The organism is Bradyrhizobium guangdongense (genome assembly GCF_004114975.1).
In the GTDB taxonomy this organism is placed as follows: domain Bacteria; phylum Pseudomonadota; class Alphaproteobacteria; order Rhizobiales; family Xanthobacteraceae; genus Bradyrhizobium; species Bradyrhizobium guangdongense.
On the sequence record NZ_CP030051.1, the window covers coordinates 2217378 to 2331443 of the forward strand.

107 protein-coding genes, 1 tRNA gene and 1 pseudogene (2 of these 109 running past the window's edge) are annotated in these 114066 nt (G+C 63.9%); 61 read left to right on the forward strand and 48 right to left on the reverse strand.

Translation table 11 applies throughout. The features are described 5' to 3' along the window. The 6 genes from X265_RS10590 to X265_RS10615 form a co-directional block, all read left to right on the forward strand. Positions 1 to 617, forward strand: the 3' portion of a protein-coding gene (locus X265_RS10590) for a class I SAM-dependent methyltransferase (RefSeq protein WP_128964776.1). It extends 79 nt beyond the left edge of the window; 617 of the gene's 696 nt are visible here — the last part of the coding sequence; its start codon lies beyond the left edge, outside the window; the stop codon is at positions 615 to 617. A 45-nt stretch (positions 618 to 662) separates the two neighbouring features. Beyond that, on the forward strand, positions 663 to 1538 hold the full coding sequence (locus X265_RS10595; protein WP_128964777.1) for an EamA family transporter: 876 nt from the start codon (positions 663 to 665) through the stop codon (positions 1536 to 1538). Positions 1539 to 1545: 7 nt separating this feature from the next. After that, positions 1546 to 2148: a LysE family translocator gene (locus tag X265_RS10600; protein WP_128964778.1), complete on the forward strand. Its 603-nt coding sequence runs from the start codon at positions 1546 to 1548 to the stop codon at positions 2146 to 2148. Positions 2149 to 2280: 132 nt separating this feature from the next. Further along, on the forward strand, positions 2281 to 3300 hold the full coding sequence (ilvC, locus tag X265_RS10605) for a ketol-acid reductoisomerase (protein WP_018640837.1): 1020 nt from the start codon (positions 2281 to 2283) through the stop codon (positions 3298 to 3300). 495 nt (positions 3301 to 3795) lie between these two features. Then, complete coding sequence (locus tag X265_RS10610) at positions 3796 to 4647, forward strand: SDR family oxidoreductase (protein ID WP_128964779.1); 852 nt, start codon at positions 3796 to 3798, stop codon at positions 4645 to 4647. A gap of 3 nt (positions 4648 to 4650) precedes the next feature. After that, positions 4651 to 5007 (forward strand): lysozyme inhibitor LprI family protein, encoded by a 357-nt coding sequence (locus X265_RS10615; protein ID WP_244659230.1) that lies wholly within the window; start codon positions 4651 to 4653, stop codon positions 5005 to 5007. 10 nt (positions 5008 to 5017) lie between these two features. Here X265_RS10615 and X265_RS10620 read toward each other — a convergent pair whose 3' ends face one another. Beyond that, a complete protein-coding gene (locus X265_RS10620; RefSeq protein ID WP_128964780.1) occupies positions 5018 to 5635 on the reverse strand; it encodes a hypothetical protein in 618 nt (205 codons plus the stop codon). A gap of 238 nt (positions 5636 to 5873) precedes the next feature. On the opposite strand from X265_RS10620, the gene X265_RS10625 reads away from it, so the two are divergent. The 5 genes from X265_RS10625 (at position 5874) to X265_RS10645 (ending at position 11677) form a co-directional block, all read left to right on the forward strand. Then, positions 5874 to 6392: a TetR/AcrR family transcriptional regulator gene (locus X265_RS10625; protein ID WP_244659229.1), complete on the forward strand. Its 519-nt coding sequence runs from the start codon at positions 5874 to 5876 to the stop codon at positions 6390 to 6392. A 222-nt stretch (positions 6393 to 6614) separates the two neighbouring features. Further along, positions 6615 to 8327: a sulfatase-like hydrolase/transferase gene (locus X265_RS10630; RefSeq protein WP_128969204.1), complete on the forward strand. Its 1713-nt coding sequence runs from the start codon at positions 6615 to 6617 to the stop codon at positions 8325 to 8327. 248 nt (positions 8328 to 8575) lie between these two features. Further along, complete coding sequence (locus X265_RS10635) at positions 8576 to 9742, forward strand: COG1470 family protein (RefSeq protein WP_128964782.1); 1167 nt, start codon at positions 8576 to 8578, stop codon at positions 9740 to 9742. Continuing rightward, positions 9739 to 10725, forward strand: coding sequence for an ABC transporter ATP-binding protein (locus tag X265_RS10640; protein ID WP_128964783.1), 987 nt, complete (start codon positions 9739 to 9741; stop codon positions 10723 to 10725). The genes X265_RS10635 and X265_RS10640 overlap by 4 nt, the downstream gene beginning before the upstream one ends. After that, entirely contained in the window at positions 10715 to 11677 is a 963-nt protein-coding gene (locus tag X265_RS10645; RefSeq protein ID WP_128964784.1) for an ABC transporter permease, read from the forward strand. Before X265_RS10640 ends, X265_RS10645 begins: the two co-directional genes overlap by 11 nt. Before the next feature lie 95 nt (positions 11678 to 11772). On the opposite strand, the gene X265_RS10650 is transcribed toward X265_RS10645, so the two are convergent. Together X265_RS10650 and X265_RS10655 are read right to left on the reverse strand one after the other, a co-directional pair. Further along, positions 11773 to 13332 carry a glycine betaine ABC transporter substrate-binding protein gene (locus tag X265_RS10650; protein ID WP_128964785.1) on the reverse strand — a complete coding sequence of 520 codons (1560 nt, stop codon included), beginning with the start codon at positions 13330 to 13332 and terminating at the stop codon, positions 11773 to 11775. After that, entirely contained in the window at positions 13329 to 14111 is a 783-nt protein-coding gene (locus X265_RS10655; RefSeq protein WP_164938509.1) for an ATP-binding cassette domain-containing protein, read from the reverse strand. Before X265_RS10655 ends, X265_RS10650 begins: the two co-directional genes overlap by 4 nt. Positions 14112 to 14241: 130 nt before the next feature. On the opposite strand from X265_RS10655, the gene X265_RS10660 reads away from it, so the two are divergent. Beyond that, the gene (locus tag X265_RS10660) at positions 14242 to 15060 is read left to right on the forward strand and encodes an ABC transporter ATP-binding protein (RefSeq protein ID WP_128964786.1); all 819 of its coding nucleotides are present in this window, start codon (positions 14242 to 14244) and stop codon (positions 15058 to 15060) included. Next, entirely contained in the window at positions 15060 to 15845 is a 786-nt protein-coding gene (locus X265_RS10665) for an ABC transporter permease (RefSeq protein WP_128964787.1), read from the forward strand. The genes X265_RS10660 and X265_RS10665 overlap by 1 nt, the downstream gene beginning before the upstream one ends. 44 nt (positions 15846 to 15889) lie before the next feature. Here the strand turns inward: X265_RS10665 and X265_RS10670 are convergent, their stop codons facing one another. Further along, positions 15890 to 16339 (reverse strand): cupin domain-containing protein, encoded by a 450-nt coding sequence (locus X265_RS10670; RefSeq protein WP_128964788.1) that lies wholly within the window; start codon positions 16337 to 16339, stop codon positions 15890 to 15892. 137 nt (positions 16340 to 16476) lie between these two features. On the opposite strand from X265_RS10670, the gene X265_RS10675 reads away from it, so the two are divergent. From X265_RS10675 to X265_RS10705, 7 genes are all read left to right on the forward strand, one after another. After that, complete coding sequence (locus X265_RS10675; protein WP_164938510.1) at positions 16477 to 17502, forward strand: ABC transporter substrate-binding protein; 1026 nt, start codon at positions 16477 to 16479, stop codon at positions 17500 to 17502. A 29-nt stretch (positions 17503 to 17531) separates the two neighbouring features. Then, positions 17532 to 18236 carry an NUDIX hydrolase gene (locus tag X265_RS10680; RefSeq protein WP_128964790.1) on the forward strand — a complete coding sequence of 235 codons (705 nt, stop codon included), beginning with the start codon at positions 17532 to 17534 and terminating at the stop codon, positions 18234 to 18236. 213 nt (positions 18237 to 18449) lie between these two features. Further along, positions 18450 to 19220, forward strand: coding sequence for an ABC transporter ATP-binding protein (locus X265_RS10685; protein WP_128964791.1), 771 nt, complete (start codon positions 18450 to 18452; stop codon positions 19218 to 19220). Further along, positions 19220 to 19924, forward strand: a complete 705-nt coding sequence (locus X265_RS10690) for an ABC transporter ATP-binding protein (RefSeq protein ID WP_128969206.1) — start codon at positions 19220 to 19222, stop codon at positions 19922 to 19924. Before X265_RS10685 ends, X265_RS10690 begins: the two co-directional genes overlap by 1 nt. 7 nt (positions 19925 to 19931) lie before the next feature. Next, positions 19932 to 20813: a branched-chain amino acid ABC transporter permease gene (locus X265_RS10695; RefSeq protein ID WP_128964792.1), complete on the forward strand. Its 882-nt coding sequence runs from the start codon at positions 19932 to 19934 to the stop codon at positions 20811 to 20813. Further along, the gene (locus X265_RS10700; protein ID WP_128964793.1) at positions 20810 to 21829 is read left to right on the forward strand and encodes a branched-chain amino acid ABC transporter permease; all 1020 of its coding nucleotides are present in this window, start codon (positions 20810 to 20812) and stop codon (positions 21827 to 21829) included. Before X265_RS10695 ends, X265_RS10700 begins: the two co-directional genes overlap by 4 nt. Beyond that, positions 21789 to 22727, forward strand: coding sequence for a polyphosphate kinase 2 family protein (locus X265_RS10705; RefSeq protein WP_128964794.1), 939 nt, complete (start codon positions 21789 to 21791; stop codon positions 22725 to 22727). The genes X265_RS10700 and X265_RS10705 overlap by 41 nt, the downstream gene beginning before the upstream one ends. Before the next feature lie 235 nt (positions 22728 to 22962). Here X265_RS10705 and X265_RS10710 read toward each other — a convergent pair whose 3' ends face one another. Beyond that, positions 22963 to 23847 (reverse strand): MBL fold metallo-hydrolase, encoded by an 885-nt coding sequence (locus tag X265_RS10710; RefSeq protein WP_128964795.1) that lies wholly within the window; start codon positions 23845 to 23847, stop codon positions 22963 to 22965. Between the two features lie 536 nt (positions 23848 to 24383). On the opposite strand from X265_RS10710, the gene X265_RS10715 reads away from it, so the two are divergent. The 8 genes from X265_RS10715 to X265_RS40380 all read left to right on the forward strand — a co-directional run bounded on the left by X265_RS10715 (position 24384) and on the right by X265_RS40380 (position 33893). Further along, positions 24384 to 26477 (forward strand): mechanosensitive ion channel family protein, encoded by a 2094-nt coding sequence (locus X265_RS10715; RefSeq protein ID WP_373291572.1) that lies wholly within the window; start codon positions 24384 to 24386, stop codon positions 26475 to 26477. 102 nt (positions 26478 to 26579) lie between these two features. Beyond that, positions 26580 to 27578 (forward strand): tripartite tricarboxylate transporter substrate-binding protein, encoded by a 999-nt coding sequence (locus X265_RS10720; protein WP_128964797.1) that lies wholly within the window; start codon positions 26580 to 26582, stop codon positions 27576 to 27578. A 342-nt stretch (positions 27579 to 27920) separates the two neighbouring features. Next, positions 27921 to 29516 carry an NAD-dependent malic enzyme gene (locus X265_RS10725; RefSeq protein ID WP_128969207.1) on the forward strand — a complete coding sequence of 532 codons (1596 nt, stop codon included), beginning with the start codon at positions 27921 to 27923 and terminating at the stop codon, positions 29514 to 29516. Positions 29517 to 29750: 234 nt separating this feature from the next. After that, complete coding sequence (locus X265_RS10730; RefSeq protein ID WP_128964798.1) at positions 29751 to 30143, forward strand: BlaI/MecI/CopY family transcriptional regulator; 393 nt, start codon at positions 29751 to 29753, stop codon at positions 30141 to 30143. Next, entirely contained in the window at positions 30140 to 32653 is a 2514-nt protein-coding gene (locus X265_RS10735; RefSeq protein WP_128964799.1) for a M56 family metallopeptidase, read from the forward strand. Before X265_RS10730 ends, X265_RS10735 begins: the two co-directional genes overlap by 4 nt. Before the next feature lie 147 nt (positions 32654 to 32800). Beyond that, the gene (locus tag X265_RS40375) at positions 32801 to 32968 is read left to right on the forward strand and encodes a hypothetical protein (RefSeq protein ID WP_164938511.1); all 168 of its coding nucleotides are present in this window, start codon (positions 32801 to 32803) and stop codon (positions 32966 to 32968) included. A gap of 153 nt (positions 32969 to 33121) precedes the next feature. Beyond that, the gene (locus X265_RS10740; protein WP_128964800.1) at positions 33122 to 33646 is read left to right on the forward strand and encodes a septal ring lytic transglycosylase RlpA family protein; all 525 of its coding nucleotides are present in this window, start codon (positions 33122 to 33124) and stop codon (positions 33644 to 33646) included. Positions 33647 to 33737: 91 nt separating this feature from the next. Further along, positions 33738 to 33893 (forward strand): hypothetical protein, encoded by a 156-nt coding sequence (locus tag X265_RS40380; protein ID WP_164938512.1) that lies wholly within the window; start codon positions 33738 to 33740, stop codon positions 33891 to 33893. A gap of 265 nt (positions 33894 to 34158) precedes the next feature. Here the strand turns inward: X265_RS40380 and X265_RS10745 are convergent, their stop codons facing one another. The 3 genes from X265_RS10745 to X265_RS10755 form a co-directional block, all read right to left on the reverse strand. Then, positions 34159 to 34464: a hypothetical protein gene (locus X265_RS10745; protein WP_128964801.1), complete on the reverse strand. Its 306-nt coding sequence runs from the start codon at positions 34462 to 34464 to the stop codon at positions 34159 to 34161. 105 nt (positions 34465 to 34569) lie between these two features. Beyond that, positions 34570 to 34845 carry a hypothetical protein gene (locus tag X265_RS10750; protein WP_128964802.1) on the reverse strand — a complete coding sequence of 92 codons (276 nt, stop codon included), beginning with the start codon at positions 34843 to 34845 and terminating at the stop codon, positions 34570 to 34572. A 133-nt stretch (positions 34846 to 34978) separates the two neighbouring features. Beyond that, complete coding sequence (locus tag X265_RS10755) at positions 34979 to 37663, reverse strand: flavin-containing monooxygenase (protein WP_128964803.1); 2685 nt, start codon at positions 37661 to 37663, stop codon at positions 34979 to 34981. Between the two features lie 192 nt (positions 37664 to 37855). Between X265_RS10755 and X265_RS10760 the strand changes: the two genes are divergently transcribed. Together X265_RS10760 and X265_RS10765 are read left to right on the forward strand one after the other, a co-directional pair. Further along, positions 37856 to 38104 (forward strand): hypothetical protein, encoded by a 249-nt coding sequence (locus X265_RS10760; RefSeq protein ID WP_128964804.1) that lies wholly within the window; start codon positions 37856 to 37858, stop codon positions 38102 to 38104. Between the two features lie 81 nt (positions 38105 to 38185). After that, on the forward strand, positions 38186 to 39658 hold the full coding sequence (locus X265_RS10765; protein ID WP_128964805.1) for a carboxylesterase/lipase family protein: 1473 nt from the start codon (positions 38186 to 38188) through the stop codon (positions 39656 to 39658). 7 nt (positions 39659 to 39665) lie between these two features. Here the strand turns inward: X265_RS10765 and X265_RS10770 are convergent, their stop codons facing one another. Beyond that, positions 39666 to 39845, reverse strand: coding sequence for a hypothetical protein (locus X265_RS10770; RefSeq protein WP_128964806.1), 180 nt, complete (start codon positions 39843 to 39845; stop codon positions 39666 to 39668). Between the two features lie 159 nt (positions 39846 to 40004). Here X265_RS10770 and X265_RS10775 point away from each other — a divergent pair, with 159 nt between their 5' ends. Then, positions 40005 to 40799, forward strand: coding sequence for a DODA-type extradiol aromatic ring-opening family dioxygenase (locus X265_RS10775; protein WP_128964807.1), 795 nt, complete (start codon positions 40005 to 40007; stop codon positions 40797 to 40799). Between the two features lie 561 nt (positions 40800 to 41360). Here X265_RS10775 and X265_RS10780 read toward each other — a convergent pair. The 5 genes from X265_RS10780 to glgC form a co-directional block, all read right to left on the reverse strand. Further along, the gene (locus tag X265_RS10780) at positions 41361 to 41771 is read right to left on the reverse strand and encodes a hypothetical protein (protein ID WP_128964808.1); all 411 of its coding nucleotides are present in this window, start codon (positions 41769 to 41771) and stop codon (positions 41361 to 41363) included. 242 nt (positions 41772 to 42013) lie between these two features. Further along, positions 42014 to 42661 (reverse strand): glutathione S-transferase family protein, encoded by a 648-nt coding sequence (locus X265_RS10785; protein ID WP_128964809.1) that lies wholly within the window; start codon positions 42659 to 42661, stop codon positions 42014 to 42016. A gap of 77 nt (positions 42662 to 42738) precedes the next feature. Then, the gene (locus X265_RS10790) at positions 42739 to 42999 is read right to left on the reverse strand and encodes a SemiSWEET transporter (RefSeq protein ID WP_092212503.1); all 261 of its coding nucleotides are present in this window, start codon (positions 42997 to 42999) and stop codon (positions 42739 to 42741) included. Positions 43000 to 43036: 37 nt separating this feature from the next. Continuing rightward, positions 43037 to 44488 carry a glycogen synthase GlgA gene (gene glgA / locus X265_RS10795; RefSeq protein WP_128964810.1) on the reverse strand — a complete coding sequence of 484 codons (1452 nt, stop codon included), beginning with the start codon at positions 44486 to 44488 and terminating at the stop codon, positions 43037 to 43039. Then, positions 44485 to 45747 carry a glucose-1-phosphate adenylyltransferase gene (gene glgC, locus X265_RS10800; RefSeq protein ID WP_128964811.1) on the reverse strand — a complete coding sequence of 421 codons (1263 nt, stop codon included), beginning with the start codon at positions 45745 to 45747 and terminating at the stop codon, positions 44485 to 44487. The genes glgA and glgC overlap by 4 nt, the downstream gene beginning before the upstream one ends. Before the next feature lie 357 nt (positions 45748 to 46104). Between glgC and X265_RS10805 the strand changes: the two genes are divergently transcribed. The 4 genes from X265_RS10805 (at position 46105) to X265_RS10820 (ending at position 49339) form a co-directional block, all read left to right on the forward strand. Next, positions 46105 to 46524 carry a hypothetical protein gene (locus X265_RS10805; protein WP_128964812.1) on the forward strand — a complete coding sequence of 140 codons (420 nt, stop codon included), beginning with the start codon at positions 46105 to 46107 and terminating at the stop codon, positions 46522 to 46524. A 340-nt stretch (positions 46525 to 46864) separates the two neighbouring features. Then, positions 46865 to 47710, forward strand: a complete 846-nt coding sequence (locus X265_RS10810; RefSeq protein ID WP_128964813.1) for a CmcJ/NvfI family oxidoreductase — start codon at positions 46865 to 46867, stop codon at positions 47708 to 47710. A gap of 103 nt (positions 47711 to 47813) precedes the next feature. Continuing rightward, positions 47814 to 48128: a septal ring lytic transglycosylase RlpA family protein gene (locus tag X265_RS10815; protein WP_128964814.1), complete on the forward strand. Its 315-nt coding sequence runs from the start codon at positions 47814 to 47816 to the stop codon at positions 48126 to 48128. 41 nt (positions 48129 to 48169) lie between these two features. Then, positions 48170 to 49339, forward strand: a complete 1170-nt coding sequence (locus tag X265_RS10820) for a Gfo/Idh/MocA family protein (RefSeq protein WP_128964815.1) — start codon at positions 48170 to 48172, stop codon at positions 49337 to 49339. Between the two features lie 39 nt (positions 49340 to 49378). Here the strand turns inward: X265_RS10820 and X265_RS10825 are convergent, their stop codons facing one another. Further along, the gene (locus tag X265_RS10825) at positions 49379 to 50689 is read right to left on the reverse strand and encodes an ABC transporter substrate-binding protein (RefSeq protein ID WP_128964816.1); all 1311 of its coding nucleotides are present in this window, start codon (positions 50687 to 50689) and stop codon (positions 49379 to 49381) included. A gap of 301 nt (positions 50690 to 50990) precedes the next feature. Here X265_RS10825 and X265_RS10830 point away from each other — a divergent pair, with 301 nt between their 5' ends. The 5 genes from X265_RS10830 to X265_RS10850 all read left to right on the forward strand — a co-directional run bounded on the left by X265_RS10830 (position 50991) and on the right by X265_RS10850 (position 56926). Next, entirely contained in the window at positions 50991 to 52121 is a 1131-nt protein-coding gene (locus X265_RS10830) for a sugar ABC transporter substrate-binding protein (protein ID WP_128964817.1), read from the forward strand. Between the two features lie 55 nt (positions 52122 to 52176). Next, the gene (locus tag X265_RS10835) at positions 52177 to 53724 is read left to right on the forward strand and encodes a sugar ABC transporter ATP-binding protein (RefSeq protein WP_128964818.1); all 1548 of its coding nucleotides are present in this window, start codon (positions 52177 to 52179) and stop codon (positions 53722 to 53724) included. After that, positions 53717 to 54829 (forward strand): ABC transporter permease, encoded by a 1113-nt coding sequence (locus X265_RS10840; protein WP_128964819.1) that lies wholly within the window; start codon positions 53717 to 53719, stop codon positions 54827 to 54829. The genes X265_RS10835 and X265_RS10840 overlap by 8 nt, the downstream gene beginning before the upstream one ends. Then, positions 54826 to 55785 carry an ABC transporter permease gene (locus tag X265_RS10845; protein WP_128964820.1) on the forward strand — a complete coding sequence of 320 codons (960 nt, stop codon included), beginning with the start codon at positions 54826 to 54828 and terminating at the stop codon, positions 55783 to 55785. Before X265_RS10840 ends, X265_RS10845 begins: the two co-directional genes overlap by 4 nt. Before the next feature lie 160 nt (positions 55786 to 55945). Further along, positions 55946 to 56926, forward strand: a complete 981-nt coding sequence (locus X265_RS10850) for an alpha/beta hydrolase family protein (RefSeq protein WP_244659227.1) — start codon at positions 55946 to 55948, stop codon at positions 56924 to 56926. Here X265_RS10850 and X265_RS10855 read toward each other — a convergent pair. The 9 genes from X265_RS10855 to X265_RS10895 all read right to left on the reverse strand — a co-directional run bounded on the left by X265_RS10855 (position 56871) and on the right by X265_RS10895 (position 67398). Then, positions 56871 to 57902: an SMP-30/gluconolactonase/LRE family protein gene (locus X265_RS10855; RefSeq protein ID WP_128964821.1), complete on the reverse strand. Its 1032-nt coding sequence runs from the start codon at positions 57900 to 57902 to the stop codon at positions 56871 to 56873. The genes X265_RS10850 and X265_RS10855 overlap by 56 nt on opposite strands. Before the next feature lie 168 nt (positions 57903 to 58070). Beyond that, positions 58071 to 59306: an ABC transporter substrate-binding protein gene (locus tag X265_RS10860; protein WP_128964822.1), complete on the reverse strand. Its 1236-nt coding sequence runs from the start codon at positions 59304 to 59306 to the stop codon at positions 58071 to 58073. Between the two features lie 41 nt (positions 59307 to 59347). After that, complete coding sequence (locus tag X265_RS10865) at positions 59348 to 60829, reverse strand: ATP-binding cassette domain-containing protein (RefSeq protein WP_128964823.1); 1482 nt, start codon at positions 60827 to 60829, stop codon at positions 59348 to 59350. Beyond that, entirely contained in the window at positions 60829 to 61755 is a 927-nt protein-coding gene (locus X265_RS10870; protein WP_092299436.1) for a branched-chain amino acid ABC transporter permease, read from the reverse strand. Before X265_RS10870 ends, X265_RS10865 begins: the two co-directional genes overlap by 1 nt. 1 nt (position 61756) lies before the next feature. Then, positions 61757 to 62632 (reverse strand): branched-chain amino acid ABC transporter permease, encoded by an 876-nt coding sequence (locus X265_RS10875; RefSeq protein ID WP_128964824.1) that lies wholly within the window; start codon positions 62630 to 62632, stop codon positions 61757 to 61759. Between the two features lie 87 nt (positions 62633 to 62719). Continuing rightward, on the reverse strand, positions 62720 to 63955 hold the full coding sequence (locus X265_RS10880) for an ABC transporter substrate-binding protein (protein ID WP_128964825.1): 1236 nt from the start codon (positions 63953 to 63955) through the stop codon (positions 62720 to 62722). A 231-nt stretch (positions 63956 to 64186) separates the two neighbouring features. After that, positions 64187 to 65305, reverse strand: a complete 1119-nt coding sequence (locus X265_RS10885; RefSeq protein WP_128964826.1) for a D-alanine--D-alanine ligase family protein — start codon at positions 65303 to 65305, stop codon at positions 64187 to 64189. Positions 65306 to 65355: 50 nt separating this feature from the next. Further along, entirely contained in the window at positions 65356 to 66099 is a 744-nt protein-coding gene (locus X265_RS10890; protein WP_128964827.1) for a 3-deoxy-manno-octulosonate cytidylyltransferase, read from the reverse strand. 96 nt (positions 66100 to 66195) lie between these two features. Continuing rightward, entirely contained in the window at positions 66196 to 67398 is a 1203-nt protein-coding gene (locus X265_RS10895; RefSeq protein WP_128964828.1) for an SMP-30/gluconolactonase/LRE family protein, read from the reverse strand. A gap of 320 nt (positions 67399 to 67718) precedes the next feature. On the opposite strand from X265_RS10895, the gene X265_RS10900 reads away from it, so the two are divergent. The 5 genes from X265_RS10900 (at position 67719) to X265_RS10920 (ending at position 72253) form a co-directional block, all read left to right on the forward strand. Then, the gene (locus X265_RS10900) at positions 67719 to 67967 is read left to right on the forward strand and encodes a hypothetical protein (protein ID WP_128964829.1); all 249 of its coding nucleotides are present in this window, start codon (positions 67719 to 67721) and stop codon (positions 67965 to 67967) included. A gap of 477 nt (positions 67968 to 68444) precedes the next feature. Next, on the forward strand, positions 68445 to 70007 hold the full coding sequence (locus X265_RS10905; RefSeq protein WP_128964830.1) for a 2-isopropylmalate synthase: 1563 nt from the start codon (positions 68445 to 68447) through the stop codon (positions 70005 to 70007). 209 nt (positions 70008 to 70216) lie between these two features. Next, positions 70217 to 71218: a TRAP transporter substrate-binding protein gene (locus tag X265_RS10910; RefSeq protein ID WP_128964831.1), complete on the forward strand. Its 1002-nt coding sequence runs from the start codon at positions 70217 to 70219 to the stop codon at positions 71216 to 71218. A gap of 207 nt (positions 71219 to 71425) precedes the next feature. Beyond that, positions 71426 to 72010 carry a Spy/CpxP family protein refolding chaperone gene (locus tag X265_RS10915; RefSeq protein WP_128964832.1) on the forward strand — a complete coding sequence of 195 codons (585 nt, stop codon included), beginning with the start codon at positions 71426 to 71428 and terminating at the stop codon, positions 72008 to 72010. A 167-nt stretch (positions 72011 to 72177) separates the two neighbouring features. Beyond that, a tRNA-Lys gene (locus X265_RS10920) sits at positions 72178 to 72253 on the forward strand. A 325-nt stretch (positions 72254 to 72578) separates the two neighbouring features. Here the strand turns inward: X265_RS10920 and amaB are convergent. Both amaB and X265_RS10930 read right to left on the reverse strand, forming a co-directional pair. Then, positions 72579 to 74135 (reverse strand): L-piperidine-6-carboxylate dehydrogenase, encoded by a 1557-nt coding sequence (amaB, locus tag X265_RS10925; RefSeq protein WP_128964833.1) that lies wholly within the window; start codon positions 74133 to 74135, stop codon positions 72579 to 72581. Positions 74136 to 74171: 36 nt separating this feature from the next. Next, positions 74172 to 74426: pseudogene (locus X265_RS10930) on the reverse strand (2-oxoadipate dioxygenase/decarboxylase family protein); the annotation flags it as partial. Between the two features lie 239 nt (positions 74427 to 74665). Here X265_RS10930 and X265_RS42225 point away from each other — a divergent pair. Then, positions 74666 to 74812: a hypothetical protein gene (locus X265_RS42225; protein ID WP_373291518.1), complete on the forward strand. Its 147-nt coding sequence runs from the start codon at positions 74666 to 74668 to the stop codon at positions 74810 to 74812. Between the two features lie 137 nt (positions 74813 to 74949). Next, positions 74950 to 76434, forward strand: a complete 1485-nt coding sequence (locus tag X265_RS10940) for an aldehyde dehydrogenase family protein (protein WP_128964834.1) — start codon at positions 74950 to 74952, stop codon at positions 76432 to 76434. Between the two features lie 195 nt (positions 76435 to 76629). Here the strand turns inward: X265_RS10940 and X265_RS42230 are convergent, their stop codons facing one another. Continuing rightward, complete coding sequence (locus tag X265_RS42230; RefSeq protein ID WP_430648583.1) at positions 76630 to 76947, reverse strand: formate dehydrogenase accessory sulfurtransferase FdhD; 318 nt, start codon at positions 76945 to 76947, stop codon at positions 76630 to 76632. Here X265_RS42230 and X265_RS10950 point away from each other — a divergent pair. The 4 genes from X265_RS10950 (at position 76877) to X265_RS40390 (ending at position 79282) form a co-directional block, all read left to right on the forward strand. Further along, on the forward strand, positions 76877 to 77485 hold the full coding sequence (locus tag X265_RS10950) for a cysteine hydrolase family protein (protein ID WP_128964835.1): 609 nt from the start codon (positions 76877 to 76879) through the stop codon (positions 77483 to 77485). The two genes, X265_RS42230 and X265_RS10950, sit on opposite strands and share 71 nt — an antisense overlap. Positions 77486 to 77621: 136 nt before the next feature. Continuing rightward, positions 77622 to 78695, forward strand: coding sequence for a flavodoxin family protein (locus X265_RS10955; RefSeq protein ID WP_128964836.1), 1074 nt, complete (start codon positions 77622 to 77624; stop codon positions 78693 to 78695). A gap of 71 nt (positions 78696 to 78766) precedes the next feature. Next, on the forward strand, positions 78767 to 79096 hold the full coding sequence (locus X265_RS10960) for a four-helix bundle copper-binding protein (RefSeq protein WP_128964837.1): 330 nt from the start codon (positions 78767 to 78769) through the stop codon (positions 79094 to 79096). Positions 79097 to 79105: 9 nt separating this feature from the next. Continuing rightward, a complete protein-coding gene (locus X265_RS40390) occupies positions 79106 to 79282 on the forward strand; it encodes a hypothetical protein (protein WP_164938513.1) in 177 nt (58 codons plus the stop codon). A 2-nt stretch (positions 79283 to 79284) separates the two neighbouring features. On the opposite strand, the gene X265_RS10965 is transcribed toward X265_RS40390, so the two are convergent. The 3 genes from X265_RS10965 to X265_RS10975 form a co-directional block, all read right to left on the reverse strand. Next, the gene (locus tag X265_RS10965; protein WP_128964838.1) at positions 79285 to 80007 is read right to left on the reverse strand and encodes a DUF72 domain-containing protein; all 723 of its coding nucleotides are present in this window, start codon (positions 80005 to 80007) and stop codon (positions 79285 to 79287) included. A gap of 153 nt (positions 80008 to 80160) precedes the next feature. Then, positions 80161 to 80457, reverse strand: a complete 297-nt coding sequence (locus tag X265_RS10970; protein WP_128964839.1) for a hypothetical protein — start codon at positions 80455 to 80457, stop codon at positions 80161 to 80163. Positions 80458 to 80558: 101 nt separating this feature from the next. Next, on the reverse strand, positions 80559 to 80873 hold the full coding sequence (locus X265_RS10975; protein ID WP_244659265.1) for a hypothetical protein: 315 nt from the start codon (positions 80871 to 80873) through the stop codon (positions 80559 to 80561). A gap of 362 nt (positions 80874 to 81235) precedes the next feature. Here X265_RS10975 and bamA point away from each other — a divergent pair, with 362 nt between their 5' ends. Beyond that, positions 81236 to 83683, forward strand: coding sequence for an outer membrane protein assembly factor BamA (gene bamA / locus X265_RS10980; RefSeq protein ID WP_373291571.1), 2448 nt, complete (start codon positions 81236 to 81238; stop codon positions 83681 to 83683). On the opposite strand, the gene X265_RS10985 is transcribed toward bamA, so the two are convergent. The 6 genes from X265_RS10985 to X265_RS11010 form a co-directional block, all read right to left on the reverse strand. After that, positions 83680 to 84912, reverse strand: a complete 1233-nt coding sequence (locus X265_RS10985) for a Zn-dependent hydrolase (RefSeq protein WP_128964841.1) — start codon at positions 84910 to 84912, stop codon at positions 83680 to 83682. The genes bamA and X265_RS10985 overlap by 4 nt on opposite strands. Beyond that, positions 84905 to 85690, reverse strand: a complete 786-nt coding sequence (locus X265_RS10990; protein WP_164938514.1) for an ABC transporter ATP-binding protein — start codon at positions 85688 to 85690, stop codon at positions 84905 to 84907. The genes X265_RS10985 and X265_RS10990 overlap by 8 nt, the downstream gene beginning before the upstream one ends. Then, the gene (locus X265_RS10995) at positions 85687 to 86460 is read right to left on the reverse strand and encodes an ABC transporter permease (protein ID WP_128969210.1); all 774 of its coding nucleotides are present in this window, start codon (positions 86458 to 86460) and stop codon (positions 85687 to 85689) included. The genes X265_RS10990 and X265_RS10995 overlap by 4 nt, the downstream gene beginning before the upstream one ends. A 70-nt stretch (positions 86461 to 86530) precedes the next feature. Continuing rightward, the gene (locus tag X265_RS11000) at positions 86531 to 87475 is read right to left on the reverse strand and encodes an ABC transporter substrate-binding protein (RefSeq protein ID WP_128964843.1); all 945 of its coding nucleotides are present in this window, start codon (positions 87473 to 87475) and stop codon (positions 86531 to 86533) included. A 104-nt stretch (positions 87476 to 87579) separates the two neighbouring features. Then, positions 87580 to 88308, reverse strand: coding sequence for a histidine utilization transcriptional repressor HutC (gene hutC / locus X265_RS11005; RefSeq protein WP_128964844.1), 729 nt, complete (start codon positions 88306 to 88308; stop codon positions 87580 to 87582). Beyond that, positions 88305 to 89663: a formimidoylglutamate deiminase gene (locus X265_RS11010; RefSeq protein ID WP_128964845.1), complete on the reverse strand. Its 1359-nt coding sequence runs from the start codon at positions 89661 to 89663 to the stop codon at positions 88305 to 88307. Before X265_RS11010 ends, hutC begins: the two co-directional genes overlap by 4 nt. 78 nt (positions 89664 to 89741) lie before the next feature. Here X265_RS11010 and hutI point away from each other — a divergent pair, with 78 nt between their 5' ends. Genes hutI through hutU form a run of 3 tightly spaced genes read left to right on the forward strand, consistent with a single transcriptional unit; the run spans position 89742 to position 94211 of the window. Continuing rightward, a complete protein-coding gene (gene hutI, locus X265_RS11015) occupies positions 89742 to 90956 on the forward strand; it encodes an imidazolonepropionase (RefSeq protein WP_128964846.1) in 1215 nt (404 codons plus the stop codon). Then, positions 90953 to 92512, forward strand: coding sequence for a histidine ammonia-lyase (gene hutH, locus X265_RS11020; protein ID WP_128964847.1), 1560 nt, complete (start codon positions 90953 to 90955; stop codon positions 92510 to 92512). Before hutI ends, hutH begins: the two co-directional genes overlap by 4 nt. 28 nt (positions 92513 to 92540) lie before the next feature. Beyond that, positions 92541 to 94211, forward strand: a complete 1671-nt coding sequence (gene hutU, locus X265_RS11025; RefSeq protein WP_128964848.1) for a urocanate hydratase — start codon at positions 92541 to 92543, stop codon at positions 94209 to 94211. A gap of 7 nt (positions 94212 to 94218) precedes the next feature. Here hutU and X265_RS11030 read toward each other — a convergent pair whose 3' ends face one another. From X265_RS11030 to X265_RS11040, 3 genes are all read right to left on the reverse strand, one after another. Continuing rightward, entirely contained in the window at positions 94219 to 96225 is a 2007-nt protein-coding gene (locus tag X265_RS11030; protein WP_128964849.1) for a putative bifunctional diguanylate cyclase/phosphodiesterase, read from the reverse strand. Between the two features lie 325 nt (positions 96226 to 96550). Continuing rightward, the gene (blaBJP, locus tag X265_RS11035; RefSeq protein WP_128964850.1) at positions 96551 to 97441 is read right to left on the reverse strand and encodes a BJP family subclass B3 metallo-beta-lactamase; all 891 of its coding nucleotides are present in this window, start codon (positions 97439 to 97441) and stop codon (positions 96551 to 96553) included. A 202-nt stretch (positions 97442 to 97643) separates the two neighbouring features. After that, on the reverse strand, positions 97644 to 98978 hold the full coding sequence (locus tag X265_RS11040) for a hypothetical protein (protein WP_164938515.1): 1335 nt from the start codon (positions 98976 to 98978) through the stop codon (positions 97644 to 97646). Between the two features lie 366 nt (positions 98979 to 99344). Here X265_RS11040 and X265_RS11045 point away from each other — a divergent pair, with 366 nt between their 5' ends. Next, on the forward strand, positions 99345 to 100154 hold the full coding sequence (locus tag X265_RS11045) for an ABC transporter substrate-binding protein (RefSeq protein ID WP_128964851.1): 810 nt from the start codon (positions 99345 to 99347) through the stop codon (positions 100152 to 100154). On the opposite strand, the gene X265_RS11050 is transcribed toward X265_RS11045, so the two are convergent. Next, complete coding sequence (locus tag X265_RS11050; protein WP_128964852.1) at positions 100128 to 100826, reverse strand: ABC transporter permease; 699 nt, start codon at positions 100824 to 100826, stop codon at positions 100128 to 100130. The genes X265_RS11045 and X265_RS11050 overlap by 27 nt on opposite strands. A gap of 17 nt (positions 100827 to 100843) precedes the next feature. Then, positions 100844 to 101194: an arsenate reductase (glutaredoxin) gene (arsC, locus tag X265_RS11055; RefSeq protein WP_128964853.1), complete on the reverse strand. Its 351-nt coding sequence runs from the start codon at positions 101192 to 101194 to the stop codon at positions 100844 to 100846. A 108-nt stretch (positions 101195 to 101302) separates the two neighbouring features. Here arsC and X265_RS11060 point away from each other — a divergent pair, with 108 nt between their 5' ends. The 5 genes from X265_RS11060 (at position 101303) to X265_RS11085 (ending at position 107812) form a co-directional block, all read left to right on the forward strand. Beyond that, positions 101303 to 102724, forward strand: a complete 1422-nt coding sequence (locus X265_RS11060) for a carbohydrate porin (RefSeq protein ID WP_128964854.1) — start codon at positions 101303 to 101305, stop codon at positions 102722 to 102724. A 782-nt stretch (positions 102725 to 103506) separates the two neighbouring features. After that, entirely contained in the window at positions 103507 to 104358 is an 852-nt protein-coding gene (locus X265_RS11070; RefSeq protein WP_128964855.1) for a 3-hydroxybutyryl-CoA dehydrogenase, read from the forward strand. A 234-nt stretch (positions 104359 to 104592) separates the two neighbouring features. Then, positions 104593 to 105057, forward strand: a complete 465-nt coding sequence (locus tag X265_RS11075) for a group III truncated hemoglobin (RefSeq protein WP_128964856.1) — start codon at positions 104593 to 104595, stop codon at positions 105055 to 105057. Between the two features lie 263 nt (positions 105058 to 105320). Beyond that, positions 105321 to 105977: a QcrA and Rieske domain-containing protein gene (locus X265_RS11080; RefSeq protein ID WP_128964857.1), complete on the forward strand. Its 657-nt coding sequence runs from the start codon at positions 105321 to 105323 to the stop codon at positions 105975 to 105977. A gap of 110 nt (positions 105978 to 106087) precedes the next feature. Further along, the gene (locus tag X265_RS11085) at positions 106088 to 107812 is read left to right on the forward strand and encodes a methanol/ethanol family PQQ-dependent dehydrogenase (protein WP_128964858.1); all 1725 of its coding nucleotides are present in this window, start codon (positions 106088 to 106090) and stop codon (positions 107810 to 107812) included. Positions 107813 to 107902: 90 nt separating this feature from the next. On the opposite strand, the gene X265_RS11090 is transcribed toward X265_RS11085, so the two are convergent. From X265_RS11090 to xoxF5, 7 genes are all read right to left on the reverse strand, one after another. Beyond that, complete coding sequence (locus X265_RS11090) at positions 107903 to 108163, reverse strand: hypothetical protein (RefSeq protein WP_128964859.1); 261 nt, start codon at positions 108161 to 108163, stop codon at positions 107903 to 107905. Positions 108164 to 108217: 54 nt separating this feature from the next. Further along, positions 108218 to 110530, reverse strand: a complete 2313-nt coding sequence (locus tag X265_RS11095) for a xanthine dehydrogenase family protein molybdopterin-binding subunit (RefSeq protein WP_128964860.1) — start codon at positions 110528 to 110530, stop codon at positions 108218 to 108220. Position 110531: 1 nt separating this feature from the next. Continuing rightward, positions 110532 to 110984 (reverse strand): (2Fe-2S)-binding protein, encoded by a 453-nt coding sequence (locus tag X265_RS11100; protein WP_128964861.1) that lies wholly within the window; start codon positions 110982 to 110984, stop codon positions 110532 to 110534. Between the two features lie 608 nt (positions 110985 to 111592). Further along, positions 111593 to 112156, reverse strand: a complete 564-nt coding sequence (gene gfa / locus X265_RS11105) for an S-(hydroxymethyl)glutathione synthase (protein ID WP_128964862.1) — start codon at positions 112154 to 112156, stop codon at positions 111593 to 111595. A 31-nt stretch (positions 112157 to 112187) separates the two neighbouring features. Then, entirely contained in the window at positions 112188 to 113297 is a 1110-nt protein-coding gene (locus X265_RS11110; RefSeq protein WP_128964863.1) for an S-(hydroxymethyl)glutathione dehydrogenase/class III alcohol dehydrogenase, read from the reverse strand. 61 nt (positions 113298 to 113358) lie between these two features. Beyond that, complete coding sequence (locus X265_RS11115) at positions 113359 to 113847, reverse strand: c-type cytochrome, methanol metabolism-related (RefSeq protein ID WP_128969211.1); 489 nt, start codon at positions 113845 to 113847, stop codon at positions 113359 to 113361. A 111-nt stretch (positions 113848 to 113958) separates the two neighbouring features. Then, positions 113959 to 114066, reverse strand: partial view of a lanthanide-dependent methanol dehydrogenase XoxF5 gene (xoxF5, locus tag X265_RS11120; RefSeq protein WP_128964864.1) — the 3' end only. It continues 1695 nt past the right edge of the window; 108 of the gene's 1803 nt are visible here — the last part of the coding sequence; its start codon lies off the right edge, out of view; it ends in the stop codon at positions 113959 to 113961.

The window sequence follows — 114066 nt, forward strand, 5'->3', positions numbered from 1 at the left end:
ACGACGATGCCGATCTGCGGGCGCGCGCCGCACTGAAGGTGCTTGGAGTGCAGCGCGGCTGGCGCATCGCCGACATCGGCTGCGGCAACGGCGTGCTCGCCACCGAGGCCGCGCTGATGGGCGCCGAGGTGGACGCCATCGACATCTCGCCGGCGATGCTGGCGCTCGCCGAGATCTATGCGCGTGACCGCAAGGCGCCCGTGCGCACCCAGTCCGCCGGCCTGCTCAGCTTCGCCTACCGGCCGGAATCGTACGATTTGATCGTCAGCGAGTTCACGCTGCATCATCTGCCGGACTTCTGGAAAGTAGTGGCTATGTCGCGGATATTTCGTGCGTTGAAGCCCGGTGCGAGCTTCTACTTGCGCGACATCGTCTATGCGTCGATGCCCGATGCGATCGAGCGCGACGTCGAGCAATGGGCCGACTACCAGATCAAGAACCACGATTTCTCGCGCGAGAGCGTGGTGACGCATATGCGCGACGAATATTCCACCTTCGGCTGGGTGATGGAGCGGATGCTGACCGATGTCGGCTTCACGCTGGTCTCGACCGATTATCACGCCCCGATGCACGGCACTTATCTCCTCCGCAAACCGAAAGCCGGCGAGCAAGGCTAGACGAAGAACAACAGGGCTGCACGACAAGCAGGACCGATAACAACAATGAAGCCGGCCGACATCCTCATCGCCCTCATGGTGGCGATCATCTGGGGGCTTGCCTTCGTGGCGAGCCGGATCGCGCTCGACGAGTTTTCGCCCGAGCTGATGACGGCGATGCGTTTTTCGATTGCCGCGCTGCCATGCCTGTTCATTCCCAAGCCGAAGGTCGCCTGGTCGCTCCTGATCGCGATCAGTTTCACGCTGTTTCTCGGGCAATTCCTGTCGCAGGCCTACGGCATTGCCCATGGCGTGCCGGTGGGACTGACCTCCGTTGTGGTGCAAAGCCAGGCGCTGTTCACCATCGGTTTTGCCGCGATCGCCTTCGGCGAGCGTCCGACGCCGGCGCAGACGGTGGGCATCGTCATCGCTGCAGTCGGGCTGCTGATGATCTGCGGCACCGTCGGCTATGATTTCAGCGTGGCTGCGTTTGCCGTGCTGATGATCTCGCCGATCAGTTTTGCCGCGGGCAATCTGCTGTTGCGCGGCGCACGCGGCGCGCCGATGTTCGATCTGTTCGCGTGGCTGTGCCTCGCCTCGGCGGTGCCGCTGTTCGTACTGGCGCTCGTCGCCAACGGGCCAATGCCGACCTTCCAGTCGTTGAGCCATATGTCCCTGACATCGGCTCTCTGCATGCTGGCGCTTGGCGGCGTCTCGACGAGTATCGCCTATTGGCTGTGGGGCCGGCTGCTGCGCGACTATCCAGCGGCCCAGGTGGTGCCGTTTGCGCTGCTGGTGCCGTTCGTCGGCTCCGCAGCCTCCAGCATCGTATTCGGCGAGCGGTTCGGTCCGCTGCGCCTCGCCGGCATGTTGACTGTGATCGGCGGAATCGCCGTCATGGTGCTGGCCAGACGCCCGCAAACGTTGCCGAAGACTGCGTGAGGTAACTATGGCCTATTCGCTGTTCTACGCTTTCCTCGCCTTTATGGTGGTGATGTATTTCACGCCGGGGCCGAACAACATCATGCTGTTGTCCTCCGGCCTGACCTACGGTTTCCGCCGCACCATTCCGCACATTGTCGGCATCGTCCTCGGCTTTGCGTTCATGGTCGGCACCGTCGGCCTCGGGCTCGGCACCGTCTTCCTGGCCTATCCGATCCTCCAGACCATCCTGAAATATGCCGGCGCCGCCTACCTGATCTATCTTGCTGCCGTGATCGCCATGTCCGGCCCGGCCAAGCCGGGCGAAGCGGACGGCCGCGGCCCGATGACCTTCTGGGGCGCTGCCATGTTCCAGTGGATCAATGCCAAGGGCTGGGTGATCGTGATCGGCACCATCACGGCCTATGCGGCCATTGCCCAGTTCCCGATCAACATCGCGATCCAGACCCTGATCAGTCTGCTGGTCGGCACGGTCTCGACCGTGGTCTGGGCTTTCTTCGGCACTGCACTACGGCCGGTGCTGACCTCGGAGCGGCTGGTCCGCGCCTTCAATATCCTGATGGCGCTCCTGCTGCTCGCCTCCCTTTACCCCGTTTTCATGGATGCATGATGCCGCGGATTTCCATGCAGAAACGGGTTTCCCTCAGGGCTGAAAATGCTCTAGACAGCCCCCGAAATCCGCAAATTCCACCCTTCGGACACTGACCATCGGCCGATTTTGGCCCTCAACGAGGAAACGACTATGCGTGTTTATTACGATCGCGACGCCGACCTGAACCTGATCAAGGGGAAGAAGGTCGCCATCGTCGGCTATGGCAGCCAGGGCCACGCCCATGCGCTCAACCTGAAGGACTCCGGCGTCAAGGAAGTGGCGATTGCGCTGCGCAAGGACTCGAGCTCGGTGAAGAAGGCGGAAGCCGCCGGTTTCAAGGTGATGGAAGTCGCCGAAGCCGCCAAATGGGCCGACCTCGTCATGATGCTGACCCCCGACGAGCTCCAGGGTGACATCTATCGCGAGCACCTGCACGACAACATGAAGAAGGGCGCCGCCCTGGTATTCGCGCACGGCCTCAACGTCCACTTCAATCTGCTCGATCCCCGCGCCGACCTCGACGTGCTGATGATCGCGCCGAAGGGCCCCGGCCACACCGTGCGCTCGGAGTATCAGCGCGGCGGCGGCGTGCCCTGCCTGATCGCTATCGCCAAGGATGTCTCGGGCAACGCCCATGACCTCGGCCTGTCCTACGCCTCGGCCGTCGGCGGCGGCCGCGCCGGCATCATCGAGACCACCTTCAAGGAAGAGTGCGAGACCGATCTGTTCGGCGAGCAGGTGGTGCTCTGCGGCGGCTTGGTCGAACTGATCAAGGGCGGCTACGAGACCCTGGTCGAGGCCGGCTATGCCCCGGAGATGGCCTATTTCGAGTGCCTGCACGAAGTGAAGCTGATCGTCGACCTGATCTATGAAGGCGGCATCGCCAACATGAACTACTCGATCTCCAACACCGCCGAATACGGCGAGTACGTCACCGGTCCGCGCATCATCACGGACGAGACCAAGAAGGAGATGCGGAAGGTTCTGGCCGACATTCAGGGCGGCAAGTTCGCTCGCGACTGGATGCTCGAGAACAAGGTCAACCAGACCTCGTTCAAGGCGACCCGCGCCAAGCTCGCCGCACACCCGATCGAGGAAGTCGGCGCGAAGCTGCGCGACATGATGCCCTGGATCAAGAAGGGCGCGCTGGTCGACAAGTCGAAGAACTGACGGCATCGCCGTCATTCCCGGGGCGGGCCATGCGCGCCCCGGATGACGAGCCAACCAAATCTTAAATCTTCGCGGATATATTGGAGCGAGATCGCCAGACAGCGGTCTCGCTCTTTTCATCTCCCGCGAAGCATTGCGGCTTCATTCAAATTCTTCGCGAGTTGAAGTACTCCCAGAGAGCCAAGGACTGACGCTTAAACCACATTCTTGGGCCCGCGTCGTTCTTCAGAGTCTTTTCGGGGCTTCTCGATCGCCAAAAGCGCTGGGTCTTCAGAGTCTAGGGTTCGGCTCTTCATCCGCGCTTTCAAGGCACAATCAATCGCTCTTCGCGACGTTCGCGCGCCACTTCAGCTTAAGAGGCGGCATTGACATGCCTGCTTGCACGGCATCGCGGTTGCGAAAAGCTCGTCCGTGCGCGGCTTGAGAAGCTGGTAGCATTGCGTTGTCGCGGCGTCCTCCTACATGATCGCCGGGGCACTGGAAGGGGGGAGGACTATGCGATCTGTCGTCGTCACCGGCGCGTCTACCGGCATTGGCTGGGCCATTGCCAAATTTCTGGTCGGGCGCGGCTATCGTGTCTTTGGCAGCGTTCGCAAGCAGGCCGATGCCGACCGGCTGCAGGGTGACTTCGGCGCGAACTTCACGCCGCTGCTATTCGACGTCACCGACGAGCCTGCGGTGCTGGCCGCTGCGCGCCAGGTGCGCGAGGCGTTAGCGGGCGAGACGCTGGCGGGCCTTGTCAACAACGCCGGCGTTGCCGTCGCCGGCCCCGTGCTCGAATTGCCGGCCGATGATTTCCGGCGCCAGATGGACATCAACGTTATCGGCCCTGTCATCGCGACGCAGGCCTTCGGGCCGCTGCTTGGCGCCGACCCGTCGCTGAAGGGCCCAAAGGGCCGGATCGTGATGATCAGCTCGGTCGCTGGCAAGAACGGCAATCCGCTGTCGGCGCCGTATTGCACCTCCAAACACGCAATCGAGGGCCTTTCGGAGAGCCTCCGCCGCGAGCTGATGCTGTTCGGCATTGACGTCATCATCGTCGCTCCCGGTGCGGTAAAGACGCCGATCTGGAGCAAGGCCGAGGAGATTGATCTCTCCGTCTACAAGAACTCGCCCTATCTGCCGGCGCTCACCAAGGTGATGGCTTTCATGATGGAGCTCGGCGCCAATGGGCTGCCCGCCGAGCGGATTGCCGAGATCGTGTTCGAGGCATTGACCGCGGTAAACCCCAAGGTGCGCTACCAGATCACGCCGGACCGGCTGCGCCATCTGATCGCCGCCGTGCTGCCGAAGCGGACATTCGATCGCATCATCGCCAAGCGGCTTGGGCTGCTGCCGCAGGGTTGAAGGATGCGAAGCCTTCTCATCGCCGCCCTTTGCGCCGTCGCCACAGCTGCGAAAGCCGGCGATCAGGGTGATCAGCAATCCTGCGGCGGTTCGACCGCCGATATGGTCGAGTGCCTGAAAGTGCAGACCGCGCAATGGGACAAGCGCATGACCATCGCCTATCAGCAGGCGATGAAGAATGCCGGCGAAGCGCAGCACGATCAGCTTCGCGCCGCGCAGCGGCTCTGGATCCAGTACCGCGACGCCAATTGCCTGTATTACGGCCTGGGCGAGGGCATCATTGCCCGTATCGATGCCGGGGAGTGTCTGCGCCGGATGACCGAGGCCCGCGCCCGCGAGCTCGAGAGCCTCGGTCGCTAATTTAGCACGACTATGCCTCGGCAATCCGCTGTCTCGGACGCGCGGCCATCGCGATCAGCCTCAGCGTCATCACAGCGAGCAGCGGAAGGAGGAAGGCGGCATAGAGCGGCATGGCCGGTACGCGCTTGCCGAACGACACCATGAACTGGAACCAGAGGTAATAACCACCCGCGAGGTGCAGCGCGCGCCAGGCGCGCGGACCGATCAATGCGGCCGTGCGGTCGAGCGAGGTCGCGCTCATGGCGATGATGAGGGCATACCCGATGCCGCCGAAGATGTAGGAGGCCCGAGAGGTCGCCTGCGCAAAAGCCGCCGGATCCATCTTCGCGAAGGCGACGATCGCCATCGCATGGATGGCGTGGGACGCCGCAAAGCTCAGGCCCAGATAGCGTCGGTTGCGGCGCTGCCAGCGCGTCCAGGCGTTGGGGCGGAGCCCCGCCAGCGCCGCGGCGCTGAACGCCAGGCAAAACAGCAGCAACGAGCTGCGCGCCGTGAAGCGGATCACCATGCGGATGCCGTCGACCTCGAACTGCCGCATCGATGCGATCCAGAGGCTTAAGGCGATCAGACTCAGCGTGAGGACGGCGAGCAGCCGCCACCCTTCGAGCCAGCTCCGACGTTGCGGCATGGTGGTCTCCTTTATTATGTAATCAATGATTACATTGCGAGGAGATGCGATCGTCAATGGTGTAATCGCTGCTTACATTCACGTTGAGGTGATGCTAAGAGGCGCCATGTCTCCCCGCCAGACACCCAAGCCTCGCGCTCGCCAGACGTCCGAAGCCCGGCCGTATCACCACGGCGACCTTCGCCGAGTGCTGATCGATGCTGCGTTGCAGCTGGCAGCCGAAGGCGCCGAGGTCTCGGTGCGGGAAGCCGCGCGCCGGGCTGCGGTCTCGCCGGGAGCGCCATTCCGGCATTTTCCCAACCGCGACGCCTTGATGGCTGCCGTGGCCGAGGAGGCGCAACGGCGCTTTCGCGTCGAGATCGAAGCCGCGCTGGCAGACGCTCCGGCCGCCGATGCCCTGGCCCGCTTCCGCGCCTTCGGGCTGGCCTATGTGCGATGGGCCATGCGCAACCCCGCGCATTTCGAGATCGTCTCCACGGGGCGCTATTTCGTCCATGGGAGCTCTGCCGAGCTGACGCGCGACAATGCCGAGCTGATCGCGCTGACCGAACGGATGCTGGCTGAGGCGGCCGCGCAGGGCCTGCTGCGCCCAGCCGATCTGAAGCGCATCCTGATCGCCGGCCGCGCCCTGATCTACGGTTTCGCCCGGATGAACCTCGATGGCCATTTCCCGCGCTGGGATGTGGAGGAGGACGAGATCGAGCAGATGGCAGAGGAGGTGATCGACCTGTTCATCGCGGGGATCACCAAGTCCTGACACGTCGTGACCCCTGGCACGTCCAGACCTGGCGCGGCTGCGGCCCTTCGCCGCCCGCTAACATTAAGCGAAGGTCGGACGCCGGATCGCGTTGCCTGCCCGTGACCGTTACATTACAGTTTTGTGACACGGTGCAGCCGGCTGCGCCGGACGCTCTGGCCGTCTTGAGGTCGGCCAGAGAGCTTGGCATCACCGCGCCGGAACGTGTTCAGCGTGTCCTCGATGGCGTCCGCGCCCAATCCAGGTCCTTTCGCCACCACCGCCGTTCTGGCGAGCGTCGCTGCGCTCGGCATCTGGCGGCTGCTCGCGGTGGCCGCGCCACATCTGGCAGCGCTATGGCTGATGTACGAGACCGAGACCGATTTCGGCTCGCGCCTTTCCTTCCTGCTCGCCTGGGGCATCCTCAACTTCTTCTGGATCACGCTGCTACGCCGGCCCGCCCTGTCGGGCACGCTGTCGCTGACCATGGTCGTGGTGCTGGTGCTGCTGTCGCGGCTCAAGCACGACGTCGCGCAGATGACGGTCAACTTCATCGACCTGATGATGATCGACCGTGACACGGTCGCGTTCCTGTTCACGATCTTCCCGAACCTGCGCTGGTCGGTGATTGGGGCCGGCCTGCTTACGCTGCCACTGATGTATGCGCTGTGGTGGCTCGATCCATTTCGGATTCGCCGTCTGCCGGCGCTCGCTTGCAAGCTCGCCTGCCTCGCCACCCTGGTCTTCTATTCCATCTATCATCCGGATGAGGCCTGGCGCGGCTATTACGACGACGGCTACCTCTCGAAATTCTTCCGCTCCGGTGTCACCGCGGTCTCCGATTTCGTGCAGTACGGCTTCATGGAGTCGGCCGCCGCGGCGGGCGAGCGGCTCAACATGCCGCTGGTCGACGCCTGCCATCCAGCCGGCCGCCGGCCGAACATCATCATGATCCATGATGAATCGAGCTTCGATATCCGCGCCGCGCAGGGCATCAAGGTGCCGCCGGGCTACGGCAGCCACTTCAAGTCCTGGGACGGCAAGCAGCGCACCTTCCTGGCCGAAAGCAACGGCGGGCCGAGCTGGTTCACCGAATACAATGTGCTGGCCGGTCTTTCCTCACGCTCGTTCGGCCGTTTCGCCTATTTCGTGACACGCATCGCGTCGGGCCGCGTCGAGCGGGGCCTGCCGCTGGCGTTGCGCCGCTGCGGCTATGAGACGATGTCGCTCTATCCCGCCTATGGAGGCTTCATGGGCGCGCGCAGCTTCCAGATGACGACCGGCATCGAGCGCTTTCTCGACGCTCACGATCTGGGCGCCAGGAATGTCGAGCCCGACAGTTTCTTCTACGACAAGGCGTTGGGATTGATGGGCGAGCGGACGCCCAACACGCCGCTGTTCACCTTCATCTACCTCGGTGCCAATCATTTCCCCTGGGGGACGCGCTTTCGCCCCGATCTGATGCCGAACTGGCGCGCGCCGGGCAACGTACCGTCCATCGACGAATATCTGCGCCGCCAGGCGATGAGCGCCGAGCAATACAAGGGCTTCATCGCAGGCTTGAAGAAGACTTTTCCGGGCGAGCCCTTCCTGATCGTGCGCTATGGCGATCATCAGCCCGAGTTCGCTCCCGCTATCCTCGAGCCCGGACTCGACGAAGGCGCGATCGGCAGGAAGCTCGATGCTTACGATCCGCGCCTCTACGCGACCTATTACGCGATCGATGCGGTCAATTTCGAGCCGGTCAAAAGTGACGCCGTGATGGACACGATCGATGGTCCCTATTTGCCGCTGGTGATCCAGGAGGCCGCCGGCATTCCGCTGGATCCCTCCTTCGCCGAGCAGAAGGAGATCATGCTCCGCTGCAAGGGCATATTCTATGGCTGCAACGACGGCACTGAAGCCCGGCGGCTGAACCGGCTGCTGATCAACGCGGGGATGATTCACGGTCTTTAACGCATCCGGTTTGTCGGCCCGTATAGCCGGGATATATATCGTATTACGATATATTAATCTTTCGTCATGATCTCTTCAAACTAAAGTCTGAGCCGGAAAACGCCTGAAATCACCGACTTGTAATTGGCGGCGCGCCTCGCTTCCCAAACTTCGTCACGATTGGCCCCATCATCCGACGCGCTGCCACCAGCGTCTTTTCCGGCGGTGAGTTGTCCAACCTCATGCCCCTTTCTTGCAGGAGAACATCCATGCGAGCGCTTGATGCCGCGCGCCTTGCATTCGCCCTCATGCTGCTGAGCCCGGCTGCCTATGCGGCCGAACCGGCGCACGACATCAAGGGCCTGTACCTCATGACCGACTATCCGGCGGTCACCGTGCGCCCCGGCACGACCAGCAACATCTCCCTGCGCCTGCAGAATTATGATCTGTCGCCGCAGCGCTATCAGCTTTCGGTGACCGGCGTGCCGAGCGGCTGGACTGCAACGCTGCTCGGTGGCGGCCAGCCCGTCGCGGCGGCAATGCCAGCGCCTGACGGCAGTGTCGCACTCCAGCTCAGGCTCGATGTTCCCGCCGGCAATGATCTCAGCGCGCATACGCTCACGGTGAAGGCCGAAGGGCAGGGCAGCAGTGCGGAGCTTCCGATCGCGGTATCGCTGGCCAAGGAGCTGCCGGCGAAGCTCACCGTCAAATCGAGCCTCCCGTCTCTGCGTGGCAGCCCGAAGTCCAATTTCGATTACACCCTCTCGATCAAGAACGATTCGGGTCGCAATCTCATCGCCAGCTTTGCCGCCGAAGCGCCCGCTAATTTCGAGACCTCCTTCACCGAGGCCTATGGCACCCAGGAGCTCTCCTCAATCCCGATCGACGCCGGTCAGTCCAAGGACGTCAAGCTGAAGGTGCGTCCGCCCACCACGATCGATGCCGGACATTTCCCGGTGAAGGTCACAGTGAAGGCGGAGGACGCCTCGGCATCGACCGAGCTCGCGCTCGATGTCGTCGGACAGCCGCAGCTCCAGATTTCAGGACGCGACGGCCTGTTGAGTGCGCGCGCTGTTGCGGGCAAGCAAAGTTCGATTCCAATCGTCGTGACCAACACCGGCACCGCGCCCGCCGAGAACATCGCGCTGGCGGGCACCGCGCCGAATGGGTGGAAGGTGACGTTTGAGCCGGCGACGATCGATCGTCTCGTCCCCGGCAAGGACAGCGAGGTCCAGGCGCTGCTCACTCCCGGCGACAAGTCGCTGGCCGGCGACTATCAGACTACCATCCGCGCCTCCTCACGTGGTGAAAGCGCTTCAAGCCAATTCCGCATCACTGTCGCCACCTCGACCGTGTGGGGCGTGGCGGGTGCCGGCGTCATCGGCGTCGCGCTGTTGTTGATGCTTGGTGCAGTCGCAAGGTACGGACGCCGATGAGCGAGCAACAAACCGAGGCCAATAGTGCGCCCCGCGATCTCGTCATCAGCGCGCGTGGACTTGTCAGACAGTATGGAAAGTCGATCGCGGTCGATTCGATCGATTTCGGGATCGCACGCGGTGAGGTGTTCGGCCTCCTCGGCCCGAACGGCGCCGGCAAGACCACCACAATCCTGATGATGCTCGGCCTGACCGAGATATCGTCGGGCGAAGTCAGCGTGCTCGGCTTCGATCCGGCGCGCGAGCCGCTGAAGGTCAAGCAGCGCGTCGGCTATCTGCCCGATGCCGTCGGCTTCTACGACCAGCTTACGGCCACGGAGAATCTCGCCTACACGGCCAAGCTGATGGGGCTTGCCCGCGCCGAGCGGGCGGTGCGGATCGAGGCCGCGCTCGCCCGCGTTGGCCTTGTCGAGGTTGCCGACAAGCGGGTCGCGACCTTCTCGCGCGGCATGCGGCAGCGGCTGGGCCTGGCCGAGATCATCATGAAGCGCGCCGAGATCGCAATTCTCGATGAGCCGACATCCGGGCTTGACCCGCAAGCGACGCAGGAATTCCTCGGCTTGATCCGCGAGCTGAAAGCCGAGGGCGTCACCGTGCTGCTGTCATCCCATATGCTCGACCAGGTCCAGCGCGTCTGCGACCGGGTCGCGCTATTCCGGGACGGGCGCATCGCGCTGATGGGGGCGGTGCCGGAGCTTGCCGTCAAGGTGCTCGGCGCGGGCTTCGTCGTCGAGGTCGAGGCGGAAGGGCCGGGCATCGCCCGCCGGTTGGCAATGATCCCGGGGGTGACCCAGGTGGAGACCCTTGCTGCCGACCGTTTCCGCATGACGGCCGAGCGTGACGTGCGGCCGGATGCGGCGCGCGCCGTCGTTGCGGGCGACGGGGCGCTGCGGCGGTTGTCGGTGGACGAGCCGAGCCTCGAAGCGATCTATGCGCGCTACTTCCAGGGGCTGCCCCCGGGGGACGTTCGTCATGCGGCGTGAAGGATCTCCGTTCCAGGGCTTGTCGACCGTGTTCGTCAAGGAGCTGTCCGACCACGTCTCCAGCATCCGGATGCTGATGCTGGAGCTGCTGATCGTCTCCACTGCGCTTGCCGCGCTCTACGAAGCGATCAGCAGCCTCCGGCAGAACACTGCGGAAGATCCGTTTCTCCTGCTGCGATTGTTCACCATCGACCAGGCGCCTTTGCCGTCGTTTGTCGCGATCCTCGGCTTTCTCATTCCGCTGATGGCGATCGGGCTCGGCTTCGACGCCGTCAACAGCGAGCACAACAGGCGGACGATGTCGCGTATTCTGGCGCAGCCGATCTATCGTGATGCGCTGTTGATGGGCAAGTTCCTTGCAGCCCTCGCCACCATCGGGATCAGCCTCGCCGCCTTGTGGTTGCTGGTGATCGGCCTCGGACTGATCTTCCTCGGCGTGCCGCCGGGGGGCGGGGAGATGGCGCGATCGGCGGTGTTCCTGATCGTGGCGATCTTCTATGCTGGCGTCTGGTTGTCCCTGGCGATGCTGCTGTCCACCATATTCCGGTCGGCTGCCACCGCGGCGCTGGTCGCGCTGGGCATCTGGCTGTTCCTGACGGTGCTCTGGCCGATGCTGGCTCCAGCGCTGGCGCAGGCGATCGCACCTGTCGATCCGCGCTACGCGCTGCTCGGACTGAACGATCCGGCCACCGCGGTCTGGATGCAGGAGCTGCTCCGGCTGTCGCCGAACGACCTGTTCGGGGAAGCGATGCTGGCGGTGCTGTCGCCGACGACCCGCACGCTCGGACCGGTGTTTCTCGATCAGCTTCGCGGTGCCGTCATGGGTGCGCCGCTGCCGTTCGGCGAAAGTATCATGATCGCATGGCCGCAGACCGTCGGCCTGATCGCCGGCACCATCATTCTGTTCGCCTTCAGCTACGTGCTGTTCCAGCGCCAGGAGGTGAGGGCGTGAGCTGATGACCTGATTGTGCTTTGCCCCTCTCGTCCTCCAAGAGATGGGCAGGAGGGGGTAGCCGGACGTCCCCTGCGGCTACCCCCTCGACTCGTCTACGGTCGTCCGACCTTCTCCCACAGCCACTTTGCCACCGCATCGGGCGAGGAGTTCGCATCGTTGCCACTGGCGCGCAGGTTCGCTTCGCGCATGGTGGTGATGTCGATCTTGCCGAGCAGCGGTTTCAGCGCCGTCTTGAGCCGCTCGTCGCCGGCGCGCTTGGGAGCGAGCAGCAGGATGGCATCATAGGGCGGGATCGCCTGCCTGGGATCATCGAGCGCCACCAGATCGTATTTCGCGATCAGCCCGTCGCTGGTGTAGCCGGCGATGACATCGACCTCGCCGCTCGCGACCGCCGCATACATGAAGTCCGGCTGCATCTGGCGTTGTGCGCGGAACCGAAGACCGTAGGCCTTTTGCAACGCCGCCCATTCCGGCCGGGAGAAGAACTCGTAGTCGCCGGCAATCGACAGCGTCGATGCGTGCGCGGCGAGGTCGGCAATGGTGCGGATGCCAAGCGCTTCGGCGCGCTTTTTCGGCATCACCAGCGCATAGGCATTTTCGAAGCCGAGCTCACCGAACAGGGTGATGTTGTCCTTGGCGAGCGCCGTCTTCAACTCCGTCACCAGCTCCGCGCGCGGCTTGATGTCGGTGCGGTGCAGCTGGTTGGCCCAGAGCGTGCCGGAATAGTCGACATAGAGGTCGATGTCGCCGGCTTTCAGCGCCTCGAAGATCACGCTCGAGCCGAGCCCCGATCGTGCCGTCGCGGAAAGGCCGGCCGCCTGGAGGCGGTCGCGGAGCAGGGCCGACAGCACATATTGCTCGGCGAAGGTCTTTGCGCCGACCACGTAGCCGGACGACGAACGCCCTGTCGTCGGCACCAATGTCGCCGCAACCAGCGCCGCGATCCCGATCGCGCCGAGCCCGGCGCGCAGGCGGTTGCGCTGGCGCAGCCCTTGCTCGATCAGGCCGAGGAGCTGGTCTACGGCGAGTGCGAGCAGCGCCGACGCAAAGCAGCCGAACAGCACGAATACCCAGTTCTGGGTCTGCAGCCCTGCAAAAATGTAGTTGCCGAGACTGGTCTGCCCGATCGGCGTCGACAGCGTCGCAGTGCCGATCACCCAGACCGCCGCGGTACGGACGCCGGCCATCATCACCGGCAACGCCAGCGGCAACTCGATCATGAGGAGCGACTGCCGCGGTGTCATGCCGACGCCTTTGGCGGCTTCGATCAGGGCGGGGTCGATGCCGTTCAGCCCGGTGATGCCGTTGCGCAGCACCGGCAGCATCGAATAAAGCGCCAGGGCGAGCATCGCCGGCAGGAAGCCGAACGCAGAGAAGGAGACGCCGAACCAGGCCAGCGTCAGGGATGCCGCCAGGAGCAGCAGCGGATAGAACAGCGCGAGCAGGGCCAGTCCCGGCACGGTCTGCACGATGCTGGCGAGCGCGAGCAGGATGGCACGCGGCGTCGGACGATTGCGGGTGGCGATTGCGAGCGGCAGGCTGACGGTAAGGCCCAGCGCGAGCGCGGCGAGGCTCACGTTCACATGATTGCCGAGATAGTCGGGCAAATGCGACAGCGCCTCGCCCCAGCGCGGATCATTGAGGAGGCTCATGCCGCACCGCTCTGCGGCAGGACCGCGTTCAGCCGCTCGACCTGACGCCGCGGGGTTCGCAGCAGCTCAAGCACATAAGAATCCCCACTCTGCGACAGCTCGGCGGGCGTGCCTTGCGCCAGCAGCCTTCCACCCCGCATCACCGCGATGCGGTCGGCGAGGAGGATCGCCTCCGTCATGTCATGCGTGATCATCACGGTGGTCAGTTCGAGGCGGCGATGCAGTGAGCGGTAGTCGTCGCCGAGCGCGTCGCGGGTGAGGGGATCGAGTGCGCCGAACGGTTCGTCCATCAACATGATGCGTGGCTTTGCTGCGAGTGCCCGTGCAACGCCGACACGCTGGCGCTGGCCGCCCGAGAGTGCTTCGGGTAGTCGGTCCCGGTGCGTGGTGCCATCGAGCTGCACGAGCTCGATGAGCTCGTCGACGCGCTCCGCGATCTCGTGCGCGGGCGTGCCCAGCAGCTTTGGCGTGATCCCGATATTGTCGGCGACGCTCAAATGGGGGAACAGCCCGCCGCTCTGGAAGACGTAGCCGATCCGGCGCCGCAGCGCGACCGGATCGATGTTTTGGATGTCCTCGCCCTCGACCGTGATGGTGCCGCCATCGGCCTCGATCAGCCGGTTGGTGAGCCGCAGCAGCGTCGTCTTGCCAGATCCCGACCCGCCGACGATGGCCAGAAACTCGCCCTCGGCAATGCCAAGCGACAAATCGTCGACGGCCCTGAGGGGGCCGAAGCTCTTGGTGACGTGCATATAGCCAATCATCGGTCTGGAAGGCATCAAACGTCCACTCAGCTCGCTTGCCCTCCAGAGGGAGGGTGGTCGAGACCCATGCGTAGCACGCTTGGCCGGTTGATTGAACTTGGCCGCGTGAGCGGCTAAGGCATCAAGCCAAATTCGGAGGAAACAGATGACAACGCCCACGGCAGTGGCGCTGGAAGATGCCAAGGTTGCGTTCCGGCTCGGGGACGGGCGGGTCTACACGGCGGTGGAGAAGGCCCATCTGACCGTCGCGCAAGGCGAGTTCGTCGCTATCGTCGGTCCGACCGGCTGCGGGAAATCGACGCTGCTCAATGTCGCCGCTGGGCTGCTTAAGCCCGCCGCCGGCAGCGTCAGGATATTCGACCGGCCGCTTGCGGGGCTGAACCGGGACGCCGGCTACCTGTTCCAGGCCGATGCGCTGTTCCCCTGGAAGACGGCGCTCGACAATGTCGCGATCGGGCTCGAGATCAAGGGCACGTCGCGCACTGATGCGCTGCCGCTGGCGCAGCAATGGCTGACCTCCGTCGGCCTCGGTGCCTTTGCGGCCCGCTATCCGCATATGCTTTCCGGCGGCCAGCGCAAGCGCGTGGCGCTGGCGCAGGTGCTGATCCGCGATCCCAAGATCCTCTTGATGGACGAGCCGTTCGGGCCCCTCGATGCGCAGACGCGCCAGGTGATGGGCAACCTTCTGCTCGACTTGTGGAACGCCGACCGCAAGGCCGTGCTGTTCGTGACCCATGATCTCGAAGAGGCCATCGCGCTCGCCGACCGCGTCGTGATCATGTCGGCGGGGCCGTCCTCGCGGATCATCGGCGACTGGCGCGTCACGTTGCCGCGTCCGCGCGATATCTTCGAGGTGCGGCTGGACAAAGAATTCCATGCGCTGCATCGCGAGATCTGGAGCGTCCTCAAGGACGAGGTGATGAAGGGCTACGCGCAGTCCACCCAAGCGGCGGAGGCGGTCTGATGTCGCGCGTGACGCTGCTCGCCCTGCAAGTCCTGGTCGCGATCGTCTGCATCGCGCTATGGCAGTTGCTGTCATCAGTGCCGGTGTTCGGCAAGATCCTGCTGCCGCCGTTCTTCTTCTCGAACCCGCTCGATGTGTTCGATCAGATCGCCAAATGGTTCGTCTCCGGCGTGATCTGGAAGCATCTCTGGATCACGCTCGTCGAATCGATCCTGGCTTTTGTGATCGGATCGCTCGGCGGCGTCCTCATTGGCTTCTGGTTCGCGCGCCAGCCATTGGTTGCCGCGGTGTTCGATCCCTACGTCAAGATGGTCAACGCGCTGCCGCGGGTCGTGCTCGCGCCGATCTTCGCGCTGTGGCTGGGTCTTGGGATCTGGTCCAAGGTCGCGCTCGGTGTGACCTTGGTGTTCTTCATCGTCTTCTTCAACGTGTATCAGGGCGTGAAGGAGGTCAGTCGCACCGTGCTCGACAATGGTAGGATGCTCGGTATGAGCGAGCGGCAGTTGATGCGGCACGTCTATTGGCCATCGGCGCTGTCCTGGATGTTCTCTTCGCTGCACACCTCGGTCGGCTTTGCCGTCGTCGGCGCCGTTGTCGGAGAATATCTGGGCTCGGCGGCGGGGCTCGGCTATCTCATTCAGCAGGCCGAGGGCGTGTTCGACGTGGCCGGCGTTTTCGCCGGCATGTTCGTGCTGTCGGCCTTCGTCATCCTGATCGACTTCGGCGTCACTCTGGTCGAGCGGAGACTGTTAGTGTGGCGGCCGACCGTGGACGGTCGCAGCTAGTGGAAAAGGGCCCGCGCACAAGCGCGAGCCCTCATCGCTCGACCTCAATCCAGCAGCTTGACGTCATCAGGTGCCTGCGGCGGCGTCTTGATCGCGATCGCCTTGACCTGTCCGCTGATCGGCTTGGTGCCGCCGTGCGGCGTGCCCTTCGGAATGATGACGAGGTCGCCCGGCTTCACAGTCACTTCCTTGTCGCCGAGCCAGATCGTCCCGGTGCCGTCCAGGATGTACTGGATCTCGTTGGTGTTGGGATGCAGGTGCTTCGGCACATTCCCGACCTGGATCGAGACGGTGGCGCCGTCGGCGGTCATGAAGGTCTTGGAGCGGTAGCCCACCTTGTTGGCGGGGCCGAGCGCATCGCCTTCCATCTCTCCGGTATGGATGATCTGGGCGGTGATGTTTTCGGCGGCCAGCGCCGGCCCGAGCAGATAGGTCGCGCCGCATCCGGCGACAAAAGCCGCAGTGATCGACAGCCAGGCAGCAATGCGATTCATGGATGATCCTCCCCATCAGGAATGTTGTTGTGCGCCCATGCTATTGCGCCAAAAGGCTGATGGCCAGTGCGGCCAGGCAGTCCTTCTCAAGCCAGTGCCGCTGCTCTATGGTGCCGCCAGCCGAACGGAGGAAACCAATGAAGAATACGATTGCCAGGCTCGCTGGCGCGTTGCTCGCGCTGACGCTGTCCACCTCGCTTGCCGCAGCGCAAAGCAAGGTGACGATTGCGGTCGGTGGCGGCGCCTGCCTATGCTATTTGCCGACGGTGCTGGCCAAGCAACTCGGCGAGTACGAGAAGGCCGGTCTGAATGTCGACCTGGTCGACCTCAAGGGCGGCTCGGACGCGCTCAAGGCCGTGCTCGGCGGTAGCGCCGACGTGGTCTCAGGCTATTTTGACCATTGCGTCAACCTCGCCGCCAAGAAGCAGGAGCTCCAGGCGTTCGTCGTCTATGACCGCTATCCCGGCCTCGTGCTGGTGGTTGCGCCTTCGCACACCGCGGACATCAAGTCGATCAAGGACCTCGCCGGCAAGAAGGTCGGCGTGAGCGCGCCGGGCTCCTCCACCGACTTCTTCCTGAAGTATCTCCTCAAGAAGAACGGGCTTGATCCCGCCGGCACGGCCGTGATCGGCGTTGGCCTCGGTGCCACGGCGGTGGCCGCGATGGAGCAGGGACAGATCGAGGCCGCGGTGATGCTCGATCCCTCCGTCACCGTGCTCCAGGGCAGCCACAAGGATCTGCGCATCCTCAGCGACACTCGCACGCAGAAGGACACGCTCGAGACGTTCGGCGGCGAATATCCTGGAGGTGCCTTGTACTCGACCGTGGCCTGGATCAATGGCCACGAGAAGGAAACCCAGGCGCTGACCAACGCAATGCTCGCCACGATTGCCTGGCTCCATTCGCACTCGCCCGAGGAGATCATGGCCAAGATGCCCGACGAAATGGTCGGCAAGAACAAGGACCTCTATCTCGCCGCGCTGAAGAATACGATTCCGATGTTCTCCGAGACCGGCAAGATGGACCCGAAGGGTGCTGATGCCGTGCTGGCGGTGTTCAGCGTCGGCTCGCCCGAGGTGGCCAACGCCAAGATCGACGTCAGCAAGACCTTCACCAACAAGTTCGTCGATCAGGCCAAGAAGACCACGGGGAACGCCAAATAACTGACGCGAAGGCTTGCTAGTCGAGCGTCATGACATCATCGACCATTCATCGCGTCACGACGCTTGACCTTGCCGTGCGCGCCGTCGCTTGGCCGTTCGCCGAGGAGCGGCGCGCCGAGATCGCTGCGCATTTCGCCGAGCAGCAGCGCGCGCGGCCGAAACTCTGGAACGGGCGCGTTCTGCTCGGGCGCGATGCCGTCTTCACGGGCGGTCATCTCGCCGCGACCTATTTCGAGACGGATTTCGCCAGCTTCCTGGCTTGGCGCGACTGGGGCTTTCCCGATCGGTCCGTGTTCAACGGTTTCGGCATGGGAGCGCTACGCGCCTCTGATGGCGCCTTCGTGATGGGCGAGATGGCGCACCACACTGCCAATTCGGGGCGCATCTACTTCCCGTCGGGCACGCCCGACCTCGACGATATCAAGGACGGTCGGCTCGACATCCCCGGCAGTGTTGTCCGCGAGATCGAGGAAGAGACTGGCCTGTTCCCTGCCGACTATGTGGCCGAGACGGACTGGCACTGTGTCGTCACCGGCCACTCGATCGCAATGATGCAGATCCTGAACCTGGATATGCCCGGTGAGGCGGTTCGCGCGAGGATCGAGGCCAATCTGGCTGATCAGGACGAGCCGGAGCTTTCGGCCATCCATCTCGTGCGCGGAATGGATGATCTCACGCCAACCATGCCACGGTTTGTCACGGCCTTCATGGCGCAGCAGTTCGCCTCGCGCTGATGCGCAAGGCTTGACATAGCGCGGCCCAGCCCATGTGATGGGCGAAACCAAAGCAAAAGACTGCAATGCACAATCGTCCAGGGAGGTTTAGATGCGCCTGCGCATGGCTGCCCGCTTGGTACGTGGGCCGTTGATCGCGATTGCAGCGATACATCCGACCGCTCGGGTGCGGCGTGAGGCCATCCTGTCGCCCGGCAGCTAGCGGAGCGGGCGGTGCTGGAGGTCAGTGAACTCGTGAAACGGTTCGGCGGCTTCACCGCCGTCAACAACGTCTCGTTCCGCGTCGATCAAGGCGAGATCCTTGGCCTGATCGGCCCCAACGGATCGGGCAAGAGCACGATCTTCAACATGCTCTCCGGCACGCTTTCGCCGAGCGGCGGCTCGATTCTGCTCGATGGCTCCGAGATCGCGGGGCTGGCGCCGCACCGGATCATCAACCGCGGCATCGGCCGCACCTTCCAAATCCCGCGGCCGTTCCGACGCCTCACCATTTTCGAGAACGTCGCGCTCGCCGGTTTCTACGGCCAAGGCCGCCATAGTCGCGCCGAGGCTGAGAAGGCGGCCGAGCGCGCGCTCGCGCTGGTCGGCTTGCCGACCGATCGCCATGCCAGTGTGGACGGCTTGGGCGCCGCCGGCTTGAAGAAGCTCGAACTTGCCAAGGCGCTCGCCACCGCGCCAAAGCTGCTGCTCGCGGACGAAAGCCTCGGCGGTCTAGACGAGGCCGAGATGGACCAGGCGGCCGACATGCTGCGCAACATCCGCGACGAGCTCGGCATCACCATCATCTGGGTCGAGCACATCATGGGTGTGTTGATGCGTGTCGTCGATCGCGTCATGGTGCTCGATCACGGCGAGAAGATCTCGGAAGGACTGCCGAGTGCCGTCGCCGCCGACCCGCGCGTGATCGAGGTCTATCTCGGCACCGATGCCGGAATCACGCAGGCCGCAGCCGCCGAAGCGCGCCGCCGCGCGGGAGGCCAATGATGCTGGAGCTTAGGGGCGTCAACGCCGGCTATGGCACCTTCCAGGCGATGTTCGATGTCGATCTCGACGTCGAGGCCGGCGAGGCCGTCGGCGTCATCGGTCCGAACGGTGCCGGCAAGACCACCTTGATGCGCGTGATCTCCGGTCTCATCCGCCCCACCCGCGGCTCGATCACCATGGAGGGCGTCGATGTCCTGGCGACGCCGGCGCATAAGATCGTCAGCCTCGGGATCGCGCATGTCCCGGAGAACCGGCGGCTGTTTCCGCAGCTTTCGGTCGACGACAATTTGAAGATGGGTGCTTTCATGAAGGAGGCGCGCGGCTACTACGCCGAGCGGCTGGAGGTCGTGTTCGATCTGTTTCCGCGGCTGAAGGAGCGTCGCCATCAGATAGCCGGCACCATGTCGGGCGGCGAGCAGCAAATGTGCGCGATCGGCCGCGCGCTGATGTCCAATCCAAAACTGCTGCTGCTCGACGAGCCCTCGGCGGGTCTGGCGCCCGTGGTGGTGCAGCAGGTGTTCGAGCTCGTGAAGCGGATCCGCGCCCGTGGGCTGACGGTGCTGATCGTCGAGCAGAACGTGCAGCAGGTGCTGCGCGTGGTCGACCGCGCTTACTTGATCGAGGCCGGCACGATCCGCGCCTCGGGCACCGCGGCCGAGATGCTGGCGAGCGACACGGTCAAGGAAGCGTATCTTGGGGTGTGAGGAATATATGCAGGCGTTCCTGGACATTTTCGATATCTATCTGCTGGAGGCCGTCATCAACGGCATCCTGCTCGGCGGCGTTCTGGCGTTGCTCGCGCTCGGGCTGAACCTGATCTTCGGCGTCATCGATGTGACCTGGATCTGCTACGCCGAGCTCGTCATGATCGGCATGTACGCGATGTATTTCATGGTCCAGTATTACGGCATCAGCTATTTCATCGCGGCGCCGCTGACCATCCTGCTGGTGGCGATGCTCGGTGCTCTCCTGCATTATCTGGTGATTGCGCCGCTCTTGACGGCGCCGCCGATCAACCAGCTGCTCGCGACCGGCGGCGTGCTGTTCGTCCTGCAGAGCTTTGCCACCGTCGCCTTCGGCATCGACTTCCGCAACCTCGGCATCCGTCTGCCGGTGCTCGCCTTCGGCGACATGAACTTCAGTTACGCGCGATTGCTGTCGTTCCTGGCTGCGCTGGTCGGCATGGTTGCGGTCTATCTGTTCATGACCCGCACCTTCACCGGCACTGCGATCCGCGCTATCTCGCAGGATCGGCAGATCATGGCGCTGATGGGCGTCGACACCAAACGGATCTATCTCATCACGTCAGCCATTGGCGGTGGGCTGGCCGGGCTCGCCGCCTGCCTTTTGGTGCTGCAATACGACGTGCATCCCTTCGTCGGCCTCTCCTTCGGACCGATCACCTTCCTGATCTGCGTGCTCGGTGGCCTCGGCAATTTCATCGGCGGCTTCATCGCGGCTTTCGTCTTCGCCGAGATCATCTCGCTCGGCGGCCTGTTCTCCGATCTCGAATGGGGCTACGTGCTCGCCTTCGCTTTCTTCATCGTCATGATGTTCATCCGGCCCGCGGGCCTGCTCGCGAGGCGCCGATGATCGGGCAGGGCCGGCTCGTCGCTTGGGCGATAACGCTGGCGGCGCTGGTCGCGCTGCCCTTCGTCTATCGCGATCCCTATCATCTGCACATTCTCGTGCTGATCCTGATCTGGTCGTTCGCCTACACATCTTGGTCGATGATGGGCCGCTTCGGCCTGGTCTCGCTCGGGCATGGCGGCTTCATGGGGATCGGCGCCTATGTCACCGCATTGCTTTGGAATCACTTGGGACTGTCGCCATGGATCGGCATTCCCGCCAGCATGGTGGCGGCCGGGGCGCTGGCGATGATCGTCGGCTATCCCTGTTTTCGCTTCCGCATCACTGGCCACTATTTCGTGCTGGTGACGCTGGCGCTGTCGGGCATCGTGCTCCAGATCATCACGGCGACGCGCGACTACACCGGCGGTTCGCTGGGCTACACGCCGAACCGCGCCGCCGGCAACAAGCTGCTGGCCCTGCAGTTCGACGACAAGACCAGCTGGTATCTGATCGCGCTCGCGGTCTGGCTCGGTGGCATCGCTGTCTGGCATCTGATTGATCGCAGCATGAGCCGTTACGCGTTGGAGGCGATCTCGGAGGACGAGGACGCCGCGGCCGCCGCCGGCGTCGACGTCACCGCGGAGAAGCTCAAGATCACCTTGATCAGCGCCGTGATGACGGCGCTGGCGGGTGCGATCTATTGCCAGTACCAGATGTTCATCACGCCCGACACGGTCAGCGGCATTGCGGTGTCGCTCCAGATGGTGTTCGCGGCCATCGTCGGTGGCTTGTTCGTCTCGCTCGGTCCGACCGTCGGTGCCGTCATCACCATCCTGCTGGCGGAAACCCTGCGCATCGGTTTCGGTACCAAGGCGGTCGGCTGGGACAATCTCGTCTATGGCGTGCTGCTGGTGCTTTTCATCATATTCCTTCCCAAGGGCATCCTTGGTAGTCTGCTCGACCGATTGAAGCCGCAACGCAAGGTGCCCCGCGCTCATGAGCAAGAAGCCGTCCAAATCGCTCGCCCAGGAACTTGACCGCTACATCAGGCCGTTCCGCCACGACGGAGCCGGCAAGTTTCACCTGCAGGACTACAAGACCAACGAGAAGGGCGATCTGGACAAGGAGACGGCGCAGGAGATTCTCGACGCCAACAAGAAGCGGCTGATCGCCTTCCAGGAGAAGCTCTACGCCCAGGACCGCTGGTCGGTGCTGATCGTGTTCCAGGCCATGGATGCCGCCGGCAAGGACAGTGCGATCAAGGCGATCTTCGAGGGCATCAATCCGCAGGGCTGCGAAGTCACGGCGTTCAAGGCGCCGAGCAGCAAGGAGCTCGACCACGACTTCCTCTGGCGCCATGTCGTCGCGCTGCCCGAGCGCGGCCGGATCGGCATCTTCAACCGCTCCCATTACGAGGAATGCCTGGTGACGCGGGTGCATCCGGAGATCCTTGCCAAGGAGAAGCTGCCCTCGAGGCTGATCACCAAGAACATCTGGAGGGAGCGGTTCGAGGACATCAGCGCCTTCGAGCGCTATCTCTGCCGCAACGGCACCGTGGTGCTGAAGTTCTTCCTCAACGTCTCCAAGGAGGAGCAGCGCGAGCGCTTCCTCGACCGGCTGGAGCAGCCGGCCAAGCAGTGGAAGTTCTCCATGGACGACATCAAGGAGCGCGCCTTGTGGCCGCGCTATCAGGCTGTCTATCAGGACATCGTGCGCCATACCGCGACGCCTCATGCGCCCTGGTATGTCGTGCCGGCCGACCACAAATGGTTCGCCCGCGTCGTCATCGGCTCGGTGATCGTCGCGGAGCTGGAAAAGCTGGACCTGCGCTTTCCGCGCGCCGACAAGGCTTCGCTGGCCGAGTTCGAGAATGTGCGCAAGGCGCTGGAGGCGGAGGAGAAGGGAGCGAAGAAGCGGGCCAAAGCAAAAAAATGAAACAACCCCATGCACAGTAGCGGACCCCAGCAAAATCAACAGCATGGTCCCGATATTCGGATTTTAAGAATTTAGGTTGACCCGTCGGGCAAAACAGGGGCATAATGCCATCATCGCGACAGGTCTCGTAGGGTGGGCAAAGCGTAAGCGTGCCCACGCGAATTCTGCGATCGAGAGAGGTGGTGGGCACGGCGCGTTGCGCCTTTGCCCACCCTACGAGATCTGCGCAAGCCGCCTAATACCCCCGGCTCCACCAGTAGCAGAAGCGCTCCACATTGGCGGGAAGGCTCGCCTCGTAATTCGCCCATTTCTCGTATTTCGGCAGCTTCACTTCCTTCATCGCGGTGTCGAAGCATTTGCCGGCGTCGGCCGCTTTCTTCACCTCGGCCGAGAGGTCCTCCATGTAGGCGATATCGTCCTCGACGTCCTTCTTGGTGCCGAGCCGGCCGCCGGCATAGGGATGGCCGGGGATCATCCGCTCCCAGTCGAGCGAGGCCAGCTTCTTCAGCGAGGCGATGTATTCGATCGGCGAGGCGTTGTCGGGGATGTTGCGGAACTGGACCGACTCGATCGGCGCGAAGTCGACGGCGAAAACGATCTTCTCTTTCGGCAGCCGCATCACCAGCGAATTGTCGGAATGGTTGCGGCCGACATAGTCGAGCTCCAGCGTGGTGCCGCCGAGCGTGATGATCTTCCTGTCGTCGACCACCTGGTCCGGCAGCACGATGTCGGCCAGGAGCGAATTCTGCTTCTTCAACTCGAGCAGCCGTTCCCTGGTGCGACGATGCGCAATGAAGGTGGCGCCGAGGTCCTTGAACGGTTGGCCGCCGGCGATGTGGTCGTAGTGATGATGGCTGTAGACGACGTATTTGATCGGCTTGTCGGTGACGGCCTTGATCGCATCGATGTAGGGTTTTGCGGGACGCAAATACGAGATGGGATCGGTCGCGATCACGCCCTTTGGCGTGACAACGAACATCGATTGATGGCCGCCATAGCGGAAGATGTAGACGTTGTCGGTGCCCTCGACCTTTCTTGTCGAGGTCTGGGGCGGGGTCTGCGCGAAAGCGGAGCCGGTGACGAGGGCAGCGAGAACGACGATGCAAGATAATGCTTTCATCTCTAGGCTTTCTGAAAAGGGATGAAACAAGGCGGCGGATGTGTCTCTCACACAAACGCTGCGAAGAGGGGTTTATTCCGCGCTCTTAGGCGGTCAGTCTGTCGCGGGACAAGCGTGCAAATGTGATCCGCGGCACCATCGATCGCGCTTGACAGTTTTGTGTCGGGGGAGGACCATGCATGTGGTCGCACACAAGCGACGTTACGTCCACCTCATGAGCAAGGGGAGGTCTATGACACCACCTCCGCAAATCCAGCCGCGTTAAGTGCGATGGAGCTCGTTCGGACTATCGCATAGCGGCATAAACCGCGAACGGCACGCCGGGTCCAGGTCTAGAGGGCTGCATCAGTGAGGCAGAGCCCCTACCTGCCCGGCGCTGTGCGTTTTGAGCCCCCTGCAATGCAGCAAATGCCAAGACATTGTCGTCGGGTCGGCAAACTTCCGACACAGGATCGGGGCGAATAGCGGCTCGGCATGACGCATGTGCTTCGCGGAAACGTCTTCCGACTTCGCCGGCGCTTGCGTTCTTTCAGGGAATTCGCGTGTCGCATAAGCTTGCCTCGGCGCTGGTCGCAGCGCTCTTCCTCGTCCTCTCGGAGGAGATCAGCGAAATCTCGCGCGACGTCGCCGACATGGCGCGGACGCTCACGCATTTTTGGGCGTTCTATTACTGGATCGTGGATACCGCCAACGATCCGCAAGCCTACAATCTGCTGATCGAAATCACCTGGAAGCTGGCGCTGGTGTTCGGCTGCGCGCTGGCGGCCGAATGGGTTGCCGTCCGCCTGATCCGGCGTCCGGTGGCGTTTCTCGAAGGCCACGTGCCGCCGACTGCGCGCCTGGCGGCGCAGACGCTGCCCATTGCCGAGCCGCCGCCATCGGTCGTGGATGTCACCCCGGGGCCTGAATTGCACAAGCACCGGCACAGTCTGGCCCGCGTCTGGCAGCTGTTGCTGCGGCTGCCCTTCGTGCTGGGCCGGCTGTTGCTCGAGCTGCTTCCGGTGGTCGTTTTCGTCGGTCTGGCGACCGCACTGCTCGGGACGGAAATCGGCGAGCCGGCCACCGTTCGCCTCGTGATCCTCGCTGTCGTCAATGCCTATGCGTTCTCGCGGGGGCTCATCTGTGTGGTTCGCGCACTGGCGGGCCCGTTCGGTCTGTTTCCGGCGCGCGCCGAGACGGCCGCCTATATCGAGATCTGGGCGCGCCGCATCGTCGGCGTCGCCGTATCAGGCATCGCCTTTGCCAACGTGGCGCTGCTGCTCGGCCTGCATCGCGCCGGCTACGCTGCGCTGCTGCGCATGGTGATGCTGGTGGTGCATTTGTTCGTCGTCGTCATCATCCTGCAATGTCGCCGCCACGTCGCCGATGCCATCCGCGCGCCGGCAGAGCGGCAAGGACTCGCGGCGCGCCTGCGCAATCGGATCGCCGGAGGCTGGCATTATCTGGCCATCGCGCTCGATCTGGCGCTGTGGGCGGTCTGGGCACTGAACATCCACAATGGCTATTCGCTGCTCTTGCAATATTTCGTCGGCACCATCGCAGTAGCATTGATCACACGGGTTGCCATCATGGTGACGCTGAGCCTGATCGACCGCGGCTTCCGCATCCAGCCGGAAATCCTCCATCGCTTTCCGGGACTGGAGATCCGCGCCAACCGCTATTTGCCGCTGTTGCGCAAGATCGTTTCCGGCGTCATCGCCTTCATCGGCTTTGTCGCCGTGCTCGAGGTCTGGGGCGTCGATGCCATCGTCTGGTTCTATGGCGGCCAGATCGGCAGCCGGCTGATCTCGGCGGTCGCGACGATCGGCATTGCCGTCGCTATCGCTGCGGCGATCTGGGAGGTCAGCAACGCGCTTCTGGACCGGCAGATCAATACGCTGTCGCGCGACGGACATTATGCCCGCGCGGCACGCCTGCGCACCTTCCAGCCGATGCTGCGGACGGCGCTGCTGTGCCTGATCGCCACCGTGGTCGGCCTCACGGCGCTCAGCGAAATCGGCGTCAATGTCGCCCCGCTGCTCGCGGGCGCCGGCATCGTCGGCATCGCCATCGGCTTCGGTTCGCAGAAGCTGGTGCAGGATCTCATCACTGGCCTGTTCCTGCTGCTGGAGAACACGGTCCAGGTCGGCGACACCGTCAGCGTGTCGGGGCTGTCAGGCGTGGTCGAGAATGTTTCGATCCGTACCATCCGCCTGCGCGCCGGCGATGGTGCCGTGCACATCGTGCCGTTCAGCGCCGTGACCACCATCACCAACGCCAGCCGCGGGGCCGGCAATGCCTCGGTGAGTGTCAATGTCGCCTACAAGGAAGACACCGATCGTGCGGGCCAGATCCTCAAGGAGATCGTCGAGGAGATGCGCCGGGAGACGGAATTCCGCCCGTTGATCCGCGGCGACCTCGAACTCTGGGGCGTCGACAAGGTCGACGGTGCGATGGTGTCGATCGTCGGCCAGATCCGCTGCACCGAGGCGGGCCGCTGGCCGGTGCAGCGCGAGTTCAACCGCCGCATGAAGCAGCGCTTCCAGCAGCACGGCATCGAGGTCGCGTCCGCGACCCAGACCATTTTGATGCACGTCGCGCCGGCGGCTGATCATGCCGCGAGCCTCACGCCGCGGCGCGCCGCCGGATAGCTGCCGGGCCAACTTACCGCTTGCCTCCACCCACCTGGCAGCGTTCACTCGCGCTCCAGTCCGCTGACGACATGCGGGCGACAAGAAGCTTGGGAGAGAACGATGCGGGGGCCGTGGGCCGGACTGCGCGGTCATGTGATCGTCATTGGTGCGTTGATCGGATGCGCGGCGTGGAGCGCACCCGGTCACGCCCAGTCATTTCCCTCTCGTCCCATCACTCTGATGGTCCCGTTCGCAGCCGGCGGGCCGACCGATACGCTGGCGCGGATTTTGTCGGAACGGATTGCGGCCGAGCTGCATGCGACCATCGTGGTCGAGAACGTCGCCGGCGCTTCGGGAAGCATCGCCGGAGCCCGCGTCGCGCGTGCGACACCTGACGGCACGACGATCACCATCGGCCATTGGGGAACGCATGTGCTCAACGGCGCGATCTTCAAGCTGCCTTATGACGTGATCGCCGATTTCGAGCCGGTCGCGCTGGTGGCGATGGGCACGCAGTTGATCGTCGGCCGGAAGTCGCTCGAGGCCAACAATCTGAAGGAGATGATCGCCTGGCTGAAGGCCAATCCGGGCAAGGCCACTGCGGGGACGGCTGGCGCGGGCACCGGCGCGCACGTCGCGGGCGTCTTTTTCAAGGGGAAGACCGGCACCGACTTTCAGTTCGTGCCCTATCGCGGCGCGGGGCCCGCCATGATCGATCTCGTCGCGGGACAGATCGACATCATGTTCGACCAGGCCTCGAACTCGCTGCCCCAATACAAGAACGGTGCGATCAAGGCATTCGCGGTGACCTCGCCGACGCGCCTCGCGTCCGCGCCCGACATCCCGACGGTCGATGAGGCGGGGCTGCCCGGGCTTTATATTTCCTATTGGCACGGCATCTGGGCACCGAAGAATACACCGAAGGAGATCGTCACGAAGCTGAATACGGCGATCGTCTCGGCCCTTGCCGACCCGTCCGTGAAGCAGCGCTTTGCCGAACTGGGCCAGGAAATTCCGGCGTCGGACCAGCAATCGCCCGCAGCGCTCGGCGCCTTCCAAAAGGCCGAGATCGAGAAATGGTGGCCCGTCGTGAAGGCTGCGGATATCAAGCCGGAATAGCGTTGGCCGTATGGTCCTTCCTGATAGTCATTCCGTGGCGCGACGAAGTCGCGAGCTATGGTGCGCAATTGCGCACCTGAGAATCCGTCGAGCCGCAGAGACGGTCGCGCCATGGATTCCGGGCTCGCGCTGCGCGCGCCCCGGAATGACGAGGCCAGAAGATCTCGCGAAAAATTTCGCTGCGGTGCGAGATCACAATCATCCCGCGCCTCGCTCGGTCCTTGATCTCAATTGAGCGGTGGCCGACAATGTCGCGGTTCAGTGTGAAGCTTCCTGGGGGAATTCGTGAATAGACCTGCCCGCGTCGTTGCCCAACCGGCACTCTCCGATTCTGCACGTGGCATGACGCTGCTGCGCGATCCCTTGCTCAACAGGGGCACGGCCTTTACCGAGGCGGAGCGTGCCAAGCTGGGCCTGCGCGGCCTGCTGCCGCCCTGCGTGCTGACGATGGAGACGCAAGTCGAGCGCGTGCTGACCAATCTGCGCGCCCTGCCGACCGACCTGGAGAAATACGTCGCTCTGAACGCGCTGCATGACCGTAACGAGGCGCTGTTCTTCCGCGTCGTCGTCGACAACATCGACGAGATCCAGCCGATCATCTACACGCCGACGGTCGGGCTCGCCTGCCAGAAATACGGCCTGATCTTTCAGCGGCCACGCGGCATGTTCATCTCCTCGCGCGATCGCGGCCAGATCGCCGACATCCTGAGGAACTGGCCCTATCCGGCCAAGCTGATCGTCGTCACCGATGGTGAACGGATTCTCGGCCTCGGCGATCTCGGCGCCAACGGCATGGGCATACCGGTCGGAAAGCTCTCGCTCTATTCGGCCTGCGCCGGCGTCCATCCCGAACAGTGCCTGCCCATCGCGCTCGATGTCGGCACCAACAACGAGGAGCTGCTGAGCGATCCCTATTATCTCGGCCTGCGCGAGCGACGCCTCACCGGCGAAGCCTATGACAGCTTCGTCGACGAATTCATGACCGCGGCGCGGAAGACCTTTCCCGGCGTGTTGATCCAGTTCGAGGACTTCGCCAATCATTCCGCGTTCAAGCTGCTGCACAAATACCGGGATGAAGCCTGCGTCTTCAACGACGACATCCAGGGCACCGCAGCGGTCGCGCTCGCGGGCCTGTTCTCGGCGCTGCGTGTCAACGGCGGCAAGCTCAGGGACCAGCGCATCCTGTTCCTCGGTGCGGGCGAGGCGGCGACCGGCATCGCCGATCTCGTGGTCTCCGCCATGATGGCGGAGGGCGCGAGCGAAGCCGAGGCGCTCCGGCGCAACTGGCTGGTGGACTCCCGCGGCCTCGTCGTCGGCGGCCGCGAGGGTCTCTCCGGGCACAAGCTCCGTTATGCGCATAAGGACCAGGCGCCGATCGCCGACTTCCTCACCGCGATCAAGACGCTAAAGCCGACGGCGATCATCGGCGTGGCCGCGGTCGGCGGCGCCTTCACGCCCGAAGTGCTCAAGACGATGGCGGAGCTCAATGAGCAGCCGATCGTGTTCGCCCTGTCCAACCCGACCTCGAAGGCCGAGTGCTCGGCGGAGGATGCCTACCGCTACACCGAGGGCCGCGCCCTGTTTGCCTGCGGTAGCCCGTATGATCCGGTCAAGCTCAACGGCCGCACCTTCGTGCCGCGCCAGGGCAACAACTCCTACATCTTCCCCGGCGTCGGTCTCGGCGTGATCGCGAGCGGCTCGCGGCTCGTGACCGACGAGATGTTCATGGCGGCTGCCCATACGCTGGCCAATTGCGTCGGCAAGGAGGACCTGGATCAAGGCAGCCTCTATCCGGCGCTGCCGCGCATCCGCGAGGTGTCGGTGCGCATTGCGGCTGCCGTCGCCGACGTCGCCTTTCAGCGGGGGCTCGCCGACGGACCCGCGCCCAACGACGTCAAGGCCCTGGTCCAGTCGCAGATGTACGAGCCGAAGTACTAGCGCCGCCAAGCCGCGTTCAGAACGACTCGGCTAGTGCGCCGACGGGGCTACCTCGTCATGGCCGGGCTTGTCCCGGCCATCCACGACGTATGGCACGGAGAACGTGGATGCCCGGGACAGGCCCGGGCATGACGGCGTAGCCAGGCCGCGCGCTGCCAGAATCGCCGTTGTCTGCCGTCGCCTTATGTGCGACGCTCTGTAGCGTTACAAGAATTCCAACTTAGGTAAGCCACCATGGACGATCGTTTGCCCGACCTGGGCGATCTCGAGCACGAGGTCATGCAGATAGTATGGGCCCATGGGCCGGTCACGGCCGAAATCGTGCGCGAGCGACTATCGCGCCATCTGAAGGAGTCGACGGTGCGCACCGTGCTGCGCCGGCTGGAAGAAAAGGGCTATGTTCGCCACACCGTGGACGGGCGCACCTATGTCTACCACGCCGCCGAGGCGCGCGCGCGCGTCGCGGCCAAGGCGGTGCAGCGCATCGTCGACTGGTTCTGCAACGGCTCGATGGAGGAAGTTCTCGTCGGCATGGTGGACAATGCGATGCTCGACCAGCAGCAATTGCGCGCGCTGGCCGACCAGGTGGCCAAGGCGAAGAAAGCGAGAGGTGTGAAAAAGGAATGATCGCAGCTCTGGCTGAGGCGGCGTTACGCTCCTTCGCGCTGGGAGGCGTCGTCTGGATCGGTCTCAACCTGTTTCGCGTGCGCAATCCGCACGTTCACATGACGGCATGGATCGTCGTGCTGCTGGCGTCGCTGGCGATGCCGGTCGTGATGCATTGGCCGACGCTCACCATCGACCGGCTGCCCTTGTCCGTGCCGGTGCCGGTGGAATCCTGGCCGGCCGACATATCGATGCTGGAGCGGCCACAACCGTCGCTGCCGATCGCGCCGGGTGCTGCAATCGCGTCGACGGCGAAGGCGGGTATTTCGATCGATTGGTGGATGGTCGCCACCGGCGTCTATGTCGGGATCGCCGGCTTGCTGCTGCTGCGGCTGGCCATCGGCCTCTGCCTGACCTGGCGTCTGGCCCGGGCCGCAAAGCCGGTGAAAGGCATGATCGATGCCGATGTGCGTGTCAGCCGCGACGTCGGCGGCCCCGTCACCTTCGGCTCGACCATCCTGGTGCCGCCGCAGTTCTTCGGCTGGGACGCCAAGAAGCGCCTCGCCGTGCTGGCGCATGAAGGCGCGCATGTCGCCAACAGGGATTTCTACGTCCTGCTGCTCGCGTCGCTGAACCGCGTGGTGTTCTGGTTCAGCCCGTTCTCGTGGTGGCAACTTGCGCGTCTTGCCGAGCTCGCCGAGATCATCAGCGACGCCCGGGCGATCGAGATGATCGACGACCGGCTGTCCTATGCCGAGATCCTGCTCGATGTCGCCGCCTCGGTGAAGCCGCGGCCGATGGAGCTGGCGATGGCGCAGGCCGCGACCGTACGCGCGCGCATCGAGCGCATCATCGCGGCCGCTGCCATGCCCGTCGCGGTCGGCTGGCGCAAGCGGCTGTGGATCGCGGCTGCTATCGTGCCCGTCGTGATCGCATCGGCCGGGATGATCGCCTACCGGACGCCGGACCCCGTGGCATCAGGTGCCGATCTCGGCGATGTGCCGGCCGAGCATTACCGCCCGTTCGTCAATTTCTACGCCATGGGTCCGGCCTCGGTGTTCGCCATCTTCCGCGAGGGCGATGAGGTGTACGGGCAGCTCACCGGCCAGCGCCGCTTACGCATCAGCGTCGCGAGCGACGGCACGGCGTCCTATGCGGCTTCGTTCGGCGAGATCACGTTCCCTGTCGATGCGGAGCGCCGCTCGTCCGAGCTGATGCTGCACATGAACGGCCGCAATGTGCGGGCTGTCCGCGTGGCCGAGATGCCGACGCCGGCCGCAGATCCGGTCTCGCTCGATCAATATGTCGGCTGGTACCGGGTCGCGCCGAACCGCGTGCTCACGGTGCGGCGCGACGGCGATGGCCTGCAGGTGCAGGAGACCGGGCAGGGTCGATCACTGGCCCTCGCCGAGGGCCTTGATGCCTTCTCCGTCCACGGCGATCGCCTGCTGATCTTCCTGCGCGACGACGCGGCCAAAGTGTCACGCGTGCTGGTCCACAACGCGGTCTCCGGCGCTCGCCTCGCGCAGCGGATCGATGCGGCGCAGGCTCAGGCGATCGAGGCCGACTTCGCCCGGCGCCTTGCGGAAGTGCCCGACAGGTTCAGGGAGCAGGTTCCGGCTGCCGGCAGCAAGGAGATCATTCTCACCGGAATCGAAGACCTGCGGCGCGGCACGCCGAATTATGGCCGCATGAGTGCGCCGCTCGCGGCCGCTATCCACGGTCGGCTCGACGAATTGCGTGCAACATTCGCAGCGCTCGGGCCGATCGAGTCGATCTTCTTCCGGGGCGTCGGGCCCGGCGGCTACGACATCTACGGTGCCAAATTCGAGAACGGCACGGCGGAATTCCGAGTGCTGCTCGAGCCCGACGGCAAGGCCGGCGATGTGACCTTCCGGCCCGACGGCAATGACGAGCTCGGCGGGATCTTCTCCTGCGCCGAAGAGGCGCGCGTGCGCGGTCGCGCCGGCACCTCGCCGATCCGGATCATGCTCTACAACGAAACGGAAGACGACATTCAGGTCTTCAATCTCGGCGCGGACGGCGAGCGCAAGGCGCAGAGCGTCGTCCGGTCGGACATGACCTGGGTCGCGCTGACCAATGTGAACAGTCCCTGGGTCATCGCCGACAAGTCCGGCAAGTGCATGGAGATCCTGGTGCCGGGCCGGCAGACGCGCTTCCACAATGTGGAGGCCTCGAACCTCGTGGCGCGGCCGGGGCGCGCCGCGCGTCGCGCCGTCCCGATCGTCAATGGTGAAGCGATGCTGCGGCTGTATCTCGAGGGCATCGCCAAGGGCCAGCCGGACTACGATCACATGACGACCGAGGTCGCCAACATCACGCGTGCGCAGCTTCCGTTCGATCAGGCGATCCTGGCGCGGCTCGGGGCGCTCCGCGCGGTCTCGTTCCGCGGCGTCACTGCGCTCGACAGCGACATCTATGTCGCCCAGTTCGCCAACGGCGCGGCGGAATGGCGTATCGGCGTCAGAAACGGGACGATCACCAAGATCGCGCTGGGGCCGAATTTCTAGCGCGCGGCGGCCGGACCGAGCGGCGATGCCACCGATCCGGCTTGCGCTCGCCCGTCCGAAGCGTTACGATACGTAACACTACCTTGGGTAGCCTTGCGCGCGGCCGCGGGCCTGGAGGATGGCACGGCCCGCAGTCGGATCGGGTTCATGATGTGCACGCTGACGCAACGGGAGCTCGACTTTCTCGCCAGCCTGAAAACCGGCTGGCGGCTGCTCTATCGGCGTGAACTGATACGGCTCATCAGGGGCGACGCCGAGACCACAGACCTGCGGCCCGAGATGCGCCCGATCGTTTGGCGCGTCATATCGAGCTGATTTCTCGGCGATCTGTGTCGATTCAGGACACCGACTGTGGTGGATTCATCACAGCGGGCGCGCGAAACGAAGCTGGCCGCACGGCCGCTTTTGTTCAGCCAAGGTTCTGCCCTCATTGCCCACCGAAACTTGGGGTTGTTCGGAGGGCGCATCATGTCTCGCATTGCACGTGCCGAAACTCCCCTGACCTCGCTGGCAAGCTCGAGCAGGTTGATGCTCGCTGTCATCGGCGCCGCTTCGCTCGCCGCGTGCGCGCAATCACCGGTCGGCCGCCAGAAGGCCGATCTTGCCGCGACCAGCCGGCAGGCGGCAATCGAGCGGCCGCACCGCGTGGCGGCGTTCCACCCGCATCCCGTCAGCCGGGCGCGTGTCCCGGATGAACCTGCCGATGCCAAGCCGACCGCCTTGCGCGGCGTGGCGAGCTTCTACTCCGACACCGAGACCGCGAGCGGGGAGAAATTCGACAAGGACGAGATGACCGCGGCTCACCCGACGCTGCCGTTCGGCACTCGCTTGCGCGTCACCGACGTCTCCTCCGGCCGCTTCGTGACCGTCAGGGTCAACGATCGCGGACCCTTCGTGCGCGGACGGGTGGTCGACATCTCGCCGTCGGCGGCCGAGGCGCTCGGAATGCTCGACAAGGGCGTCGCCAACGTCCGGCTCGACGTGGTGCAATAGGGCGCTGCGAGCGCATTGCGCTTAACCGGCTGTTAGCGGCTCTCACGCACTATGAGCGTCCGGCAAATTCGGGGCTTCGGGGAGACGGCGCTTGAAGACGATCCAGTATCTCGAAGATCAGGCTGCGCGCGCCGAGCGGCTCGCCAAACGGATCACGGATACGCCGACGATCGAGAAGCTCCTGACCTTCGCCGTCGAACGCCGCCGCGAGATCGAGGTCATTGCGGGCGGCCGGCGCCGCAACTGAGTCCAGCGTTCCATGCTCTGATCGCATTCCGCCTCGCTGCAGGGCGCGGAACTTCTTCTTTGTCCCGGCGTCATTCCGGCGATGCAATTGGAGGAGGACATCATGGGTTTCGGACGAGGTGCTTTGCTTTGGTTGCTTGGTGTGCCGCTGCCGGTCATCCTGCTGCTGGCGTTGTTCTGGCATCACTGAGCGCGTGACACGAAAAGCGCCGCGGAAGCGGCGCTTTTTTGTTGCCTGCGATGTGTGCCGCGAAGGCGATGCAAGATCAGCTGTGGCTCTCCACGAAATCGCTGAGATAGTCGGGCAGCGTCACACCATCGATATCGCAGCGCGCCTGGATCTCGCCCGCGACATCGGTCGAAATGTCGTGCATCCAGTGTTCGAGCGTGTTGAACGAGATCACCTTGATCGGATCGTTGAAGCAGCCTGCAACCATCTCGCGGATTGCGGTGTCGAGATCGTTGCGTTCGACGCGGATCTCGGTTGCCTCGTCGAGGCGATCGATCACCACGAACAGGGTCTGGTCGGCGCCATAGGGCACGACCGCGGATGGCACGCCAGCATCAAGCATGTGAGACGCTCACGTCTTGCTGTTGTCTCTTGGCGTCCTATTAACGGGAAAAATCGGGAGAAGGTTCCTGCCGCCGGGGCGAAGTCACAGCTTCGTGGTGCGCACTCAGAGAAAATCTCTCAGCCGCGACAGCTCGATGATGTGCTCGGGCGAGAGGATGTCCGTGACCAGCGGCGGCTGTGGCGCCGTGCGGATCTCGTAGAGATGCCTGGATGGCGCGGGTTTTTGCATGAAGGCCGAGATGCAGGCATCGAGCGTGCCTTCGCTGACCTGATAGGGCACGCGGTCCTGAAGGCGCTGATTTCCGAGCGACGGCCATTTCTGCAGCACCGCGGGCGCGGCGAAATCGACCTTTGAATCGCTGACAGATGCGTCCCCCATATCGTCCCCGCCTCACGCAAAAAGAACCCCGGCACGCAAAGGCTCGCGTGCCAGGGCCCATACCCATCGCTGCATCTCAATGCCACGCCTCGACAACGCGGCGGCCGGGAAAAGGTTCCCGGCCGGTCGCGGGCTAACTCGCGGCCGCCGCGATTTTGTGCCCCGGGCTAGCGCCATGGCTGCTCTCGTCGCCGCGTCTGACCTCCGGCGGAATTCCTGCAAAACGCCGCAAGGCTTCCGCCATTTGAACCCGGCCCTGGACGCCCGTGATCACCACGTCGACCATCGTAAACGACGAGTGGAAATGGCCGCGGGCCTTGAGCTGCTCGACCGGGACGCCGGCGGCGGCCATCGCCTCGGCATAGGCGATGCCTTCGTCGCGCAGCGGATCGAACTCGCAGGTGACCACGAAGGCCGGCGGCAGCCTATCGACCTTGCCGCGCAGCGGCGAGACGCGCGGGTCGGTGCGGTCATCGGGCGAGCAGTAGAGGTCCCAGAACCAGTACATCAGCGACCGCGTCAGGAAATAGCCTGATGCGTTGTCGTTGTAGGACGGACGATCGAAGCTGCAGTCGGTCACCGGACAGACCAGGAGCTGGCCCGATATCTCGGGCCCGCCGCGGTCGCGCGCGAGCTGGCAGGTCACGGCAGCGATGTTGCCGCCGGCGCTCCAGCCTGCGACCATCACCGGCCCCTGGATGCCGCCAAGCTCGGCCAGATGCTCCGAGATCCAGCGCGTCGCCGCATAGCCGTCCTCGGCCGCCGCCGGGAAACGATGCTCCGGCGCATGGCGATAGCCGACGCTGACGAACATCATGCCGGTCCGCCGTACCATGTCGCGGCAGAACGGCTCGTCCGACTGCTCGTCGCCGAGCACCCAGCCGCCGCCGTGGAAATAGACCACGACCGGATGCGGCCCCGGCGCCGCCGGTTTGTAGACGCGGTACGGCAGAGGGCCGTCGGCGCCGGGCAGTCGGCCGTCGACGATCTCTCCGATCGGCCGTCCCGCTGGCCGGCTCTTGTTGAACTCATTGACGAAGGCGCGCGCGCCGATCGCTCCCATCGACTCGATCGGCGGCAGGTTCAGCGAGGCCAGCAGATACAGCACCAGCCGCACGTCCGGCTGCAGCCGCACCACCTCGCCGTCATTGCATTGCGCTGCGACCTTGGGGCCCGACAGCTTGAAGCCGAGCATGCCGCGGCTGACCACCTCGTCGCAGATGCTGCGATAGGGACCGACGCCGCCAGTGTAGGGCATCAGGCCCTGCACCTTGCCGGGCACGTTGGCGCCCGTGTACCAGGTGTTGGCGAGCCGGTGCAGCGTCAGCATCGAGCAATCCGCCATGTGCCTGGCCCAGCCTGCCTGCGCCGTTTCGGTCGGCTCGATCGTGGTGAAGCCGGCGTCGCGCAGCGCGACCAGGCGATCCACCACCCAGTCGACATGCTGCTCGATCGACACCGCCATGTTCGACAGCACCGACGGGCTGCCGGGCCCGGTGATCATGAAGAAGTTCGGGAAGCCCTCGACGGTGAGGCCGAGATAGCTCTGCGGCCCCTGCGCCCAGACGTCGCTGAGCGACTTGCCGCCGCGGCCGGTGATCGGATGCACGGCGCGGATCGCGCCGGTCATGGCGTCGAAGCCGGTCGCGAACACGATGACGTCGACATCGAAGTTGCGCTTGCCGGTGCTGATGCCGCTTGCCGTGATCGCCTTGATCGGCTCCTGGCGCAGATTGACCAGCGAGACGTTGGGCCGGTTGTAGGTCGTATAATAATTGGTTTCGAGGCAGGGGCGCTTGGCGCCGAACGGATGATCGTCCGGCATCAACGCAGCCGCGGTCTCGGGATCGTTGACGGCCGCGCGGATTTTTTCGCGGATCAGGTCCTGGACGATCCTGTTGCCGTCGAGGTCGACCGCCTGGTCGGCCCAGAGCTGCGACAGGATGTGGACGAGGTCGCCGGCCGCCCAGGCGCGCTCGAACCGCTCACGACGCTCGGCATCGCTCAATTGCCAGCTCACGGCCGTCTGCTGCGGATAGGGCACGCCGGCCATCGACTGCCGGGCCTGCGCGCGATAGGCCGCGCGATCGCTCTGGAACAGCTCCATGCGATCGGATGGCGCGGGGCCGTTATGCGCAGGCAGGGCGAAATTCGGCGTGCGCTGGAACACGGTCAGATGCGCGGCCTGCTCGGCAATCAGCGGGATCGACTGGATGCCCGACGAGCCGGTTCCGATCACCGCGACGCGCTTTCCCGCGAGATCGACGCCGTCGTGCGGCCAGCGTCCGGTGAAATAGACCTCGCCCTTGAAGTCCTTGACGCCGTCGATCTCCGGCGGCTTGGGCGCGGAGAGACAGCCGGTGGCCATGATGTAATGGCGGCAGGAGACCGGCGCGCCGCTGCTGGTGGTGATGAGCCAGCGCTCGGCTGTCTCATCCCATTTGGCTTCGGTGACCTTGGTGTTGAAGCGGATGTCGCGGCGCAGATCGTAGCGATCCGCGACAAAGCCGAGGTAACGCAGGATTTCCGGCTGGGTCGCGTATTTCTCCGACCAGGTCCAGGCCTTGTCGAGTTCCGGATCGAACGTGTAGCTGTAGTCGATGGTCTGGATGTCGCAGCGGGCGCCCGGATAGCGGTTCCAGTACCAGGTGCCGCCGACGTCGCCGGCTTCTTCGAGCCCGACGGCCGAGAGGCCGGCCTTGCGCAACCGATGGAGCAGATAGAGGCCGGCAAATCCGGCACCGACCACGGCGACGTCGACCTGCTGTGGGGTTCCGCGGTCTTCGGAAGCACGTGTAGCAACCATTGCGTCAGACATCGCATTTCCTCCCGTATGTTTTGTTTTGCCGGCAGGCTATCGCTGCAGGTTCAGCTTGTCATCACGGCAAGTGCAATCTTCGGTGGTCGTTTGCGGCGGCATCGTGGCCGGGTGAATCTTTGCAGCGCTACACGCATCGCGATGCACAATGGCCGTGATTACCCGGGCTAATCATGCCCGATCCGTCTGTGTATGCTTGCGGTTACAAGCCACGCGTACCGGCCCGGCGTCATGACAGAGTTGAGTGAGCGAACCAAAGCCAACATGGACGTCGTCCTGGAGGAGACGTGTCGCCAATTGCCGCATGGCGGCGACCATGACAGCCGCAAGTTCATTGCCGAGCGTCTGATCGAAGCCGCGAAGGCCGGCCACTCCACCCTCGGCGAACTCGGCATCATCGCGCGGCGTGCCCTGGCGGAGATCATTGCCAAAGGCAATTAGCGCGGTGCCGCGGAGCTTGCCTCGCCACGAACCGCAGACGTAATCTGCAGGCAATCCTTCCCGCACCTCGAGATTGCCAAGATGCGGTGGCTGTTTGCGCTTCTCGCGGCCTCTTCATGTCTTTGCTGCACCGGTGCCGCCGTCGCCCAGGCGGTCGGCCAGTTTCCGTTTGCGTTGACGCGCGAAGGCCAGATGCTCGGCGCCGTCAACGGCGAGGTGGCCTCCTTCAAGGGGCTCGCCTATGCAGCGCCGCCCGTCGGCAGCCTGCGCTGGCGTCCGCCGGAGGCCTTGCCCGAGAGTTCGGAGATGAGCACGGCCTACGAGTATGCCGCGCCGTGCCTGCAGCCTTCGCTGCCGGCCGCACGCGAGGATTGCCTCACGCTCAACGTCTTTCGTCCCTTCGGTGTCGACGGGCCGTTGCCGGTGATGGTGTTCATCCACGGCGGCGGCTTTGTCGCGGGCACCGCCAACGATCCGTTGTTCGACGGCGCAAGGCTCGCACAGGCCGGGCTCATCTTGGTCACCTTGAATTACCGCCTGGGCGCGCTCGGCTGGCTCAGGAATCCCGCACTGTCGGACGACGGCTCCGGCAATTTCGGCCTGATGGACCAGATCGCAGCGCTGCGCTGGGTGCACGACAACATCGCGGCCTTCGGCGGCGATGCGAGCAACGTGACGCTGTTCGGCACCGGCGCCGGCGCGACATCGATCGCGCTTCTGATGCTGTGCAGCCAATCACGCGATCTCTTCCAGAAAGCGATCCTGCAATCGATCCCCGGACGCGCGCGACTGCCGTCGTTGCAGGAGGCCGAGGCGACGGGCCGGCAGTTCGTCGCCGCGCTCGGCCGGGCAGCGGATTTGCGCGACGTCGCACCCGCGCGTCTGCTCGCGGCTGAAAAGCGTGTGCTGGAAAAATCTCCGCGCAGCTTTGTGCCTGTTGTGGACGGAAGCCTGGTGACGGAAGATATAGCTGCCGGATTTGCCGCAGGACATGAGAGCCGCATTCCCTTGATCATCGGCTCGAATGACGATGAGACCCGCTTCGATAGCGAGCTTGAGGTCAAGGAGGCGCTGTCGTCATCGGATGAAAGCATCGACGAGCTGCGCAAGACCTATCCTGATGCCGTGAGGCCGTCCGACCTTGCCGCGCGCATCTACACTGACAAGGTTTTCTCCGAGCCGGTACGAATGCTTGTCCGGCTTCATGCCGCAACCGGCGCGCCGACCTTCCGCTATCGCTTTGCCTACGTGCCGGAATCAAGGCGCGCCAATCCCGACGAAGGCCACGGCCGCGAATTGCAGTTCATCTTCGGCGTGGAGGGAGTGCCCGGCGCCGGCATCTTCTCGCGGCGGGATCGCGAGGTCGCAAACAGCTTGCGAGCATACTGGATCAACTTCGCCCGGAGCGGCGATCCCAACGGCGCAGAGCTGCCGCATTGGGACGCGGCCGCGGACCGCGATCATCTGCTGCTGATCGGCAATGATCGCATCGCCAGTGGTGACGACCCCTTTGCGGACCGTCTGGACCGGCTCGGACGCGGGAGCAGGAATTGAGTTGGAGTCAGGCCGCGAGCTCGACGCGCGGCGCCAGCGTCAGGCGTTCTTCCTCCAGATAGTCCATCGCGCCGTCCTTCTCGACGGCATAGAACTGCTGGCCATCCTTCGATCGGTAGGCGGCGCGAACGACGCCGCGGCGGCCCTTGTCACTGTTGACGACGTCCCCCAGCGCAAACTTCTTCATCTCACAACCCGCTTGTCTTCTGGCCGATTGCTTCGGCCACATCAGGATTTTGGGCGGCAAATCGTTAACGACTTGCTAACCATACGGGTTTGCCTATGCTCGCTGCGAAGCGCGCGGGCGGCTGCGCGCGGATGTTGTCCTTGAGACGAGCCAGCACAGATGACGCGATTTCCCACCCTGTTTGTGTCCCATGGCGGCGGCCCCTGGCCCTTCATGGAGGACCGGCGGGTGCAATATGCCAAGACCGCCGCGGAGTTCGCCCGGCTGCCGCAGCTTCTGCCCGCGCGGCCGAAGGCGGTGCTGGTGATCACTGGCCATTGGGAGGCCGATGCTTTCACCGTGTCGACCTCGGCGCATCCGCCGATGGTGTACGATTATTACGGTTTCCCCGAGCATACCTACCACGTCAAATATCCGGCGCCGGGCCAGCCCGCGCTCGCAGCAGACGTGAAGGCGCTGCTCGGGCGCGCCGGGGTCGAGTGCCGCGAGGACGCCAATCAGGGATTTGACCATGGCACCTTCGTGCCGCTCGGCCTGATGTATCCGAATGCCGACATGCCGATCGTGCTGCTGTCGCTGAAGTCGAGCTACGACGCGGCCGAGCACATCAAGGTCGGGCAGGCGATCGCCTCGCTCCGCGACCAGGGCATTCTGATCGTCGGTAGCGGGCTCACCTATCACAATATGCGCGGCTTCGGACGTGCGGAGTCGAAGCCCGTCTCGTACGATTTCGAAGCCTATCTGAACGAGGCGATCAGCAACCCGGACGCGGCGCGCCGCAACGCCATGCTGATCGCGTGGGAGGCCGCGCCGAGCGCGCGTCTCGCCCATCCGCGCGAAGATCATCTGCTGCCGTTGATGGTCGCGGCGGGAGCGGCCGGCAACGACGTGGGCAAGCGTGTCTTCGTCGACGAGGTCGCGAGCGTCGCGATGGCATCGTACGTGTTTGGGTGAAGGTGTCGCCGGCGAAGGACGATCGGGTCGCGCGTATCTCCAACCATGCGGCGTCATGACTGCAACCACGTCCGCTGCGAAAGCGCTTCCGGTCTACACTCGACAGCTGACATTTGGACGAACTTCGAGCAAGGCAGCGTTGGGCACAAATGCAGACGTTAGGCTGGTCGCCAATTAGTGGGATTTCAGATCGCGCCGCTCTTTGAATTTGCGTCCGACCAGGTATCCCACAGATGCGAAGGCCAAAATCGACGGCAATGCAAACACTGCGGAATAGGCAAGCAGTTCGATCAAACTCGGCGGGTGACGGAAGCTTTGCTGAACGCGCGTAAGAGCGAGGAGCCCTATCGCGGCGGCATAGCTGAGAAGGACGCACAGAAACCATCGTCCCACAAGCCGCCCAACTGCTGCGCCAACAATCAGGGCAGGAATAAAGGAGAGTAAGCCTACGGTACCCCATAAGTAGATTAGGTCTCTAAACAATCGAATATCCCACACCGGAAACCTCCGCGACTCCTACCGCGAACAATGAGCTACTGCGCTGCGTAGCCGTGCGTCCGGTTAAAAGCTGCCATCCGGACGCGGAAACCCTCGCCCCTTCGGAGGTGCTTGTTCGACACAGGTCTTCGCCCGTGCGACAATTTCCTTCGGTGATAGCTCATTGAGAATTCGATCACGTTCCTTTCCAAAGATGAAAGCAAGCTCCATCAGACGTTCACGCTTACCTTCAGGCTCACGTGTGTCCAACCTTCGGAAAGTCGCAGAGGCATTCTGATGATTGATCTCGGCGTCATTGGCTTTTTGTCGTAGCGCAGGGTCAGTCGGGACTTTGCCTGTTTCCATAAGCTTGTCCGCGACAAAAATAGTCGCCGCACAGGTGAGATGGGCGTCCTCCTGGGGAGAACAGGCGCCCAGATATAAGCTCGCAGCAACAAGTTGAGCCAATACTGCGGTTTTGCAGAGAGGTTTCACGGCAAACCTGGGTTCGGAGCGGGTGACAAATGACCTCAGACGCGCAAGTCCACTTGTCGGTTGCAGAGGAGCGCTCCGTCAACCGAGATCACAGTGAATGCTCAATTTTCCCTAACAGAGGAAGTCCGCTTCGGGTCAAAAGCGACCGTAGAGGCCGTTACGACCTCGCGACAGCTCCACCATCCATAGCCGGCATCAGGATGACCTCGGCTTATTCGGCCAAAAGGGGTCAGGGGCCGTCGTTACGGTGGTGCTTGGGGCAATTGCGGCATCGTGGCCAAGAGTGTCGGTCTGTTGGAGAGCGCAGACCACCAATGACTGAGCCTGATGTGCTTCTGAAGAAGGGACAGTCCTTCGGGGGCCAACACGAAGTAGCCAATCATCGGTGCGAGGTGGACGTCGGCTAACGACAAGTCCTTACCGGTCAGGTATTGCCCCTGGCCGGCTGTGGCCTCCAGAGCCGCAAGTACCTTGGTCGCTGCTTCGAGGCCCTGCTTGACCTCGCTCTCGTCGACCGGTCGTCGCAGGGCAGGCCTGAAAACCTTGTGCGAAAAGACCTGTCTTACCAGAGGCCAATAGGCGTAGCTGTCCACGATCGAGATGACCTGATTGCAGCGCGCTCGTTCTCTTGGCTCGGTCGGCTGAAGCTTCGGACCATCAAAGGCCTCATCCACGTATCGCGTGATCGCGCTGGTCTCGTAAACGGCGAAGGCGTCGTGAACCAGCGCGGGCACGCGCTTGAATGGGTGAATGGCAAGGTAGCTGGCGGGCGTGTTTTCGGAGAACGGATCGACTTCCGTCCAGGTGTAGGTCACGCCCTTTTCATGGAGAGCCAGCCGGGCAATCCAGGAGTACACGCTGTAACGATAGCCATGCAATGCAACCGTCATTTGCCCGTCGCCTCATCAGGTGGTGACGAGAGTCTGCCGGCTTTTTTCGAATCTGCAAGAACAGGAGAGGGTCAGCTTCACCCGTATCGCAGCTTCATCAGCAGAATGCCGCCGGCGAGCAGCATGGTGACGGCGTTCGAGGCAATCAGCGGGCCGTCGCCCGAGAGCAGGCCGTAGATGAGCCAGAGCGCGAGGCCCAGCACCATGACCAGGAACATGCCGAGCGAGATGTCTCCGGTGGAGCGCGTCTTCCACACCTTGATGGCTTGCGGCGCGTAGGCCACGGTGGTGCAGGTGGCGGCGGCAAAGCCGATCAGCTTGATCACGAAGGGTTCCATGGCCGCTCTATAGCATGGATTCGATCGAGGTCATGTCTTAGGCGCGGCGGGATGCCATCAGGCCGCGGTAGAGCGCGGCGTACTCGCCGGCGCGGTTGCGCCAGGACACGTCGGTCGCAAGGCCGCTTCTTTGCAGCCGTCGCCAGGCCGCCTTGTCATGGAAGGCAGCATTCGCCTTGCGCAGGCTGCCGGCGAGGGCATCTGCCGTGACAGGGGCGAACTTGAAGCCGGTGGCCTCACGTCCGGCTTCGCCGATATCGACGATGGTGTCCTCGAGGCCGCCGACGCGGGAGACGATGGGGATCGCGCCATAGCGCAGGGCGCAGAGCTGGGTCAGCCCGCACGGCTCGAACCTGGAGGGCACCAGCAGCGCGTCGGAGCCGGCCTGGATCAGATGCGCCAGCACTTCGTCATAGCCGATCGTGACGCCGATCCGGCCCGGGTTGGCGCGCGCGGCGGCCTGATAGCGGTCCTGGAGATCGCGGTCGCCGCTGCCGAGCAATGCAAGCTGCATGCGCTGGTCCAGAATCGTCGGGATCGCTTCGAGCAGGAGGTCGAGCCCCTTCTGCCAGGACAGCCGGCTGATGACGCCAAGCAGCGGCGCTTCGTCGGAGGAATCGAGGTTGAACTGTTGCTGCAGCACCGCCTTGTTCGCGGCCCGGAACGCCAGGTCTTCGCTGCTGAAGCGGTAGGCGATGTGTGGATCGGTCTGCGGATTCCACACCTCGACGTCGATGCCATTGAGGATGCCGCTCAGCACGCTCGAGCGCTCGCGCAGCAGGCCGCCGAGCCCCATGCCGCCTTCGTCGCTCTGGATTTCATGCGCGTAGGTCGGCGACACCGTGGTGATGCGATCGGCGAGCTGCAGGCCGGCTTTCAGGAAACTGATGCCGCCGAAATATTCGAGGCCGTGGACGTCGAATGTGGCGTGGCTGGGCAGGCCGATCGCGCTCGCCAGCGAACGGTCGAACTTGCCCTGATAGGCCATGTTGTGAATGGTCATGACCGTGCCCGGTCGCGGTCCGCCGTCGTAGTGCAGATAGGCCGGCGCGAGTCCGCCCTGCCAGTCGTGGGCATGCACCACGTCAGGCACGAAAGCCGGGACCAGGCCGCGGCCGATGTCCGCCGCCACGCGCGACAGCGCCGCGAAGCGTACGCCATTGTCCGGCCAGTCGACGCCCTCGGCAGTGACGTAGGGATTGCCGGGCCGCGCATAGAGATGCGGCACGTCGAGCACGAACAGGTCGAGCCCGTCATGGGAGCCGGCGAGCAGGCGGCCGGAGCCGCCGAAATAGTCCGGCCAGCTCCGGAGTTCGGCCGCACCCGCGAGCCGCCGCATCACGTCGGGATAGCCAGGCATCAACGTGCGCATCTCGACGCCGTGCGCCTTCAGCGCAATCGGCAGCGCACCGGCGACGTCAGCGAGGCCGCCGGTCTTGATGATGGGGTAGACTTCAGAAGCGACCGCGAGGACGCGAACAGGCGTCATGTATTGAGCCTGTCGAGCATGGGCTGGGTGATCAGCGAGATCCCCTGCTCGGTGGTGCGGAAGCGCTTGGCGTCGAACTCGGGATCCTCGCCGACGACCAGCCCCTCGGGGATCTCGACGCCGCGGTCGATCACGACGTTCTTCAAGCGAGCGCCGCGTCCGACATTGACGTAAGGCATGATCACTGCGTTCTCGACATTGGCATAGGAGTTGATGCGCACGCCGGTGAACAGCAGCGAGCGGCGCAGCGACGCGCCGGAGATGATGCAGCCGCCCGAGACCAGAGAGCTCACGGCCTGGCCGCGCCGGCTCTCCTCGTCGTGGACGAATTTGGCGGGCGGCGTGATCTCCGCATAGGACCAGATCGGCCAGGCCCGGTCGAACAGATCGAGCTCCGGTACCACGTCGGTGAGGTCGATATTGGCCGCCCAATAGGCGTCCACCGTGCCGGCATCGCGCCAGTAGGCGCGGGGATCGTTGCCGGAGCGGACGCATGAGGTCGAGAACTGATGCGCGATGGCGCGACCGTTCTTGACGATGTAGGGGATGATGTCCTTGCCGAAATCGTGGTTGGAATTGGGATCCTCGGCGTCGCGCTTGAGCTCGTCGAACAGGAATTTCGCGTTGAACACGTAGATGCCCATGCTGGCGAGCGAGACGTCGGGCTTGCCCGGCATCGGCGGCGGATCCTTGGGCTTCTCGAGGAATTGCTTGATCCAGCCGTTCTCGTCGACATGCATGATGCCGAAGCCGGAAGACTCCTGGCGCGGCATTTCGAGGCAGCCGACCGTGACGTCGGCGCCGCTGTCGACGTGCTGGCGCAGCATCACCTCGTAGTCCATCTTGTAGATGTGGTCGCCCGCGAGCACCACGATGAAGCGGCAGGCGTGCGACTCGATGATGTCGATGTTCTGGTAGATGGCATCCGCCGTGCCGACATACCACATGTTCTCCGAGACGCGCTGGCTCGCAGGCAGGATATCGAAGCTCTCGTTGCGTTCGGGGCGGAAGAAGTTCCAGCCCATCTGCAGATGCCGGATCAGGCTGTGCGCCTTGTACTGGGTGGCGACCGCGATGCGGCGGATGCCGGAGTTCACCGCGTTGGACAGTGCGAAATCGATGATGCGGGATTTGCCGCCGAAATAGACCGCGGGCTTGGCGCGCCGGTCGGTCAGCTCCAGCAGCCGGCTGCCGCGTCCGCCGGCCAGGACAAATGCCAAGGCCTGGCGGGCAAGCGGCTCATTTCCGGCGGCACTCATGTCATCCTCCCCTTGTCTGGCGCAAGCCAATTTCGGCGTAAACCAAGGCCTTCGCGAAGTGCCTTCCGGCGCGCACCATTGGAACCGATAGTAACGGTACGAATAGGTAATCGGGAAGATGCTTGTTGGTTGCGAACGGATGGGAAGCTTAACGTTTTGCCGCGCCGCGCAGGGCCTCTCGCACCGTCGTCCTGACGTCACATCGCTGTGGCGGGACGTCCTCCGCCGATCACAATTGAGGCATGCGGGACGTCTTGTGCGTTGCACGCTCATCCCGGGCTTTGACATGGCGCAAGGATGCCCGATCATACGCCTGCGATGCTCTTCCGAACGAAACGTCAGACAGGGAGTAAGACGATGAGTATCTGGAAAACGGCAATTGCCTGCTCGCTGACGGTCGGTGTCATGGCCGGCCAGATCGGGCAGGCGGCAGCGGCGCCGATGCCGACCAATGTCGCGACCATGAAGGCTGCGGCCGGCGACGACGTCACGCAGGTGCATTGGCGCGGTGGCGGTTGGGGATGGGGGCTGGGCGGCTTCGCGGCCGGCGCCATCATCGGCAGCGCTATCGCCGGCGCGCCGTACGGCTATTATGGTGGGGGACCGTATTACGGCTACGGCTATCCGGGTTACGGCTATGGCTATGCGCCGGCCTATTACGGTTACGGCTACGGGCCCGTCTACCCTCGCTACTACCGGCCCTATCGTCCGTATTACGGCTATCGCTACGGCTATTACAGGCCGTACTACCGTCACTACTATCGCCGCTATTGGTGAACGCGAAGGCGGGCGAGGTCGTGATCGCGCGTCCGCGGGATTGCGGCCACGCATACGGTTTTCGCAAACGGGCTCGGGCTTAGCAGCGCACCACCATGGCGCGTCGAACACGGGTCGACGCGCTAACGGTGATGTACGGCGTCCGCGGCCTGAGGCCTCACAAGGCTCTCAAGCGTCCGTGAAGTGCACGGCGCCTATTCCAGCCCAATCGGCTTCGTCGACAGTTTCGTTCTGCATTTCCTACTGAGAACGACAGCCCCATTGCTATTTTGCGCTGCTCACTTGCGCCGCATCCTGCGCCCTCAAAGATCATCCCGACGACCACATCGGGAGACCGGCCATGGGCCTGCAAGAAACAAAAATCGAATCGCTTCCCTTCGTCACCGCTGAACTCAACTATCTCGCGCCTGTCTCGGGCAAACCGCGCACCTACGCCTTCGATCCGCCGCCGGGCGAACCCAAGAGCACCTCGCTGCCGGAGCCGCATCGGGTGCCGATCTTCGATGCGCGATTGATCGCGAGCAATCTCTCGCTCGATCGCGAGGGATTTGCGCTGGTGCGCCACCCGAGCCAGGTGAAGGATTTCTACAACGACGAGGAAATCCGCAGCGTCTATTATCCTGCCGTCGAAGCGTTCCTGCGCGCGACCTTGAAGGCCGATCGCGTTGTCATCTTCGACCACACCGTGCGCAAGCGCGTGGAGGGGGCTCCTGACATTCGCGGCGGAGGGCCGCGTCAGCCGGCAACGCGCGTGCATGTCGACCAGACCGTTGCCTCCGGCGCCAACCGCGTGCGCGAGCATCTGCCTGACGAGGCCGATGAACTGCTCAAGGGCCGCGTGCAGGTCATCAACCTCTGGCGGCCGATCCGCGGTCCGTTGCAGGACTCGCCCCTCGCGATGGCCGACGGCACGACCGTCGCGCCGGAGGATCTCGTCGCCTCCGACCTGATCTATCCCAATCGTCGCGGCGAGACCTATTCGGTGAGATACAATTCTGCTCACCGCTGGTTCTATTTTCCGGAGATGACGCCGGACGAGGCGCTGCTGCTGAAATGCTACGACTCGGCAACCGACGGCCGCACGCGCTTCGGGCCGCACACCGCCTTCGTCGATCCGACCACGCCCGCCGATGCGCCGCCGCGTGAAAGCATCGAGGTCCGCACACTGGTTTTTCACAAACAGTAACAATGTGTGATGGCACTGCCGTGCATCGCGCGGCAGCGTTATGGGAACCCAAGGGAACAAAGCAACGTTTGTAGCGCCGGGCGGGGCCAACCCGGAGCGTGCCGTGCGAGCGCAAACGATGCTATTCTCGTGCCTTGCAACGTTGTCCCTTTCATTTGTGTCCGGTGCCCAAGCAGAGAGTGGACTCGCCTCCTATTACGGTTACGGAAAAGCCGGCAAAGGCGGCGAGATGACGTGCGCCCACCGGACGCGTCCGTTCGGCAGTGTGCTCAAAGTGTCCTATGGCGGACGCTCGATCCAATGCCGCGTCAATGATCGCGGTCCCTTCATCCGCGGCCGCATCGTCGATCTGTCGGTGCCCGCCGCCCGCGCGCTCGGGATGATGAGCGCCGGCGTGGTGCGGGTCTCGGTGGAATAGCGCTCGCCTCGCGCTATAGTGCCGCTCAAAGAGAGGGCACCATGGCCAGGATCAGGGTCGGACTCGTCGGCTGCGGCTTCGTGTCGGAACTGCACATGTATGCGTTCCGGCGCGTCTACGGCGTGGACGTCGAGGTTGCGGCCGTTGCGGCGCGCGGCGAGCACGTGGTCGAATTCGCCGCCCGCCATGGCATTCCGCGCGTCTATCGCAGCTTCGCCGAACTGATCGGAGACGGTGCGCTTGATGTTGTCGACATCTGCACCCCGCCCAATCTCCATGCCGGGATGATCGTCGCCAGCATGCAGGCCGGCAAGCACGTCATCTGCGAAAAGCCCTTTGCCGGCTATTTCGGCCGTGGCGGCGACAGGCAGCCGATCGGCAAGCACGTGCCGAAGGCGCTGATGTACGAGCGCCTGCTCGAGGAGATGGACGCCACCCGCGCCGCGATCGAGCGCACCGGAAAACTCTTCATGTATGCCGAGGACTGGATCTACGCGCCCGCGGTGACCAAGATCGCCGAGATCCTCAAGGCGACGAAAGACAAGGTCCTGTTCATGAAGGGCGAGGAGAGCCATTCCGGCTCGCACGCGGCGCACGCCGCGCAATGGGCGATGACCGGCGGCGGCTCGTTGATCCGGATGGGGTGCCATCCGCTCTCGGCCGTGCTCTATCTCAAGCAGGTCGAGGCGCGCGCGCGAGGGGAGAAAATCCATGTCGCCAGCGTCACCGGCGATGTCGGCAACGTCACCGCCAGCCTCAAGCCGGAAGAGCGCAGCTACATCAAGGCCAATCCTGTCGATGTCGAGGACTGGGGCACGCTGACCGCGACCTTCTCCGACGGCACCAAGGCTACCGTGTTCTCCGGCGACATGATCATGGGCGGCGTGCGCAATCTGATCGAGACCTACACTTCGGGCGGCTCGCTGTTCGCCAACATCACGCCGAACAATCATCTGATGAGCTACCAGACCTCCGAGGACAAGCTCGCCTCGGTCTACATCACCGAAAAGGTCGATCGCAAAACCGGCTGGCAATATGTCTGCCTCGAGGAGGAGTGGACGCGCGGCTATCTCCAGGAGATTCAGGACTTCATGGAGTGCGCCGCGACCGGGCGACAGCCGCTATCAGACCTTGCGCTCGCCTACGAGACGATCAAGGTGAGCTATGCCGGCTATTGGGCGGCGGAGGAGGGACGGCGGGTGGTGCTGTAGGCGAGATCGCCACCGCGGGGAGAGGCGAAGGATCGCGCCTCACGCCCCGTAGGTCGATCCCTTCGGCAGCGGGAACACCGGGTCCTGCGTGCGGATGTTGGTCGGCCACACCACGGAGATGTGCTCGCCCGCGTTCTGCATCACCACCGGCGTCGAGCGCTCGTTCTGACCGGAGAGCGGCGTACCCGGCGGGAAGAACTTCACGCCGTAGCCTTGAATGGTGCCGCCGGCGGGAATGTCGACGTCCAGCGCGGCCTTGCGAATGGCGTCCGGCTCGAAGCTGCCGTACTTCTCCCTGGCCACCGGCAGCACGTTGTTGAGCAGCACCCAGGTCTGGTTGAAGCCCATCGAGCAGTGCGGCGGCACGTCGGTGGCGCCGGTCTTGGCCTTGTAGCGCGTGACCATCGCGTTGATCAGATCGCCCATCCCCGGCGCGAGCTTCGACGGATCGAGCAACTGTGCCGGCACCGGATCGATGTTGCAGAAATTGTCGATGTCGGCGCCGAAGGTCGCGCGCAGCTTGTCGAGCTGGCTGTAGCCGGCGCCGGCGCCGAACAGCATCTTGAACCGCAGGCCGCTCTCGCGCGCCTGGCGCAGGAACAGGGTGATGTCGGGGTTGTAGCCGGCATGCGAGATCACGTCGGCCTTGGCGCGCTTGAGCTTGGTCACGAGCACCGAAAGATCGGGAGCCGACGCCGAATAGCCCTCCTTCAGCACGATCTGAAGACCAGCTTCCTTGGCATAGGCCTCGTCGGCCGCAGCGACGCCGACGCCATAGGGCCCGTCCTCGTGGATCAGCGCGACCTTGACGTCCTTGGGCTCCATGCCGAGCTTGGCCTTGGCGTGCTCGGTGAGGAAGCCGGCGAACGCCTGGCCGTATTGGTCCGAGTGGATCTGCGCGCGAAACACATATTGCAGGTTCTTGTCCTTGAACACGGCGGTCGACACCGCAGTGGTGATCCAGAGGATCTTCTTCTGCTGCTCGACCTTCGCCGCCATCGGCACCGCATGCGCGCTGGAATAGACGCCGTTGATGATGTCGATCTTCTCCTGGCTGATCAGCCGCTCGGCCTCGTTGATGGCGACGTCGGCCTTGCTCTGGGAGTCCGCGGAGACAGGCACGATCTTGGTCTTGCCGCCAATGCCGCCCTTCTCGTTGACGAGATCAATGGCGATCTGCGCACCGACCGAGGAGGCGACCGAGCCGCCCGCGGCGAACGGTCCGGTGAGATCGTAGATCAGGCCGATGCGCAAATTCTCGGCTTGCGCCTGGGCCCGGGTCCAATCGAGGCTGAGTGTGGCGGCGGCAGCCGCCGTACCCTTCAGCAGCTGCCTGCGTGAAGTCGGCATCCTATCCTCCCTCCGATCAGTCGTTTGCGACTGGCGCTATTTTTTCGGAGAGTATTTGGAGCCCGTGCATGAAAGTCAACATGCGCCGCACCAGGAGGACGCGCCGCCAACTATGATCGCGCCGCATTTTTCCCTGAGTCTCATTCTTTTTGCGCCGCGCCGATCGGCCAACCGGCATTCGGCTTGTGCGCATCGGAGGCCGCATGCCATCCTATCGGCGCAAATTGCACGGGAAGGCCAATTCCCGGCTTGGCCATTGCGCCGCGTCAAGGGTGGAACACAAGAGCTCAGGAGAAGAGATATGGTGTGGACGCTTCGTTTTGCGGGGCTGGCTTGCGTCGGCCTGTTGCTGTCCTCGGTCAGTGCATTGGCAGGGCCGAAGGTCGTGTCCGGCCCGGGCGCCGATCCCGCATGCTTCAAGCCCTGGTCGTCCCAAACCAAGTTCTTCCAGTGGCCGAAGAAGACTGGCCCCTACAAGATCGCGCTCGTCAACGGCTTCGTCGGCAACACCTGGCGCATTCAGATGGTGAAGACCGCCAAGGCCTTCGCCGCGCAGCCGGGCATCAAGGAGAACATCAAGGAGTTCAAGGTCGTCTCGACCGGCACCGATGTTGCAGCGCAACTCGGCGCGATGGAGGACTTCATCAATCAGGGTTTTGACGCCATCGTCACCATCGCTGTGGCGCCTGACGGCTTCGACCGCATCATCCGCCTCGCCGACAAGAACAACGTCGTCGTGGTCCCCTTCGACAACGTCCTCGACACCGACAAGGTGATGATGGTCAACGAGGACCAGAAGGAAATGGGTCGCATGTCGGCGAAGTGGCTCATCGATGAAGGCGGCAAGAAGAGCGGTGACATCCTCGAGGTCCGCGGCCTGCCGGGCAATTCGGTCGACCGCGACCGCCATCTCGGCTTCCGCGAGGTCATGGAAGCGCCGGGCAACAGCTTCAAGATCACCGAAGTGGTGGGCAATTGGGACACCGGCACCTCGCAGAAGGTGACGGCGGACGCGCTCGCCGTGCACGGTCATTTCGACGGCATCTTCACGCAGGGCGGCTCCGACGGCACGGTCCAGGCCTTGATGGCGGCCAAGCACCCCTTCGTGCCGATGTCGGGCGAGGGCGAGAACGAGTATCGCAAGCAGATCGCCGACCACGCCAAGGACGGGCTGAAGGGGATGTCTTACGGCCAGTCGCCGGCGCTGGTCGCGATCGCCACCAAGGCGGCGATCTCGGCGCTGCAGGGCAACGTGATGCCGCAGCTGATCTCGATCCCGATTCCGGTTGCGACCTACAAGGACCTCAAGCCCGGTGTGAACTACTGGCCGGACCTCAACGCCAACTTCTTCGCGCCGAACCAGTTCACGCCCTGCGGCGTCAACTTCACGGCGCCGGAGATCATGTCGCAGAGCGAAAAGAACACGCAGTGAGGATGTTACGATTGCGGCCCGGCTCTCGCCGGGCCGCCGCTGCGTGAGCCCCGCCATGTCGGATGCTGCCCTGACTCAACCTGCCTTTCTCACGCTATCGGGAATCTCCAAGCGCTACGCGGGTGTGCGCGCGCTCGAAGGCGTCGACTTCGCCTGCGAGCGCGGCAAGATCCATGCGGTACTGGGCGAGAACGGCGCCGGCAAGTCGACGCTGATCAAGATCATCGCCGGCGTCGTCCAGCCCGATAGCGGCACCATGCGGCTCGGCGGAAGCGAGGTGAGCTTTGCGACGCCGGCCGCGGCGAACGCGGCCGGCGTCGTCTGCATCTTCCAGGAGCTGTCGCTGATGCCCGACCTCTCGGTCGCGGACAACATCTCGATCGCATCGCCGCCGCGACGCTTCGGCCTGATCGACGCGCGGGCGCAGCGCCGCCGCGCCGAACAGTTGCTGGCCGAGATCGGCTGCGAGGACGTCAATCCGTTGATGCGCGTGCGCGACCTGCCGCTGTCGCGCCGCCAAGTGGTGGAGATCGCCAAGGCGCTCGGCAAGAAGCCGCAGCTGCTGATCCTCGACGAAGCCACATCCGCGCTCACCAGTGCCGACGTCGAGAAGGTGTACGCGATGCTGGCGCGGCTCAAGGCCGAGGGCGTTGCCATTCTCTACATCTCGCACCGCATGCACGAGGTCGAGGCGCTGGCCGACCGCGCCTCCGTGTTCCGCAACGGGCGCCACATCGAGACCTTCGACAAGGGCAGGCGCTCGACCGCCGATATCGTTCAGCTCATGATCGGGCGCGACATCGCGGCCCAGTATCCGCCCAAGCCCGTGCGGGAAGCGCCGAAACCGATGCTCGATATCGAGAACCTGAGCTGGGACAGGCGCCTTGATCGCATCTCGCTCCGCGTCGGCGCCGGCGAGATCGTCGGCCTCGGCGGGCTCGACGGCCAGGGCCAGAAGTCCCTGCTGCTGGCGCTGTTCGGCGTGCTGCGCGGCGTCTCCGGGCAGATCACCGTCGGGGGCCGCGAGGTACGGCCGGGTTCACCCGCGGCGGCGAAGTCGGTCGGCATCGCGCTGGTGCCGGAAGATCGCAAGACCGAAGGCCTGATGCTGCCGATGTCGATCGCGGACAATCTGGTGATCGCCTCGCTCGATGCGATATCGAGGGGACCTCTGGTCGACCGCGCGCGCGAGAGCGAGGCCATCAAGCGCGCCATCGCGCGGCTGCAGATCAAGATCGGCGCCCCCGGCGATGCGGTCTCCACGCTCTCGGGCGGCAACCAGCAGAAGGTCGTCCTCGCCAAATGGCTGATGACCGATCCGCGGATCATCCTGCTCAACGATCCCACACGCGGCATCGACGTCGGCACCAAGCAGGAGCTGTATCGGCTGATGCGCGAGCTCGCCGACCAGGGCGCCGCCATCCTGTTCTATTCGACAGATTATGACGAGCTCATCGGCTGCTGCGACCGGGTGGCGATCATGTATGACGGGCGCATCGTGCGCGAACTCCAGGGTGACGAGCTCACCGAGACCAACATCATCGCGAGCGCGCTGAACATCGAAGCGGCGACGCCGGACGTTCCCGGAGCCGCCCATGCTTGACGATATCGCCATCAGGCTTCGGCAGAACATCGGCATCGTCACCGCCGTCTTGCTGTTCGCGATTCTCTATCTGCTCTACAATCTCGCCCACCCCAGGGGCTTCTCGTCGGCGGTTCTGGTGCAGAACGGGGACGAGATTTTTGCGCTCGCCATGCTGGCGATGGCCCAGACCGTGCCGGTGCTGGCGTCGGGGCTCGATCTCTCCGTGGGCGCCGTCATGACGATGGTGGGATGTTTCGCAAGCTATCTGCTCACGGGCGCGGCGGACGGCACGGCGCTGCATCTCGACATCTTCGGCCTTCAGCTCGGCCTCGGCACTTTTCCCGGCGGGGTGAGCGGCATCCTGCTCGGGATCATCGTGTGCCTCGCGACCGGCGCGCTGGCCGGCTTCATCAACGGCTGCATCGTCGTCTACGGGCGCATCCAGCCGATCATCGCGACGCTTGCAACCGGTGCGGTCTATATCGGCATCGCGCTGTTCCTGCGGCCGACGCCGGGTGGCAAGATCGACGAGGATCTCAACTGGGCGATGACCAATTCGCTCGGAGACTTCGCCGCGACCGTCCACATCTTCGATGACGGCGCCGCGAGCTGGTTTGCGCCGGTAGCCTGGATCCCGGTGCCGTTCGTGCTGCTGATCCTGATCGCGCTCTTGGTCTGGGTGCCGTTTCGCCGCTCCGTGCTCGGCCGCGCCGTCTATGCGGTCGGCTCGGCCGAGGGCGCCGCCTACATGTCCGGCCTGCCCATCGACCGCGCCAAGATTGCGGCCTTCACGCTGGCCGGCTTCTTTGCCGGCTGTGGCGGCCTGTTTCTCGCCATCCAGACATCATCAGGCAATGCCGATATCCCGCAGGCCGGCGCCTATACGCTCAACTCCATCGCCTCCGTCGTCATCGGCGGAACATCGCTGCTCGGGGGCACCGGCAGCGCGATCGGCTCGATTTTCGGCGCCATGGTGCTGCGCGTCATCTCGTTCTTCTTCCGCATCTTCGACATCGCGCCACTGTTGCAGCCGCTGTTCGAGGGCCTGATCCTGCTCGCGGCGGTCAGCATCGGCGCGCTCGGCGTCCTGCGCGTCAAGAATACGCTGGAGCTGTTTCGATGAGTTCGGCCTCCCTCAGTCTCTCGCGCGACGACCGCCCGATCCTGATCGCGGCCCTGTTCATCCTCGTCATCCTCGTCGCCGGCACGGTCTACACCTTTGCCCGCTTCGGCAGTGCGCCGCTGTTATCGCCGACCTATCTGTTGCAGCAGCTTCAGATCGGCGCCTTCCTCGGCATCGTCTCCGCCGGGATGATGATGGTGATCCTGATCGCCCAGATCGACCTGTCGGTGCCCTGGACGCTCGCCGCGGCCGCGATGATGGCGACGTCGGTCGGCGGACCGCTCGCCATTCCGGTCGGGCTCGGCGTTGGGCTGCTGGTCGGTCTCATCAACGGCATCGGGGTTGCGTATTTGCGCGTGCCCTCGATGATCTTCACCCTCGGCGTCAACGCGGTGATGCGCGGCCTGATGGTCGCGCATACCGGCGGCTACGCCCCGCAGACCGCCGCGACCGATTTGATGCGAATGCTGGCCGGCGACCGCACGCTCGGCATCCCCAATGCCTTGTTCGTCTGGGCGGCCGTGTCCGTGCTGGTCGCAATCATGCTCCAGCGCACGGCGCTCGGCCGTTACGTCTATGCCATCGGCAACAAGGAGGCGGCCGCGTATCTCGCCGGCGTCGATACCCGCCGCATCACCGTGGTCTGCTTCGTCTTGTGCGGCGTTGCTGCTGCGCTCGCCGGCGTCCTGCTCGCAGGCTATTCCACCAAGGCCTATCAGGGCATGGGCGATGCCTATCTGCTGCCGTCGATCGCGGCGGTGGTGATCGGCGGCACCAACATCCTCGGTGGCCGGGGCCGCTATCTCGGCACGCTGATCGGCGTCGTGCTGATCGTGCTGCTCAACAGCGTGTTGTCGATCATGGACATGCCCGAGGCCGGCCGCCAGGTGATCTACGGCCTCGTCATCATCTTCATGCTGCTGGTGTACGGGCGCGGCGAGCGGGTCACGAGTTAGGACGTCGACTCGTCATCCCAAAATCGCGGTCCGTTCGCTGCCCTGCGCTCTGGTCCCGACTCTGCCGCTTTCCAGATGTAATTGAGGCTGCCAAATCTTGCCGACGACGCCTTCAGAGGGGCGTCACGAGGCAAGCGCTGTTGCATCTCTGGAGTGCCAAGTGAAATTCGCTGGAAGCCCGACCCTCATATCTTTGATTGTGATTGCAAATTCCTTCCTGCTGTCGTCGGAAGTTTTAGCCCAGTCCCAGCCAGACGATGAGATGTTCGATCCAGTTAAAGTCATTAATGGAACGCAGATTTCGCCTGAGGCCTGCAAAGAGATGGAGGCGCGGCAAACCGCGGTCTGGGTCAGCGTGGAGAGCGAAGGATATTGCCTTAGATACTACGCCGCAGGATTGAAGGCAGACGGACCAAATCCGCTGGCCGTAGCCTGGATGCCGGGGGACGTGATGGGCGGGCCCAAAGGCGTGCGCCATCAGGCAGGACTCGGTGTTGCAGCGATGATCGAACAATCGCAAGAGCAATTCAGCCGATACGGCGTGCCGTTCATTTTCCTGGGCAGGCCGGGCACGTATGGAAGTGCGGGAAAGCATTACGACATCAGGCACACGCCATTGGAAGCCAAGCTGATGGCATCTGCGATCGATACCTTGAAGTCGCGCTATCACATCAGCCGCTGGGTGCTTGGAGGGCATAGCGGTGGTGGGACGCTCGCGGCAGAGTTCCTTGCTCAGCGCAGGGACCTTCAGTGTGTCGTTCTCTCTTCTCCAGCCGCAGCGTATCGCGCGCGCCTGAAGGCGAGGGGATGGGTCAGCCGTTTGAAAACCGAAGTCTTTTTTGACCCTTATGATTCCTTGAATCAGATACCGGATCAACCTGCGCGCAGGATATTCTTGATCTCAGACCCGCGTGATTCCAACATCCCGTTTTCAACGCAGGAACTGTATTTCAACGGGCTGAAATTGCATGGACATGCTGCCTGGCTGGTCCCGCTCAGGAAGGCCCGAGGTCCGACGTATCATAGTCTCGTTGATTTTGGCCAAGCAGCGGAAGGAATGTGCGCGAGCGGGATGGCGACTGACGTCATGCTGCAAACCTTGCGCGCGATGCCGATGCAGTCGGACCGCATATCGAACTAACCGGATGCTGTGGCGGGCCTGCGGCTGCCCTCGAGCATGTTGCTCGAGTCGACATCGGCGTCGGTTCGCGACGGAGCTTCACCGCCGCCCTTGTGTTGAGATAGATCGAATACAGCGAGGTCTGGCCGCAGATGTAGAGGCGGTTGCGGCGTGGGCCGCCGAAGCAGACATTGGCGACGATCTCGCCGATCGGGACGGTGCCGAGATGCGTCCCATCGGGCGCGTAGCAGAACACGCTGCGGCCCGCCGACGTCCAGATGTTACCGTGGATGTCGACGCGGAAGCCGTCATAGAGCCCGTCGGGGCAGGTGGCAAACAGCGAGGCTTCCCCGAGTGTCTGTCCCTTGACGTCGTAGGACCAGATCGTCGGCGGCAGTCCGCGGACATGCGTCGCGCCGGTGTCGGCGACGTAGAGCCTGGTTTCGTCAGGCGAGAAGGCGAGGCCATTGGGCTGTACCCGGTCGGACACGACGCGGGTGATGGCGCCGGTAGCGCCGTCGATCCGGTAGACGTTGGAGGCGCCGATCTCGGACGGGCTTTGCTGCCCCTCATAGTCGCTGTCGATGCCGTAGGTCGGATCCGAGAACCAGATCGAATTGTCCGATTTGACCACGACGTCGTTCGGTGAATTCAGCCGACGGCCTTCGAACGCGTCCGCCAGCACGGTGACCGAGCCGTCATGCTCGGTGCGGGTGACGCGCCGCATGAAATGTTCGCAACTGACCAGCCGCCCCTGGCGGTCGGTGGTGTTGCCGTTGGAGTTGAAGCTCGGCGAGCGGAACACCGACACCGATCCGTCGGTCTCGTCGAAACGCATCATCCGGTTGTTCGGAATGTCGGACCAGACGAGATAACGGCCGGCTGGGAAATAGGCGGGACCTTCGGCCCAGCGGCAGCCGGTGAAGAGCTTTTCGAGATTGACATGGCCGATGACCAGCCGCTCGAAGCGGGAGTCGTGAACGACATAGGGGAGCATGCGTCCTCCGTGCTGGCCGCAGATTCTTGGAGCTGCCTGCGTGCGGTCCTCAGTGTGATCGACCTCGCGAGATTTGCAAGGTGCTTCACCTGAAGGCGCCTGAAACGGAAACGACAATGCCCGGGAGACCCGGGCATTGCGCGTCTTCGAAGCCGCCCTTCCGATATTTTACTGCGACAGTTTCACGAAGTTCGGAAACTTCAGCTTGCCTTCCGCGATCTTCTCCGGCCAGACCACGACCTGCTTCTCGTCCTGCCACTGGAAGACGAGGCCGGTCACGAAGCCGGGGCCGGACTTGATTCCGTGGGTGAACTCGTCGTCCTTGCCGTAGAACTGGATCTTGCCGATCGTGCCCTCGTAGTCGGTCTTCTCGAGCTCCGCGACCATCTTGTCGGGATTGGTCGAGCCGGCGCGCTTGATGGCGTCGGTGATGATGTAGACCTCGTCATAGGCGGTATAGCCGGTGTAGGCCGGCGGCGCGCCGAACTTGGCCTTGAAGGCGGCGGCGAACGGCTTGGTCTTCGAGGTCACGGCGACGTCGGGTGTCGCGACGGCGAGCGACGGGATGCCGTCGGCGGCGCCGTTGGTGTCCTTCCAGAAGGTCGGGCTCAGCGCCTGCGCGCTGATGCCGAACATCGGGACCGGCACCTGCTGGTTCTTCCACTGCACGGTCGGCTGCACGCCGACATGCGAGATGCCGGTGACGATCACATCGGGCTTCTTGGCCTCCATGTTGTTGAAGATCGGCGTGAAGTCGGTGGTATCGGGCGAGAAGCGCACGTGCTCGACGACCTTGAGGCCGGCCTTCGGCAAGCAGGCCTCATAGCCGACGTCGAGCGGCTTGGTCCAGGCGGCGTCCTCGCTCATGATCGCGACCGTCTTCATGTGCATCTTGTCGACGAGGAGGTCCCTGGCCGCGTCACAGACGAGCTGCGCTTGCGCGGCCGAGTTCAGATAGCCGTGGAAGGTGTACTTGTTCTTGTCGTAGTCGTTGTGGATCGCCTTGGTGATCTCGTTGGAGGCGGCGCCGGGCGTGATCAGCGGCATCTTCAGCCGCGCGGCCCATGGCTCGAGCGCCAGCACGACCTCGGAGATGTAGCTCGCGATCACAGCCGAGACCTTGTCCTCGCTCACGGCGCGCTGGAAGGCGCGCACGGAATCGGCCGATGAGCTCTTGTTGTCATAGGTGACGATCTCGACCTTGCGGCCCAGGATGCCGCCCTTGGCATTGATCTCGTCCGCGGCGATCTGCGCACCGCCCGGGGTTGCCGCACCCGCGATCGACTGCACCTCGGCGATGACGCCGATCTTGATCGGGTCGTTCGACTGTGCGTAGGCGGGCGCAGCGAGGCAGAGCGCCAGGGCCGAAGCGAGGAAGCTGCCGCTGAGAACTGAAGGTCGCATGGTCGTTTCCCTTTCTATGCTTCTTGTTGCTGTTGATGGACTTACAGAAAATCGGCGCCGGCCTCGCTGGCAAAACGGGCGGGATCGCCCTCCCAGACAATCCTGGCGTGCTCCAGCACATAGACGCGGTCGGCATGCGGCAGCGCGAAGGTGACGTTCTGCTCGCCGAGCAGCACCGTGATGGACGTGGTCTGGCGCAGCTTCTCCAGCGCCTTGGACAGGAGCTCGAGGATGACGGGCGCAAGTCCCAGCGTCGGCTCGTCCAGGATGAGAATCTGCGGCTGCATCATCAGCGCGCGGCCGATCGCCAGCATCTGCTGCTCGCCGCCGGACAGCGTCTGCGCCAGCTGACCCTGACGCTCCTTCAGGATCGGGAATAGCTCGAACAGCCAGGCAAGCTGCGTGGCGCGCGCCTCGTCGGTGAGATGCTGGCCGCCGAGATCGAGATTCTCCCGCACCGTCATCTCGCCGAACAGCTCGCGTGATTCAGGGCATTGCACGAGACCGCTGCGGGCGATTTTTGCCGGGCTCGTGCCGCGCAGCTTCTCGCCCCCGCGGATGATCTCGCCGGTGTAAGGCAGGAAGCCGGATATGGTATTGAACAGCGTGGTCTTGCCGGCGCCGTTGAGGCCGACGATGGAGACGAACTCGCCCTCGTGGATGTGGATCGAGACGTTTTCCAGCGCCTGTGCCTTGCCGTAATGCACGCTGACATTCTCGACCTGGAGCAGCGGCACCTTGTCCTTGAAGCTGGTCTCTGGCCTGGCATGGGTCTCGATGGCGCCGCCGAGATAGACCCGGCGCACGGTCTCGTTTCGCATGACCTCGTCGGCCTTGCCGGTGACGATCTCCTCGCCGAGATACATGGCGAGCACGCGGTCGACCAGCGCGGCGACGCTCTTGACGTTGTGATCGACCAGCATCACCGCGCGGCCCTCGTCGCGAAAGCTGCGGATCAGGTCGGAGAAGACGTCGACCTCGGCGCGGGTGAGGCCGGCGAAGGGCTCGTCGACCAGCACCACTTTGGGATCTCGCGCGATCGCTTTCGCAAGCTCGAGCCTTCGCAGATCGGCGAAGGGGAGCGTCGGCGGGCGGCGGTTCATCACGTTGCCAAGCCCGACGCGATCGGCGATCCATTTGGCGCGCTCGACCAGCGCCTTGTCCGGAAACAGCATGAACAGGCTGTCCGGCAACAGCGCCACCATGATGTTCTCCAGCACCGTCTGCCGGTTCAGCGGCCGCGAGTGCTGGAAGACCATGCCAAAGCCTTTGCGCGCGATCTTGTGCGCGGGCAGGCCCGCGACATTCTCGCCCTCGAACACGACTTCGCCCGCGGTCGGGCGCTCGATGCCCATCACGCTCTTCATCGCGGTGGATTTGCCCGAGCCGTTCGGCCCGATCAGGCCGAAGATCTCGCCGCCATTGACGTCGAAGCCGAGGTTCTTGACGGCGGTCAATCCGCCAAAGCGCTTGGTCAGGCCGCGGACTTCGAGCACGGGCCGGTTTGAAAGCCGCTGATCCATTACGAGCGAGCCTCGCGCGAGAGGGCCGCCCCTAAGAAGCCGCCGGGGAAGAACAAGACGACGAGCAGCGCGACCGCCGAGACGATGAAGGTCGCAAGCTCGCCCGTGGGTCGCAGGAATTCGCCGGCGACGATCAGGAAGATCGCGCCCAGCGCTGCACCGAGCACGGTACGCCGGCCGCCGAGCACGGCCGAGACGATGACGTTGACGCCGACGGCGACGTCGACGACGGTGCCGACCGAGGCGGTGCCGAAATAGAACACCAGCAGCGCGCCTGACAGCCCGGAGAAGAACGCGCTGACGATGAAGGCGGCGAGCTTGTGCTTGACGATGTTGAAGCCGAGCGCGCCGGCCTGCACCGGGTCCTGGCCGCTGGCCTGCAGGACGAGGCCGACAGGCGATTGCGACAGGCCGTACAGGATCGCCGCCGAGATCGTCATGAAGCCGAGCGCGATCCAGTAATTGGCGCCGGCATTGATGGTGATGACGTCGGGGATGGTGAGGCCGATCTCGCCGCCGGTGAGATCAGCGAACACGACGACGAAGTTCTGCAGCATCAGGACCGCGACCAGCGTGGTCAGGCCGAAATAGGGCCCGCGCACGCGCAAGGCCGGTAGCGCCAGCACCAGGCCGGCGATCACCGAAGCGAGCGCGCCGAGCACGATGCAGAGATAGACCGACCAGCCGAACTGGGCGTTGAGGATCCCAGCCGTGTAGGCGCCGACGCCGATCAGGAAGGTCGGGCCGAAATTGACCTCGCCCGCGAACCCGAACAGGAGGTCCCAGGCCATCGCGAACACGCCGAAATAGAAGGCGACGGTGAGGAGCCCGAGGACATAGCCGGACACATAGAGCGGCAGCGTCGCCGCGATGATGACGAGTGCCAGCGAGACGAAGAACAGGCGCGAGGTGAAGAAACCGGCCATCTCAGCGCCTCCCCAGCAGGCCCTGGGGCCGGATATACATCACGAACACGAGCAGTAAGAGCGCCGGAATGGTGCGGTAAGCCGGCGAGACCAGATAGGCCGTGAGCGTCTCGAGATAGCCGACCACGAAGGCCGCGATCAGGGAGCCGGAGACGCTGCCGAGGCCGCCGAGCACCACGATCGAGAAGGCGCTCGCGGTCAGCGGTCCGACGCTGTAGGAGCTGACGCCTAAGAACATGCCGAGCAGCACGCCGGCGATACCGGCGAGAATGCCGTAGATTGCCCAGACCACGATATAGATGCTGGTCAGCTCGAGCCCGAGCAGCGTGACGCCGCGCGGATTCATCGACGCCGCCAGCACCGCCTTGCCGGTGCGGGTGCGGTTCACCAAGAGCCACAGCAGCGCGATGACGAGGCAGCACACGATGGCGGTGAAGATCTCGTTGCTCGGCGTGCGGACGCCGAGGAGGTCGACGACGCCCTCGACGATCGGCAGCACGGTCTTGGCGTTGTTGGTGAAGAAATAGGCGATCAGCTCCTGAATCATGATGCCCCAGAGCAACGTTCCCGTGAGGACGAAGATCTCCTTCTCCTCGTTGGGAATGCGCCGGGAGTCCTGGATCGGCTTCACCACTGCGAAATAGGTGGCGAACGCCGTGACGAGGGCGACGCCGACGCCGATCAACGCGCCGGCATAGGTGCCGACCCCCAAAATGCTGGCCGCGGCCCAGGCCGCCACCGCTGCCGCCACCATGATGGCACCGTGGGAGAGGTTGAGCACGCCGGAGACGCCGAAGATCAACGTGAAGCCGGTGGCACCGAGAGCGTAAAGAGCGCTGATGGCAAAGCCATCAATCAGAATCTGGAAAGCTCGCATCTATGTTGGGGCTGCCGATTTGAGGAAAGGTGCTGCGGAGCGCCGCAAATGGAAGCTCCCGGGAGGTGGTCCCGGGAGCGGTTCCTGTCAGTTGCTGAGCTTGATGAAGCTCGGGAACTTGATGTCGACCTTGGCGACGTCCTTGGGCCAGACCGCACTCTGCTTGCCGTCCTGCCATTGCAGCATCAGCCCGGTGATCAGGCCCTTGCCGTATTTGATCGAGTGCGTGAACGGATCGTCCTTGCCGTAGAACTGGACGCGGCCGATCGTGCCTTCCCAGTCGGTCTTCTCCAGCGCATCGACCAGCTTGTCGGCATCGCTCGAGCCGGCGCGCTTCACCGCATCGGCGATGTAATAGACCTCGTCATAGGCGGTGTAGCCGGCATAGGACGGGTAGTTGCCGAACTTCTTCCTGAAGTTTTCCGCGAACGGCACCGACTTCGGGGTCACCGCGACGCCGGGCCCGGAGACGCCCTGATAGAGCACGCCTTCGGCGGCCTGGTTGGTGTCCTTGCCGAAGGTCTCGTTGGTCGCCTGCGAGGAGATGCCGAACATCGGGATCGGCACCTGCTGGTTCTTCCACTGCACCGTCGGCTGCACGCCGACGTGGGAGATGCCGGTGATGATCACGTCCGGCTTGGCACCCTCGATCTTGTTGAAGATCGGCGTGAAGTCGGTGGTATCGGGCGAGAAGCGGATGTGGTCGAGCACTTTCAGTCCGATCTTGGGCAGGCAATCCTCGTAGCCGATATCGAGCGGCTTGGTCCAGGCGGCGTCCTCGCTCATGATCACAGCCGACTTCATGTGTAGCTTGTCGACGAGGAGGTCCTTTGCCGCATCGCAGACCGAAAGCGCCAGCGCCGCGGAGGTCAGGTAGCCGTGGAAGGTGTACTTGTTCTTCTCGTAATCGGCATGGACGCTCTTGCTGATCTCGTTGGAGGCAGCACCCGGCGTCACGAACGGCGTCTTCAGTCGCGCCGCCCAGGGCTCCAACGCCAGCACCACTTCGCTGATGTAGCTGGCGATGACGGCGTTGACCTTGTCCTCGTTCACCGCCCGCTGGAACGCGCGAACCGAGTCGGCGGAGGAGGAGTGGTTGTCGTACGAGATGATCTCGATCTTGCGGCCATCGATGCCGCCTTTCGCGTTGATCTCGTCGGCGGCGAGCTGAGCGGCTTGCGGGATCGAGGCGCCGGCAATCGCCTGCGCTTCCGCGATCACGCCGATCCGAAGCGGATCCGCCGCAAAGGCCGCACCTGAGGCTGCCAGCAACGCGGCCGCACCAAACGCACTTCGCAATGCACCAGAGAGTGCTTTATTCATTTTGTTCTCTCCCTTGAACCAAGCTTCTTTGAGCTATTGGGCGGCGACTATAACGGCGAGAGAATCCTCGGCAAGTAAAACTGTATTCAGGATTGTACGATGGGGACTAAAGTCTAGCTGCGCAGATATCGGGCAGAGCGAGGCGCTATTCCACACATAGGCATGCAGATTTCGTCGGGCGGCATGCGCGTACGTCGAGCCACACCAAGACGCCCGATGAACTGCGATCGGCTAGCTCGAATAGCCGCGTTCCAGTGCATGACGCTGCTGGTAGCGGTCCAGCGCCAGATGGACGAGGCGCGTCAGCAGCTCGCCATATGGCACGCCCGAAGCTTCCATCATCTTCGGATACATGCTGATCGAGGTGAAGCCGGGCAGGGTGTTGATCTCGTTGAAGCAGAACTCGCCGGTCTGCCGATCGAGGAAGAAATCGACGCGCGCGAGGTCGCTGCATTCGAGCGCCGCGAAGACCTGCACCGCCAGCGCGCGCACCCGCGCCATCTGGGCTGCATCCAATCTTGCCGGAAGATCGACGCGCGCGCCGTCGGGATCGAGATATTTGGCCTCGTAGGAATAGAATTCGTGATGGGCGTTGGGATTGAGCTCGCTGGCGACGCTCGCGAACAGCGTCTCGCCGTCGAGTACCGCAACCTCGATCTCGCGGGCGTCGATGCCCTGTTCGACCAGCACCTTGAGATCATAGCGAAACGCATCATCGAGCGCCGGGCCGAGCGCATCCCATGTCTTGACCTTGTGAATGCCGACGCTGGAGCCCATGTTGCACGGCTTGACGAACGCCGGCAGTCGCAGACCCTCGACCGCCTTGGCCAGAGAGGAGGCGCGATCGGCGGCGAAGGCCTTGCGGGTCAGCACGCGATAGGGCGCAACCGGAACGCCGGCGAGCTCCGCGAGCCGCTTGGCGACATCCTTGTCCATGCTGACGGCAGAGGCGAGAACGCCCGACCCGACATAGGCGACGTCGGCGAGCTCCAAAAGGCCCTGCATCGCACCGTCCTCGCACAGCGGACCGTGCATGACCGGAAACACCACGTCGATCGGGATCGGCTCGGTCGCGCCTTCGACAACAGGCATGAGAACGCCGCATCCATCGGCGCCTCGGGCGAGCCGTATCTCGGGCGCATCGGGCAGGATCGGCAAGGACGCCTCTTCCGGATCGATCCCGGCAAGATCGATCCATTGCCACCGGCCCGTCTTGTCGATGGAAACAGGGATCACCTCGAAACGCGCGCGGTCGAGATGCCCTAACACGGAAGCGGCCGATTTCAGCGAGACCTCGTGCTCACCGGATCTGCCGCCATAGAGGACCACGACGCGAATTTTGTCTGCCATGAGTCAATTATCACGCGCCGCGTCCAGAAGTCACGTGCGGCTTGCAGGGCTTAGATCGCCCTGGCCGTCAGGAGATCTCGCGCGCGCTCCAGATCGGCCAGCGTGTCCACGCCGAGCGGCTCGGTCCGGATCACCTTGGCGTCCATTCGCATGCCGTGCTCGATCGCCCTGAGCTGCTCGAGGCTTTCGCGCTGCTCGAGGACGCCTCGCGGCAGGCCGACATATTTCGCCAGCGCCTCGCGGCGATAGGTGTACATGCCGACGTGATGATAATGCTTGCCGGCGCCTGCGGGAATTACGGCCCGGCTGAAATAGACCGCGCGACCGATGGTGTCTTCCGGGTGGATTGCAAGGGCGATCTTGACGACGCTCGGGGCCTCAAGCTCCATGGGATCCTCGATCTCGGTGGCGAGCGTCGCGATCGAACAATCGGCATGCCGGGACAACGGCTCCATGGTCGCCCGTATCGTCGCCGGATCGATCGTCGGCAGATCGCCCTGAAGCACGATGACGACATCATAGGCGGCGTCCGCGTCGATCAGCTGCAACGCCGCATGCGCGCGATCCGATCCCGTCGGCAGGTGCGGGTCAGTCAGGACCGCGCGGCCCCCCAGGCCGGCGATGACATCCACGATGGCTTGGTCTCCGCAGGCAACGACGACGGGGCCGATATCGGCCTCGAGACCTCTTCGCAAGACGTGGGCGATCATGGGCTGACCGTTGATCTCGGTCAGTGCCTTGCCCGGGAGCCTGGTCGAACCAAGCCGGGTGGGTATGATGACGATTGGACGCATGAAAACCTTTCACCTTCTGAACGGGCAGTCTTGGGCGCAAGTCTGAGGCGCCAGCGGGGTACGCTGGCGCCTCGTTGCAATTCAATCCCGGCCTGCTCAGCCCGGCCCTGCACCTTGCGTCGCCGTATACACCGCGTAGAGCGACTGGCTCGCCGCCATGAACAGGCGGTTGCGCTTCGGGCCCCCGAAGGTGATGTTGCCGCAGACTTCCGGCAGGCGAATGCGACCGAGCAGTTTGCCCTCAGGCGACCACACCGTCGCGCCGTTATAGCCGACCGCGCGGCCGGCATTGCTCGAAGCCCAGACATTGCCGTTGACGTCGCAACGTACGCCGTCGGGTCCGCACTTGATGCCGTCGATCACGCAATCGGAGAACAGCTTCATGTTGGAGAGCTTGTTGTCTTCGCCGACGTCGAACACGAAGATCTCGCCCTTGCCGCCGGGGCCGGTGTCGCCCGGTCCCTTGCCGGTCGAGACGACGTAGAGCTTCTTGTAGTCGGGCGAGAAGCACAGGCCGTTCGGGTCGGGCACCTGGTCCTCGCTGACGACGAGATCGACGCGGCCGCTAGCGTCGATGCGATAGCAATTGGTCGGCAGTTCGCGCTTCTTCGGCATGAAGTCGGCCGGCTGCCCGATCCTTGGATTGAGCTTGCCGCCCGCATCGGGCTCGCCCTCGTAAAGCTGGCCGCCATAGGGGGGATCGGTGAACCAGTAGCTGCCGTCAGGATGCGCGACGACGTCGTTCGGCGAGTTCAGCTTCTTGCCGTTATAATTGTCACAGAGGATCGTGGCGGTGCCGTCGTTCTCGTAGCGTGTCACCCGCCGCGTCAGATGCTCGCAGGAGAGCTGGCGGCCCTGGAAGTCGAACGAGTTGCCGTTGCTGTAGTTCGATGGCGTGCGGAACACGCTGACATGGCCGTCATCTTCGCTCCAGCGCATCTGCCGGTTGTTGGGAATGTCGCTCCACAAGAGATAGCGTCCTTGCGCGCTCCAGGCCGGGCCTTCGGCCCAGAGCACGCCGGTGTAGAGCCGCTTGATCGCCGTGTTGGGCTGCGCCAGATTGTTGAAGGACGGATCGGCCGCGATGACGTCGGGGTCCCAGAAATAGGTGGTCGGCGCGCCATGAGGGCCGAAGTCGCGCGGCGGGGTCGTGATCGTGGTCGGCGGGGCGGCAGGTCCGTTCTGGGCCAGCGCTGTGCTCGTTCCGGCCACCGCGCTCGCGGCACCGAGCGCAAGCCCTTGCACCAGTGTCCGTCGTGAAAGCGCAACATCCTGCTCACGCTGCTGTTGGCGTGTCATTCGCGTCCTCCCAAGGTCATATCAGGCTGGCCGGTTGATCCGGCCGAGCGGAGCAAAGGTTAGCCCGGTCTGCGGCTGGTTGCGAGCGCTAGACTTGCAGCCTCTCCGCGCGATCTCCTTGATGTTGCCAAATTCGCTCTGCGCCAGCTGACTGATAGTCACCGACGATGTCGCGACATTTGCGCAGGCTGTTGGGCTGTGCATGAGAAGACGATGCGTCTCATTCGGCGAGGTTCACCGGGCCTCACTTTGGACCCTGTCAAGCCTTGACGTCGCCCCTATTGCTGCGCAGAAAACTTTGGGAGAGAGGTCGCTGCCAAATGGTACAAGGCATCATCACATTGATCGTGCTGCTCGGGATCGCCTATGCGGCCGGCTATTTCACGCGCGATCTGAAGTCGCGCAGACGGCGTGCCGCAGCGCGCCGCTCGAGCGGCTACACGCAGCCGGACTGGCTCAGCCCCACGGTCCCCGCCAACACCAATGAGACGCCATCCCCAGCGCCCGGTGAACTCGGCCAGATGCTGGATCGCTGGGAGAGCAGAGCGCGTTCGCGTCGCGCGGGGTAGGCGGCGTCGGTCCTTCGTGAGCCGGCTGGGAGCGCCATGATTCCTTGCATTGCGGAGGGTTAAACACCCGGCCGCAGGGTCGATCGCTTCGTCGCGCGTCCCGCACGCCAACCAGGTCAGTCTTCCTGACCATCTTTTGGCGTTGCAGTTGCTGCCATTTCTCGTCTAGAAACGACGCACTGAGCCTTCCCGGCAACCAACCGTCAACGGTTTTGACCGAGAATTTGGGGCTTAAAAGGGTCTGGCAATGCTGATTCGCGGCCAAATCGATGGGATTTTGGGGGAGGTGGCTCGGGCCGCCGCCACGATCCCGGCCGCGCTGCTGCCCACCCTCCTTCTTGGCGGCCTTCTTCTTACTTGCCCCTGAGGGCCGGCTGGGCGCGACGCGCCTGGGCGCTCAGGGGTTGGTCGAGATCACCGGACACCTCAAGCGCCCCTTAGAACTGACGGCGCGAAAGCTCAAAAGGAAATCTGATAATGGCCCCCGCGAACAAGTCCGATAAGGACCGCGTCATCATTTTCGACACCACGCTGCGCGACGGCGAGCAGTGCCCCGGCGCCACCATGACCTTCGAGGAGAAGCTCGAGGTCGCCGAGCTGCTGGACGATATGGGCGTCGACGTCATCGAGGCCGGCTTCCCGATCACCTCCGAAGGCGACTTCCAGGCGGTGAGCGAGATCGCCCGCCGCTCCAAGAACTCGATCATCGCCGGCCTGTCACGCGCCCATCCCGCCGACATCGACCGCTGCGCCGAAGCCGTGAAATTCGCCAAGCGCGGCCGCGTCCATACCGTGATCGCGACCTCACCGCTGCACATGCGGGTGAAGCTGAACAAGACGCCGGAGCAGGTGATCGAGACCTCGGTCGCCATGGTCGCCCGTGCCCGCAACCAGATCGACGACGTCGAATGGTCGGCCGAGGACGGCACCCGCAGCGAGATGGATTATCTGTGCCGCATCGTCGAGGCCGTCATCAAGGCCGGCGCGACCACGGTGAACATCCCCGATACGGTCGGATACACGGTGCCGGAGGAATACACCCACTTCATGAAGACGCTGATCGAGCGCGTGCCGAACTCCGACAAGGCCGTGTTCTCCGTGCACTGCCATAACGACCTCGGCATGGCCGTTGCGAACTCGCTGGCGGGCGTCGTCGGTGGCGCGCGCCAGGTCGAGTGCACCATCAACGGCATCGGCGAGCGTGCCGGCAACGCTGCGCTCGAGGAGATCGTGATGGCGATCAACGTGCGCAACGACAAATTCCCCTACTGGAACAAGATCGACACCACCCAGCTGACCCGCGCCTCGAAGCTGGTGTCGGCCGCGACCTCGTTTCCGGTCCAGTACAACAAGGCCATCGTCGGCCGTAACGCCTTCGCCCATGAGAGCGGCATCCACCAGGACGGCGTGCTGAAGGACGCCTCCACCTACGAGATCATGCGGCCCGAGATGGTCGGCCTGAAGCAGTCCTCGCTGGTGCTCGGCAAGCACTCCGGCCGCCATGCCTTCGTGCACAAGCTGGAGGAGATGGGCTACAAGCTCGGTCCGAACCAGCTGGAAGATGCGTTCACGCGGATGAAGGCGCTCGCCGACCGCAAGAAGGATATCTATGACGAGGACATCGAGGCGCTGGTCGACGAGGAGATGGCGGCCTCGCACGACCGCATCAAGCTGACCTCGCTCACCGTGATCGCCGGCACCCATGGCCCGCAGCGCGCGACCATGAAGCTCGACGTCGACGGCCAGATCAAGATCGAGGAAGCCGAGGGCAACGGTCCAGTGGACGCGGTGTTCAACTGCATCAAGCGCCTCGTCCCGCACGATGCCAAGCTCGAGCTGTACCAGGTTCACGCGGTCACCGAAGGCACCGATGCGCAAGCGGAGGTCTCGGTGCGGCTGTCGCAGGACGGACGTTCGATGACGGCCCGCGCGGCGGATCCTGATACGCTGGTCGCCTCGGCAAAGGCCTATCTCGGCGCGCTCAACAAGATCGTCATGAAGCGTCAGCGCGACACCGTGACGACTGCGGCGGCGAGCTGACGCTGGTTGCTTCGCCCCCTCCCGCATCCACCTTCGCCAAGACTTCGGCGGACGAGAGCGGGAGAGGGAGCGCAGCGGGCGCTCGCGTTCATGAATAGCTGCCCTGCTAACGGCCAATAGCGGCTCAGTGCGTGAGCCGCTATTGATGCGTCCGGCTAGAGGATAGGTGGCCGTGTTGGGCTGCCCAAAAGAATAAAAAGGGAGACATCATGCGCACCTTCGCGATCGCGGCGTCCGTCGCGGCTCTGGCACTCGGGCTTGCCGGCCCCGCCAGCGCCGACCCGATCATCATCAAGTTCAGCCATGTCGTCGCGACCGACACGCCGAAGGGAAAGGCGTCCGAGAAGTTCAAGGAGCTCGCCGAGAAGTACACGAACGGCAAGGTCAAGGTCGAGGTCTATCCGAACTCGACGCTGTACAAGGACAAGGAAGAACTCGAGGCGCTGCAGCTCGGCAGCGTGCAGATGCTGGCGCCGTCCAACTCCAAGTTCGGACCGCTCGGCATCCGCGAATTCGAGGTGTTCGATCTGCCCTACATCCTCCCTGATCTGAAGACGCTGCGGAAGGTGACGGAGGGCCCGCTCGGGGCCAAATTGCTCAAGCTGCTCGAGCCGAAGGGCATCACCGGGCTCGCCTATTGGGACAACGGCTTCAAGCAGATGAGCGCCAACAAGAAGCTGATCGCGCCAGCGGATTATCAGGGAGTCAAATTCCGTATCCAGTCCTCGCGCGTGCTGCAGGCCCAGTTCAAGGCGCTCGGCTCGCTGCCGCAGGTGATGGCGTTCTCGGAGGTCTACCAGGCGCTGCAGACCGGTGTCGTCGACGGCCAGGAGAACACCTGGTCGAACATCTATACCCAGAAGATGCACGAGGTGCAGAAGTACATCACCGAGACCAACCACGGTTACATCGGCTACGTCGTGATCGTGAACAAGAAGTTCTGGGACGATCTGCCGGCGGACATCCGCGACGAGCTGTCGAAGGCGATGAAGGAAGCGACCGATTTCAACAATGCACAGTCGCAGAAGGAGAATGACGACGCGCTCGCCGAGATCAAGAAGAGCGGCAAGAGCGAGATCATCAAGCTCACCGCCGAGCAGGACGAGGCGATGCGCAAGGCGATGGAGCCGGTCTACAAGGATGCCGCAGGCCGCGTCGGCCAGCCGCTGATCGACGAATTTCAGAAAGTGGCCAAGAGCACGACGAACTAGCACAACGGACCGAGCTTTACCGTTGATGAATGAAGGCTTCCGTGCGGGATGCACGGAAGCCCTTTTGTTGCGAATGATTTCCGGTTGCGGCTGGAGGTAAAATCGGGCGTTACATCTTCGTAAGATCCCCCTGTCTGTCCAAGTTGTAAGTTGCACCTCAGCCTGCCGGCGCTCATCTTCACGGACGTCCTTCCAGAGGAGGTTCTTATGAGGAAGTTCACCATCGCCGCCATCGCCGTGCTCAGCATCGCCGGCTCGGGCGCGGTCTACGCCCAATACCATCGTCCGTGGATGGAGCACTTCCACCACATGCGGATGAACCCTGAAGACCGTGCCGCCTTCGTCGACGCGCGGATCGCCGCCGTCCATGCCGGGCTGAAGCTCAACGCCGACCAGGAGAAGCTGTGGCCGCCGGTCGAGGCCGCCGTGCGCGACTTCGCCAAGCTGCGCATCGACCGCGCCAATGCGCGGATGAACGCCGGCCCTGCCGACGCCGACAGGCAGGACGATCCAATCGCCCGTCTGCGCGAGCGTGCCGACGACATGGGCGCGAGCTCAGCAGCGCTGAAGAAGATCGCGGACGCCGCCGATCCGCTCTACAAGACCCTTGATGACGGCCAGAAGCGCCGTCTCGCCGTGCTGACCCACCACCGCGGCCCGTTCGGCGGCGGCGAGGACGGCCCGCGCCGGCACTTCATGGAACGCGGCATGGACCGCATGATGGGCCATGGCATGGACCACTTCCGCGGCGGCGACCGCGATGACGGCCCTGATCGGGAAGGGCGGCTTTGAGCCGACCGGGATTTTCCGGGTATTAACCTCTGAGAAGCCGCTGGAATCCAGCGGCTTTTCGCTTTTCCGGGGCTGTGGAAGAACCTTGGAAAACATGCGCTACATCGCTTGCCAGACCCGGATCGCTTTGCTAAACGACCGGCCTCGCAAGGCATTCACCGCCTTTCGGGCGCATAGCTCAGTTGGTAGAGCAGCTGACTCTTAATCAGCGGGTCCCAGGTTCGAGCCCTGGTGCGCCCACCAAGCACATCAATTGCTTGGAAGGTTTGTACTTCAGAACGGCCCTTTTGATTGGAAACTTCGGTTGACCGATCCCTGCTGTGGTCGGGACTATGTCACACACCTGCCTTAGCTCTGTCTCTCCCTGTACATTCGCAGCGTGAGATACAGCGCGGAGGTCGCGCGGTGCAGGCGGATTGGGTGACCGTCGCAGATTAGCACGCTTTAGCGAGCAAAACGACGCCCGAGAGATCTGTTGCTCGGGGGGACGTTGCCGTCCACGCTAACTTGACTGTTTCGCGTTCACGAGAGTTGCGCAGTTGCGCTTGCGATGCGCTGGCACGCATCTCTAGGCTACGTCGAACTTGACGCCCTGGGCGAGCGGCAATGTGCGGCCGAAATTGACGGTATTGGTCGCGCGGCGCATGTAGGCCTTCCAGGCATCCGAGCCCGACTCGCGTCCACCACCGGTTTCCTTCTCACCCCCGAAGGCGCCGCCGATTTCGGCGCCAGATGGGCCGATATTGACGTTGGCAATCCCGCAATCCGATCCACGTACTGACAAGAAGGCTTCGGCTTCGCGCAGGTCGTTGGTGAAGATCGAGGACGAGAGGCCCTGCGACACTGCGTTGTGCAATTCGAGCACCGCATTGAAATCCCGGTATTTGATCACGTAGAGAATGGGCGCGAAGGTTTCGTGCACGACAGGGCCAGTCTGTTCTGAGATCTCGACCAGCGCCGGGCGAACATAATACGCCTCATCGGCGCCGTCGGAGAGAACGCGCTCGCCGCCGAATACCTTGCCCCCTGCGGCGCGCGCCTCGCTCAGCGCCTTCTGCATCGAGGCGAAGGCTGCCGCGTCGATGAGTGGACCGACCAGGGTGCCGTCCTTGAGCGGGTCGCCGATGGTTACGGACTCGTAGGCGCGTTTTAGGCGCGGCAAGAACGTGTCATAAATGCTTTCGTGGAGGAAGAGGCGGCGCAGCGTCGTGCAGCGCTGGCCTGCCGTTCCCATGGCGGCAAACGCGACCCCGCGCAGCGTCAGGTCGAGGTCGGCTGTCGGCGTGACGATTGCGGCGTTGTTGCCCCCCAGCTCGAGGATCGCGCGCGCAAAGCGTTTGGCGAGGCGCGGTGCGACGATACGCCCCATTGCCGTCGAACCGGTCGCCGAGACCAGCGGCACCTTGGCGTGATCGACCAGGATCTCACCGATGTCGCGACCACCAAACAGAACGGCGGACAGCGCGTCCGGTGCCTTGCCGCCCTCCGCTTTGAATCGCTCCAATGCGCGATTGAGCAACGCCTCCGTCGCAAGCGCCGTCAGCGGCGTCTTCTCGGACGGCTTCCAGACGATGCTGTTGCCACAAATCAGCGCCAGCGCCGCGTTCCATGACCATACCGCGACGGGGAAGTTGAACGCCGAGATGATCCCTGTGACGCCGAGCGGATGCCAGCTTTCCATCATCCGGTGCTCGCTGCGCTCGGTTGCGATGGTCAAGCCATAGAGCTGGCGCGACAGGCCTACCGCGAAGTCGCAGATATCGATCATCTCCTGGACCTCGCCCAGGCCCTCGGACGCGATCTTGCCGGCTTCGATCGATACAAGCCTGCCGAGCGCCTGCTTGCTGGCGCGCAACTCCTCGCCAAGAAGGCGGACGAGCTCGCCGCGCTTCGGGGCAGGCACGAGCCGCCATTCGAGGAAGGCCGCATGCGCCCTGTCGATTGCCGCCTGCGCGTCGGCGGCGCCGATCTCGTTCACATGGCCCGTGATCTCGCCGGTGATCGGCGATCGTGCAATCAGCTTGCCACCGGTGTACCGGCTGCGCTTGACGCCGAGTGAGCCTAGGAGCGTGTCTGCCTCGCCCGCCAGGGAGTTGATGGTGCGGGTTGCGGTTGTGGTCGTCATGGGGGTTTTCTCTTAGACGGTTAAAGTGCGGTTCGATCAGGCCATGGCTTGCCGTGCGAGGTGCGGCAACTCGAGCTGGACCAGAAAGACCCTTTCTGCCTGCGCGTAAAGCTTCATCTCATCGCGGACCTCGGCGCCGAGCGCGGTTTCGAACATAGCCCGATTGGAACGTGCGGCGTAGTTCCGCTGCTGTTCGGTGCCGAGCTTCGACTGGAAGATTCCTGCCGCGCTGACGGGTAGAAAATCCTCGTAGACGATCGGATCGTAGCGCAGAAAGCCCGCAGCGATCAAACCATTGAGGCCTGGGCGACCGGTGAACGCCTTCACCTGGAATCCAACCTATTCTGCTCCTAACGCACGCCGGTCCTCCTCCGCGCCGATCGGCATCGCGGCGAACTTAGCCTCTACCAACGCGACGTATTGATCGTAGGCGCGCTTGCTACAGAGCCAGGCGGACGCCTCGGATGTCATCATTCTTTGCGTGACGGGCCCCTCAAGTTGAAGCGATCCTCACCGGCGAGGCAGGCATTTTGTCGCGCCTCCGCAAGGGGTGCGTTATCGTCGATTGTTCGACGGCGCTGCGGGACTCGACTTTGCGGATGGCCGCCGCGCTAAAGAATATCTCCTACTGCCGGACGATGGCGGGTAAACTCCGGGGCATCCAAGGCGATTGCTGACGGCGTGGGCGCCGCCATCGCGGCGGTGTCGAGAGCGGCCATGGCCACGCCTATTTTTCCGACCTGGTGCGGCTCCTTCGGAAGACGAAACCGGCAGCCTAGAGAGAATAAGTGTTGAGACAGGGAAGACTAACCCAATGACGACAAAGACCGACATCCGATTTCCTGTGGACGGCCGAACGCGCAAGATGTTCGTCGATGGCGCGTGGGTCGAGGCCCGCTCGGGGCAAGTCTTCGAGACGCGCAACCCTGCGACCGGGGAAGTGATCGGTCGCGTCCCGCGGGGAGATGCCGGCGATATCGACATCGCCGTCAGGGCCGCCCGTCGCGCCTTTGCCGGGCCCTGGAGCCGCTTCAAACCGTTCGAGCGACAGGCTCTGCTCCTGCGTATCGCCGACCTGTTCGAGAAGTACTGGGAAGAGATCAGCCAGTCCGACACGGCGGACATGGGCATGCCGATCGTCAGGACGCGGGCCAACAAGCTTCGCGTGCTCGGCATGCTCAGATATTACGCCGGCATGGCCACCGCGATTCATGGCCAGACGATCGACAATTCGCTCCCGGGCGACATCGTCTCGTTCACGCGGAAGGAGCCGGTCGGCGTCGTCGGCGCGATCATCCCCTGGAACGCGCCCACGGCTGCGTCGGTCTGGAAGATCGGGCCGGCGCTCGCGACCGGCTGCACGATCGTGCTGAAGCCGTCCGAAGAAGCGCCGCTGACGCCGCTCTTGATCGCGGATTTGATGAACGAGGCGGGAGTGCCGCCCGGCGTCGTCAATGTCGTGACCGGGACCGGGGCGGAGGCGGGCGCGCCTCTTGCCGAGCATTCAGGTGTCGACAAGATTGTCTTCACGGGATCTACTGCAACCGGACAAGCCATCATTCGTGCGTCCGCTGGCAATCTCAAGCGGGTGTCGCTCGAGCTCGGCGGAAAGTCGCCGGTCATCGTCTGCGCCGATGCCGACCTCGACAAGGCCGTCCCGATTGCGGCAATGGCGGCGTTTGCCAATTCGGGCCAGATTTGCATCGCCGGCTCCCGCCTGTTCGTCGAACGGTCGATCCACGACGAGTTGGTCGAACGGCTCGGGAAATTCGCTTCGGCCCTGAAGATCGGTGACGGAGCGGATCCCTCGACCGAGATCGGACCTCTCGTTTCCGAGCGACAACTCGACAAGGTCGAAGGTTTCCTGAACAGCGGACGTAACGAGGGCGCGAAGGTCGTGACCGGAGGCCGGAGACTGAGAGAGGGTAATTTCGCCAAGGGCAATTTCGTGCAGCCGACCGTGTTCGCAGGCGTTTCCGACAACATGCAGATCGCTCGCGACGAAATCTTTGGTCCTGTCATTTCCGCGCTGCCGTTCGATACGCTCGATGAAGCCGTGGAACGCGCCAACGCGACGCCCTACGGGCTTGCGGCCGGTGTCTTCACGCGCGACGTGAGCAAGGCCCATATCGTCTCGCGCAGTCTGCGCGCGGGTTCGGTCTGGGTGAACACGTATCACGCCATCGACCCTGCATTGCCTTTCGGCGGCTACAAGATGAGCGGCTATGGCCGGGAGGGCGGCACCGAGCAACTCGACGAGTACCTGAACACGAAAGGGGTCTGGATCAAGCTGGACTGACCCGGCCTCTGTCAATGCTCGGCAAGTCTTTTGCCGGGTTTGCGCTTGGCCGAACTCGCGCCGCGGAAGACCTCGATCCCGCAACATATCTTGATTTAGGCCTGCAGCGGGTCAATTTCTGTTCGGAAAATCCCGAGCGGCATGTCTGATCGGCGGGACCAAGAGTGGTCGCACTCGGTTCGTCCCTGCCGGAGTTCAACGACAGATGCCCACGGGATGGCTGAAAATCTCGAAATCGCTGCCCCGTGCGATGCCGATGAGCGTCAGCCCGGCAGCCTCGGCAGTTCGTATCGCAAGCGCAGTCGGCGCGGAGATCGGGACGATGACGGCGCCGCCGATGCGGCTGTCTTCTGCACCCGGATGGAACGCCTCGGCGTGACGCGGGTTCCTAAGCTGGACGCGCCAACGCGCAGAGAGTCGCCGGTCGCGGCGGTGGAGGACGATGAGGGACAGCCAGTCGCAGGTTGCCGAAATCCGGGATGCAGTCCATCTGTGCATCGATATGCAGAACATCTTCGCTCCCGGCGGTCTTTGGGCAACTCCCTGGATGGAGCGCGTCCTGCCGACGATCGTCGATATCGTTTCGCGTCATCAGCCGCGAACGATCTTCACCCGCTTCATCACGCCGAAAGTCCCCGAGGACCGGCCGGGCCAGTGGCAAAGCTACTTTCGGCGCTGGCACCAGGCGACGCGCGATCATCTCCCGCCGTCCGCGCTCGAGCTCGTGCCGCCTCTGGCACGTTACGTGCCGCCGCTCCGGATCGTCGACAAGCCGGCTTACTCGGCGTTCAGCAATCCCGCGCTGGCAAGTTTGCTGGTTGAGCTCGGCATCGGGACCGTGGTGATATCGGGCGCGGAGACGGACGTTTGTGTCCTCTCGACGGTGCTGAGCGCCGTCGATCTCGGCTTCAGGGTCGTCATTGTGGAGGACGCGCTGTGCAGCTCGTCGGATGTCGGCCACGATGCGCTCATGACGATGTACCGAACGCGCTTCCACGGCCAGGTCGATCTCGTGACCTCGGAGGAACTGAACGAGTTCTGGCGCGAGTAGCCGGACGACCGGCCGCTTGTCCTTGCGCAGCCTCTCAAGCACCTCGCGATCGTGCGAGTTCCTACTTTTGATACCTCGGGAACCGCACGTCCGATCCTGGGTTGGTGGGATCGCACCCACTCACCGAGGGCCCGGCATGACGGAACTCGACGTTCGCAAGGGGATGCCGCCCGTCAAACTGTCGCGCGAAGAATTCGAGCGGCGTTACAGACGGGAGTTCGTCGATCCCGCTTTCACGCCGCTTCAGGGCGAGCTCGATGCGATCATCGGCGCCGCCTGGGATGCTTACAGCAATTCGCGCAAGGCGCCGCTGACGCGGAAGGCGGGCGCAGGCTTTTCCGATCCGGACTACGACTTGTCCATCGATTGGCTGCAGACCCGCGCGGCGGTGCTGGACGCCCAGCGCCGCCATGATGACGCCAGCGCGCCCGCGCGCATCCTCATCATCAACGCCTCCGCCCGCAGCGAGCACACCTGTCCCGGCGAAATGTCGAAGACGTGGCGTATGGTCAAGCTGGCTGAGCCGGTTTTTGTCGAGATGGGATTTGCCGTCGACATTCTCGATCTCTCCCGCCTAGCTTCAGAGTTCGGCAAGAGAATTCATCCCTGCAAATCCTGCGTCTCGACGGCGATGCCGCTCTGCCACTGGCCATGCAGTTGCTACCCGAACTATTCACTCGGCCAAACCAGCGACTGGATGAACGAGATCTATCCGCTCTGGGTGGCGGCGCACGGCATCCTGATCGTGACCCCGGTGAACTGGTATCACGTCCCAGGCGGGCTCAAGGCGATGATGGATCGCCTGGTTTGTGCCGATGGCGGCAATCCGGATCCGACCTCGACCCACGGCAAGAAAGCTGCCGAAGCGAAGGCGATCGAGCTGAAGGGCTGGCCGTATCCGCGCCATCTCGCCGGCCGGCATTTCGGTCTGGTCGTCCACGGCGACAGCACTGGTGCGGAAGGCGTGCGCCGCGCTCTGTCCGACTGGCTGACCGACATGCATCTGGTCTCGTCGGGACGCTTCGGCGAGATGGACGGTTATGTCGGCTACATGGAGAAATACGCCACCTCGCATCACGAGCTGGATGAAGATCGCGGGTTTCAACACCAGGTTTTGAATGCGGCGCGGGCACTCGGAAATGCCGTCCGACTCGCACGGGAACTGCGCGATGAGCCGGGGCCCGGACTTGAAGATCCCAACCCGAAATGATGGGTCTGAGCCCGGGAACGATGGGCGCCGGCTGGCTTTGACTGGTTGGAAAAGCGACAGCTGGAGAGACCATGGCCCAAACGGAACAGATGACCCGCTGTATCGAGCTGTGCCTGAGTTGCTACCGGACGTGCCTTGGCATGGCCATGAACCATTGCCTTGAGACCGGCGGCAAGCACGTCGAGCCCAGGCATTTCCGTCTCATGATGGCGTGCGCGGAGATGTGCCGCACATCGGCGCATTTCATGTTGATCAACACGCCGCACCACAAGCACACCTGCCGGGAATGCGCCGAGATCTGCGCGGAGTGCGCGAAGGATTGCGAGCGGGTCGGTGGCATGGACGAATGTGTCGCCATGTGCCGCGCCTGCGCCGAGTCCTGCCGCGCCATGGCGGCGTGAGGTCGTCCCATGCTGGAAGAGAAACTCAAGGAAGCCATCGCTGGCGAACTCAAGCGCCAGGCCGCCAACCGGCCGCAGGCGCTGAAGGTGGATGATGGCGGCGCGGAGGAGCTGGTCGTCAACGGCAAGATCGATCTCGCCGAGCTCGCCATGGTCATTGCCGGCTCCGTTGCCGGTGGTCCATAGCTTTAAAGCAGCGCCTTCAGCTTCAGCGCGTCGGCCGGCGCGGCGCTCTTCTGGTCGTTGTCGAAATAGACATAGACGTCGCAGCCTTGACGCTTCCACGAATTGATGCGTTTCGCCCATTGTACGAGTGCCGGCTTCGTGTAGTGCCCGTGGTAGCGCCCGCTCGGACCGTGACCGCGCACATAGACGAAGTCCGCCGTGCGCTTCCAGGGTGCCGGCGCATCGTGATGATCCGACAAGCAGAGCGAGATGTTCTCGTCGGCCAGCATTCGCAGGATGCGAGGCTGATACCAGCTCGGATGACGAAATTCGAAACTGTAGCGGCGTTTTCGTGACAGCAGCTTGAAGAACGAGCCGAGCCGGTCGGCATTCGCCTCGAATTGCGGGGGCAGCTGGAACAGGATCGGCCCCACCTTGTCCCGCAGCAGTGAAATGCGATCCTCCAACAGCTCGAGGCTGTTTTGGGACCGGTCGGTTAAGCGTTTCCAGTGCGTGATGAACTTCGAGGCCTTCCAGGCGAAGACGAAATCGCCGCCGGTCTGTTCTCGCCACGCCTCGACCGCTTCCGGCGTCGGAGTGCGGTAGAACACGCCGTTCAGCTCCGTGGTGTCGAATTGGCTGGCGTAATACTGCAGTTGCTGCTTCAGCGGCAGGCCTTCGGGGAAGAAGGGCCCACGCCAGGAGCCATAATGCCAGCCGGAAGTACCAATCAGGACGCGCGCCATTCGAGATCGTTCATGAATAGAAGCTGCCCCTGACGGTAGAGGTGACCGCCTCGATCTTGTTGCCTCGAGGTCGCGGACGAATGCACCGAAATAGTTCGCGTTGCAGTTCCGGCGCGTGGGAGCCCGGCCTCGCGGGAGGCCGGGCTTGCTCCGTCAGCGTCGCTGTTTCGCCGCACGGGGGCGGGTCGTCCGCCGGTTATAGGGTGACCGGTTGACCGGCTTCAGCGAGATGCCCTCGCGATGCGCCTTGCTGCGGATCGCTGCGATCGGGCGCTGAAGCTTGATGCTCATGACGCCGGTGGGCGTGTTGCCCTTCGCAAGCTGCCGCAACATCCTGACGTCGGCCGTCGACCACGGTTGACGCGAACGGCGCTTGTACGAGGGGTTTGCCTTGCGCGGTCCCTTCTTGCCAATGGGGGAGCCGGGACGTTTCCATGCTGATCGTGCCATGTTGATCCTCCTTGGTCATCAAGGCACGAATCAGCATCTTGGTTCCATGCCGAGGCGTGTCGGCTGGTTCAACTGGCGAAACTGCCAATCGGTCGAGCCGGCTACCAGGCGAGCGGAATCCTTTGTTCAAACCCGCCGAGGTCGGAGGCCGGGCTGAGTGGCTGCCGGTCGAGCGGCCGATTGTTGTTCTGACGGGCGAATGACGTGCCAGGCGGGTAGGCGTAATCGCTGAACTTCCGGTCGCCGGGCAGCACTTCGGTGCCGCCATCCAACCAGGAGCGTTTGCTCACATAGATGCGCGTATGCGGACCGGATTGATAGGCACGGTTCGGGCCGTACGGACCGTAGTCGTAGACGGCCTCTGTCGACGGCTGCGACCGGTCGCGCTTGCGGACCGTGTCTGCGTTGCAAATCATGGTCGTGGTGAAAACTGCGACCAGCGCCAGGCTGGTCGAGACGATTGGCTTCAATGCGTGCATCCCATGCGCGTTGGCGACGTCCGCGCCTTTCGCATCGGCCTTGTGGCCTTGTAAACAAGCCTTGTTTTGCCCAATGTTGCTGGCTTTTGGCGCAAACGCCCCGCCTGTGGGGTATGCGCGCTGGCGCGTCAATCAATCTCAATCCCCGGAAACAGTACAGCAATCCTGAAGCCACACCGTGGCCACAGCTCTCCCGTTTCAGAGCAGGTCAGGTGCTCTTGAGGTGTGGAATGTCGTTTTTGCGGGCCTGGCTTGTTGCGGCGGTCGTGAGTGGTGTGTCGATTGCAGGTTCACTTCCGATGGTGCTGTTGCCGCAGCCGGTCTCGGCGGCGCAAGCCACGGACGCCATCGTGGTCGAGGGCAATCGCCGCGTCGAGGCTGAGACGGTTCGCTCCTACTTCAACGCCAACGCCAGCGGCCAGTTCGATCAGGTCGCCCTCGACGACGGCCTCAAGGCGCTGGTCGAGACCGGCCTGTTTCAGGACGTGAGGGTCAACAGGGCCGGCGGTCATATCGTCGTGTCGGTGGTGGAAAACGCCGTGATCGGCCGCGTTGCGTTCGAGGGCAACAAGAAGATCAAGGACGAGCAGCTCTCCGCCGAAATCCAGTCGAAGCCGCGCGGCACCTTCTCGCGCGCCATGGTGCAGTCCGACACGCTGCGGATCGCCGAGATCTACCGCCGCTCGGGGCGTTACGACGTGCACGTCACCCCCGAAATCATCGAACAGCCGAATAACCGCGTCGATCTCGTCTTCACGGTCGAGGAGGGTGCCAAGACCGGCGTCAAGTCGGTCGAGTTCATCGGCAACAGCGCCTTCTCGGCCGCGCGACTGCGCGACGTGATCAAGACGCACGAGAGCAATCTGCTCAGCTTTCTCGGCAACAACGACATCTACGATCCCGACCGTGTCGAGGCCGATCGCGACCTGATCCGCCGCTTCTACCTGAAGAACGGTTTCGCCGATGCCCAGGTCGTGGCCGCACTCACCGAATACGATGCGGACAAGAAGGGCTTTCTCGTCACCTTCAAGATCGAGGAAGGCCAGCAATACCGCGTCGGCTCGGTCGATTTTCGCTCCAGCATCCCCAATTTCGACGCGGGCTCGCTGCGTAGCATGTCACGCGTCACCGTCGGCTCGCTCTACAACGTCGAAGCGGTCGAGAAGTCGACCGAGGAAATGCAGATCGAAGCCTCGCGCCGTGGCTATGCTTTCGCCGTGGTGCGGCCGGGCGGCGACCGCAATTTCGAGGCGCGTACCGTTTCCGTCGTGTTCAACGTCGACGAGGGCCCTCGCACCTATATCGAGCGTATCAATCTGCGCGGCAACACCCGCACCCGCGACTACGTGATCCGCCGCGAGTTCGACCTCTCCGAGGGCGATGCCTACAACCGCGCGCTGGTCGACCGCGCCGAGCGCCGGCTGAAGAACCTGGACTACTTCAAGAGCGTCAAGATCGTCACGGAACCCGGCTCGTCCAGCGACCGTGTCATCCTGATCGTCGACATGGAAGAGAAGTCGACCGGCGACTTCTCGATCTCGGGTGGCTATTCCACCAGCGACGGTGCGCTTGCGGAAGTCTCGGTCTCCGAGCGTAACCTGCTCGGTAAGGGGCTCTATGCCAAGGCGTCGGTCAGTTACGGCCAGTATTCGCGCGGCGTATCGCTCTCCTTCGTCGAGCCCTATCTGCTCGACCATCGGATCGCGCTCGGGTTCGATACTTATTGGAAGGATCAGAAATCGAACAGCTATACGAGCTACGGCGTGACGACGCTGGGCTTCTCGCCGCGGCTGGGCTTCGCCTTGCGGGAGGACCTGTCGCTCCAACTGCGCTACTCGCTGTATCAGCAGAGGATCACGCTCGCCAGCCCCTACAACAATTGCAACAACAACGCAGCCAACACGTCGTTGGCCTTCAACCCGACGCCGGCCTACATCCAGAACGTCCTTGGCGGGGTGGATCCCACGAACTCCACCAGTTCGGGCGTCTACGGTTACGGCTGCTACGGCGACGGCGAATCCAGTCTTCCTGTCCGAAAGGAACTTGCGAACGGTGCGACCTGGACCTCGGCGCTGGGCTACACGCTGAGCTACAACACGCTCGATAACACCAAGAACCCGACTGACGGCCTGCTCGTCGACTTCAAGCAGGATTTTGCCGGCGTCGGCGGCGACGTTACCTATCTGAAGACCGCGCTCGACACCAAATACTACACGGCGATGGTGTCCGACATCGTCAGCGTGATCCATCTCCAGGGCGGGGTGCTCAGCAAGCTCGGCAACAACGAGCTGCGCATGCTGGATCACTTCCAGATGGGCCCGAACCTGGTCCGCGGCTTCGCCTCGAATGGCATCGGCCCGCGCGACATCACCTATTGGAACTACGGCTCGAGCGGTGATGCGCTCGGCGGCACGAAATATTGGGGCGCATCGATGGAGTTGCAGATGCCGTTCTGGTTCCTTCCCAAGGAAGTCGGCCTGAAGGGCGCCGTCTATGCCGATGCCGGCTCGCTCTGGGGCTACCAGGGGCCGACCTCGTGGGCGGCGACGGGCGAGGTCAATACCAAGGCTTGCCCGACCTGCGGATTGCAATATGACGACAGCAGCGTGGTGCGGTCCTCGGTCGGTGTCGGCCTGATCTGGGCTTCGCCGTTCGGACCGCTGCGCTTCGACTATGCCGTGCCGCTGACCAAGGGCAAATACGACATCGTCCAGGAGTTCAGATTCGGCGGCGGTACGTCGTTCTAGCGATTCAGTATCCGCCGGCACGCATCGACGAAAATCTGCGCGCCGGTGACGATGTCAGCGTCCGCAGTGTTTTCGGTCCAGTGGTGGCTGATGCCCCCGATCGAAGGCACGAACAGCATGCCCGCGGGCATGATAGTCGCGAGCATCTGCGCGTCGTGGCCGGCGCCGCTGGGCATGCGGATAAAACGTCCGCCGGCCAGCTCCTTGCTCGCGGCTTCGATGGCATCCTGAATGTCGGCATTCATCATGGCCGGCGCGCCGGTGCGGATCTTCTCCACGTTTGCGGTGCAGGGGCCCTTCGCGCTGGCTTCGGCTGCCATCGTTCGCAGCAACTCCTCCAGCCGCGCGATCACGGCCGGATTGTCGTCCCGGATCTGGAACAGCATTTCCGCGCCACCCGGAATGATGCTCGGCGCACCCGGATCGAGCGTGATGCGGCCGGTGGTCCAGACCGTGCGCGGTCCGCATGCGGCCGGGAAGCGCTCGTCGATCGCCACGCAGAACTTTGCCAGCGCGAGACCCGCATCCTTGCGCACGGCCATGCGCGTGGTGCCGGCGTGGTTCTGCTCGCCGATGAAAGTGATGCGGTACTGCCAGATGCCGACGATGGAGGTCACGACACCGATCGCGAGCTTGCCGCTTTCGAGCGTGTCGCCCTGCTCGATATGCGCCTCGACATATCCGACGTGCCGTCCCGGCTCGACCGTGATGCGCGGACGTCCGGCGAGGCCCATGTCGCTGAGCGCGTCGCGCATGGCGCGGCCATTGGTGCGGTCGCGCGCGGCATCGATCTCCGCCTCGGTCACCTGTCCGACATAGGAGCGCGATCCGAGGAAGCTGCCGAAATGACCTTCCTCGTCACACCACGCGGCGACTTCGACAGCGCCTTTCACGGAGTGATCGGCGTTGAGCACGCGGGCCGCTTCCAGCGCATAGACGACGCCGAGCGGGCCATCGAGCCAGCCGGCATAGTTCTGGCTTTCCAGGTGCGATCCGACGAGCAGTTTCGGTCCGGGCTTGCTGCTGGTGCCGACGATATTGCCGATGCCGTCGATCGCACCGGCGAGGCCGGCCTCGGGCAGCTTCTGCACCAGCCAGTCCAGCGATTGCCTGTGCGGCTCCGAGAAGGTCGGCTTGTGCACGCCGGACTTGTAAGTGCCCAGTGCACGGAGCGCATTGAGATCGGCGAGGACGCGCTCGCCATTGGCGCGGGGATGAGTATCAGGCATGTTCGGCAACCTTCAACGCCTCAGTGCGGATCTCCTCGACCAGCCGTTCCTTCAGTTGGACGAACTCGGGCGTGGTCTTGATCTTGTAGGAGCGCGGATGCGGCAGGTCCACGGCGATCTCCGCCTTGATGCGGCCCGGGCGGGCGCTCATGACCATGACGCGGCTGCCGAGGAAGATTGCTTCCTCGATGTCGTGGGTCACGAACAGCACGGTCTTCTGGTCGCGCTCCCAGATCCCGAGCAGCATTTCCTGCATCAGGGCGCGGGTCTGGTTGTCCAGCGCACCGAAGGGCTCATCGAGCAGCAGGATCTTGGGATCATTGGCGAGCGCGCGCGCAATCGCCGTACGCTGTTGCATGCCGCCGGAGAGCTGTTTCGGCCAGTGGTCCTCGAAGCCGGCAAGTCCGACCTGGCGGATGAAGCCATCCGCGACCTTGTTGCGCTCCGCCTCGGCCACGCCGCGTTCGCGCAGGCCAAAGGCGATGTTCTCGCGCACGGTGAGCCACGGAAACAGCGTGTAGGACTGGAACACCATGCCGCGATCGGCGCCGGGGCCGGTGACCTCGCGTCCGTCGAGCGTGACGCGTCCGCTGGTCGGACGGTCGAGACCGGCGACGATGCGCAGCAGTGTGGATTTGCCGCAGCCGGACGGGCCGAGGATGGTGACGAAGTCGTTGTTGCCGATGGCGAGGTCGGTCGGCTCCAGCGCCCTCGTGGGGGCGTTGCCGTGACGTGACGGAAAGGTGCGCGAGACTTGCTCGATCCTGAGGATCGTCATGCCAGCCTCCACGGAAACAGCCAGGCATTGAACGCCTTGAAGATGAAGTCCGAGAGCAACCCGATCAGTCCGATCACGATGATGCCGAAGATGATCTGGCCGGTATTGAGCAGCGCCTGGCTGTCGGTGATCATATGTCCGATGCCGGAGGACGAGCCGATCAGCTCGGCGACGATCACGTAGGTCCAGGCCCAGCCGAGCACCAGGCGCAGGATTTCCGCAATCTCGGGTGCGGAGGAGGGCAGCAGCACGCGGCGGATGATGCCGCGGTCGCTGGCACCTAACGTATAGGCGGCTTCAACCAGATCGCGCCGCGTGGCACCGACGGTCACGGCGACCATCAGGATCACCTGGAACACCGAGCCGATGAAAATGACCAGCAGCTTCTGCAACTCGCCGATGCCGGCCCACAGGATCAACAGCGGAATAAAGGCGGAGGCGGGCAGATAGCGCGCGAAGGAGACGAAGGGTTCGAGAAAGGCCTCGATCGGCTTGTAGGCGCCCATCAGCACGCCGAGCGGAACGGCGATGATCGCGGCCAGCGCAAAGCCGCCGACGACGCGCCAGATCGTCATGCCGATGTCGAACAGGAATCCCTGCTTGACCAGGAGATCGTAACCCTCCTGCACCATGGTCAGCGGGTTGGCGAGAAATGTCTTTGACACATGGCCGCCAAAGGTCGCCCAGGACCAGAGGGCGACGAACAGCACGAAGAACGCGAGGCCATAGGCCACGCGTTGCTTCGATGTCACGGAATCCAGGGGACGCATCGTCAGATCTATCCGAATGGCGATCATGCGCTGATCCCGCTGCGCGGCGGGACCAGCAGGGTGTCGGAGCCTACTTGATGAAGCTGGCGTCGTAGAGGTCCTCGATCTTCGGCGTGGCCTTGATGATGCCGATCTCGAGCAGCAGCTCGGCCGCATCCTTGTTGAAGGCGAGGAAGTCGCCCGCGAAGAACTTCTGGTTCGCGGCCTTGTCCTGCCAACGCAGGTACTTCGCCGAGTTGCCGAACTGCTCGCCGGTCTGCTTCACGTCCGCGCCCATGATCTCATAGGCCTTGGCCTGATCCTTGGCGATCATGTCGAGCGCCTCGAAATAGCTGTTGGCGAGGGCCTGCGCAGCCTTCGGGTTCTCGTTCAGGAATTTCGGCGTGCAGCCGAACGTGTCCATCACGATCGGATAATCCAGCGTGGTCGCGATGATCTTGCCCTTGTCGGGGGCGGCCCGCACGGTCGACAGATACGGCTCATAGGTCATCGCGGCGTCGTTCTGGCCAGAGACGAACGCCTGCGCGGCTGCGGCCGGCTCGAGGTTGACCACGGTGACATCCTTCACCGTGAGGCCATTCTTCTTCAGCATCCAGGCCAGCGCGAAATAGGGCGAGGTGCCGGGCGCCGAGGCCGCGACGGTCTTGCCCTTCAGCTCCTTGATCGAATTGATGTCGTTGCGCACGGCCATGCCGTCGGCGCCATAGCTCTTGTCGAGCTGGAAGATCTGCTTGGTCGCGACGCCATTGGCGTTCCACGAGATCCAGGTCTCGACCGTGGTCGCTGCGCACTGCACGTCGCCGGAAGCGATGGCGAGGTGGCGGTCCTTCTGCGGGATCTTCTTGATGGTGACGTCGAGGCCATTCTTCTTGAAGATGCCGGCTTCCTTCGCCAGCGTCAGCGGTGCAAAGCCGGTCCATCCGGAGATGCCGACTCCGACCTTGATATCGTCGGCGAGCACCGGGGTGACGGCCGTGAGCGCAATGATGGTCGCAAATATTGTCGAGCTACGCATGATTATCGTCCTCTTGCCCAGAAGGTTTGACGTCCTGTTGATCTCTGTCGGCCGCTGTGGGCCGTTGCGGAAAACGTTGCACGATTTGTGCCGACATCGTTCCCTCAGCCTCCCTTGAATCGCGCGACAAGGCGGTGAGAGTCACCCGGATAGAGCAGGCGCACCGCGGTGATCGTGCGTGCGCTGCGCCAGGTATAGCGGTCGATCACGAGGCACGGCGCGCCGATGGCGATGTCGAGCGCTTCTGCGGTGCGATCATCCGCAACGATGGCGCTGATCGTGTGCTCGGCCTCCGTCCAGGGGACATGATGAAGCAGCCAAGAGCCTGGCGGCTCGCGCGAGAAATCCGCGGTCGCAGCAGATGGCACAGAGGACAGATCGATCAACCTGTCCTCGACGGCAAAGGGCACGTTGTCGGCGCTGTGGCGGCAGGCGATCGCAATCACCTTGCCGGCTTTCTTGACACCGAGACGCGCGCGATCGGCAGCGGTCGCCGCGCGCAGCTTGCGGCCGATCAGCTCGTAACCATAGCTGCGGCCGAGCGCGGTGATCTCGGCGCGGATATCGGCGATCTTGAGCACAGCCGACTGATGCTGAGGTCGGCGCACGAACGAGCCGGCACGTCGTCTCCGCTCGATCAGGTCTGCCTGCGCGAGCTCAGATAGCGCCTTGTTCACCGTCATGCGCGAACAGCCGTAGCGTGCCACGAGCTCGTGCTCGAACGGGATGCGGTGGCCCGGCGGCCATTCACCCGTCAGGATGCGCTTTTCGATATCGGCGCGGATGCGCTTGTAGAGCGTCGGCTTGTCGGCGCTATCTGTGGCAAGGCTCACGCGACGAGCCTCCGGATCGCGGCGTTGAAGCCGTCGCGCGCGGATTGGCGCAGTTTATGCTGCCCGCCCTCGACAACCTTGTTGCCGCCGGCCCAGACGCAATCGATCGCGCCGCTTCCCGCCGCGAAGATCCAGCCGTCAATGAGCGCATCGCCGCGGCGTTCCGCCAGCGAGGGATGCATGCTATCGAGGGTGACGATATCGGCGCGCGCGCTGGGCGAGAGGCCGATTGTCGGCTGTGCCAGCGCCCGCGCGCCGCCCGCAAGGGCATCGTCAAACAGCGTGCGACCAGTCGAACGTCCGGCGCCGCCGGACAGCACGTTGCGCGCGCGATGCTTCAATCGTTGGCCATATTCGAGCTGGCGCAACTCGTCGGCGACACCGACCAGCACATTGGAATCGGTGCCGACGCCGAACACGCCGCCGGCGTCGAGATATTCGCGCGCCGGAAAGATGCCGTCGCCGAGACTTGCTTCGGTGACAGGGCAAAGCCCCGCGACCGCGCCCGTCTTCGCGAAGGCGATCACTTCCGCATCCGTCATATGGGTCGCGTGAATGAGGCACCAGCGCTGATCGAGTGGTGCGTGCTCCAGCAGCCACTGCACGGGCCGCTGCCCCGACCAGGCCAGGCAATCCTCGACTTCTTTCACCTGCTCGGCGGCATGGATGTGCACCGGTCCGCCGTCCGCAAGGGGAATGATCGCCGCGAGCTCGGGCGGCGCCACCGCGCGCAGGCTGTGCGGCGCGATGCCGATATCGGCGCCCGGCAAGTTTGCAATCGCTTTGCGCGAAGCCGCCATCAGCGCGGCGAACTGATCGATCGAGCAGATGAAGCGGCGCTGGCCGTCATGCGGCGCAGCGCCGCCGAATGAGCCGTGCGCATAAAAGCTTGGGAGCAGCGTCAGGCCGATGCTTGAGGTTTCTGCAGCCTGCGCAATCCGCGCAGCCATCTCCGCGGGGTTGGCATAAGGCGAGCCGTCGCGATCGTGATGCAGATAATGGAATTCGCCGACGCGGGTAAAACCCTGCTCCAGCATCTCGACATAGAGCAACGTCGCGACGGCGGCGACATCATCCGGCGTCATCGACAGTGCGAAACGGTACATCGTCTCGCGCCAGGTCCAGAACGTATCGGTGGAATCGCCGCGCAGTTCGGCAAGTCCCGCCATGCCGCGCTGGAAGGCGTGACTGTGCAGGCTCGAAAGTCCTGGAAGCGCGATGGCGTGACGCTCGTCGCCCGCGGCTGGGGCAACGCCCGGCGTCACCTCCGCGATCGCGCCGGCGGTGATCACCACCTGCACGTCATGGGCCCAGCCCGAAGGCAGGAGCGCGGAGGCGAAATGCAGTCGGGACATGGTGACACGCCGGCTGGACAGAACCGCCTTACGATTATATGTCTAGACATATAAGTCAAGCATCCGACGGGTACCCGCATGGCAGAGCGCTTCGACCGGATCTGGCATAATGCCCGCCTCGCCACGCTGCGGGCCGACCGTCCCGATCTCGGCGAGATCGAGCATGGCGTGATCGCCGCGCGCGGCGGCCACATCGTCTATGCGGGCCCGGCCGCGGATTTTCCTGTCGATGCCGACGCCATCAAACGGATCGATTGCGAGGGGCGCTGGATCACACCGGGGCTCGTCGACTGCCACACGCATCTCGTTTATGGCGGCAACCGCGCCCACGAATTCGAGCTGCGGCTGAAGGGCGCGAGCTACGAGGAGATCGCGCGCGCCGGCGGAGGTATCGTCTCGACGGTGGCGGCGACGCGCAAGGCGAACGAAGCCGAACTGGTTGCGGGTGCATTGCCACGGCTCGATGCGTTGATCGGCGAGGGCGCCACCACGGTCGAGATCAAGTCCGGTTACGGCCTCAACGCCGAGACCGAGTTGCGGCAGCTCTCTGCCGCACGCAGCCTCGGCCGGCAGCGGCCGGTCGCCATCCGCACCTCCTTCCTCGGCGCACATGCATTACCGATCGAAGCGGAGGGCGACAAGGATCGCTACATCGATCTCGTCTGCAAGGAGATGCTGCCCGCTGTCGCGAAGGCGGGCCTCGCCGATGCCGTCGACGCCTTCATGGAGGGCATCGCGTTCTCCGCCGTGCAGACCGCGCGGGTGTTCGAGACCGCGAGGTCGCTCGGTCTGCCGGTGAAACTGCATGCGGATCAGCTCTCAAATCTCGGTGGTGCCGCGCTCGCTGCCAAATTCTCCGGCCTCTCCGCGGATCACCTCGAGCACACGGACGAAGCCGGCGCTGCCGCGATGGCCAAGGCTAGCACGGTGGCCGTGCTGCTGCCCGGCGCGTTCTACTTCATCCGTGAGACGCAAAAACCGCCGGTCGAGGTGTTCCGCAAGCACGGCGTCCCCATGGCGCTTGCGACCGACTGCAATCCCGGCAGTTCGCCGCTGACCTCACTGTTGCTTGCCATGAACATGGGCGCGACGCTGTTCCGCCTGACGGTGACTGAATGCCTCGCCGGTATCACCCGCGAAGGCGCGCGTGCGCTCGGCATGCTCGCCGAAACCGGCACGCTCGAAGCCGGCAAATGGTGCGACCTCGCGATCTGGGACATCGAGCGTCTCGCTGAGCTGGTCTACCGCATCGGCTTCAATCCGCTGCATCGGCGCGTCTGGAGAGGGCAGTGACGGCGCAAGGGTCAACGATCGTTGTCAAACCGGGAGCAGTGAGCATCGACGACCTCGCGCGCGTGCTCGGAGGCGCATCGGTCATGCTCGATGCCCCGTTCTGGCCGCGGGTCGAGGCGGCTGCGGAAATTGTGGCGAAGGCGGCGCAGGCCGCGGATCCCGTTTATGGCATCAATACCGGCTTCGGGAAGCTCGCCTCGAAACGCATACCGCCCGATCGGACCGCGCTGCTCCAGCGCAATCTCATCGTCTCGCATTGCTGCGGCGTCGGCCCGGCGACGCCGGAACCGATCGTCCGCTTGATGATGGCGCTGAAGATCATCTCGCTCGGGCGCGGCGCTTCGGGGGTGCGCCGCGAGGTGATCGAGCAGTTGCATGCGATGTTGGCGCGAGATGTCTGTCCGCTGGTGCCGCAGCAAGGGTCGGTCGGCGCCTCCGGCGATCTCGCGCCGCTCGCGCACATGACTGCGGTGATGATCGGCGAAGGGCAGGCGATCCTCGATGGGAAAACCGTGTCCGGTGCCGAGGCGCTGGCGGCAGCCGGCCTCGCGCCGCTGACGCTCGGCCCCAAGGAAGGTCTCGCGCTGATCAACGGGACGCAGTTCTCGACCGCCTATGCCCTATCAGGCTTGCTGCGTGCATTCCGCTTGGCTCGCGCCGCACTCGTCACCGGCGCGCTGTCGGTCGATGCGGCGATGGCTTCGACCGCACCGTTCCGTCCCGAAATCCAGGCGCTCCGCGGCCACGCCGGGCAGATCGCGGCGGCGGCGACGCTGACCGCGCTGCTCGAGGGCAGCGACATCCGCCTGTCGCATCTCGAGGGCGACGAGCGCGTGCAGGATCCCTATTGCCTGCGCTGCCAGCCACAGGTCGCGGGCGCGGCGCTGGACCTGATCACGCAGGCTGCGCGCACGCTGATGGTCGAAGCCAATGCCGTCACCGACAATCCGTTGGTGCTGGTCGAGACCGGCGAAATCGTCTCCGGCGGCAATTTCCACGCCGAGCCGGTCGCTTTTGCCGCCGACACGATCGCGCTGGCGCTGTCGGAGATCGGCGCGATCAGTGAACGCCGTATCGCGACGTTGGTCGATCCCGCGCTCAATTTCGGCCTGCCGCCGTTCCTCACCCCCGATCCCGGCATCAATTCCGGCTTCATGATCGCCGAGGTGACGGCTGCCGCGCTCTATGCCGAAAACAAGCAGCGCGCGGCTGCCTGCTCGATCGATTCGACACCGACCAGCGCCAACCAGGAAGACCATGTCTCGATGGCTGCGCACGCCGCGAGGCGCTTGTCCGACATGGCCGACAATCTCGCCGCGATCCTTGGGATCGAGCTCCTGGTTGCCGCTCAAGGTATCACGTTGCGCGCGCCGCATGCGACGAGCGCGCCGCTCGCTGCAGTCATCGCGAAGCTTCGCGAGCAGGTGCCCGCGCTCGGCGCGGACCGCTACATGGCCGCCGATCTCGCGAGGGCGGCTGCGCTGATCGAAGGCGATGCGTTGCCGACCGTGGCGATCGCGGCGCTTTCATCCGATCCATTTCCAAAACTTGACTGAACGAGATTTGACTAAAGGGGTGTTCCGCATGAACCGCCGACTGGACAATGACCGCACCATCCGCGCGCCCCGTGGCAGCGAGATCAGCGCCAAGAGCTGGCTGACGGAAGCGCCGCTCCGCATGCTCATGAACAATCTCGACCCTGACGTCGCGGAGCGACCGAGCGAACTCGTCGTCTATGGCGGCATCGGCCGCGCCGCGCGCGACTGGGAGAGTTTTGACCGCATTACCAACGCGTTGCGCAAGCTCCAGAGCGACGAGACCCTGCTGGTGCAATCAGGCAAGCCGGTTGGCGTGTTTCGCACCCACGCAGATGCGCCACGCGTCTTGATCGCGAACTCCAACATCGTGCCGCATTGGGCGACGCTCGATCATTTCAACGAGCTCGATCGCCAGGGCTTGATGATGTACGGCCAGATGACGGCGGGCTCCTGGATCTACATCGGCAGCCAGGGCATCGTGCAGGGCACTTACGAGACCTTCGTCGAGGTCGGACGTCGTCACTACGGCGGCAGCCTCGCAGGCAGATGGATTCTCACCGCCGGTCTCGGCGGCATGGGCGGTGCGCAGCCGCTGGCGGCGACCATGGCGGGCGCGTCGATGCTCGCGGTCGAATGCCAGCCGAGCCGCATCGAGATGCGGCTGCGCACCGGCTATCTCGATCGCCAGGCCGCGACGCTCGACGAAGCGCTCGCGATCATGGCGGAGGCCGCGAAGACCAAGAAAGCGGTTTCGGTCGCCCTGCTCGGCAACGCCGCGGAGATTTTTCCGGAGCTGGTCCGCCGCGGCGTCAAGCCCGACATCGTCACCGACCAGACCAGCGCGCATGACCCGATCAACGGCTATTTGCCGAAGGGCTGGACGTTGGCCGATTGGGAGGCCAAGCGCGCATCCGATCCGAAGGCGGTCGAGCGCGCCTCGAAGATGTCGATGGTCGAGCACGTCCAGGCCATGCTGGATTTCCATGCGCAGGGCATTCCGACGCTCGACTACGGCAACAACATCCGCCAGATGGCGCAGGACATGGGCCTGAAGAACGCCTTCGATTTCCCCGGCTTCGTGCCGGCCTATATCCGCCCGCTGTTCTGCCGCGGCGTCGGGCCGTTCCGCTGGGCCGCGCTGTCGGGAGATCCCGAGGACATCTACAAGACCGATGCCAAGGTCAAGGAGCTGATGCCCGACGACAAGCATCTGCACGTCTGGCTCGACATGGCCAAGGCACGCATCAAGTTCCAGGGCCTGCCGGCGCGGATATGCTGGGTTGGCCTGGGCGATCGTGATCGCCTTGGGCTCGCCTTCAACGACATGGTGGCGCGCGGCGAATTGAAGGCGCCGATCGTGATCGGCCGCGATCATCTCGACAGCGGTTCGGTGGCGAGCCCGAACCGCGAGACCGAGGCGATGAAGGACGGATCGGATGCCGTGTCCGACTGGCCGCTGCTCAATGCGCTGCTCAATTGCGCCAGCGGGGCGACCTGGGTGTCGCTGCATCATGGCGGCGGCGTCGGCATCGGCTATTCCCAGCACGCCGGCATGGTGATCGTCGCCGACGGCACGCCGGAAGCGGCAAAGCGCATCGCGCGCGTGCTCTGGAACGATCCCGCCAGCGGCGTCATGCGTCATGCCGACGCGGGCTACGACATCGCGATCGACTGTGCCCGTGCCAAGGGGCTCGATCTTCCGAGCCTTTCGACCTAGCGCGGCCTCACGCCACGACCTTGGCTGCGCTCTGGTCCAGGCGCTCGCGTTCCTTGGCGAGATAATCCTCGATCGCCGCCCCGGGCATGGGCTTGGAGAAGTAATAGCCCTGCACGAAATCGCATCCGAGGCGGCGCAGGGTGTCGAACTGGGCGCGGGTCTCGACGCCCTCGACGACGCAGGCGATCTCCATGTCGTCGCACAGGCCCGTGAGCGACTTGATGATCTTGTGGCTGACCGGGTTGTCGCTGATGTCGGCGACGAAACTGCGGTCGATCTTGAGCTTGTCCAGCGGCAGGCGGTGCACATGGCTCAGCGAGGAATAGCCGGTGCCGAAATCATCCAGCGAAATGCCGCAGCCCATGGCTTTCAGCGCGGCGATCGACTGCTGGGCGCGGACGAAGTCGAAGGTGACGGCAGTCTCCGTAATTTCGAAGTCGAGCCGGCGCGGCGGCACGCCGCTCTTCTCGATGATGGCGATCAGCGGCAGGATGCCGTCCGGCGAGCAGATGTCGTGGGCCGAGAGGTTGAACGACAGGCGGGTGTGATCGGGCCAGGTCTTGGCGGCCGCGAGCGCGCGCACCAGCAGCGCCTGCGTCAGGGCGCGGATCAGGCCGATCCGCTCGGCGGCCGGGATGAAGTCGGCCGGCGAGACCCAGCCGAGGCGGGGGCTCTGCCAGCGCGCCAGCGCCTCGAAACCCGCGGTGTGCTCGCTCATGGCATCGACGATCGGCTGGAACACCAGCTCCATCTCGGCGTCGAAATCGGCGGTGCGCAGCAGGGTCTCGATCACGCTGCGGCTGCGAATCTCAGCCTCGAGCTCGCTGGAGAAGATCACCGTCCGCCCGCGCAGATGACGCTTGGCATGGTAGAGCGAATAGTCCGCGCATTCGTAGAGGGCCTCCGCCGTCGTCGCCGAGCGCGGATACAGCGCAAAGCCGATCGAGCAGGACAGGCCGGTGTGAGCGGTGTCGAGCTGGTAGGGCAGCTTGACCTGCTCGCCGATACGCTCGCCGAGCCGCAGCAGATCGGCATCCTCGGGGTCGCCACACACGACGAGACCGAATTCGTCACCGCCCAGGCGCGCGAATTCCACGCGTTGTGGCCCGAAGCCTTCGCAGACCTCGCGGATACGGCGCCCGGCCTCGATCAGGACTCGATCGCCGATCGAGTGGCCGTAATTGTCGTTGATCGGCTTGAAGCCGTCGAGGTCGATGATGCCGACCGCGACGCGCACGTGCCTGCGTTCGGCATCGGCGAAGGCGCTCGACAGCTCGGCGAAAAAGCGGCGGCGGTTCGGCAGTTCGGTCAGGGCATCGAGATTGGCGAGACGAAAATTCTCGTCCGACAGCGTCTGCGTCGCCGCCTGCTGCGCCAGCAGGGATTTGCGGCTGCCGACGAGATCGGCGAAGTCGCGATAATAGATGAACAGCACGGTCACCATCGCGCCGGAGACCAGCAGATTGTTGACTGCGATCGCCTTCAGCGTCGGTTCGCCCGTGGCCCAGAAGAACAGCACATAGGGCAGGTCGACGACGATCGTCACGATCAGCGCCGCCGAACGTAGATGCATCAGCGAGAAGATGCAGCCGATTACGGTCACGGCCATGTAGAAGGCGACCTGGCTCTTGGCAAACGGATCGCCGTACGGATAGAGCGCGAACGACCAGGCGGTGAAGCCCGCACCGATCGGCAGCGTCATCCAGTTGGTGGCACGCAGATTGCGCAGGATGTCGGCATCACTGCGCACCAGATGACGTTGGCGCAGCCACCAGAAGGTGCGAAGCGCCGCGAGCAGCGTCAGCACGCCCGGGACGATCATCGTCAGCCAGTCCGGCGCGACGTTGACGTAGGTATAGGCGACCGCGATCGTGTTGCTGATCAGGATGAAGTAGAGCAGCGGGATCTGCTTGGAGAAGGCGTCGAATTGCGCGCGTGTCAGGTCCGAGTCGGTGGGCACGCGGAACAGCGCCACGGCCGCCGCGAAGTAAGCTTTCAATTTGATGGCAAGCATTACAAACGCGCCCCAAAATCCCTTCAAAAACGAAGTCGATCTTGCATGGCGGGGGTAAAGACCGCGTTAGACTGGTTCCCCACGGGAGCGCTACCGGAAATTGTGCGCCGCCGCAGGATTTTCCACCCGCGTGCATTGGTGAGAGACTGTTAACATTGCGCGGCGGAGGCGGGCGCCGTTTCGTGCGACAGATCGTCCGAAAGCGATCGCGGATACGTACTGCTAACCGTATCCGCCGCGGCGGCGCCTCCTCGCGACGGCGGTATTGTGTGCTCCATCCACCTCTCCCCGAGGAGAGATGGATGGAGCGCCGAGAGCCAACCTTCTATTTCGCGGCCTGCAGCGCGGCGGTCTGCTTGGCGAGCGCCTTGTCGAAATCCTCCGACAGGCCGGTCGCGTAGGTCGCAAGCTCGCCCGGCTTGACGAACGGATTGGGCGTCTCGCTCTTGATCTGCTGTGCGCGTTTGTCCTGCATGCCGTAAACCTCGGGATGCGGTCCGAGCAGCACGTCGATCTTCATCGCTTTGACTCTGGCGAAGGTCGCGCGATAGTCGTCGACGATGCCGGGATAGGTCGGCTGTCCCACCAGCCGGTTCAGCGCCACGGTGCCGCTGCAGAAGAACAGCACCTCGCGGTCCTGGCCGCCGTCCTTCACCGTCATCTCCCAGCTGGTGCAGCCCGGCGAATGGCCGGGCGTCGCGTGCGCCGTCAGCGTGGTGTCGCCGAGCGTGACCTTGTCGCCTTCCTTCACTGTGCGATCGACTTTCACCGGCGGAAAGGTGAGGTCCGGGTTCTTCTCGTCGCCCGGATAATAGCCGCCCTCGAGCAGCGGCTTGTCGCGCTCGCCGGCGACGAGCTGTGCGCCGCTCTCCTGCTTGATCTCGGCAAAGCCGCCGGTGTGGTCGAGATGGGCGTGGCTGTTGAGGATGTATTTGATATCGGCGACCTTGAAGCCCAGCTTGGCGATGTTGTCCTTGATCATGCCCGTCGACTGCGGCATCGCGGTGTCCATCAGGATCAGGCCCTGCGACGTCTTGATGACGTAGACGGCGATGCCCTCGGTCCCGACATAGTAGATGTTGTCGACCAGGTGGAACGGCTCGAACGGCGCGGTCCACTTCTTCATAACCGTCGCCAGGAAGTCCTTGATGGTCTGCGCCTGCGCGCCAGGTGCAAAGAGCGCGAGCGCACATAGCGCGGCCGTGAGCTTTCTCATGGATTGTCCTCCCTGGTGTTGTTTTTCGTTGCGACCGCGGCTCCGCGGATCGATCGGGAGGCTAGATGTTGCGCGATCTGGCAGCAACCGCCGCGTGTTCGAAAAATTCCGCGTCATGCGCGGAATAACGGGTGCCGTCCGGTTTCGGCATGCGGCAATCGGCATCCGACCGCGCCGCGGCTCTCCCGTCGCCCTCAAAAGATCAGGCGAGAGCGGCCTGTCGTTCCCGCACCGGTTCGCGGGTTCGGTCGGCGCCACGCGGCTCGGCGAGCCGCGTAAAGCTGCGCTGGCTCGCATCTGCGGGCGCCTCGACGATGACGCCCTCGCAGACGATCTGGCCGCCGAGCAGCTTGAATTCCAGCTTGTCGTAGCGCGGCATCGTCTCGCCGGGCTCGGGCGGCAGCAGCTCGATGCGGCCTTGGATGTTCAGCGTCGCTTCGCCGGTTCCGTGCAGCCGGGGATTCCACATCCTGATCCCGGTCTCGGACCAGCGCTGCCGGATCAGTGTGGCGCGGTCGGCGGGCTCCACGATCTTTGCCCGGACCTTCGGCGCGCTCTGAGTCTTCGGAGCGGGAGCCGGCTCGACCTGCGCGGCGCCAACAGGCGTGTCCGTGGACACATCTTCCGCGGCAATGGCCGGGCCGGGCGGCAGATCGTCGGGGGCATCGGGCTCGATCTCTGCCGCTGCGACGCTGGAAGCGGGCTCGCTATCGACGCTGGCCTCGGCGGAGGCGGGCACGGTGATCCCGGCGTCGACCACGATGACGGAGGCCTCGTCGACGGTGACCGCTTCGACCGCGTTGGAAAGGGCGCACGCCGGTTCTTCTTCGACGAGGCGCCCGGAGCTCTCGACCGGCTTTAATTCCGTCTCGGCAGTGGCGACATGCTCCACAGCGACAGGCTCGACATCCTCAGGCCGTTCTGTGGATGCATCGCTGCCGATGATGGGCTCAGCGGCTTCAATCGCTTCGACGTCGACGGAAAAGACCGGAGCCTCGTCTACGATGTCGGGTTCGCCATCCGTCAGGAGTTCTACGGCGAGATCGCTGCTGACGACAGGCTCGGGAGCGTCGATTGCGTCGACTTCGACAAGCGAAGCGGGAGCCTCGTTGACGACCTCGGATTCAGCCTCGGTCAGACGTTCGGCAGGCGGATCGCTGCTGATCAGTTCAAGCAGATCAACCGGCTCGCTCGCGACCTCGACCGACGGGCCTGAAGTCTGTTCGACGACGACGAACTCGACCTCTACCGGCGTCTCCGGAGATGTATGGTCGCTGACGCCGATATTGGTCGTGGCCGCGGACGCGGTCTCTTCGATGACGGAGACAGCGGTGTTGTCTTCGACCGGCACAGCCACTTCGATGCCGGCGTCGCCGGGCATCGGCTCGATGTTGAGGCTGTCGAGGGCCGGAGCAGCTTCTGCGATGATCGCCGGCTGCTCATCCGCAGCGCTCGGCGCCGCGGCAATGCTGCCGCCAGGGGGCGGGGGCCGAAGCCGCTTGAACGCCCATTTCACCGCGGGAATGCGGCTCAGCAACGATATCAGTCTCGAAAGCACTGGGACTTGTCCAAGAGGTACTCAGGGCTGTAGGCAAGCGCTGATTCGCCGGCAATTCGAAAAGCTGCCCCGGCTGTCACATCCCTGTCAATTGAGGCGGGACCAATTGCAGAACATCTGCACAGCCCCCGCGCCGCCGATCGCCAACGCGATGACGCAGGCGGATGCCAGAATGATTGTCTTCATTGGACTCTCCTTTACGTTGCGGCTCCAGCAACCGGGCTGTGCCGGCGCCGTTCCAGCCGATGGGGGCCATTGCCATCAACTCTCTGCCGCCAAACGTCGGGGTTCCCGCCGTCATCGCCGGCGGCTATTGGACGGTATCATCGCTTGTTTGAGGGACGCATGAGAAAGCTTGCCGCTATCGCAACGATCCTGTTCTGGTCGACATGCGCGTACGCGCAGGATCGCTCCATCACGGTGGCCTCGACGACGTCGACGGAGCAATCGGGCTTGTTCGGCTACCTGCTGCCGCTGTTCACGAAAGAGAAGGGCATCGCGGTGAAGGTCGTCGCCGTCGGCACCGGGCAGGCGCTGGATATCGGTCGGCGCGGCGATGCTGATGTGGTGTTCGTCCATGACAGGGTGGCGGAAGACAAATTCATGTCCGAAGGGCAGGGCGTGAAGCGCTTCGACGTGATGTACAACGACTTCGTCATTGTCGGGCCGAAAAGCGATCCCGCCCACATCGCTGGCGACAAGGATGTCGCCGATGCCCTGCGCAAGATCGCAGCGGCCAAGGCACCGTTCATCTCGCGCGGCGACAAGTCCGGGACGCATGCCGCCGAACTGAGATTGTGGAAAGAGGCGGGCGTCGACATCGCGACCGCCAAGGGCAGCTGGTATCGCGAGATCGGCCAGGGCATGGGCCCGGCGCTGAACATGGCGTCCTCGTCGAATGCTTACCTGCTGTCGGACCGCGGCACCTGGCTGTCGTTCAAGAACCGTGGCGAGCTTGCGATCCTGACCGAGGGCGACAAGCGGCTGTTCAACCAATACGGCGTCATGCTGGTCAATCCCGACAAGCATCCTGACGTCAAGGCGAAGGACGGACAGGCCTTCATCGACTGGCTGATCTCGCCGAAGGGGCAGGATGCGATCGCCGGCTACAAGGTTGGCGGCGAGCAGCTATTTTTCCCCAACGCGTCCCACTAGCAGGAAGGCGACGGTCGAGACGGCGACGCTGAGCGCGAGCAGGATCAGCCCGAGCCCCAGCGCCAGCGGCAAATCGCCTTTGCTGGTCTCCAGCGCGATCGCTGTCGTCATCGTGCGCGTAAAGCCTCTGATATTGCCGCCGACGATGATGATGGCGCCGACTTCGGCGATGGCGCGCCCGAAGGCGGCGAGGAAGGCCGTCAGCAGGGAGGTCCGGCCGAGCGCGAACAAGAGGCCGATGCTGCGCAGCGTCGACAGTCCGTCGATCCGCGCGAGGTCGCCATACTCGGCCCACAGCAGGCTCGCCGGCCGGTGCACCAGCGCCACCACGATCGGCGTGGCCAGCAGCGTCTGCGCGATCACCATGGCCGTCGGCGTGAACAACAGGCCCGCGGCTCCCAGGGGGCCGGATCGCGACAACATCAGATAAAGCGCAAGCCCGACCACGACCGGCGGCAGGCCAAGCAGTGCGTTGGTCAGAACGATGATGACCTGCCGGCCACGAAAGCGGGTGATCGCAAGCAGGGCTCCGAGCGGAGCACCGAGCAGCAGTGCGACGACGCTGGCCGTCAGGCTCACGCGCACTGACAGCGCGACGATGCCGAGCAGCTCGGGATCGGCTTCGCCAATCAGCGCGAACGCGGCAGCGATGGATCTGGCAAAATCGTTCATCCGGCCCGATGCTGTTGCTACGGCAGGAGGTCGAGCACGAGTTCGGAGGGGCGGCAAAGCCTCACGCCTTTCGGCGTGACGACGATCGGCCGGTTGATCAGGATGGGATGCGCGATCATGGCGTCGAGAAGCTGGTCGTCGGTCAGATCGGGATTGTCGAGTCCGAGCTCGGCGTACGGCGCGGCCTTCTCGCGAACTGCCTCGCGCACCGAAATTCCCATGCGGGCGATCAGCTGCCGCAACAGCGCGCGGGACGGCGGTGTCTTCAGATATTCGACCACATGCGGTTCGACACCAGCATCGCGGATCGTGGCAAGCGTCGTGCGCGACGTGCCGCACTCAGGGTTGTGGTAGATGATCGCGTCCATGCCATGGGCCCTGTCTGATGTGTGCTGAATTGTACACATGTGCGTTGCTCGGTTCCATCCAGAGTTTGCGCTTGAAAGCGTAGCTCAGCCGTGTCCCACTGATACTGGATGAGCAAACCTGAGTTGATATCAACGAGAGCCTTTGGAGTCTTTGCCGCCGTGGTGGTCGGCGGATATCTGCTGGCCGCCGTCCAGGCGCTCGCGCAGGAAGACAAGAAAACCGACGATGACAAGCCAGCCGATCCGGACACGGGCGAGAGCACGGTCGAGGAGAAAACGCTCGGCCTGCTACCGAACCCGCTTCAGAAATATGGGGTGAAGTTCGCGGCGACTTACATCGGGGAAGAGCTGGGCAACGCTTCGGGCGGAGTCAGGCAAGGCGCGGTCTACGAGGGCCGCTTGAATCTCGCCGTCGACGTCGATCTGGACAAGCTTGCCGGCCTCGACAAGCTGACTTTCCATGCCAACATGTTCCAGATTCACGGCGGCGGCCTGTCGCGCGACAATCTGCAAAATTTCTTCGTCGTGAGCGGGATCGAGGCGTTGCCGTCGACCCGGCTCTACGAAGCCTATTTCGAGAAGCAGTGGGGCGAGAAGAAGGTCTCGCTGAAGCTCGGCCAGCTCGCGGCCGACAGCGAGTTCATCAACACCAAATACACCGACGTCTTCACCAACGCCTCGATGGGCTGGCCGGCCATCACCTCGCTGGATCTGCCGAGCGGTGGTCCCTCGCCACCGCTGGCCGCGATGGGCGCGAGACTTCTCGTCAACGTCACCGACCAGCTCGCCGTCCTCGGCGGAATCTTTGACGGCGATCAGGCGGGCCCCGGTCCTGGCGATCCTCAGCAACGCAATCGTTACGGCATCAATTTCCGTGTCAACGATCCGCCGCTTCTGCTCGGACAGGTTCAATACGCCTGGAATAACAAGAAAGGCGATCCCAATCTTGCCGGCCAGATCAAGTTCGGCGGCTGGCGTCATTTTGGCGCGTTTGCGGATCAACGGCTCGCATCCAACGGCATATCGCTCGCAGCGCCCGCGAGCAGCGGCGAGCCGATGTTGTTGTCCGGCGATATCGGGGGCTGGATTGTATTCGAGCAGCAGATCTATCGCGTGCCCCAGAGTGACGATCGCGGCATCGGCGTCTTTATCCGGGCCTCCGGCGCCCCGGCCGATCGCAATCTGATCGATCTCTATGCCGATGGCGGCGTTGAGTTCGTCGGTCTCGACGAGCGCCGTCCGGATGACAAGTTCGGGATCGCAGCCGGCTACGCGCATGTTTCGAAGCGTGCGCAGACGCTCGATGCAGACTTCCGGGCCCTCGTCGCGCCGGATTGGCCGGTTCGCAGTTTCGAGGGCTTGCTGACCGCCGTGTATCAATATCAAATCAGGGACGGCTGGACGGTCCAGCCGAACTTCCAGTACATCATTCATCCCGGCGGCGGCGCGACGCTCCCGTCCGGTCCGCTTGCCGGCAAGGTGCTCGGAAACGCCTCGGTATTCGGATTGCGGACCACGCTGAAATTCTAGGGCGCGTCACGAACGGCGGATGGGTATTTCGGTGGACGGGCAAAACACTTGAACGGGGTGTCAATCCCGGATTCCGGAAATATTCTCCTTTACCGAATTTCGGAACGATCGTATATGTCGCGCACCTCACCCGGCACGAGGGACGGATCGCGAGTCGTCCGGTACGTGGGTGGGGTGCGGTGGACGCGGGCGCGCGTCGGCACGCAAGGGTCGGGAGCAGGGCGAGCGGAGGATTGAGCCGAACCTCGTGAGCTTCCGCCGCGTGTGACGAACGGCGCGGGCTGCGTACGGCAAAACCGTGTGGTCCTGACTGTCGTTGCTGCAGCCAAGCCTTGCGGAAGGCGGCATGAGGCCAACCGGCCCTTGCCGTCAGCTTTTCGCAAGGCGACGGAGGCCAAAGGGAATTCGGCTCCGGGGAGGGCACGGCATAAGCCGTCAAACCACTCGCGCAGGTCGGGATGTCCTGGCTGCCCTGTACGCCGCTGTGCAGTCTTCCAATGCGCTACACGCGCACAGCGGACCGCGGGTGCCAGTCGGCGCCCGGCCTTCCCTGCGCCCTCGGCATTGTCCAGGGCGAAACGAGCCGCAAAGCTCGGGCCGATCAGGCCGCGAGAGCGCGAAATCATGCCTCTTCGATAAGGAAAGGCGGCTTTATTCTCGCCACGGATGGGTTAAGGAAGAGCCTGGATGCGGTGCAGCATGTGAGGCGCCGCGGCTCGAAATTCATCAAACCGGGCACGCCGATACAGGTCGGGCTCGCTCAACGAAAAGGACGTCAGTCTATGATCAATACCGTTGGCATTATCGGAGCCGGGACCATGGGCAACGGCATCGCTCAAATCTGCGCCGCGGCCGGCCTTTCGGTCGTGATGGTCGATATCTCCGATGCGGCGGTGAACCGCGGCATCTCGACCGTCGGCGGCAGCCTCGAGCGCCTGGTCAAGAAGGAGAAGATCTCGGCGGCCGATCGCGATGCGACGCTCAAGCGCATCACCGGCACCACCGATCGCGCCAAGCTGTCCGATTGCGATCTCGTCATCGAGGCCGCGACCGAGAACGAGGAGCTGAAGGTCAAGATCCTGAAGGACCTCTGCGCCACGCTCTCGCCGCGCACGCTGGTGGCGACCAACACCTCGTCGATCTCGATCACCAAGCTCGCCGCCGCCACCGATCGCCCCGATCGCTTCATCGGCATGCATTTCTTCAACCCGGTTCCGGTGATGCAGCTGTTGGAACTCATCCGCGGCCTGCAGACGTCTGACGATACCCACGCCAAGGCGCTCGATTTCGCCCAGCGCGTCGGCAAGGTGGCGATCACCGCCAAGAACAGCCCGGGTTTCGCCGTCAACCGCATCCTTTGCCCGATGATCAACGAGGCGATCTTCGCGCTTCAGGAGGGGATCGCGACGGCCGAGGAAATCGACGCCGGCATGAAGCTCGGGTGCAATCATCCGATCGGGCCGCTGGCCCTGGCCGATCTCGTCGGTCTCGACACCATGCTTTCGGTGATGGAGGTCTTTTACAAGGGCTTCAACGACCCTAAATACCGTCCAGCCCCCCTGCTCAAGGAAATGGTCGATGCCGGCCATCTCGGCCGCAAGACCGGGCAGGGCTTTTACACTTACGGCGCCTGATCTTGTAATTTGCGCTGGGACAAAGACGTCACCCGCAACTGCATCTTAGCTTCGTTCCTTCTCCCCTTGTGGGAGAAGGTGGCGCGAAGCGCCGGATGAGGGGTTGGGTCCCGCAAACTCGATGCTTGAGAGCACGCGGAGAGCACCCCTCACCCGTCTCAATCGCGCAATGCGCGATTGATCCACCCTCTCCCACAAGGGGAGAGGGAAAGAAGAAAGCGGACAACGAGAGACATGTCGGATCGATTGAAGGCCGAGCGCCAAGCTGCGGCTGAACGGCGGAACCTGCTGACCCAGGATGCGATCGAGCGCACCGGGGTTACCGAGGAGATGATCGGGGAACTCGTCACCCGCTTCTATGGACGCGTGCGAGAGGACGCGTTGCTCGGGCCCGTGTTCGCGATCGTGCGGAATTGGGACGAGCATCTCGCCAAGCTCAGGGATTTCTGGTCGTCGGTCGTGCTGATGAGCGGCCGCTATCACGGCTCGCCGATGCGGGCCCATCTCCCACTCAGCCTGGTCGGCGATCATTTCGACCGCTGGCTCGACCTGTTCGAGCAGACGGCGCGCGAGGTCTGCCCGCCACCGGCAGCAGCGTTGTTCATCGACAAGGCCCGCCGCATCGCCGACAGCTTTGAGATGGCCTCGGCGACCATTGCCGGCCGCATTGCGGCGCCGCGTCACCTTTTGAGGTCCTGAACGCGCCGGGTCTGCCCGCAAGACGTGTAGTTGAAGCGCATTGAGATTGTTTCTCGCTGCTCAGACCGCGTCGCACCAATTCCTGCATCATCGGTCTGATCTGCAAAATCATCATGCCGATCGCGCGGCATGACGTTGCAAAGGCAAAATGTGCTTGAACGCGTGGAGTCGCGTTCGCTCACAGCGAGCAAAGCCATATTGATGCACTGCGGCGCCAATTCTTCGCCTTCATTTCGGCAGAGTTCCAGCGCCTGCTAGTGTGCATGTCGCGCGCATCATTCAATATCTGCTCATCACCCTCCGACAACACCGCGGAACCCGAAGCCGATACAAGCGCGGAGCAAACGCGTCGAGAGCTGCTGCTCGGCGCGCTCGCCACCACCGCCTGTCTCGGCTGTTCCGCACCGGCAAGGGCCGACGACGATCAGCCGGGTGCCGACGAACGGCCGCAGAAAGGCGATCTGCTCGTCCTCTCCGAGGGCGACAACGAAGGTCAGCTCCTCAAGCCGGACGAACTCAAGCTGGGCGGCCCGCCGGTTCGCGCCTGGCCGAAGGATCCCAAAACCTCTGTCGTTCGCAGCGGGTCACGCCTGAATGAGATACTTGTCGTGAAGCTCGATCCGAACGAGCTCGATGAGACCACGCGTGCACGCGCAGCCGACGGCATCGTTGCCTATTCGGCGGTGTGCGCTCATGCCGCTTGTCCGGTTACGGAATGGGTGAAGGCGGATCAGGGAGGCGACATGACCGTGTTCAAGTGTCCCTGCCACAATTCCGAATATGATCCACGCCAGGGCGCACAGGTCGTGTTCGGGCCCGCGCCGCGACGCCTCGCGGCGCTGCCGCTGTCGTTAAGCGAAGGTTCGCTCACCGTCGCCGGTCCCTTCATCGGAAAGGTAGGTGGCTCGCAGCCCGGATGACACTCCGCGGGTCGCGCCCGCGCGCCACAAGAGGTCGCGTCCGCCAACGAGCGGGCGGCGAGACGAACGACAAGAATTCAACTCACAAGAATTCAAAAGGGGAAACGTCCATGACCACAAAGCAATGGTTTTTGTCCGGCTTCGTCGCCTTCACCTGCATTGTCTCGACGGCGGCGAGCGCCGGTCCGATCGAGAACTACAGCCCCGTCACCTCACAACGTCTCGAAAATCCCGAGCCCGGCAACTGGATGCTCTATCGGCGCACCTATGACGGCCAGGGCTTCAGCCCGCTCGACCAGATCAACACCTCCAACGTGAAGGATCTCACGCCGGTCTGGACCTTCGCCACCGGCGTCGTCGAAGGCCACGAGGCGCCGCCGATCGTCAATAACGGCGTGATGTTCGTGGCGACCCCGATGGGGCAGGTGATCGCGCTGAACGCGAAGACCGGCGACGAGTATTGGCGCTACAAGCGGCAGCTCCCCGACGATCTGTTCCAATTGCATCCGACCAGCCGCGGTGTCGGCCTGTGGGAGGACAAGCTCTATCTCGCCACCACCGACGACCACGTCGTCGCGCTCGACGCCAAGACGGGCAAGGTGGTGTGGGACACCAAGGTGCAGGACTACAAGAAGGGTCAATACATGACCCTGATGCCGCTGATCGTCGATGGCAAGGTCATCGTCGGCGGCTCCGGCGGCGAGTTCGGCGTACGTGGCTATGTCGCTGCCTTCGATGCCAAGGACGGCGGGGAGCTGTGGCGCACCTTCACGATTCCCGGCGAGGGCGAGCCCGGTCATGGCACCTGGCAGGGCGACGACTGGAAGAACGGCGGCGGCTCGGCCTGGATGACCGGGACCTACGACAAGGACACCAAGACGATCTATTGGGGCGTCGGCAATGCCGCGCCATGGCCCGGCGAGATGCATCCCGGCGACAATCTCTATACCTCGTCGGTGATCGCACTCGATCCGGGCAATGGCAAGATCAAGACCTACCACCAGTACCACCAGAACGATTCCTGGGACTGGGACGAGGTCGATGCGCCGATGCTGATCGATCTCCAGCGCGATGGCCGCAGCATCAAGAGCCTGGTGCATCCTGGGCGCGACGCGATCTTCTGGGTGCTCGAGCGCACGCCGACCAAGATCAACTACATCGCCGGCTGGCCGTTCGTCTCCACCGACGTCTGGAAGGGCATCGACGAGAACGGCAAGCCGATCCTCGATCCCGCGCACAAGCCTGTTGTCGGCAAGCGCGTGGAGTTCTGCCCCTCGTTGTGGGGCGGGAAGGACTGGCCGTCCGCGGCCTACAGCCAGAAGACCGGCCTCGTCTACGTGCCCGCCAACGAGAATTTCTGCGGCGGTTTCACTGGCGAGAAGATCCCGCTCAAGCCGGGCGAACTTTGGCTCGGTACCAAGCCGGAGGATATCGGCCTGAAGACCAAGCCGGGCGCCGATCATTTCGGCGAGATTCAGGCCTGGGATCCCGCGACCGGCAAGAAGGTGTGGCAGCATAACTTCCCGAAGTCGCAGATGTTCGGCTCGGTCACGGCTACCGCGGGCGATCTCCTCTTCGCCGGCGGCACTAACGACCGCGAGTTCCGCGCCTTCAATGCCAAGACCGGCGAGCTGCTCTGGCAGCAGAAGACCAACTCCGGCATCATGGGCATGCCGATCTCCTATGAGATCGACGGCACGCAATACATTGCGATCCAGTCGGGCTGGGGTGTGGACGCGCAACGCATTCAGGACGCGCTGGCGACAAACAACATCGGCATCGAGTCCAACGTGCCGCAAGGCGGCGTGGTCTGGGTGTTCGCGCTGAAGAAATAAGCTCCGCAGGCGGATCGAAAGACGCGGAGCGACAGGGGGGTGGCGAGAGCGGCGGACGGCAACGTCCGCCGCTCTTGTGTGCGCTCGTAGCTATTTGCCCTCGCGCTCGACCTTATCCTTTGCTTTCTGGTTCATCTCCCGAACCTTCGGATCGCTGGGGCTCTGCCCGGTGGTCCGGGTGGTCGAAGCGGGCGGGGCATTCGCGTTTGGAAGCGAGCTCTGGTCCGGCGCGGTGGGGCGCGTTGCGGTGGTCGGCGGCGTCGTGTTGCTGCTCTGGGCGAACGCTCCGGCGGTGGTCAAAAGGAAGGCGCTCGACAGCGAGACTGCGAGCGCCCTTGAGATATTGGTCATCGATCTGCTCCTGGTCAGATCGATGGAAACGGCGCGAGGCCGCCTTCCGTTCCGTCAAGCCTCCAATTGCTTGCCGATCGGAAGCGAGCGGATGCGCTTGCCGGTCGCCGCGAAGATCGCGTTCATCAGCGCCGGTGCGAACGGCGGCACGCCGGGCTCGCCGACGCCGCTCGGCGGTGTGTCCGATGCGGGGGGCACGATGTGGACGTTGGTCACCAGCGGAGCCTCGTCGATCCTGACGACCTGGAAGTCGTCGAAATTATTCTGCTCCACCTTGCCGTCCTTGAAGGTGACCTGGCCATATTTGGCAAGGCTGAGCCCCATGATCGCGGCGCCTTCGATCTGCGAGGCGATGCGTTCGGGGTTCACATAGGTGCCGCAGTCGATCGCGGTGTCGACCCGCGGCACCGTCAGCTTGCCCTTTTCGTCGACCGCGACTTCGACGATGGTCGCGATGTAGCTGACGAAGCTGCGGTGCGCCGCGATGCCGAGGCCGTGGCCCTTCGGGACCTGCCGGCCCCATTCGCCCTTGTCCGCGACCAGCTCGACCACCTTGCGCAGACGTGCTGTGTCGATGGGGTAGCTGTCATAGGGCTCGCCGTAGTTCCACATGTCCTTCACGGCGGGCTTGACGATGCGGGGTGAGCCGATCAGCGCAAGGAGCGTCTCCTTCTGGTCGCGCCCGGTCGCACTCGCGATCTCGCCGACCATCGACTGCACCGCGAAAGCGCGCGGGATGTTCGAGACCGAACGGAACCAGCCGATGCGAGTGTGCGCGGCAGCTTCCGGATTCTCGCAACTGATATTGGCGATTTCGAAAGGCATGTCGACGAGGCCCATACCGAGCTCGAAAGCCGCCTGATGGACCGTGCCCGCGGCGAAGGTCGAGGCGATGCTGGGCGCCACGCTGCGGTGGCGCCAGGCGATCACCTTGCCGTCCTTGTCCAGCCCCGCCTCGATCCGCTCGGCCGAGACCGTGTGCAGGAAGCCGTTATGGATGTCGTCTTCGCGCGTCCATTGCACCTTGACGGGTGCGCCGAGCTCCTTCGACAGCAGGGCGGCCTCGAGCGCATAGTCGCACTTCGACTTGCGGCCGAAACCGCCGCCGAGCAGCGTCACGTTGACGGTGACGTTGCCCTCGGGAATGCCGAGCGTCTTGGCGACGTCCTCGCGCGTTCCGCCCGGGCTCTGCACCGGCGCCCAGATCTCCGCCTTGTCGCCCTTGACGTCGGCGACCGCGACCGGCGGCTCCATGCTGACATGGGCAAGATGGGGAATGTAGTATTCGCCGACGACGACCTTGTCGGCGCTCTTCAGGGCGGCGTCGGCATCGCCCTCCTTGCGGACGACGAGACCCGGCTTGCGCGAGGCCTCCTCGAGATCCTTGCGATAGGCGACCGAGTCGTACTTGCCGTTGGCGCCGTCGTCCCAGACCAGCTTGAGCGCGTCGCGGCCCTTGATCGCGGCACCGGTGTTGCGTGCGATCACAGCGACGCCGCCGAGCGGCTGGAATTTCGACGGCCACGGCCAGCCGCGCACCTGCATCACCTTCTCCACGCCGGGCACTTTCAACGCCGCGTCCGGATCGAACGAAGTGAGCTTGCCTCCGGTCACGGGCGGGCGCGCGATCACGGCATATTTCATGCCGGGCAGTCGCACGTCGGCGCCATATTGCGCCTTGCCGGTGGTGATGTCGTGGAGATCGACGATGCTGACCTGGCCCTTGCCGAGATAGCGGAAGTCCTTGGGGTCCTTCAGCTTGAGGCCTTCGGTCGCCGGCACCGATTCCTTGGCGGCATCGGCGGCGAGCTCGCCGAAGCCGAGCTTACGCCCGCTCGCGCTATGGACGACCTCGTGATTGACCGCCTTCACCTCGGTCGCCGGCACGCTCCAGCGCTTGGCCGCGGCCTGTTCCAGCATGGTGCGGGCCGAGGCGCCGATCTGGCGCATCGGAAGCAGGTAGTGCCGCGTGCTGCGCGAGCCGTCGGTATCCTGGTTGCCGAACTTGACCTCGTCGCCATGGGCCTGCTGCACCTTGACCTTGGACCAGTCGGCCTCCATCTCCTCCGCCACGATCAAGGGCAGGCTGGTGCGCACGCCGGTGCCCATCTCGGAGCGGTGGGCGACGATGGTGACGGTGCCGTCGGAGGCGACCGCGACGAACACGCGCGGGTCGACCACGACGCCGTGCGGCATCTTGCCGGCGCCGGTCTCATAGGCAAAGGCCTGGCGCGTCATCACGGGCGCGGCGAGCACGAAGCCGCCGGTGACGCCGAGCCCCTTCAGGATGCTGCGGCGCGAGATCTTCTCGACCTTCAGATGCTTTTCGAAGCCACGGAGCTTCCGGGGATTGTCGATGAAATTCATGTCACACTCCCGTCGATGCGAGATGGACCGCGTTTTCGATGCGCTGGTAGCAGCCGCAGCGGCAGATGTTGCCGGCCATCGCCTCGCGGATCTGGTCGTGCGAGGGTTTCGGATTGTCCATCAGGAGCGCCGCGGCCTGCATGATCTGGCCCGCCTGGCAGAAGCCGCATTGGGGGACATTGACCTGGCGCCAAGCCTTCTGGACGGGATGATCGCCCTCCGGATGCAGTCCCTCGATCGTGGTGATCTCCCGTCCGGCGACGTCGTTGACCGAGGTGATGCAGGAGCGCACCGCCTCCTTGTCGACGATGACAGTACAGGCCCCGCACAGCGCCTTGCCGCAGCCGAACTTGGTGCCGGTCAACCCGGCTTCGTCACGCAGGAACCAGAGTAGCGGGAGATCCGGGTCGCCGTCCCAGCTCTGTTCCTGGCCGTTGATCTTCACCTTGATCATGATCGTCCCTCGCTCTTCATAAGCTGACTGATTCAACATTGCCGAATTCGATCGGCGCAATGTCCGTTGCCTCATGTGACCGCATTTCGGCCTCTTGTCCTGCGCGGGCAGGTCCCGGCAGGAAGCTGGAATGCGAATCGCAATGTCTGGATGTCCTCGATACCTCCCGTTTTGTTCTTGATTGATTGAATTCGCGCGGCATCGTGACGAGCGACCGTAGCAGAGATCACGTCGCCCGGCGTTCACAGCCGGGTGTTCTCGACGTGAACAGATTGCATCCGGGGTTTGTCAAAAGCAGGGCGCGGCAACACATCGCGCGCCGGGCGATCACGAAATCGAAGCTGCGATTAAAAAAGCTTCGTCCGCCAGAGGGACTGCGCGGACGAAGCAGTAGTCCTCAGTCGAGGGAGGGAGAATCGCAGGGCACGCTGACTTCAAGCAGGAAGAGGGCGGCACTGCGCAGTCATTCAGAGACCAGGACTGAGGGAGCGGAACGCGCTCGCATACGCAATACTGCGCGGGCGGCAACTCGCCGCGGTCATCCGATAACGGCGCCCGTCCGTTCGCGGATCACCGGCGAGCGGACGGGCGATGGCGGATGGTCTTGCTCAGGCCGCCTTGGCTTTCGCCACGTGGGTCGCGATTGCATCCATCAGCGCCGGCGAAAGGCAGTCATAGGGCTCGAGCCCGAGTTCCTTCAGACGCGACCGGATGCCGGCCATCTGTTCCGGCTTCACGCCAGATTCGATCACCGAGGAGACGAAGGCGGCGAATTGCGGCGCCTGCGAGCCCTGCTCCTGGAACAGCTCCGGATGGATGAAGTCGAGACCGTAGAAGGGGTGGTTCTTGTTCTCGATGCGGCCGTACATATGCGTGCCGCAGGCCTTGCAGGCGTAGCGCTGGATCACTGCGGAGGGATCGACGATCTGGAGCTTGTCGCCGTTCTCGAGCACGGTGACGTTCTGGCGCGGCACGACGGCAACGACCGAGAACGTTGCGCCCTGCGGTTTCCAGCACTTGGTGCAGCCGCACGCGTGATTATGTGCCACATCGCCCTTGATGCCGACCTTGACCTGATGGTCCTTGCATTTGCAGACGAGGGTGCCGCCGGCAAAATGCCCGCTGCCCTGTTTGACGCCGTTGTCGATCGAGGGGTGGAGTGCAACAGTCATGGGTCGATCCTCCTTGGGTGTGACGCTTGAGCTAGAACACGACGACTGAACGGATAGATTTGCCCTCATGCATCAGGTCGAAGCCCTTGTTGATGTCTTCGAGCTTGAGCGTGTGGGTGATCATCGGGTCGATCTGGATCTTTCCGTTCATGTACCAGTCGACGATCTTCGGCACGTCGGTGCGGCCACGGGCGCCGCCGAAGGCGGTGCCGCGCCAGTTGCGGCCGGTGACGAGCTGGAACGGACGGGTGGCGATCTCCTTGCCGGCCTCGGCGACGCCGATGATGATCGAGGTGCCCCAGCCGCGATGGCAGGCTTCCAGCGCCTGGCGCATCACCGTGGTGTTGCCGGTGCAGTCGAACGTGTAGTCGGCGCCACCGTCGGTCAGGCTGACGAGATGCGGAACGATGTCCCCTGTGATCTTCTTGGGGTTGACGAAGTCGGTCATGCCGAACCGGCGGCCCCACTCCTCCTTGGAATCGTTAACGTCGACGCCGATGATCTTGTCGGCGCCGGCCATCTTGGCGCCCTGGATGACGTTGAGGCCGATACCGCCGAGGCCGAACACGACGACGTTGGAGCCCGGCGTGACCTTCGCGGTGTTGACGACGGCACCGACGCCGGTGGTGACGCCGCAGCCGATGTAGCAGCTCTTGTCGAACGGAGCGTCCTCGCGGATCTTCGCCACCGCGATCTCCGGCAGTACGGTGAAGTTGGAGAAGGTCGAGCACCCCATGTAGTGGTAGATCGGCTTGCCCTTGTAGGAGAAGCGGCTGGTGCCATCAGGCATCACGCCCTTGCCTTGCGTCGCCCGGATCGCGGTACAGAGGTTGGTCTTCTGGCTCAAGCAGCTTTTGCACTGCCGGCACTCCGGCGTGTAAAGCGGAATGACGTGATCGCCCGGTTTCACGGAGGTCACGCCTGCTCCGATCTCGCGGATGATGCCGGCGCCCTCATGGCCGAGGATCGACGGGAAGATCCCTTCGCTGTCGAAGCCGTCGAGCGTGTAGGCGTCGGTGTGGCAGATGCCTGTTGCCTTGATTTCGACCAGGACTTCGCCGGCCTTCGGTCCCTCCAGATCGACTTCGACGATCTCCAGCGGCTTCTTGGCTTCGAAAGCGACGGCGGCACGTGTCTTCATCGGTAACTCCTCAAGTTCTCGCAGGATGCCAAGATCTAAGTCTCAGCGCGGCTGCAAACGTTCACTTCTTGCCCATGCACGAGTCTTCGTTCTTGGTGTAGGCGTCGTTCTTGTCCTCATGCTTGCTTGGACGGGCACGGCCCCAGGCCTCGTTGGAGCGGGCGCGCAGGTAGACATAGAGATCGTCCATGTAGCAGGCGACGTTCGGATTATCGCCGAATGCCGGCATCACGTTCTCCTGCGCGGTCGAGACGTTCTTGCGGCCGGAGGCGACGACGCCGAGGAAATCGGCATAGCTCATGGTCTTGAGCGAGTCCTTCAACGCCGGCGCATAGGTCGAGCCCATTCCATCGGGGCCGTGGCAGACGTGGCAATCCGAGTGATAGCGGCGGTATCCGGAATAGGTGTACCAGTCCACCGATCCCTCGGTGATCTTGTAGGTCGGATTACCCTCCTTATCGAGCCATTCGCCAGTTTCGTTCTGCTTGACGGCAGTCGGGTCGCCCGAGCCGTCCGCGACAGCAATTCCTCCGGACGCGACGAAGATCATCGTGGCAATGACAGAGCAGAGTTTACGCAAGAGGTGTTCCTCGAAGGCATCAGGTGGAGACGAGCCGGCGCGTGGAGTTGATCCACGCGCCGGAGCGAGACTGCACAGAGGCTAGTTGGGCAGCGAGAACACGGTCAGCGTGCCGCCGAGTGCCGTGTAGTTGCTGAGGGCCGCGTAGCCGCCGACCGCGCCGAGGCCCGCGGTCGGATCAGTCAGACC

Coding starts and splice junctions, on each gene's coding strand:
- X265_RS10615 (WP_244659230.1), top strand. CDS start 4,651: ATGCGAAGCCTTCTCATCGCCGCCCTTTGCGCCGTCGCCACAGCTGCG.
- X265_RS10755 (WP_128964803.1), bottom strand. CDS start 37,663: ATGTCTGACGCAATGGTTGCTACACGTGCTTCCGAAGACCGCGGAACC.
- X265_RS10860 (WP_128964822.1), bottom strand. CDS start 59,306: ATGCGACCTTCAGTTCTCAGCGGCAGCTTCCTCGCTTCGGCCCTGGCG.
- X265_RS10885 (WP_128964826.1), bottom strand. CDS start 65,305: ATGGCAGACAAAATTCGCGTCGTGGTCCTCTATGGCGGCAGATCCGGT.
- X265_RS40375 (WP_164938511.1), top strand. CDS start 32,801: ATGATGTGCACGCTGACGCAACGGGAGCTCGACTTTCTCGCCAGCCTG.
- X265_RS11090 (WP_128964859.1), bottom strand. CDS start 108,163: ATGACCAATATCTCAAGGGCGCTCGCAGTCTCGCTGTCGAGCGCCTTC.
- X265_RS10905 (WP_128964830.1), top strand. CDS start 68,445: ATGGCCCCCGCGAACAAGTCCGATAAGGACCGCGTCATCATTTTCGAC.
- X265_RS10690 (WP_128969206.1), top strand. CDS start 19,220: ATGCTGGAGCTTAGGGGCGTCAACGCCGGCTATGGCACCTTCCAGGCG.
- X265_RS11085 (WP_128964858.1), top strand. CDS start 106,088: ATGACCACAAAGCAATGGTTTTTGTCCGGCTTCGTCGCCTTCACCTGC.
- X265_RS10870 (WP_092299436.1), bottom strand. CDS start 61,755: ATGGCCGGTTTCTTCACCTCGCGCCTGTTCTTCGTCTCGCTGGCACTC.
- X265_RS10640 (WP_128964783.1), top strand. CDS start 9,739: ATGAGCGAGCAACAAACCGAGGCCAATAGTGCGCCCCGCGATCTCGTC.
- X265_RS10990 (WP_164938514.1), bottom strand. CDS start 85,690: ATGACGATCCTCAGGATCGAGCAAGTCTCGCGCACCTTTCCGTCACGT.
- X265_RS10960 (WP_128964837.1), top strand. CDS start 78,767: ATGGCCCAAACGGAACAGATGACCCGCTGTATCGAGCTGTGCCTGAGT.
- X265_RS10985 (WP_128964841.1), bottom strand. CDS start 84,912: ATGCCTGATACTCATCCCCGCGCCAATGGCGAGCGCGTCCTCGCCGAT.
- X265_RS11110 (WP_128964863.1), bottom strand. CDS start 113,297: ATGAAGACACGTGCCGCCGTCGCTTTCGAAGCCAAGAAGCCGCTGGAG.
- X265_RS40390 (WP_164938513.1), top strand. CDS start 79,106: ATGCTGGAAGAGAAACTCAAGGAAGCCATCGCTGGCGAACTCAAGCGC.
- gfa (WP_128964862.1), bottom strand. CDS start 112,156: ATGACTGTTGCACTCCACCCCTCGATCGACAACGGCGTCAAACAGGGC.
- X265_RS10770 (WP_128964806.1), bottom strand. CDS start 39,845: ATGAAGAAGTTTGCGCTGGGGGACGTCGTCAACAGTGACAAGGGCCGC.
- X265_RS10790 (WP_092212503.1), bottom strand. CDS start 42,999: ATGGAACCCTTCGTGATCAAGCTGATCGGCTTTGCCGCCGCCACCTGC.
- X265_RS10650 (WP_128964785.1), bottom strand. CDS start 13,332: ATGAGCCTCCTCAATGATCCGCGCTGGGGCGAGGCGCTGTCGCATTTG.
- X265_RS11115 (WP_128969211.1), bottom strand. CDS start 113,847: ATGATCTTCGTCGCGTCCGGAGGAATTGCTGTCGCGGACGGCTCGGGC.
- X265_RS11070 (WP_128964855.1), top strand. CDS start 103,507: ATGATCAATACCGTTGGCATTATCGGAGCCGGGACCATGGGCAACGGC.
- X265_RS11030 (WP_128964849.1), bottom strand. CDS start 96,225: ATGCTTGCCATCAAATTGAAAGCTTACTTCGCGGCGGCCGTGGCGCTG.
- X265_RS11075 (WP_128964856.1), top strand. CDS start 104,593: ATGTCGGATCGATTGAAGGCCGAGCGCCAAGCTGCGGCTGAACGGCGG.
- X265_RS10610 (WP_128964779.1), top strand. CDS start 3,796: ATGCGATCTGTCGTCGTCACCGGCGCGTCTACCGGCATTGGCTGGGCC.
- X265_RS10750 (WP_128964802.1), bottom strand. CDS start 34,845: ATGGGGGACGCATCTGTCAGCGATTCAAAGGTCGATTTCGCCGCGCCC.
- X265_RS10900 (WP_128964829.1), top strand. CDS start 67,719: ATGGTACAAGGCATCATCACATTGATCGTGCTGCTCGGGATCGCCTAT.
- X265_RS10955 (WP_128964836.1), top strand. CDS start 77,622: ATGACGGAACTCGACGTTCGCAAGGGGATGCCGCCCGTCAAACTGTCG.
- X265_RS11010 (WP_128964845.1), bottom strand. CDS start 89,663: ATGTCCCGACTGCATTTCGCCTCCGCGCTCCTGCCTTCGGGCTGGGCC.
- X265_RS10890 (WP_128964827.1), bottom strand. CDS start 66,099: ATGCGTCCAATCGTCATCATACCCACCCGGCTTGGTTCGACCAGGCTC.
- X265_RS10845 (WP_128964820.1), top strand. CDS start 54,826: ATGAGTTCGGCCTCCCTCAGTCTCTCGCGCGACGACCGCCCGATCCTG.
- X265_RS10855 (WP_128964821.1), bottom strand. CDS start 57,902: ATGCTCCCCTATGTCGTTCACGACTCCCGCTTCGAGCGGCTGGTCATC.
- X265_RS11080 (WP_128964857.1), top strand. CDS start 105,321: ATGTCGCGCGCATCATTCAATATCTGCTCATCACCCTCCGACAACACC.
- X265_RS10970 (WP_128964839.1), bottom strand. CDS start 80,457: ATGGCACGATCAGCATGGAAACGTCCCGGCTCCCCCATTGGCAAGAAG.
- X265_RS10735 (WP_128964799.1), top strand. CDS start 30,140: ATGATCGCAGCTCTGGCTGAGGCGGCGTTACGCTCCTTCGCGCTGGGA.
- X265_RS10865 (WP_128964823.1), bottom strand. CDS start 60,829: ATGGATCAGCGGCTTTCAAACCGGCCCGTGCTCGAAGTCCGCGGCCTG.
- X265_RS11000 (WP_128964843.1), bottom strand. CDS start 87,475: ATGCGTAGCTCGACAATATTTGCGACCATCATTGCGCTCACGGCCGTC.
- X265_RS10645 (WP_128964784.1), top strand. CDS start 10,715: ATGCGGCGTGAAGGATCTCCGTTCCAGGGCTTGTCGACCGTGTTCGTC.
- X265_RS10630 (WP_128969204.1), top strand. CDS start 6,615: ATGGCGTCCGCGCCCAATCCAGGTCCTTTCGCCACCACCGCCGTTCTG.
- X265_RS10670 (WP_128964788.1), bottom strand. CDS start 16,339: ATGAATCGCATTGCTGCCTGGCTGTCGATCACTGCGGCTTTTGTCGCC.
- X265_RS10995 (WP_128969210.1), bottom strand. CDS start 86,460: ATGCGTCCCCTGGATTCCGTGACATCGAAGCAACGCGTGGCCTATGGC.
- X265_RS10710 (WP_128964795.1), bottom strand. CDS start 23,847: ATGAAAGCATTATCTTGCATCGTCGTTCTCGCTGCCCTCGTCACCGGC.
- X265_RS10825 (WP_128964816.1), bottom strand. CDS start 50,689: ATGCCGACTTCACGCAGGCAGCTGCTGAAGGGTACGGCGGCTGCCGCC.
- X265_RS10830 (WP_128964817.1), top strand. CDS start 50,991: ATGGTGTGGACGCTTCGTTTTGCGGGGCTGGCTTGCGTCGGCCTGTTG.
- blaBJP (WP_128964850.1), bottom strand. CDS start 97,441: ATGAGAAAGCTCACGGCCGCGCTATGTGCGCTCGCGCTCTTTGCACCT.
- hutI (WP_128964846.1), top strand. CDS start 89,742: ATGGCAGAGCGCTTCGACCGGATCTGGCATAATGCCCGCCTCGCCACG.
- X265_RS10760 (WP_128964804.1), top strand. CDS start 37,856: ATGCTTGCGGTTACAAGCCACGCGTACCGGCCCGGCGTCATGACAGAG.
- X265_RS10950 (WP_128964835.1), top strand. CDS start 76,877: ATGAGGGACAGCCAGTCGCAGGTTGCCGAAATCCGGGATGCAGTCCAT.
- X265_RS10835 (WP_128964818.1), top strand. CDS start 52,177: ATGTCGGATGCTGCCCTGACTCAACCTGCCTTTCTCACGCTATCGGGA.
- X265_RS10910 (WP_128964831.1), top strand. CDS start 70,217: ATGCGCACCTTCGCGATCGCGGCGTCCGTCGCGGCTCTGGCACTCGGG.
- arsC (WP_128964853.1), bottom strand. CDS start 101,194: ATGGACGCGATCATCTACCACAACCCTGAGTGCGGCACGTCGCGCACG.
- X265_RS10840 (WP_128964819.1), top strand. CDS start 53,717: ATGCTTGACGATATCGCCATCAGGCTTCGGCAGAACATCGGCATCGTC.
- X265_RS10635 (WP_128964782.1), top strand. CDS start 8,576: ATGCGAGCGCTTGATGCCGCGCGCCTTGCATTCGCCCTCATGCTGCTG.
- glgA (WP_128964810.1), bottom strand. CDS start 44,488: ATGACGCCTGTTCGCGTCCTCGCGGTCGCTTCTGAAGTCTACCCCATC.
- X265_RS10915 (WP_128964832.1), top strand. CDS start 71,426: ATGAGGAAGTTCACCATCGCCGCCATCGCCGTGCTCAGCATCGCCGGC.
- X265_RS10765 (WP_128964805.1), top strand. CDS start 38,186: ATGCGGTGGCTGTTTGCGCTTCTCGCGGCCTCTTCATGTCTTTGCTGC.
- X265_RS11045 (WP_128964851.1), top strand. CDS start 99,345: ATGAGAAAGCTTGCCGCTATCGCAACGATCCTGTTCTGGTCGACATGC.
- amaB (WP_128964833.1), bottom strand. CDS start 74,135: ATGACGACCACAACCGCAACCCGCACCATCAACTCCCTGGCGGGCGAG.
- hutU (WP_128964848.1), top strand. CDS start 92,541: ATGAACCGCCGACTGGACAATGACCGCACCATCCGCGCGCCCCGTGGC.
- X265_RS11060 (WP_128964854.1), top strand. CDS start 101,303: ATGAGCAAACCTGAGTTGATATCAACGAGAGCCTTTGGAGTCTTTGCC.
- glgC (WP_128964811.1), bottom strand. CDS start 45,747: ATGAGTGCCGCCGGAAATGAGCCGCTTGCCCGCCAGGCCTTGGCATTT.
- X265_RS10675 (WP_164938510.1), top strand. CDS start 16,477: ATGAAGAATACGATTGCCAGGCTCGCTGGCGCGTTGCTCGCGCTGACG.
- X265_RS10810 (WP_128964813.1), top strand. CDS start 46,865: ATGGGCCTGCAAGAAACAAAAATCGAATCGCTTCCCTTCGTCACCGCT.
- X265_RS10620 (WP_128964780.1), bottom strand. CDS start 5,635: ATGCCGCAACGTCGGAGCTGGCTCGAAGGGTGGCGGCTGCTCGCCGTC.
- bamA (WP_373291571.1), top strand. CDS start 81,236: ATGGTGCTGTTGCCGCAGCCGGTCTCGGCGGCGCAAGCCACGGACGCC.
- X265_RS10655 (WP_164938509.1), bottom strand. CDS start 14,111: ATGCCTTCCAGACCGATGATTGGCTATATGCACGTCACCAAGAGCTTC.
- X265_RS10705 (WP_128964794.1), top strand. CDS start 21,789: ATGAGCAAGAAGCCGTCCAAATCGCTCGCCCAGGAACTTGACCGCTAC.
- X265_RS10875 (WP_128964824.1), bottom strand. CDS start 62,632: ATGCGAGCTTTCCAGATTCTGATTGATGGCTTTGCCATCAGCGCTCTT.
- X265_RS10740 (WP_128964800.1), top strand. CDS start 33,122: ATGTCTCGCATTGCACGTGCCGAAACTCCCCTGACCTCGCTGGCAAGC.
- X265_RS10595 (WP_128964777.1), top strand. CDS start 663: ATGAAGCCGGCCGACATCCTCATCGCCCTCATGGTGGCGATCATCTGG.
- X265_RS10700 (WP_128964793.1), top strand. CDS start 20,810: ATGATCGGGCAGGGCCGGCTCGTCGCTTGGGCGATAACGCTGGCGGCG.
- X265_RS10775 (WP_128964807.1), top strand. CDS start 40,005: ATGACGCGATTTCCCACCCTGTTTGTGTCCCATGGCGGCGGCCCCTGG.
- X265_RS10975 (WP_244659265.1), bottom strand. CDS start 80,873: ATGATTTGCAACGCAGACACGGTCCGCAAGCGCGACCGGTCGCAGCCG.
- X265_RS10665 (WP_128964787.1), top strand. CDS start 15,060: ATGTCGCGCGTGACGCTGCTCGCCCTGCAAGTCCTGGTCGCGATCGTC.
- X265_RS42230 (WP_430648583.1), bottom strand. CDS start 76,947: ATGTTCTGCATATCGATGCACAGATGGACTGCATCCCGGATTTCGGCA.
- X265_RS10680 (WP_128964790.1), top strand. CDS start 17,532: ATGACATCATCGACCATTCATCGCGTCACGACGCTTGACCTTGCCGTG.
- X265_RS10965 (WP_128964838.1), bottom strand. CDS start 80,007: ATGGCGCGCGTCCTGATTGGTACTTCCGGCTGGCATTATGGCTCCTGG.
- X265_RS10660 (WP_128964786.1), top strand. CDS start 14,242: ATGACAACGCCCACGGCAGTGGCGCTGGAAGATGCCAAGGTTGCGTTC.
- X265_RS11100 (WP_128964861.1), bottom strand. CDS start 110,984: ATGATCAAGGTGAAGATCAACGGCCAGGAACAGAGCTGGGACGGCGAC.
- X265_RS11095 (WP_128964860.1), bottom strand. CDS start 110,530: ATGAATTTCATCGACAATCCCCGGAAGCTCCGTGGCTTCGAAAAGCAT.
- X265_RS10720 (WP_128964797.1), top strand. CDS start 26,580: ATGCGGGGGCCGTGGGCCGGACTGCGCGGTCATGTGATCGTCATTGGT.
- X265_RS11050 (WP_128964852.1), bottom strand. CDS start 100,826: ATGAACGATTTTGCCAGATCCATCGCTGCCGCGTTCGCGCTGATTGGC.
- X265_RS10745 (WP_128964801.1), bottom strand. CDS start 34,464: ATGCTTGATGCTGGCGTGCCATCCGCGGTCGTGCCCTATGGCGCCGAC.
- X265_RS10940 (WP_128964834.1), top strand. CDS start 74,950: ATGACGACAAAGACCGACATCCGATTTCCTGTGGACGGCCGAACGCGC.
- X265_RS10895 (WP_128964828.1), bottom strand. CDS start 67,398: ATGACACGCCAACAGCAGCGTGAGCAGGATGTTGCGCTTTCACGACGG.
- X265_RS10730 (WP_128964798.1), top strand. CDS start 29,751: ATGGACGATCGTTTGCCCGACCTGGGCGATCTCGAGCACGAGGTCATG.
- X265_RS10725 (WP_128969207.1), top strand. CDS start 27,921: ATGACGCTGCTGCGCGATCCCTTGCTCAACAGGGGCACGGCCTTTACC.
- X265_RS10805 (WP_128964812.1), top strand. CDS start 46,105: ATGAGTATCTGGAAAACGGCAATTGCCTGCTCGCTGACGGTCGGTGTC.
- X265_RS10880 (WP_128964825.1), bottom strand. CDS start 63,955: ATGAATAAAGCACTCTCTGGTGCATTGCGAAGTGCGTTTGGTGCGGCC.
- X265_RS10820 (WP_128964815.1), top strand. CDS start 48,170: ATGGCCAGGATCAGGGTCGGACTCGTCGGCTGCGGCTTCGTGTCGGAA.
- ilvC (WP_018640837.1), top strand. CDS start 2,281: ATGCGTGTTTATTACGATCGCGACGCCGACCTGAACCTGATCAAGGGG.
- X265_RS10785 (WP_128964809.1), bottom strand. CDS start 42,661: ATGACGGTTGCATTGCATGGCTATCGTTACAGCGTGTACTCCTGGATT.
- X265_RS10600 (WP_128964778.1), top strand. CDS start 1,546: ATGGCCTATTCGCTGTTCTACGCTTTCCTCGCCTTTATGGTGGTGATG.
- X265_RS10695 (WP_128964792.1), top strand. CDS start 19,932: ATGCAGGCGTTCCTGGACATTTTCGATATCTATCTGCTGGAGGCCGTC.